Annotated in this window: 83 protein-coding genes, 1 tRNA gene, 3 rRNA genes and 7 pseudogenes (2 of these 94 cut by a window edge); 56 read left to right on the top strand and 38 right to left on the bottom strand. The window is 70.7% G+C overall.

What is annotated here, in order from left to right:
* From D9753_RS37805 to D9753_RS09570, 4 genes and pseudogenes are all read left to right on the top strand, one after another.
* On the top strand, positions 1 to 829 hold the 3' end of the coding sequence (locus D9753_RS37805) for a trypsin-like peptidase domain-containing protein (RefSeq protein ID WP_240468100.1). 3,539 nt of this gene lie to the left of the window's left edge; the window shows 829 of its 4,368 coding nt (coding positions 3,540–4,368); the start codon falls outside the window, past its left edge; its stop codon occupies positions 827 to 829.
* A gap of 544 nt (positions 830 to 1,373) precedes the next feature.
* Positions 1,374 to 3,446 (top strand): annotated as a pseudogene (locus tag D9753_RS09580) (HelD family protein).
* A 115-nt stretch (positions 3,447 to 3,561) separates the two neighbouring features.
* A pseudogene (locus D9753_RS09575) lies at positions 3,562 to 3,783 on the top strand (hypothetical protein); the annotation flags it as partial.
* A 131-nt stretch (positions 3,784 to 3,914) separates the two neighbouring features.
* Positions 3,915 to 4,863 (top strand): annotated as a pseudogene (locus D9753_RS09570) (bifunctional riboflavin kinase/FAD synthetase).
* An 86-nt stretch (positions 4,864 to 4,949) separates the two neighbouring features.
* On the opposite strand, the gene D9753_RS09565 reads toward D9753_RS09570, so the two are convergent.
* The 4 genes from D9753_RS09565 to eccE all read right to left on the bottom strand — a co-directional run bounded on the left by D9753_RS09565 (position 4,950) and on the right by eccE (position 11,150).
* Positions 4,950 to 8,108: a nucleotide-binding protein gene (locus tag D9753_RS09565; RefSeq protein ID WP_121790995.1), complete on the bottom strand. Its 3,159-nt coding sequence runs from the start codon at positions 8,106 to 8,108 to the stop codon at positions 4,950 to 4,952.
* Positions 7,993 to 8,727: an SCO5717 family growth-regulating ATPase gene (locus D9753_RS38660; RefSeq protein WP_276209427.1), complete on the bottom strand. Its 735-nt coding sequence runs from the start codon at positions 8,725 to 8,727 to the stop codon at positions 7,993 to 7,995. The genes D9753_RS09565 and D9753_RS38660 overlap by 116 nt, the downstream gene beginning before the upstream one ends.
* 300 nt (positions 8,728 to 9,027) lie before the next feature.
* Entirely contained in the window at positions 9,028 to 9,792 is a 765-nt protein-coding gene (locus tag D9753_RS09555) for a hypothetical protein (protein ID WP_121786615.1), read from the bottom strand.
* Positions 9,793 to 9,812: 20 nt separating this feature from the next.
* The gene (eccE, locus tag D9753_RS09550) at positions 9,813 to 11,150 is read right to left on the bottom strand and encodes a type VII secretion protein EccE (protein WP_205614102.1); all 1,338 of its coding nucleotides are present in this window, start codon (positions 11,148 to 11,150) and stop codon (positions 9,813 to 9,815) included.
* 197 nt (positions 11,151 to 11,347) lie between these two features.
* Between eccE and eccB the strand changes: the two genes are divergently transcribed.
* Both eccB and mycP read left to right on the top strand, forming a co-directional pair.
* Positions 11,348 to 12,877, top strand: a complete 1,530-nt coding sequence (gene eccB, locus D9753_RS09545) for a type VII secretion protein EccB (RefSeq protein WP_121786613.1) — start codon at positions 11,348 to 11,350, stop codon at positions 12,875 to 12,877.
* A gap of 11 nt (positions 12,878 to 12,888) precedes the next feature.
* Positions 12,889 to 14,130: a type VII secretion-associated serine protease mycosin gene (gene mycP / locus D9753_RS09540; RefSeq protein WP_121786612.1), complete on the top strand. Its 1,242-nt coding sequence runs from the start codon at positions 12,889 to 12,891 to the stop codon at positions 14,128 to 14,130.
* A 70-nt stretch (positions 14,131 to 14,200) separates the two neighbouring features.
* On the opposite strand, the gene D9753_RS09535 is transcribed toward mycP, so the two are convergent.
* The 8 genes from D9753_RS09535 to D9753_RS09505 all read right to left on the bottom strand — a co-directional run bounded on the left by D9753_RS09535 (position 14,201) and on the right by D9753_RS09505 (position 21,661).
* Positions 14,201 to 14,641 (bottom strand): hypothetical protein, encoded by a 441-nt coding sequence (locus tag D9753_RS09535; RefSeq protein ID WP_240468098.1) that lies wholly within the window; start codon positions 14,639 to 14,641, stop codon positions 14,201 to 14,203.
* A gap of 169 nt (positions 14,642 to 14,810) precedes the next feature.
* A complete protein-coding gene (locus tag D9753_RS37800) occupies positions 14,811 to 15,905 on the bottom strand; it encodes a DUF6571 family protein (RefSeq protein ID WP_240468097.1) in 1,095 nt (364 codons plus the stop codon).
* On the bottom strand, positions 15,902 to 16,876 hold the full coding sequence (locus tag D9753_RS37795) for a hypothetical protein (protein WP_240468096.1): 975 nt from the start codon (positions 16,874 to 16,876) through the stop codon (positions 15,902 to 15,904). The genes D9753_RS37800 and D9753_RS37795 overlap by 4 nt, the downstream gene beginning before the upstream one ends.
* Positions 16,877 to 16,886: 10 nt before the next feature.
* On the bottom strand, positions 16,887 to 17,297 hold the full coding sequence (locus D9753_RS09525) for a hypothetical protein (protein WP_121786610.1): 411 nt from the start codon (positions 17,295 to 17,297) through the stop codon (positions 16,887 to 16,889).
* A 214-nt stretch (positions 17,298 to 17,511) separates the two neighbouring features.
* Positions 17,512 to 18,114 (bottom strand): hypothetical protein, encoded by a 603-nt coding sequence (locus D9753_RS09520; RefSeq protein WP_240468095.1) that lies wholly within the window; start codon positions 18,112 to 18,114, stop codon positions 17,512 to 17,514.
* A 4-nt stretch (positions 18,115 to 18,118) separates the two neighbouring features.
* On the bottom strand, positions 18,119 to 18,742 hold the full coding sequence (locus D9753_RS09515; protein ID WP_240468094.1) for a hypothetical protein: 624 nt from the start codon (positions 18,740 to 18,742) through the stop codon (positions 18,119 to 18,121).
* A 4-nt stretch (positions 18,743 to 18,746) separates the two neighbouring features.
* Positions 18,747 to 21,074, bottom strand: a complete 2,328-nt coding sequence (locus tag D9753_RS09510; RefSeq protein WP_121786609.1) for a hypothetical protein — start codon at positions 21,072 to 21,074, stop codon at positions 18,747 to 18,749.
* 74 nt (positions 21,075 to 21,148) lie between these two features.
* The gene (locus tag D9753_RS09505) at positions 21,149 to 21,661 is read right to left on the bottom strand and encodes a hypothetical protein (protein ID WP_121786608.1); all 513 of its coding nucleotides are present in this window, start codon (positions 21,659 to 21,661) and stop codon (positions 21,149 to 21,151) included.
* Between the two features lie 456 nt (positions 21,662 to 22,117).
* Between D9753_RS09505 and D9753_RS09500 the strand changes: the two genes are divergently transcribed.
* From D9753_RS09500 to D9753_RS09480, 5 genes are all read left to right on the top strand, one after another.
* Complete coding sequence (locus D9753_RS09500) at positions 22,118 to 22,549, top strand: hypothetical protein (RefSeq protein WP_121790992.1); 432 nt, start codon at positions 22,118 to 22,120, stop codon at positions 22,547 to 22,549.
* A complete protein-coding gene (locus D9753_RS09495) occupies positions 22,549 to 24,339 on the top strand; it encodes a hypothetical protein (RefSeq protein ID WP_121786607.1) in 1,791 nt (596 codons plus the stop codon). Before D9753_RS09500 ends, D9753_RS09495 begins: the two co-directional genes overlap by 1 nt.
* A gap of 24 nt (positions 24,340 to 24,363) precedes the next feature.
* Positions 24,364 to 25,650 carry a S8 family serine peptidase gene (locus D9753_RS09490; protein ID WP_240468093.1) on the top strand — a complete coding sequence of 429 codons (1,287 nt, stop codon included), beginning with the start codon at positions 24,364 to 24,366 and terminating at the stop codon, positions 25,648 to 25,650.
* A gap of 112 nt (positions 25,651 to 25,762) precedes the next feature.
* Positions 25,763 to 26,104 (top strand): WXG100 family type VII secretion target, encoded by a 342-nt coding sequence (locus D9753_RS09485; RefSeq protein ID WP_121786605.1) that lies wholly within the window; start codon positions 25,763 to 25,765, stop codon positions 26,102 to 26,104.
* A 38-nt stretch (positions 26,105 to 26,142) separates the two neighbouring features.
* Entirely contained in the window at positions 26,143 to 26,445 is a 303-nt protein-coding gene (locus D9753_RS09480) for a WXG100 family type VII secretion target (protein WP_121786604.1), read from the top strand.
* A 176-nt stretch (positions 26,446 to 26,621) separates the two neighbouring features.
* Here D9753_RS09480 and eccCa read toward each other — a convergent pair whose 3' ends face one another.
* Positions 26,622 to 30,587 carry a type VII secretion protein EccCa gene (gene eccCa, locus D9753_RS09475; RefSeq protein WP_121786603.1) on the bottom strand — a complete coding sequence of 1,322 codons (3,966 nt, stop codon included), beginning with the start codon at positions 30,585 to 30,587 and terminating at the stop codon, positions 26,622 to 26,624.
* A gap of 300 nt (positions 30,588 to 30,887) precedes the next feature.
* Here eccCa and eccD point away from each other — a divergent pair, with 300 nt between their 5' ends.
* Positions 30,888 to 32,396, top strand: a complete 1,509-nt coding sequence (gene eccD / locus D9753_RS09465; RefSeq protein WP_121786602.1) for a type VII secretion integral membrane protein EccD — start codon at positions 30,888 to 30,890, stop codon at positions 32,394 to 32,396.
* Between the two features lie 135 nt (positions 32,397 to 32,531).
* On the opposite strand, the gene D9753_RS09460 is transcribed toward eccD, so the two are convergent.
* A complete protein-coding gene (locus tag D9753_RS09460) occupies positions 32,532 to 32,825 on the bottom strand; it encodes a DUF397 domain-containing protein (protein ID WP_121786601.1) in 294 nt (97 codons plus the stop codon).
* A gap of 275 nt (positions 32,826 to 33,100) precedes the next feature.
* On the opposite strand from D9753_RS09460, the gene rpsO reads away from it, so the two are divergent.
* The 5 genes from rpsO to D9753_RS09435 all read left to right on the top strand — a co-directional run bounded on the left by rpsO (position 33,101) and on the right by D9753_RS09435 (position 38,592).
* A complete protein-coding gene (gene rpsO / locus D9753_RS09455) occupies positions 33,101 to 33,388 on the top strand; it encodes a 30S ribosomal protein S15 (protein ID WP_005479656.1) in 288 nt (95 codons plus the stop codon).
* Between the two features lie 346 nt (positions 33,389 to 33,734).
* Entirely contained in the window at positions 33,735 to 35,954 is a 2,220-nt protein-coding gene (locus tag D9753_RS09450) for a polyribonucleotide nucleotidyltransferase (protein WP_121786600.1), read from the top strand.
* Positions 35,951 to 37,330 carry a M16 family metallopeptidase gene (locus D9753_RS09445; protein ID WP_121786599.1) on the top strand — a complete coding sequence of 460 codons (1,380 nt, stop codon included), beginning with the start codon at positions 35,951 to 35,953 and terminating at the stop codon, positions 37,328 to 37,330. Before D9753_RS09450 ends, D9753_RS09445 begins: the two co-directional genes overlap by 4 nt.
* Positions 37,331 to 37,376: 46 nt before the next feature.
* Positions 37,377 to 38,129, top strand: coding sequence for a 4-hydroxy-tetrahydrodipicolinate reductase (gene dapB, locus D9753_RS09440; protein WP_121786598.1), 753 nt, complete (start codon positions 37,377 to 37,379; stop codon positions 38,127 to 38,129).
* Between the two features lie 10 nt (positions 38,130 to 38,139).
* On the top strand, positions 38,140 to 38,592 hold the full coding sequence (locus D9753_RS09435; protein WP_121786597.1) for a tetratricopeptide repeat protein: 453 nt from the start codon (positions 38,140 to 38,142) through the stop codon (positions 38,590 to 38,592).
* 168 nt (positions 38,593 to 38,760) lie between these two features.
* Here D9753_RS09435 and D9753_RS09430 read toward each other — a convergent pair whose 3' ends face one another.
* Together D9753_RS09430 and D9753_RS09425 are read right to left on the bottom strand one after the other, a co-directional pair.
* Positions 38,761 to 39,318, bottom strand: coding sequence for a YdbT family protein (locus D9753_RS09430; RefSeq protein WP_121786596.1), 558 nt, complete (start codon positions 39,316 to 39,318; stop codon positions 38,761 to 38,763).
* 90 nt (positions 39,319 to 39,408) lie between these two features.
* On the bottom strand, positions 39,409 to 39,660 hold the full coding sequence (locus D9753_RS09425) for a hypothetical protein (protein WP_121786595.1): 252 nt from the start codon (positions 39,658 to 39,660) through the stop codon (positions 39,409 to 39,411).
* Between the two features lie 193 nt (positions 39,661 to 39,853).
* Between D9753_RS09425 and thyX the strand changes: the two genes are divergently transcribed.
* The 8 genes from thyX (at position 39,854) to D9753_RS09380 (ending at position 50,107) form a co-directional block, all read left to right on the top strand.
* Positions 39,854 to 40,579, top strand: coding sequence for an FAD-dependent thymidylate synthase (gene thyX, locus D9753_RS09420; protein ID WP_121786594.1), 726 nt, complete (start codon positions 39,854 to 39,856; stop codon positions 40,577 to 40,579).
* Positions 40,580 to 40,790: 211 nt separating this feature from the next.
* Positions 40,791 to 41,690: a 4-hydroxy-tetrahydrodipicolinate synthase gene (gene dapA, locus D9753_RS09415; protein ID WP_121786593.1), complete on the top strand. Its 900-nt coding sequence runs from the start codon at positions 40,791 to 40,793 to the stop codon at positions 41,688 to 41,690.
* A gap of 156 nt (positions 41,691 to 41,846) precedes the next feature.
* Entirely contained in the window at positions 41,847 to 43,532 is a 1,686-nt protein-coding gene (locus D9753_RS09410) for a ribonuclease J (RefSeq protein WP_121786592.1), read from the top strand.
* Positions 43,533 to 44,020: 488 nt separating this feature from the next.
* Positions 44,021 to 45,545: ribosomal RNA gene (locus tag D9753_RS09400) — 16S ribosomal RNA — on the top strand.
* A gap of 300 nt (positions 45,546 to 45,845) precedes the next feature.
* Positions 45,846 to 48,966 (top strand): 23S ribosomal RNA (locus D9753_RS09395).
* Between the two features lie 86 nt (positions 48,967 to 49,052).
* Positions 49,053 to 49,169: ribosomal RNA gene (gene rrf, locus D9753_RS09390) — 5S ribosomal RNA — on the top strand.
* The 16S, 23S and 5S rRNA genes sit together here, the layout of an rRNA operon.
* Before the next feature lie 100 nt (positions 49,170 to 49,269).
* Positions 49,270 to 49,947, top strand: coding sequence for a DegT/DnrJ/EryC1/StrS family aminotransferase (locus D9753_RS09385; RefSeq protein WP_205614101.1), 678 nt, complete (start codon positions 49,270 to 49,272; stop codon positions 49,945 to 49,947).
* 84 nt (positions 49,948 to 50,031) lie between these two features.
* Positions 50,032 to 50,107 (top strand) — tRNA-Thr (locus tag D9753_RS09380).
* Between the two features lie 35 nt (positions 50,108 to 50,142).
* Here D9753_RS09380 and D9753_RS09375 read toward each other — a convergent pair.
* Positions 50,143 to 52,899, bottom strand: a complete 2,757-nt coding sequence (locus D9753_RS09375) for a SpoIIE family protein phosphatase (RefSeq protein ID WP_121786591.1) — start codon at positions 52,897 to 52,899, stop codon at positions 50,143 to 50,145.
* Between the two features lie 415 nt (positions 52,900 to 53,314).
* Here D9753_RS09375 and D9753_RS09365 point away from each other — a divergent pair, with 415 nt between their 5' ends.
* The 10 genes from D9753_RS09365 (at position 53,315) to D9753_RS09315 (ending at position 68,150) form a co-directional block, all read left to right on the top strand.
* Positions 53,315 to 58,768, top strand: a complete 5,454-nt coding sequence (locus D9753_RS09365) for a HAMP domain-containing protein (RefSeq protein WP_121786590.1) — start codon at positions 53,315 to 53,317, stop codon at positions 58,766 to 58,768.
* Between the two features lie 312 nt (positions 58,769 to 59,080).
* Entirely contained in the window at positions 59,081 to 59,761 is a 681-nt protein-coding gene (locus D9753_RS09355; RefSeq protein ID WP_121786588.1) for a response regulator, read from the top strand.
* 124 nt (positions 59,762 to 59,885) lie between these two features.
* Entirely contained in the window at positions 59,886 to 62,600 is a 2,715-nt protein-coding gene (locus D9753_RS09350) for a DNA translocase FtsK (protein ID WP_205614100.1), read from the top strand.
* 278 nt (positions 62,601 to 62,878) lie between these two features.
* The gene (locus D9753_RS09345) at positions 62,879 to 63,715 is read left to right on the top strand and encodes a helix-turn-helix domain-containing protein (RefSeq protein WP_121786587.1); all 837 of its coding nucleotides are present in this window, start codon (positions 62,879 to 62,881) and stop codon (positions 63,713 to 63,715) included.
* A gap of 91 nt (positions 63,716 to 63,806) precedes the next feature.
* Positions 63,807 to 65,279: a 30S ribosomal protein S12 methylthiotransferase RimO gene (rimO, locus tag D9753_RS09340; RefSeq protein WP_121786586.1), complete on the top strand. Its 1,473-nt coding sequence runs from the start codon at positions 63,807 to 63,809 to the stop codon at positions 65,277 to 65,279.
* Complete coding sequence (gene pgsA / locus D9753_RS09335; protein ID WP_121786585.1) at positions 65,276 to 66,046, top strand: CDP-diacylglycerol--glycerol-3-phosphate 3-phosphatidyltransferase; 771 nt, start codon at positions 65,276 to 65,278, stop codon at positions 66,044 to 66,046. The genes rimO and pgsA overlap by 4 nt, the downstream gene beginning before the upstream one ends.
* Positions 66,043 to 66,588 (top strand): CinA family protein, encoded by a 546-nt coding sequence (locus tag D9753_RS09330; RefSeq protein ID WP_121786584.1) that lies wholly within the window; start codon positions 66,043 to 66,045, stop codon positions 66,586 to 66,588. The genes pgsA and D9753_RS09330 overlap by 4 nt, the downstream gene beginning before the upstream one ends.
* 109 nt (positions 66,589 to 66,697) lie before the next feature.
* Positions 66,698 to 67,069 carry a helix-turn-helix domain-containing protein gene (locus D9753_RS09325; protein WP_121786583.1) on the top strand — a complete coding sequence of 124 codons (372 nt, stop codon included), beginning with the start codon at positions 66,698 to 66,700 and terminating at the stop codon, positions 67,067 to 67,069.
* 197 nt (positions 67,070 to 67,266) lie between these two features.
* Entirely contained in the window at positions 67,267 to 67,737 is a 471-nt protein-coding gene (locus tag D9753_RS09320) for a Dps family protein (protein WP_121786582.1), read from the top strand.
* Between the two features lie 137 nt (positions 67,738 to 67,874).
* On the top strand, positions 67,875 to 68,150 hold the full coding sequence (locus D9753_RS09315; protein WP_121786581.1) for a hypothetical protein: 276 nt from the start codon (positions 67,875 to 67,877) through the stop codon (positions 68,148 to 68,150).
* Positions 68,151 to 68,332: 182 nt separating this feature from the next.
* On the opposite strand, the pseudogene D9753_RS09310 reads toward D9753_RS09315, so the two are convergent.
* From D9753_RS09310 to D9753_RS09295, 3 genes and pseudogenes are all read right to left on the bottom strand, one after another.
* A pseudogene (locus D9753_RS09310) lies at positions 68,333 to 69,179 on the bottom strand (DNA-formamidopyrimidine glycosylase family protein).
* Positions 69,180 to 69,446: 267 nt separating this feature from the next.
* A complete protein-coding gene (locus tag D9753_RS09300) occupies positions 69,447 to 74,510 on the bottom strand; it encodes an ATP-dependent helicase (protein ID WP_121786580.1) in 5,064 nt (1,687 codons plus the stop codon).
* Positions 74,511 to 74,582: 72 nt separating this feature from the next.
* The gene (locus tag D9753_RS09295) at positions 74,583 to 75,527 is read right to left on the bottom strand and encodes a prenyltransferase/squalene oxidase repeat-containing protein (RefSeq protein WP_205614099.1); all 945 of its coding nucleotides are present in this window, start codon (positions 75,525 to 75,527) and stop codon (positions 74,583 to 74,585) included.
* A gap of 79 nt (positions 75,528 to 75,606) precedes the next feature.
* Here D9753_RS09295 and D9753_RS09290 point away from each other — a divergent pair, with 79 nt between their 5' ends.
* The 4 genes from D9753_RS09290 to recX all read left to right on the top strand — a co-directional run bounded on the left by D9753_RS09290 (position 75,607) and on the right by recX (position 79,716).
* Complete coding sequence (locus D9753_RS09290; RefSeq protein ID WP_121786578.1) at positions 75,607 to 75,801, top strand: DUF3046 domain-containing protein; 195 nt, start codon at positions 75,607 to 75,609, stop codon at positions 75,799 to 75,801.
* Between the two features lie 277 nt (positions 75,802 to 76,078).
* Complete coding sequence (locus tag D9753_RS09285) at positions 76,079 to 77,251, top strand: AI-2E family transporter (protein WP_205614375.1); 1,173 nt, start codon at positions 76,079 to 76,081, stop codon at positions 77,249 to 77,251.
* Between the two features lie 356 nt (positions 77,252 to 77,607).
* Positions 77,608 to 78,738 carry a recombinase RecA gene (recA, locus tag D9753_RS09280; protein ID WP_121786577.1) on the top strand — a complete coding sequence of 377 codons (1,131 nt, stop codon included), beginning with the start codon at positions 77,608 to 77,610 and terminating at the stop codon, positions 78,736 to 78,738.
* Positions 78,739 to 78,741: 3 nt separating this feature from the next.
* Positions 78,742 to 79,716, top strand: a complete 975-nt coding sequence (recX, locus tag D9753_RS09275) for a recombination regulator RecX (RefSeq protein WP_121786576.1) — start codon at positions 78,742 to 78,744, stop codon at positions 79,714 to 79,716.
* Between the two features lie 316 nt (positions 79,717 to 80,032).
* Here the strand turns inward: recX and D9753_RS09270 are convergent, their stop codons facing one another.
* The 8 genes from D9753_RS09270 to D9753_RS09240 all read right to left on the bottom strand — a co-directional run bounded on the left by D9753_RS09270 (position 80,033) and on the right by D9753_RS09240 (position 86,352).
* Complete coding sequence (locus D9753_RS09270) at positions 80,033 to 80,473, bottom strand: rhodanese-like domain-containing protein (RefSeq protein ID WP_121786575.1); 441 nt, start codon at positions 80,471 to 80,473, stop codon at positions 80,033 to 80,035.
* Positions 80,470 to 81,015, bottom strand: coding sequence for a cupin domain-containing protein (locus tag D9753_RS09265; protein WP_205614098.1), 546 nt, complete (start codon positions 81,013 to 81,015; stop codon positions 80,470 to 80,472). The genes D9753_RS09270 and D9753_RS09265 overlap by 4 nt, the downstream gene beginning before the upstream one ends.
* A gap of 72 nt (positions 81,016 to 81,087) precedes the next feature.
* A complete protein-coding gene (locus tag D9753_RS38965) occupies positions 81,088 to 81,159 on the bottom strand; it encodes a putative leader peptide (RefSeq protein WP_309544753.1) in 72 nt (23 codons plus the stop codon).
* A 91-nt stretch (positions 81,160 to 81,250) separates the two neighbouring features.
* The gene (locus tag D9753_RS09260) at positions 81,251 to 82,855 is read right to left on the bottom strand and encodes an FAD-dependent monooxygenase (RefSeq protein WP_121786573.1); all 1,605 of its coding nucleotides are present in this window, start codon (positions 82,853 to 82,855) and stop codon (positions 81,251 to 81,253) included.
* 177 nt (positions 82,856 to 83,032) lie between these two features.
* Positions 83,033 to 83,923 carry an amino acid ABC transporter permease gene (locus D9753_RS09255; RefSeq protein ID WP_121786572.1) on the bottom strand — a complete coding sequence of 297 codons (891 nt, stop codon included), beginning with the start codon at positions 83,921 to 83,923 and terminating at the stop codon, positions 83,033 to 83,035.
* A complete protein-coding gene (locus tag D9753_RS09250) occupies positions 83,920 to 84,585 on the bottom strand; it encodes an amino acid ABC transporter permease (protein WP_121786571.1) in 666 nt (221 codons plus the stop codon). The genes D9753_RS09255 and D9753_RS09250 overlap by 4 nt, the downstream gene beginning before the upstream one ends.
* A 75-nt stretch (positions 84,586 to 84,660) precedes the next feature.
* Complete coding sequence (locus D9753_RS09245) at positions 84,661 to 85,497, bottom strand: glutamate ABC transporter substrate-binding protein (RefSeq protein ID WP_121790987.1); 837 nt, start codon at positions 85,495 to 85,497, stop codon at positions 84,661 to 84,663.
* A 78-nt stretch (positions 85,498 to 85,575) separates the two neighbouring features.
* Entirely contained in the window at positions 85,576 to 86,352 is a 777-nt protein-coding gene (locus tag D9753_RS09240; RefSeq protein ID WP_121786570.1) for an amino acid ABC transporter ATP-binding protein, read from the bottom strand.
* Positions 86,353 to 86,643: 291 nt separating this feature from the next.
* On the opposite strand from D9753_RS09240, the gene D9753_RS09235 reads away from it, so the two are divergent.
* Positions 86,644 to 87,330 (top strand): response regulator transcription factor, encoded by a 687-nt coding sequence (locus D9753_RS09235; RefSeq protein WP_121786569.1) that lies wholly within the window; start codon positions 86,644 to 86,646, stop codon positions 87,328 to 87,330.
* 9 nt (positions 87,331 to 87,339) lie between these two features.
* A complete protein-coding gene (locus tag D9753_RS09230) occupies positions 87,340 to 88,746 on the top strand; it encodes a sensor histidine kinase (RefSeq protein ID WP_121786568.1) in 1,407 nt (468 codons plus the stop codon).
* Between the two features lie 22 nt (positions 88,747 to 88,768).
* On the opposite strand, the gene D9753_RS09225 is transcribed toward D9753_RS09230, so the two are convergent.
* Entirely contained in the window at positions 88,769 to 89,767 is a 999-nt protein-coding gene (locus D9753_RS09225) for a TAXI family TRAP transporter solute-binding subunit (protein WP_121786567.1), read from the bottom strand.
* Between the two features lie 108 nt (positions 89,768 to 89,875).
* Between D9753_RS09225 and D9753_RS09220 the strand changes: the two genes are divergently transcribed.
* Positions 89,876 to 90,283 (top strand): pyrophosphohydrolase domain-containing protein, encoded by a 408-nt coding sequence (locus tag D9753_RS09220; RefSeq protein ID WP_121786566.1) that lies wholly within the window; start codon positions 89,876 to 89,878, stop codon positions 90,281 to 90,283.
* 175 nt (positions 90,284 to 90,458) lie between these two features.
* On the top strand, positions 90,459 to 91,004 hold the full coding sequence (locus D9753_RS09215; protein ID WP_121786565.1) for a DUF1697 domain-containing protein: 546 nt from the start codon (positions 90,459 to 90,461) through the stop codon (positions 91,002 to 91,004).
* Between the two features lie 124 nt (positions 91,005 to 91,128).
* Here D9753_RS09215 and D9753_RS09210 read toward each other — a convergent pair.
* The 5 genes and pseudogenes from D9753_RS09210 to D9753_RS09195 form a co-directional block, all read right to left on the bottom strand.
* Positions 91,129 to 92,237: pseudogene (locus D9753_RS09210) on the bottom strand (lytic polysaccharide monooxygenase).
* Positions 92,238 to 92,383: 146 nt separating this feature from the next.
* Positions 92,384 to 93,322: a glycoside hydrolase family 3 C-terminal domain-containing protein gene (locus D9753_RS37790; RefSeq protein ID WP_240468442.1), complete on the bottom strand. Its 939-nt coding sequence runs from the start codon at positions 93,320 to 93,322 to the stop codon at positions 92,384 to 92,386.
* Between the two features lie 174 nt (positions 93,323 to 93,496).
* Positions 93,497 to 94,191, bottom strand: a pseudogene (locus D9753_RS37785) (glycoside hydrolase family 3 protein); the annotation flags it as partial.
* 245 nt (positions 94,192 to 94,436) lie between these two features.
* Positions 94,437 to 95,564 (bottom strand): GH12 family glycosyl hydrolase domain-containing protein, encoded by a 1,128-nt coding sequence (locus D9753_RS09200; RefSeq protein WP_121786564.1) that lies wholly within the window; start codon positions 95,562 to 95,564, stop codon positions 94,437 to 94,439.
* A gap of 259 nt (positions 95,565 to 95,823) precedes the next feature.
* The gene (locus tag D9753_RS09195; protein ID WP_121786563.1) at positions 95,824 to 96,855 is read right to left on the bottom strand and encodes a LacI family DNA-binding transcriptional regulator; all 1,032 of its coding nucleotides are present in this window, start codon (positions 96,853 to 96,855) and stop codon (positions 95,824 to 95,826) included.
* A gap of 234 nt (positions 96,856 to 97,089) precedes the next feature.
* On the opposite strand from D9753_RS09195, the gene miaB reads away from it, so the two are divergent.
* Both miaB and D9753_RS09185 read left to right on the top strand, forming a co-directional pair.
* On the top strand, positions 97,090 to 98,616 hold the full coding sequence (gene miaB, locus D9753_RS09190) for a tRNA (N6-isopentenyl adenosine(37)-C2)-methylthiotransferase MiaB (RefSeq protein WP_121786562.1): 1,527 nt from the start codon (positions 97,090 to 97,092) through the stop codon (positions 98,614 to 98,616).
* Between the two features lie 194 nt (positions 98,617 to 98,810).
* Entirely contained in the window at positions 98,811 to 99,530 is a 720-nt protein-coding gene (locus D9753_RS09185) for a class III extradiol dioxygenase subunit B-like domain-containing protein (RefSeq protein ID WP_121786561.1), read from the top strand.
* Between the two features lie 168 nt (positions 99,531 to 99,698).
* On the opposite strand, the gene D9753_RS09180 is transcribed toward D9753_RS09185, so the two are convergent.
* Both D9753_RS09180 and D9753_RS09175 read right to left on the bottom strand, forming a co-directional pair.
* Positions 99,699 to 100,001: an antitoxin gene (locus D9753_RS09180; protein ID WP_121786560.1), complete on the bottom strand. Its 303-nt coding sequence runs from the start codon at positions 99,999 to 100,001 to the stop codon at positions 99,699 to 99,701.
* A gap of 25 nt (positions 100,002 to 100,026) precedes the next feature.
* Entirely contained in the window at positions 100,027 to 100,401 is a 375-nt protein-coding gene (locus tag D9753_RS09175) for a hypothetical protein (protein WP_338057971.1), read from the bottom strand.
* Between the two features lie 189 nt (positions 100,402 to 100,590).
* Here D9753_RS09175 and miaA point away from each other — a divergent pair, with 189 nt between their 5' ends.
* The 6 genes from miaA (at position 100,591) to hflX (ending at position 108,965) form a co-directional block, all read left to right on the top strand.
* Positions 100,591 to 101,529, top strand: a complete 939-nt coding sequence (miaA, locus tag D9753_RS09170) for a tRNA (adenosine(37)-N6)-dimethylallyltransferase MiaA (protein ID WP_121786559.1) — start codon at positions 100,591 to 100,593, stop codon at positions 101,527 to 101,529.
* Positions 101,530 to 101,636: 107 nt separating this feature from the next.
* Positions 101,637 to 102,212 (top strand): hypothetical protein, encoded by a 576-nt coding sequence (locus D9753_RS09165; protein WP_121786558.1) that lies wholly within the window; start codon positions 101,637 to 101,639, stop codon positions 102,210 to 102,212.
* A gap of 178 nt (positions 102,213 to 102,390) precedes the next feature.
* Complete coding sequence (gene dapF / locus D9753_RS09160) at positions 102,391 to 103,260, top strand: diaminopimelate epimerase (protein ID WP_121786557.1); 870 nt, start codon at positions 102,391 to 102,393, stop codon at positions 103,258 to 103,260.
* A gap of 284 nt (positions 103,261 to 103,544) precedes the next feature.
* Positions 103,545 to 105,728, top strand: a complete 2,184-nt coding sequence (locus D9753_RS09155) for a RelA/SpoT family protein (protein ID WP_121786556.1) — start codon at positions 103,545 to 103,547, stop codon at positions 105,726 to 105,728.
* An 85-nt stretch (positions 105,729 to 105,813) separates the two neighbouring features.
* Positions 105,814 to 107,316 (top strand): M1 family metallopeptidase, encoded by a 1,503-nt coding sequence (locus tag D9753_RS09150; protein WP_121786555.1) that lies wholly within the window; start codon positions 105,814 to 105,816, stop codon positions 107,314 to 107,316.
* Positions 107,317 to 107,477: 161 nt separating this feature from the next.
* The gene (gene hflX, locus D9753_RS09145; protein ID WP_121786554.1) at positions 107,478 to 108,965 is read left to right on the top strand and encodes a GTPase HflX; all 1,488 of its coding nucleotides are present in this window, start codon (positions 107,478 to 107,480) and stop codon (positions 108,963 to 108,965) included.
* Between the two features lie 185 nt (positions 108,966 to 109,150).
* On the opposite strand, the pseudogene D9753_RS09140 reads toward hflX, so the two are convergent.
* Positions 109,151 to 110,372 (bottom strand): annotated as a pseudogene (locus D9753_RS09140) (trypsin-like serine peptidase).
* 190 nt (positions 110,373 to 110,562) lie between these two features.
* A complete protein-coding gene (locus D9753_RS09135; protein WP_121786553.1) occupies positions 110,563 to 111,504 on the bottom strand; it encodes a ScbA/BarX family gamma-butyrolactone biosynthesis protein in 942 nt (313 codons plus the stop codon).
* Between the two features lie 207 nt (positions 111,505 to 111,711).
* Between D9753_RS09135 and D9753_RS09130 the strand changes: the two genes are divergently transcribed.
* The 5 genes from D9753_RS09130 to D9753_RS09110 all read left to right on the top strand — a co-directional run.
* Positions 111,712 to 112,380, top strand: coding sequence for a ScbR family autoregulator-binding transcription factor (locus tag D9753_RS09130; protein WP_121786552.1), 669 nt, complete (start codon positions 111,712 to 111,714; stop codon positions 112,378 to 112,380).
* 157 nt (positions 112,381 to 112,537) lie between these two features.
* Positions 112,538 to 113,236, top strand: coding sequence for an HAD family hydrolase (locus D9753_RS09125; protein ID WP_121786551.1), 699 nt, complete (start codon positions 112,538 to 112,540; stop codon positions 113,234 to 113,236).
* A gap of 1 nt (position 113,237) precedes the next feature.
* A complete protein-coding gene (locus tag D9753_RS09120) occupies positions 113,238 to 113,990 on the top strand; it encodes an SDR family NAD(P)-dependent oxidoreductase (protein WP_121786550.1) in 753 nt (250 codons plus the stop codon).
* A 181-nt stretch (positions 113,991 to 114,171) separates the two neighbouring features.
* Positions 114,172 to 114,738 (top strand): TetR/AcrR family transcriptional regulator, encoded by a 567-nt coding sequence (locus D9753_RS09115; RefSeq protein ID WP_121786549.1) that lies wholly within the window; start codon positions 114,172 to 114,174, stop codon positions 114,736 to 114,738.
* 392 nt (positions 114,739 to 115,130) lie between these two features.
* Positions 115,131 to 115,343: the start of an NAD(P)/FAD-dependent oxidoreductase gene (locus D9753_RS09110; protein WP_121786548.1), read on the top strand. It continues 804 nt past the right edge of the window; only the first 213 of its 1,017 coding nucleotides appear in the window; it begins with the start codon at positions 115,131 to 115,133; its stop codon lies beyond the right edge, outside the window.

Raw genomic sequence — 115,343 nt, 5'->3', positions numbered from 1 at the left:
CACGCACCGGCACGGCGCCCTGGACGATCTCACCGAGGTGCTGGTGAACCGCGCGGACCCGCGTGCCGACGAGCTGCTCGCCGTACTCGCCGAGGACGAGCCGTCGGCGGTGTGCCGGGCCGTGGACCGCTGGGTGCACGACGAACGTCCCGCCCGCCGGGCGGCAGCGGTGACGAGCGGGCTGCGCGCGGCCCCGCACGTCGGCTCGGACGCCGACCGGGAGCTGCTGCGCTGGGCCGCCCTCGCCCTGCTCGCCCGCCCCGCCGACCGCGCCCTGCACGGCGGCGCCCTCGCCCTGCTGGTCCGCGACCCGCACACCCGCGACCGGCATCTGCCCGCCGCCCTGCGCCACTTCGCCGACGGCGACCCGCTGTTGCCGCCGAGCGCCCTTGTCCCGGCCCTGGCCACCCACCCGGAGCCGGTTCTGGATGCCTTCCGCACACGCCTGCACGCCCCGGACGCCGACGGCCCGCAGACCGCGGCGGTCCTGCGCGGCCTCGGCGAGGTGACCACGCCGGCCCTCGCCCGCCGCGTCGCCGTCCTCGTGGGGGAGGCGGTGCGGCTGTGCCCGGGAACCGCCGGACACGTCGCCGGGCACGTCGACCGCCGCCTCGAACAGGGTCCCACCGCCCGCTCGGTCCTGCTGCCTCTCGTCACCGGTCTGCTCGAGGGCGGTCCCGAGCAGGTCCGGGCGGCGCTCGCCACCGTCCTGGCCGCCGCCGGAACTCCCGCCTCCCGCCCGCTCCGCCGTGAGCTGCTGGAGTTCCTGCTCACCCGGGAACAGGACCGGGGTAGCGCCGAGGTAAGCCCAAGAGCCGCCAGTTCCTGATCTTTGCGGGTGTGGTGGTCGGTCAATCTGATTGGATCGGTGCCACCACCGGGGCCCCGGAAAGCCACGCCCGCCGCGCCTGTCGTCATTCGTTCCTTTGACGTTCTGGGTCGGCCGCGACCGACGGCGGCGTGGTGCCGCGGTCCTGAGACGGGGCCGTCGGCACGGGTCGGGCAGTGGTGGACCGGTCGAGGGCTCAACCCATTCTGTGCTCGTCTCCTCGGCCGGGTCGCCAGACGAAGCGACCAGATGCCCCCTGGCAGTGAACTCGATGGCGCCGGTCGCCTCGCCGGATCTTGCCCCTTTTTTTCCGAGCGCGGCAGAACATCGCCGGCATCCAAGGGCGGGCTCGCCCATACGGCATGCGGGTATCGGGAGCGCAATCAGCGATATACGGAACGGCGGAATGCGTGATACGCCATACGGTCAGCCGTCATGGATTCAGTCGTGAGGCCATGGCTTCACCAAGTAAGTCAAGACTTATCTTCAGGGAATTTTGACCGTATGGTGTGGCTCGAATCGAAGGAGCCCCCTGTTGTCGAAAATGAATGATCCCGCTGTGCGTGCGGTTGAATCGGAGCGGGATTATGTGTCCTCCTTGTATGAGTTGCTCACCGAGCGGCTTTCCGAGGCGCGAGTACGCCGAGCGAGTGTGCTGAAGGGCCCGGCGGAAAGCGCCGATGAGGCGTACGAGAGAGAAATCGCCGCCGAGCGTCTGGCCAAGGAAATCGGCCGGCTGGAGGGCGCCGAAAAGGGGCTGGTATTCGGGCGCATCGACTGGACGGATGGCACGGCCCTGCGCATCGGGCGGATCGGACTGCATACGGAGGAGGATGACCTGCCTCTGCTCGTGGACTGGCGCGCGAACGCGGCGCGGCCCTTCTACGAGGCGACACCGGTCCACCCGATGGACCTGCGGCGGCGCCGGCACCTGCGCCTCGAGGAACGCACGGTCATCTCGGTGAGCGACGAACTGCTGGACGGGACCGCCCCGACCGACGAGGACGTCGTGGGGGACGGCCCGTTGACCGAGGCTATGTCGGCACGGCGTACGGGCAGGATGCACGCGGCCGTCGCGACGCTGCAGGCCGAGCAGGACGAGATCGTCCGCTCCGCCCACCGCGGGGTGACCGTGGTGCAGGGCGGCCCCGGCACCGGCAAGACATAGGCCGCCCTGCACCGGGCGGCCTATGTCCTGTACGCGTTCCCGCGCGCCGCGGAGGAGGGTGTCCTGGTGGTGGGCCCGAACGCCCGGTTCCTCGACTACATCTCCCAGGTCCTTCCCTCGCTCGGAGAGAACGACGTCGTTCTGGCGACCTGCCGGGAACTGGCCGGAGTGTCCACGGACACGGTGGACCCGTTCGATACGGCGCGTCTCAAGGGCAGCTCCGACCTCGCCGACGCCTTGGCCGGCCTGCTGCGCGTCCACCAAGCTCCCGCCGGTGACTTCACCGTACGGGTCGGACAGGAACTGGTTCACCTGTCCGGCGAGGAAGTCGCCACGGCACGCGACGCCGCCGTGGCAGCCGCACCGGGGCACAACCTCGCGCGCCAGGTGTTCAGGGAGCTCTTGGTCGACGCCGTCACCGACGCGATGCAACGAGACATGGGCGACCTCCTGGAGCAGATCGACGCCGATGCCGCCAGGATGACGGGCATGGACCTCGACCGGTTCACGGGAGCCGCCCAGCACCGTGCCGAAGGTGCGGCCGACTCGGGTCCGGTCCACGAGCTGGACGTGGACGCCATCCGAGCCGATCTCCTCGACGACGCCGGCGTCGACCGGGCGGTCGAGGTGCTGTGGCCGCGGCTGGTACCCGGTGACCTCGTGAAGGCGCTCCTGACGAACGCCGGCGCTCTCGCCGAGCACCTGCCCCGCCTGAGCGCGCAGGAGCGGTCCCTTCTGCTGCGCGGTCCGGACGACCCGTGGACCGATGACGATGTGCCGTTGCTGGACGAGGCGGCGAGCCTGGTCGACGGCCCCCCCGAGCGGACGTACGGGCACGTCGTCGTCGACGAGGCGCAGGAACTGACCGCCATGCAGTGGCGGATGATCGTCCGCCGCTGCCCGGCAAGGGCGATGACGCTGGTGGGTGACTTCGCCCAGGCAGGCCCGGTCGCGACAGCACGCGACTGGAAGGAAGCACTGAGCCCCCACGTCGGACCGCGGTTCAAACTGCACAACCTGACCGTCAGCTACCGCACCACGCAGGAGATCCTGGAGAGCGTCCGGGACCTGCTCACGCGGATCGCTCCGGACCAGAAGCCCACACGGTCACTGCGAAGCGGTGAGAGCCCTCGCACCGTGACCACACCTCCGGAGGGGTTGGTCACCGCCGCCGTTCAGGAACTCCGCGCCCAGAGCACCGCGCACCCGGGCGAGCTTCTGGGAGTGATCTGCGCGGACACCAGGGTGAGCGAGCTGACGGCCCAGGGCATCGCTCACCACGCACGCATCGTGCCGGCGTCCGAAGCACGCGGCCTGGAATTCGACGGGGTCGTCGTCATGAACCCCGAGGAAATCATCACGGCCCGCCCCGGTGGGGAAAGGGACTTGTACGTAGCCCTGACCCGGGCCACCAAGCGCCTCTGCACAATCACCGTCCAGCCCGCCTGACGACTCGGCGCCCGCGTCGTCGCCGCGGGCGCACCCGGCGCGGCACGCGGCCGTGGCCCAGGACAGCGGAGGTCAGGGGGAGAGCGGCCAGGGGGAGGGCAGCCGCGAGGAGGGGGTCCGCGGCCTCGTCCATCGCACCGGGCTCCTCCTCGCCCGCACGCCCGAGGGAGCCGCCCGCTTCGACCGCGGTCTGGCCGACCTCGGACGGCACGTGCCCGGCTTCGCCGCGAGCCAGGCCCGCTGGCTGACCGACGCCCCCGACGACCGGGCCGCCGTGGTGGGCCCCGGCACCCTCCGCATGATCGAGAACCTGGCGGGCGTACGCGTACCGGCCTGAGCGGCGGCGGGGAACGTGCGCCCCGTCACAGCCCCTATGCCGATGCTGGCAGCGAGCACCCGGCATGGCACCCTTAGACCTGCACGACGAGGTCAGGACAGACACGGACACGGGTTCGAGGAGCGGTCACAGTGCAGCGCTGGCGTGGCTTGGAGGACATCCCCCAGGACTGGGGGCGCAGCGTCGTCACCATCGGTTCCTACGACGGCGTCCACCGCGGCCACCAGCTGATCATCAAGCACGCCGTCGACCGCGCCCGTGAACTGGGCGTCCCCGCCGTCGTGGTCACCTTCGACCCGCACCCCAGCGAGGTCGTCCGCCCCGGCAGCCACCCGCCGCTGCTCGCCCCGCACCACCGCCGCGCCGAACTGATGGCCGAGCTGGGCGTCGAGGCGGTCCTCATCCTCCCGTTCACCACCGAGTTCTCCAAGCTGTCGCCCGCCGACTTCGTGGTGAAGGTCCTGGTGGACAAGCTGCACGCCAAGGCGGTCGTGGAAGGCCCCAACTTCCGCTTCGGCCACAAGGCCGCAGGCAACGTCGAGTTCCTCACCGGGCAGGGCAAGGTCTACGACTTCGAGGTCGACGTCGTCGACCTGTACGTCACCGGTGAGGCGGGCGGCGGCGAGCCGTTCTCCTCGACCCTGACGCGCCGTCTGGTCGCGGAGGGCGATCTCGCGGGCGCCCGCGAGATCCTGGGCCGCCCGCACCGCGTCGAGGGCATCGTCGTCCGCGGCGCCCAGCGCGGCCGTGAACTGGGCTTCCCGACCGCCAACGTCGAGACCCTGCCGCACACCCGCCATCCCCGCCGACGGCGTGTACGCCGGCTACCTGCACGCCCAGGGCGAGGTCATGCCGGCCGCGATCTCCGTCGGCACGAACCCGCAGTTCGACGGCACCGAGCGCACGGTGGAGGCGTACGCCATCGACCGCGTCGGCCTCGACCTGTACGGCCTGCACGTCGCCGTCGACTTCCTGGCGTTCGTGCGCGGCCAGGCGAAGTTCGAGTCGCTCGAGGCTCTGCTGGAGCAGATGGCGGTGGACGTGGAGCGGTGCCGGCAGATCGTGGCGGCGCAGGAGTGACCGTCGTACGGCGGTAGCGCGTCAGCGCGGTACAACGCGGAGGGCGGCCGGTGCGGTGAGCACCGGCCGCCCTTCTCCGTGTGTCCCTAATGCTGGGGCGGGGCCGGGGGAGCCTGCGGCGGCTGCTGCCCCGGCTGCGGCTGCGGCTGGGGGTGGCCGGGCTGCGGATAGCCGGGCTGCGCCGGATACGGCTGCGGCGGGTACGGCTGCTGCGCCGGGGCGTACGGCTGTCCGGGGCCCTGCGGGTACGGCGGCTGCTGCCCCTGCGGGTAGGGCGGCTGTCCCTGCGGGTACGGCTGCCCCTGTCCCTGCGGGTACGGCTGGCCGGGGCCGTACGGCTGGCCCAGGCCCGGCATGGGCGGAGCGGCCACCGGCGGCGGGTTGCCGTCACTCGTCCACAGTCCGTGCGCCTGCTGGTGGCGGGTGAAGTCCTCGGCGACCAGCGCGGCGAGGTTGAAGTACGCCTCGCGTGTCCGTGGGCGCATCATGTCGAGGTCGACCTCGGCGCCCGCGGCCAGATGCTCGTCGAAGGGCACGACCACGACGGCACGCGTCCGCGTCTCGAAATGCGCCACGATGTCCTCGACCTTGATCATCTTGCCGGTCTCGCGGACCCCGGAGATCACGGTGAGGGCACGGGAGACCAGGTCGGCGTACCCGTGCGCGGACAGCCAGTCCAGCGTCGTACTGGCGCTGCTCGCCCCGTCCACGGACGGTGTCGAGATGATGATCAGCTGGTCGGCGAGGTCGAGCACCCCGCGCATGGCGCTGTACAGCAGGCCCGTGCCCGAGTCGGTCAGGATGACCGGGTACTGCCGCCCGAGTACGTCTATCGCGCGCCGGTAGTCCTCGTCGTTGAACGTGGTCGAGACGGCGGGGTCCACGTCGTTGGCGATGATCTCCAGACCGGAGGGCGCCTGCGAGGTGAACCGGCGGATGTCCATGTACGAGTTCAGGTACGGGATCGCCTGGACGAGGTCACGGATGGTCGCCCCCGTCTCGCGCCGCACCCGCCGCCCGAGCGTGCCGGCGTCCGGGTTCGCGTCGATGGCGAGTATCTTGTCCTGCCGTTCGGTGGCCAGGGTCGAGCCGAGCGCGGTCGTCGTGGTCGTCTTGCCGACGCCGCCCTTGAGACTGATGACCGCGATCCGGTAGCACGACATCACCGGCGTACGGATCAGCTCCAGCTTCCGCTGCCGCTCGGCCTCCTCCTTCTTCCCGCCCAGCTTGAACCGTGAGGTGGCCGCCGTGGGCCGGCCGCTCTTCGCCTTCTGCCGCTTGTTGTTGAGCAGCCGGTCCGCGGACAGCTCCACGGCAGCGGTGTAACCGAGCGGCGCCGCACCGGCGTTGGTCGGCTGCCGCTGGTCATGCTGAACGGCCTGCGGCCACGCGGCACCGGAACGAGGATCGACCGGGGCCTGGGGGGCCTGCGGCGCGTCGGACCCCGGGGCGAAGCCCGGGTTCTGCGGGGGCTGGGGGAATCCGTAACCACCGGCTTGGGGCTGGGGCTGGGGGGTGGGGGCTCCCTGGGGGAAGCCGTATCCGCTCGGCGGGGTGGGGGCGTTGGGGTTCGGCTGGGGCGCCGGGGGCTGGGGGAAGCCGTAACCGCCGGGCTGAGCCGGGGGGTTGGGGGCGCCGGGCTGGGGGAAGCCGTATCCGCTCGCCGGCGTGGGACCGTTGGGAGCCGCCTGCGGGGACGGCGCCGGTGCGGCGGGCGCGCCTGGCTGGTCGGCCTGGCCGGCCTGGTTCTGCTGGTTCCATGCGGCGGGCGAGGGTTGTGGGGCCTGCGGCTGGAACGGCGGCTGCTGACCGGGCACGCCGACAAAACCCTGCGCGGCCGGCGGCTGCGGCTGGGGCTGCCGGCCGGGCATCGGGCCGGGTTGCTGAGGAGGAGCCTGCTGCGGCACGGGCTGCGCCGGCCACTGGGCCGCGGCAGCGGGGGCGGCGGGCTGATACGAGGGCGGCAACGGGGGCAGCCCGCCCTGAGGCGCGGACGGCGCGCTCGGTGCGGACGGCGCATGCGGTGCGGGCTGTGAGGGCCAGCCGGGCTGCGCACCTTGAGGGGCCGGGGGAGCGGGGGGCGCCGCGGGATTCGGGGTGCCGGGGCCGGACTGCGGCACACCAGGCTGCGGGATGCCAGGCTGAGGGCCGCCCGCGCCGGGCTGGAACGCACCGGCCTGCGGGGTGCCGGTCTGCGGGGCACCGGTTCCGGCCGCGTTGGGCTGCGGGAAGCCGTATCCGCCGGGCTGCGGAACGCCTTGGCCGCCCGGTTGTGCGGCGCCGGGCTGTCGGGGGCCGGTCCCGGTCGGGTTGGGCTGGGGGAAGCCGTATCCGCCGGGCTGCTGGACGCCGTGGCCGCCGAACTGCTGGACACCGGGCTGCGCGGCGCCGGTCACTTGAGCGTTGGGCGGGGCGGCGTCGGTCTGCGGTGCGTCAGGCCGCGGCGAGTCGCCCTGAGGAGCCTCCGCGTGCGGGGCCTCCGAGTGCGGCACACCGGTCCACTGGGCGGCATCATCTGAGCCACCGTCACCGGAAACGGTGTCCCTCGGTGCGTGGGACTGCGCGGCGTCGGCGGAGTCCTCGGGCGCCCCGGACCGGGCGTCGGCGTCGGCGGTGTCCTCCTGCCCGCCGGGCTGTACGGCCTCGGCCGTGCCCTGCTCCGCGGCGGCGTTCTCCACCGCACCTTTGCCCGCGACGGCCGTCTCCGACGCACCCGGTGTCCTCGTGTCCTCGGCACCTTCCTGATCGTCTTCGCGCTCTGCCCCGTCCCCGGAGGGCGAGGGGCCCTCCGAGACGGGGACGGGGACGGCGGTGTCCGCCGCCGCGTCCTCCCGTGCGCCCGCGCCGTCACCGGACTCCTCGGCGTGCCGCTCGCCACCCTCGGCGAGACCACCCGGCGTTGCGGCGGCGTCCGGCGCGGCCCCGTCCGTACCGGCCTCGGTGTTCGCGGTACCGGCGCTCGCGGCCTGGGCGTCCCCGCCGCCGTCCCCGGAGGGAATCGCGCTCTCCGTGGATTCCCCGCCGTCGGATCCGCCCGGTTCCCCGGTGGCTGCCGTGCGGTCGGCGATCTCGGCCATCTGACGCTTCAGGGCGACGGCGGAGAACCGCATGGTCGCCCCGCTCTCCAGGTCACCGTTGTCCGTCTCCGGCTCGACCACGGGGGAGGCCCCCGGTGATTCCTGCGGGACGGCCGGCTGCGGCTGCCCGGCTGCCTGCGGCTCGAAGCCCTCGGGCAGCCGCGGCATGGGGAGGGGGCTGCCGACCGGCGGCGCGGGCGGCGGCGTGGGCTGCGAGGGCGACGCGAACGGCGGACCGTCCACCGGCGCGGGCGGAGCCGGCGGGGCGTACGGAGTCCCTTGCGCCGGGATCCCTTGCGCCGGGATCCCCTGCGCCGGTGTGCCCTGTGCCGGAACGCCCTGCGGCGGCGTGAAGGGAGCCCCCTGTGGTGGGGCGTACGGCGCCCCCTGCGACGGGATGCCCTGCGGCGGCGCGTACGGAGTCCCCTGCGGCGGCGTGAAGGGAGCCCCCTGCGGCGGCGCGTACGGCGCGCTCTGGGGCGGGGTGCCCGTCGGCTGGGTGGGCGGGGGAGGCGGTGTCGGGCCTGTGACCGGCGTACCCGTGGGGAACGGCAGTCCGGGGGCCGCCGAGGAGCCCGGGCCGCCCGCGGCCCGGGGGTCCTCGGACGGGGCGAAGCCGCTCGCGCCGCCCGAGCCCGCCCCCCGTACCGGACGCGTTCTGCGTGTACCAGGCGGGGGGAGCGTAGTCGATGGTGAACTCGCCGGTGGTCTCGACGGCCTCCGCGTCGGGCTGGTCATCGCCGGGTGTGTCCCAGCCCCCGCGCGTCCCGTCCCGATCGCTGCTCACAGTTCCTCCTGGTGTGGTCGAGCACCCTCATGCCGTGCCTGGGCGAGCATGTCGTGTCGTACCGAGTCGTCCGTTGTCGTTCGGGGCGGTCCGATACACCGGCCCTCCCCCCGGGACACCGACGCCCGGTCCACGGGTCCTGCCATCGCGCCCGCTCCCAGCCTAATCACCAGGAGCCGTCCCTCGGCAGGCCCGCCCGCCCCTCGGCACCCGCCCACCAGGTCACGCGTGCCCGCAGACGCCCCGCCCGTCCCCGGCGACCCCTGCGAGAGCCTGAACAAATGGGACAGAGAAGGGCGTTCAGTCCATCCGGCGGGGTGTGCCCAACAATCCGATCTCGGCGTCGGTGGGTTGCGTCAGCACGTACTGCCGGTCACGGTCGGTGCACCACAGGGTGACGCCGTCGGGCAGCGCGGGCAGCGACTCGACCTCGGTCCGTGACAGGCCCATCGTGCGCCCCAGTTCGGCCGCCTCGTCCGGCGAGACCCGCTGGATGCCGGCGAGCCGGGCCTGCCGGAGCAGCCGGGGCGCGACCGGGCTGAGGTACGGCAGCAGGGTCAGCACCGACTGCCAGGGCCCGGACACCACCCGGCCGCGCGGGGGCCGCATACCGCAGTCCCGCACCACCAGTACGGGTGTACCGGCGGAGGCGCCCTGCGGCGGCACCCGCCCGACGTCGTACACGGACAGGCCGTTCTGTCCGCCGCCCATGGCATGCACCATCTGCATCCAGGCCTGCGGCCGGCCGGTCTCCACGGCGACCCGGGCGCCGGTGGCGGCCGAGCGCAGCGCCAGCACCTGCGCGGTCCACAGGCCGCCGATCAGGACGACGTCGTACGGCGTGGGCCGGTTGATGCCGAGGACGGCCGGCTGGCCCTCGGCGTCGACACCGGCCACCACCCCGTCGTCCCCGATGGGCAGGGCGAGCATGTCAAGCTGCTCCGCGGACAGTCCGTGCCGCCCGTGCCGGGGGCCGATCAGACCGAGCCCGTGCCGCAGCCGCTCGACCGTCCGCCGCGGCCCGGACGGCTCCCGCGCCCCCCGCGCGGCCGTATCCGGCGTCATGCGGGCTGTCGGAATCGTCGTCACCGCACACCTCCGAGGGGCAGAGTGGCCAGCATGCCGGGCAGTTGCTCACGGTCGAGGCGGGCGAGGCCGGCCCCGGCCTGCCGGGCCGCGTCCTCCAGCGCGCGCCGCGCCGCGACGAGTTCGTCGTCGCTGCGCCCGGTCACCCGCAGATGCCCGCACAGCGACACCTCCTGCCGTTCCCCGCGCGCCAGGGTCAGGCTGAAGGTGGTCGCCAGGGCCGGTATCGCGGTGACCCGGGCGACGAACTGCGGGAGCGACTCGCCCCGGCCGCCGCCCAGTTGGGGCCAGCGCCGCACCCAGTACGTGGTGTGCCGCCGGTTGTCGCAGCGCCAGCTACGCCCGGACTCCTCCGTGCGCCGCTCCCGGTTCTCGCCGCGCCCCGCCTCGGCGGTCACCAGCGGGTTGGCACAGGCCGAGGTGGCGAGGGCGGCGACCAGCTCCTCCTCGTCCAGCACACGCGCCCGGAACCCGGCGCCGGTCAGCCGGCTCGCCAGATGGTCCGCGGTCCGTACGACACACTTCTGCGCCCCCGGCAGCCCGCCGCCGCGCGCGGCCACGGCCTCCGCGCACAGCTCGGGGTCGAGTTTCAGTGCGATCCAGGTGATGCGGACGGCCGGCGCACCGGTCTGCTCCTGCAGTGGCACGTAGTTGGCGACGGCCACGGACTGCTGGGGCAGGTGCAGCGCGGGCGCCGGCTGGGTGTGCTGCACGATCTGCGCCGACTCCAGGCGGATCCCGTCCACTTCCAGCGCGTCCCGCACCAGCCCCAGGGGCAGCGGCTGCCGGCTCCGCTCGGCCCGCAGCGCGGTCGCGTCGGCCTCCACCTGGAGCACGGCCGTGACGAACGTCCCGTCCCCGACGATGCCGGCCGGCCGCCGGTCACGCGCGCCGTGGGAGTACGTGCGCAGGGCCGGCTCGCACTCCACCGCCGGGACCAGTCCGGGCTCCGTACCCGGCGGTATCGGGGTGTTCGCGGCCCGCTTCTGCCGCGCCCGCAGCTCCCGCGCCGTGCCCAGCCACTCGGGCAGGGACCGGCCGCGCCGCCGTACGAACGCCAGCAGGAGCAGTGCCAGGGCGACCACCGCGGCCGGCACCAGGGCCGCCATCCCGACGGCCCAGCCGACGAGCAGCACGGCCGCCGCCAGCTCCACCAGCAGGAGCCGTTGCAAACGGAACGAGCCGGCCTGGCCCGGCCGCTGCCTGAGGCCGGGCGTGACCTGCTGCCGCTCCGCGCCGCGCCGGGCGGGTGTCTCGCTCACCGGCGTCCCGGACCCGGTCGCGCGGCCTCGTGCCGCCGACCGGCCGCGTGTTCGCGTCCGCGTTCCGGAAGCCATCACTCCATCCCCCCGATTTGCTCACAACTCGCTGGAACCAGGCCACTGAACAAGGCCCTTGAGGGCCCAGGTACCCTACCCGCTCCACGAGGCCCGCTCCGTACCAGGCATAGTAGGGGCCGGGTCCGACAACGGAGGGCGGGGGAACGTGGTCCCCGGGCACGCTCCGGGTGAGACACGGGGAGAAACGGGCACAGATGGCATCTCGGCGGGACCAACTCAACGCCTACACCTTCGCGAAGCGCCGCATGCTCGCGTCGTTCGTGCAGTCGTCACCGGATGCCTCGGACGAGGGCGCGCCCCGGCCGCTGCGCGCCGTCCTGCCCGGCGCGATCGTCGGCGTCGTCGTCCTCGCGGCCTTCGGTGCCTGGGGCATGTTCAAGCCGACTGCGCCGCAGGGCTGGAACGACCCGGGCCAGAAGGTGATCATCGCCAGCAAGTCCACCACCCGTTACGTCGTGCTGAAGACCAAGGGCAAGGCCCAGCTCCACCCCGTGCTCAACATGGCCTCCGCCAGGCTCGTCCTCGACACCCAGAACAACGTCGACGTCGTCACCGTCGACGAGTCGATCCTCGACAACGGCAAGGTCCCGCACGGCGTCACCATCGGCATCCCCTACGCCCCCGACCGGCTGCCCTCCAGCACCGAGGCCGGCGCGGCCAAGCAGTGGGCCGTCTGCGAACGCCCGAGCGGCAGCGGCAGCTCCCTGCAGCGGGCCGCGTTCGTCCTCGCCGCGCGCGACCAGGACAAGCTGGCCGATCCCCGGGAGAAGCTGCGCGGCGGTGAACTCCTCTACGTCGCCACCCCGGAGAAGAAGCGGTACGTGATCGACGCACACGGCCGGGCCTACCCGGTGGACGCCGGGAACAGGCTGCTCCTCCAGACCCTCGTCGGCGCCGACCGCACACCGCAGCAGGTGACCAAGGAGTGGATCGCGACGCTGCACGAGGGCGACCCGATCGGCTTCCCGTCGATCGAGGGCGTCCCTGGCTCCGCGGCCAAGGCCCCCGGCCAACTGGACGAGCAGGCCAACCGCGTCGGCATGGTGCTCCGGGCCCCGGTCAACGGCCAGGAGCAGTACTTCGTCGTCCTCCCCGGCCGGGTCGCCCCCGTCTCCGACTTCGTCGCCCAGCTCCTGCTGGCCAGCAAGGACCTCGTGCGGCTCGGCCAGGCCGGACACCATCAGGAGGTCAGCGCGGGCGCCATCGACCGGGGGGAACCGTTCGCCGCCCGCCACACCTGGCCCACCGAGAAGCCCAGCGCGGTCAACGACCCCTCCACCGCCGACGGCAGCCGCAACACCGTCTGCAACGTCCTCGGCCACGTCGACCCCCACAACGGCGCCACGACCCTCAGCACCTGGGCCGGAACCGACTTCCCGGCCGTCCTGCCCACCGGCTCCTCCAGCGCCTACGTCACCGCCGGCTCCGGCCAGCTCTACCGCCAGTTCCAGGGCACGAAGACCACCGCCGGCGGCGTGTTCCTGGTCACCGACACCGGTCTGCGCTACGCCCTCCAGTCCAACGACGACAGCGCCGGCGCCGACAAGGGCATCGGCATGTCGGCCAAACAGCGCAAGCAGCTCCAGGGGGAGGCGAAGCTGGCGCAGACCCGCCTCGGCTACGCCGACGTGAGCCCCGCCCCCATCCCCGCGGCCTGGTCGGAGTTCCTGCCGACCGGCCCCCGCCTGTCGACCGCGGCGGCCCGCCAGCCGCAGGGCTCCTGAGGGGTACGACGATGACGCGGACGCTCCCGGCCCGTACCACCCTCGCGACGACCGCGGCGCTGGCCGTCACCCTGCTGACGGCACCGGCCGCGACGGCGGACCCCGGCTTCGGCCAGTGCACGTTCTCCAGAACCAACCACAAGTACACGGGCACGCCCTGGGCGCTCCAGCGCGTCAACCTCGACGAGCTGTGGAGCCGGTCCAAGGGCGGCAACACCAGGGTCGCCGTCATCGACACGGGCGTCGACACGGCCAACCCGCAGCTCACCCACGCCGTCGACGCCTCCCTGGGCGCCAACTTCCTGCCGCCGAAGGACAAGAAGGGCCAGCCCATCGACCGCGGCAACGCCAAGGGCACGACCGACACGGTCGGCCACGGCACGCGCGTCGCGGGCATCATCGCGGCCCGCCCCATGAAGGGCACGGGCTTCGTCGGCCTCGCCCCCGAGGCCACGATCATCCCGGTCAAGCAGAACGACGCGGAGGGCCACGGCACGGCCGGCACTCTCACCTCGGCCATCCGGCACGCGATCAAGGAGAAGGCCGACGTCATCAACATCTCCCAGGACACGGCAGACGCCGCCGTCCCCGACGAGGACCTGCACCGGGCCGTGAACGAGGCACTGGCGGCCAGGATCGTCGTGGTCGCCTCCGCCGGCAACGACGGCCTCGGCGGCAACTCGAAGAAGACGTACCCCGCGTCCTACGACGGCGTCCTCGCCGTCGCCGCCTCCGACCGCAACAACGAACGCGCGGCCTTCTCCCAGTCCGGAGACTTCGTCGGAGTCGCCGCCCCGGGTGTCGACATGATCTCCACGGTCCCCAAGGGCGGCCACTGCACCGACAACGGCACCAGCTTCTCCGCCCCGTACGTGGCCGGCGTCGCCGCGCTGATCAAGGCCAAGCACCCCAAGTGGACGGCCCGGGAGGTCGTGGCCCAGATCGAGCAGACGGCGGAACGCTCCATCTCCGGCCATGACCGGCTGGTCGGCTGGGGCGTGGTGGACCCCGTCCGCGCGCTGACCGAGGACGATCACCCGATCGAGACCCCTCACCCCGACCCGGGCCTCACCCATGCGGAGGCCCCGACCCCCGCCGGACTCACCCTCGGCGAAACCCCCCGGGAACGCACCGCCCGCATCGCCACGTACGTCGCCGTCGGCGTGGCGGTCCTGGTGGCGGCCCTGGGCGGCGGAGCGGTGGCCTTGCGCGACGCACGCAGGAGACGCCGGGGGCTCCGGGGCCGGGGATGACGTCCGTGCCGGTCTACTCCGCGGAGCCCGGCACGGACGGAAGGACGTACGCGTCGAGGTCAGCCGGTACTCAGGACGCCGCCTTGCAAGGACGCTGCTCCTTCAGGGAAGCCGTGTAACGACGAATGAACTTCTTCATGGCCGCCTCGTCCCGGCGCGCGGGCTTCAGCACCTTGACGAGCGTGCTGATGTCCTCCTCCCTGACAGCGGCGCCACGGCACCTGACCAACGACACGGCGGACTGATCCGTGTAGGCGACGGAGCCGCCGTCCGCGGCCTTCTGCTCCCGAACGGAAAGCCGACTGCTCAGGATGTCGTGTGCCGAGCTGCCGGCGTCGATGCGCTCGCCACTGATCACCAGCACCGTGTCCGCGTCCACTTCGACCTCGCACACCGTGGAGCCGTCGTCCAGGCTTCCCGTCCGTCGCACCGTGACACGCTCACCTGAGTCCGGCAGGAGATCAGAAAGGGCATCGGACGGGACGGACACTCCGCAGAGCGCCTTCGGCACGGAAGACTCCTGTTTCGGCTCCCCGGCAGAGCACCCCGCCGTCGCCGCAGCCGCGAGAAGCGTCATGACACGGAGAACGTACGATGCGGGTCTCAATGCTTGTCACTCTCCGATTTCCACTGGGCACCGTCCGAGTGGCTGTGTCCGGCGGATGTCCGCGCGGCTCTTCTCAGGTCGTCGGCGGTGTCCGGATCGATGCGGTTGTTGTTGACCAGCGCGCGATCGACGGCGGCTCTCGAGGAATCCAGTGCGGCTGACGACCGTTGGTGTACTCCTGGCCGGCCGCCGTCTCGGCTTCGTCCGAGGTGTCCTGCTCGATGCTCTTCATGATGGACTCCTGAATGTCCTCTGATGCCCATTCAAGAGGAGCACCGGAGATCGGAACCCGCTCACCGACTTTTTCGAGGCCCATGCCCAGAATGCGGTTCACCCACTTCTGCTTCTCCGCCGCGGCTTCGTTGAACTCCGTGTCGGAAGCGGCGTGGTACTCGTAGATCGCATGGGCCCGTGCATCACTCATGATCCCGGCGATCGCCGATCCAGGGGCCACCGCGTCGCCCACTCGCCCGTCCAACGACGCTGTGGAATGGCTTGAGCCGTTGATGACGTGATCCACCACGTCGGTCGTGTAGGCCTGCTGAGCGGTCGTGATGGCCGCATAGGCATCGGGATCCTGGCCGACGCCGCCCAGGAACCGAGCGACGCTGTTCGGGTCGAGGTCGGGCGGGGCACCGAACGTCGGGAACAGCTCGCTGCTCGGATCCTCGTCGTACATGGCCCGCTGGAAGTCGCCCATGTACTCGGCGGTGATGTCACCGAGGCTTCCCCGGAGGGCGTACAAGGGGCCCGTCTCTTCGTCCTCGAGATCCCCGTTCTCGTTGTGCCTGATCAGCTCGGGATGCTCGCCGAACCAGTTCACGATGTCGCTGACCAGATGCGCCTGCGCCGCGTTGTGCTTGATGGCGTCGGCGGCGTCGTCACCGTCGTACGGCCGGCCCGTGGTCGCCGACTCCAGGGCGTGGCCGAGTGCCTCCGGGCCGAACAGCGCCGCTTTGGCCTTGCCCTCGTCCGCGAGGACGTTCGCGGCGTTGGTGTCGACCGTCCACTCGAAGTCCTTGCCGGTGAACAGGTCCAGGTAGGAGCTGAAGCCCGGATCACCGCCCTCCCTCACGGTGCCGTCCGCGTTGTACGCCGTCGGCGTTGTGGTGAAGAACTTCTCCGATGCCTCGGGGCTGTGACCGAGCCCTTCCAGGACGCTGTTCAACGGGTCGTTACGTGCCGAGCTTGCCCGAGGGATGGAAGCCGTACGCGTCCGGGCTCCGCGATGGGGGTGAGGAACCGTGGGTCATAGTTGCCGTAACGCAGTAGGCCCCCCAGCACCTGGTAGCCGTACGGCTTGTTCCACTGCCCTTGCTCCCAGCCGATCTGCTGGGTGCCGAGGCGCCGGAATTCAGCGCCCCAGTTGTCCGGGAGATGGTGCCTGTGGTCCGGGTCCGTCGCGTTGGCGAGGGTGTAGCCCATGACCTTCTGTAGATCCTGCACCGCGTCGAGGCGGGTTCCGGTCGCGTCGGCAGACGAGTTGAAACGCAGCACCTGGTCGAGCTCGCGCAGCTCCGCGTCGGACATCTTGTCGCCCTTGTGTGCCAGTTCCAGGGCGCGCTCGACCTCTGCGTCGTTCAGGGACTCGTACTTGCTGTGGCCCGCGTTGTAAGGGTCGTTGCCATGGCTCCTGGCCAGCGCACGGGCGACCGAGGCATCGATCTCGGCGGCGTGGGCGAGGATGCCGCTGATACGGCCCTCCAACGCCTGCTCCTGGGCGAGCTGTTCCTGAGTGCGTTCGTCACTGTCACCGCGGACATGAGGGAAGAAACAGCGGACCCTGCCGTCACCCAAGTCTTCGACGCGCACACCCGGTTTCGCAGCGTCCCCCTGCATGGCCGTCACCAACACTCGTTGTAACGCGGCAAGTTCGGTGTGTCCGTCTTCGAGGACCTGGTAGATGCTGTCGGCCTCGGTGTGGAGGTCCGAGATCTCCTTGGCCGTCTTCGCGACGAAGTCGCGTGTCACCGTCGCGTTCACCCCAGCCCACCGTGCCGAGTCGGACTTGGCCTGCATCCCTGTCCGGGCGTTCTCGGCCGACTTCTTCAGGCCGTCCACGGCCCTTTTCCAGTCCGACACCGCAGTGGCGAGTTTGCTGAGGTCGACCTCGATGAGGTCGGCGGTGGTGAGAGCCACCAGAGGCCACCTACTTGAAGTACTCGTTGAGCTGGGACACGGACACCGCCGAGCCGTCACGGCCACGGAGCGTGGCACCGATTTCGGCGCCATCCTCCGCATGCAGCTTCTGAGTGAAGTCCAGATGGTCGGAGATATGTGCGCGTGCCTGCAGTACAGCCTTGACCTGCGTGGTCCATACCTCCACGGTGGTTTCCAGGGCGCTGCCCATCTGGAAACCGTGCGACTTCAGCGCGGCCGCGGCCTGCATGGTCGAGCCGACCGAGCCGTTGCCCGACCCGGCGGCGGCGATGTCGGCCTGGCCCTTCAAGTCCTCGAACAGGAGGTCGGCCTCGTGCCCGACCCGGCCCAGGTCGTCCTGGTGCACGACCAGATCCCCGGAGCCGCCCCCGCCGTCCGTCGCCGCCTGGTTGAGCCGCATATGGGTCGGTCTCCCGGCGGCGGCCTACGCCTTGACCTGCTCCCACTCGTCCCACGCCCCAAGGGCCCCTTCCCGCGGATACACCAGTGTGGGGCCAAGCTAGCAACCCGGCCGGACGAAAGTCCCGGGCATGCGCGTCATGTGGGCCTTGTCAGGCGTGAAAGGCAGGGCGAGACAGGCTGTGACGGCCGGGACCCCCCACGAGCACCGCAGCTCACCCTCCTGCCGCCGGTGTCGTGGACGAGCCGTGGCAAACGCTGGATCGCTGCACCGCATCCGTGTACTCGGTGATCAGCTCCTTCATGGCCGCGGCGTCCTCGTGTTCCGAACCCGTGGCCCGCACAGCCGTATAAAGAATCCGGTCGTGATGGTCGCGGCAATGTTCCGTCTTGCCGAACGCCTCGTTCCCTGAGTACGCGAACCGTCCGTCGTCCGTCCGGTGCCCCACCTCGTCAAGTGTCACGCCTTCGGCGAACTCGAGCACCGACATGTCGTTCCACCACTCCTGCGCGGTGCGGACGATCGGCGTCCCGTCGACGGAGACAGTGCACCGGGTGGCAGCGGGCGGAGCGGCTGTGGCTTTCGCCGTGACCTTGTTCCCTGGAGGGAGGAATCCGGCGAGCGCGTCAGCATCGACAGCGACGCCGCACACGGACCGAGGCGTGGCGTACTCGCGTCCCTGCTCGCTTCCAGAACAACTTGTAAGGGTGAACAGGAGAACGGCGACCGAGATGGCTGCCCCTGCACGGCGGCCCTGGTAAGGACCGGAAGTCACATTCATGGCATCCTCGTCATCGCCGGATGTCAGGAGGTGCACCGGTTCAGTGCGTGAGCTTGGACGGCGCGTCGCACTTCGCCTTCTGGTGTGCGACCAGCGCGGCGTTCCGGGCGAGGGAGATCAGCCCCTTCCGCAGTTGATCACCGTCGGCGCTGCCGGGCCGTTTGAGATGTACGACCACGCTCATGTGGTCGCCGACACCGCGGGCGACACAGGGGAAGTAAATGGCGGCCACCTTGTCCGATGCGACCGCCTTGTCGCCGGCACCGAACGGCGTCATCGACCCGGCCGGCGTATTCTCCGCGACCACGTCCTTCACCCACTCGTCGGCCTTGTCGTACTGCATCATCTCGGCCGTGACAGCGACGAGCTGCTTCCCGTCGCCGTTGACGAAACATGACGCGTAGTAGCTCGAGTCCACGTCGTCAAGACGCGGGTCGGTCACGGCGCCGTCGAACGCGTAGGAGGACTTGTCGGGCAGAACGCGCTTCAGCGCGGCGGCGGTGCTGGACGAGCGGCCCAGCGTTCCGCACATCTCGGATGCCTTGATCTCGCCCCGCTTGTCCTTGAAGGGCGGAAGCCCCAGCGCGTAGAGGACACCCAGGACGAGGCAGAGCAGCAGCGCCGCTCCCCCCGCGAGCAGGGACTTGGTACGAGTGGATGCCAACGTCTCAGTCCTCCGTGTCGAGTTGCCTGGGGATGCCCTCCCCGTCGAGGTACTTGTGCACCTTCGTCCCGGCGGTGTCGAATCCGTCTTCCGCGGCTGTGGCCACCGAGGCTTCGATCAACGGGTAGCGGTGGCCGGAGTTCTCTCCTGCCTTCCTGGCGGCGAGCTCCACCAACTTGTAGGTGGAGTCGGAAGTTTCCTCGAAGCTCTCGCCGTTGCGGTAGATGATCTCTCCGGAGCTGTCCTGCATGGCTCCTTCTGTGATCTTGCCGATGATTTCATCGGCCGCCGTACCGGCGACGTCGCCGATGATGGCACCGCCGGGGCCGGTCATCGGCTCCGTGGCCATGCCGATGCCGATGCCGATGGCCGTGCCGCCCCAGCTTCCGGCACGCTCGATCGCGGCGTTGTAGTCGGCGTCCTTCGCGCCGCCCTCCAGTTCAGCCTGGTAGGCGCGGCCGGCACCGATGATGCCCTCGATCTCACCGGCTTTACGGGCGATCTGTTCGCTCCCCTGCTTCAGGTTGTCGGCCTCGGAGAAAGCAGGATCCTTGACGTACTCCCCGGGATGCTCGAAGTGGTGCTGCATCAGCTGCGTCGTGTAGCTGTGCTGACCGAGGTTGACCGCGGCGTAGCCTTCGGGATTCTGGCCGACCGCGTACAGGAACCGAGTGATGTCCCGCTCGTTGAGCATGGCCACCGTGCCTGCCACGGGGAACAGTGTCTTCTCGCTGGCATCGCCCGCGTGGAGTTCCCGATGGATATCCGGCATGTACTCCGCGGCGATCTGGCCCATGCTGTCCGACATGTAGCTGCGGCCCGTCAGTCGCTTCGGGTCCTCCGACACCGACTGGAAGATGTCCTCCACGAGCTTCGCCTGCCCCGCGTTGTGGGGAGGGGTGTCCGCCGTGGGCATCTCGCCGGCCGGGTGTCCCGTCGTGGCGGCTTCCAGGGCCAGCGCCAGGTTGTTCTGCCCCGTGATGATGTCGTCCCCGTGCAGGTTCGCCTCCTTGGGCCAGTCCCGCTCCTCGAACAGGTACTGGAAGTTCGACAGCGATACCTTGCCCTTCTTGCCGTTGCCGTCCGTGTCCCGCTCGAAGGGGTTGTCCGGGTCGTCCTTGGAGACGTACTGCTGGTTGAGGAAGTCGGTAGCCGCATCGGGGCTGTTGGACAGGCCCTTGAGATAGCCGGTGAGCGCATCGTTGCCGCTGTCGTCGCCGATCCGGTTCAGCCAGGCACTCCCGCCCATGTGCTGCCATATCGGGTTACCGTGCTCACCGTTGCCGGTCATCTTCCGCTCGGCGACCATCAGCTCGGTCCCGTAGTCCTTCAGGAACTGGTCGTCATAGTCACCGGTCCGCATGAGGTTGCTCATGACCTGGAAGCCCATGGGGCCGCCCCGGTCGCCGTAGAGCGGCTGGTCACCGATGTCGATCATCTTGCGCTTCCACTCGGTCATGCCCGCGGAATCGCTCTGTGTGGCGTGGGCCAGCGTGAGCCCCAGGTTGCGCTGAAGGTCGTCGAACTGGTCGAGACGCTTGTGCCCCAGCTCGTAGTTGCCCCTGTTGGGATCACTGATGCCGGTCCAGAACTCCAAGGTCTTCTGCGGCCCCAGGTCGGTGGTGAAGCGCTCGGCGAACAGCGGGTCGTTCGCGTACTTCTTCAGCCCCGAGTTGATCCGGTCGAAGTCCTCCACGGACAGGTCGTCCGGATTCTTCCCGGCGAGTTTCGCCAGCTCGTCGGCCTCCTTGACGGCATCCGCCGCGGTGTCCCGGTCCTTGTAGTTCGCGTCGGAGAAACCTGTCGCGCTCTGGTCGACGATGGCCGCGAGGACGTCCTTGGCCGTGTTGTCGCTCTCCGTGGCCTTGCTGAGGATGCCCTGGATCTCGTCGCGCAGGTCGTCGACGTCCTTCTGGTCAGTAGTGCTCGTCTTGCCGCTGGGATCGGAGTTCCAGTCGGGCCGCGTGTTGCCCATGACCGTGAACTTGCCGTCACCTGCGTCGGCGACGGTCAGATTCTTCTTCTGCCCACGCGAGACGGCGTCCGTCAGTTGCTGGTGGAACGTCTTCAATTCGTCCCGGGTGTCGCGCAGGATGTTGTGGATGGTGGTCGCCTGCGTGTGGGCGTCGCCGAACTCGCCGGCGGTCTTGCCGATGAACTCCCGGGAGACCTGCGCGTTCACACCGGCCCAGTCGGCCGCGAGGGCAGCCTTGTGCAGGCCGTCCTCGGCGTCCTTCTTCAGGTCGGCCAGGTGCTTGACGAGCGTCGACCAGTCGGTGACGGCGTCGTCGAACAGCTTGAAGTTGGCGTGGAACAGAGCGTTGAAGTCCATGCGGTGTCGTCGTCCTCGGGGGTAGCGGTGGCAGCCGGTGCGAAGGGAGGTCTCAGCGGGTTCTCCCGGCGCCGCTACTCCTTCTTCTTGCTCTTCTCCCCGTAGACGGAGTTCTTCTTGCCCGGTGCCCCGACCCGCTCGTCGAACCCGGCGTCCAGCGCGTCGATGCTGCTCATCTGCCGCTGGATGTAGTGCTCGTCGTTCGCGTGCACGGCCTTCGTGGTCTGCATGTGGTTGGAGATCTGGGCGCAGGCGTCCATCAGCGACTTGAGCTGATCCTCCCAGCGGGTCGAGACGTGCTGGAGTCCCGCGCCGAGGGCGAAGCCCTGCTGGGATAGGTCGCCGGCCGCGGAGTCGCTGCTGGGCGTGGCCACGCGGGCCTTGTCCCAGAGCTGGTTGTAGAGGTGATGGGCCGCGCTGCCGATCTTCTCCAGGTCCTTGTGGCCCACCTTGAGGTCACCGGTCGTGCTCGGGAGCACGTAGGGGCCGTACGTGCCGCCGCCCCCGTCGACATGGTTGAGCTGCATGTGCGCCGACTGCCCCTCGGCAGCCTGTGCCTTGAGCTGCTCCCACTCGTCCCATGCCATGGAAAGGCCCTTCCCCCGCGAGTACGTCAATGCGGGTCAAGCTAGCAACCGATGCCGGGGAAAGTTTGTGTCATGTCCACTATGCGGGATCTGTCGGGCGTGAAAATTCGGCGGAGGTGCGCCGGTGAGCCCGATCGCGGGGCGGCTTCGTGGGTGCGGAGCCACCCCGGGCTCCGGCCGGCACACCGTCCACCGCGCCCGTGTGAAGCTTCTGCGCAGATAGTGGACTCAATCTGTCGTTATTGACCGCCTTGTCGGTCTCCGGCGGTCGTGACCCGGCCGCTTCGGGACACGGTCGCAACTGAACCGTCGCAGAGTTCAGTTGGCCACCTTTTACGCAGTGACTACAGTGGTCAGCGATAGATCGGGGGCGCGGCGCCGTGCCGTCGGTCTGTCCAGTTCTACCAACGGGGAAACGGGGAAGGGGTCGCAGTGGGCGACGGTGGCGGCTCGGGCATGAGGCGTGGCATCGATGCGCTGTCGAAGTTCAAGAGGAAAGTGGACGACGCGCTGAAGGCCTTCGAGGGGGCTCCGGGCAGCCCGTCGCGGCTCGCGGAGCACACGCTCAACCTCGGCTCGTTCAGTGGCTCGAACATCCCTTTCCACGAGGCGACCGAGCTGCACGGCAGGTACGAGCAGGTGCACGAGCGCCTCACCTCGCTGTCGAAGAACCTCAGCATGCAGATCGAGGCTCTGACGCTGGCGGCGCACGCGGCCGACGTCACCTACGACGGTACGGAGGACGAGGTCCGGCGCCGGTTCTGGGAGATCCGCGCGCACCTCGAAGCGGAACACCGCAAGGCGCAGGCCGAGGAGAAGCACGCCCAGGAGAAGCCCGCCGCGGCTGAGCACAGCGGTGGGACCAAGTCCGCGGGGGGCAAGTTCTGATGAGCGACAACTGGCAGCAGAAGCCCGAGTACAGGACCGACGTCGAGCAGGCCAACAACCAGGTCGGCGTGGTCAACAAGCTCAGCCGGTTCCAGAACGCGTTCAGGGGAACGCCGATCGGAGCGGCACTGTCCTTCGGCAGGACCGACTTCGAGGACCACGACCTCAACGCGATGATCGACCTGGTCCACCACTCCAACCCCGAGCACCTGGAGACGGCCAGCAAGGCCCTGTGGGATGCCCGCACGGCCATCCACGACGCGGCGACGGACCTGGAGACCCACCTCCGCGGCGTCGACTGGCAGGGCGAGGGTGCGGACAGCTTCCACAAGTGGACGTCAGGCCTCATCGACTGGACCAAGGGACTCGCGTCCTTCGCCGACGCCGCCGCGACCGAGATCTCGGCCGCCGCCACGGGGCTGGCCTCCGTACGCAAGTCCATGCCGCCCCGCGACACGCGGCCCGCGAGCGAGCAGAAGCGCCCCACCCAGCTACCCAAGACCAAGCAGGTCGACGGCAACCCTGACTACGCCGCCGCGCTCGCGGTGGAGAAGAACCGGCAAGAGGCGATCAACCAGGCGAACCGGTTGGCGTCGTTCTACTCGGTGTCCGCGTCCGCGCTGGGTATGGCGATGGCCAGCGACCCGAAGCCTTACAGTCCGATTCCGGATGTGGGGGTGCCGCAGCCGACACGGCGTCGGGACGGCGACTTGCGAGGTTCTGGGGCGGCTTCGTCCAGCCCGACCGCCGTCCGGCGAAGTGTGGCGGCAAGCCACGGAAGCGTGGCGGAAGGTCATCACGTTACGGCTACCTCACACGGCACGCCTACCGTGAACGGGACGGAGACCGGCGGACACGTACCGCCCCTCAAGGAAGTCCCCGAGCCCAGCGCGCCTTCCGGCCCCGATGTCGGCACGGAGATCAACACCACGACGACACTGCCTCCCCAGACGCCCGCCGCACCGTCAGGCTCCCCGGCACCTACTCTGCCGACAACCGCTGGAGGCGGTGGGCAGGTGCCGCTGCCCCCGGGGCCGATGTCGCCTCCTGTCGCGCCGACCTCCGGCCGTACCCCTGGCTACGGGCCGACCAGCCGTTTCCCGGTCTCCGCGCAGGGACGCACCGGTCCTTCGGGTGCCGGAAGCGGCCGAGTGCCGCAGGGACCCGCGGGGCAGACGGGACGTTCCGTCGCGGGCGGCCGGGCCCCGCAGGGCCCCATGGGACAGGCAGCTCGTGCCACGGGACGAGCGACTCCGGCGGGTCAGCCGGGTGTACGAGGGGCCGCTCAGTCCGGGCGTGCGCCGATGGGGCGCGGTGTCACCGGCGGAACGCCGCGGCCGGCCAACACGCCCGGCGGGCGGGCCGGAACGGCCGGTCCGACCGGTGCGGCGCGCAACGGTGTCGTGGGCGGCAAGCCGGTCACGGGCCGTACGTCCGGAGGGACGGCCAATCCCCGGGTGCCGCGCGGTATGGTCGTCGGCGCCGAAGAACCGGTCACCAGCCAGCCTTCGAAGGGCGCTCTCGGTCAGCGCGGAGTCGTCGGTGCTCCCACGGCCAAGGCGGAACCCGGCGCGAGCCAGGCGGTGCTGCGCTCGGCGGGTAATCCCGAGGGCGCGATCGGAGCGCCCCGCAACACTGCCGGTTCCCCGCTCAAGGGCTCCGAGGCCGGCGCCAAGGGGCTCGGTCGTGGAGCGGTGGGCGGTCGCCAGGGCGCGAGTGGTGCGCCTGCCGAGAAGGAAGAGCACCGTTCGTCGCGGCAGCGGCGTGATGAGCCACAGACGAGCGACTGAACACGAGCGAGGACGTAGACAGGCATGAAGCCAGGGATCGGCCGACGCGGTATGGGGACTGCCCTGCTGACGAGGCGTAACGCGATACGGCTGTCCGCCGTGTGCTCCGTACTGGGCACGCTGGTCATCACGTCGGCAGGACTGGCCCCCGGAGCCGCGGCCTCGGACGGCGTGCAGTCCAAGCAGTGGTATCTGGACGCGATGCACGCGGACGAGATGTGGAAGCACAGCACCGGCAAGGGAGTGAAGGTCGCGGTCATCGACACCGGAGTGAACCCGCAGACCTCCTCGCTCAAGGGGCAGGTACTTGTCGATGAGGTGCCGAAAGCGGCCAAGTATCACGTCACCCAGGACTACGACGGCCATGGCACGACGATGGCTGAGATCATCGCCGGCACGGGAGCCGGTGGCGGCATCAAGGGCCTCGCTCCGGGAGCAAGAATCATCCCGATTCGTGTGGGCCTCGATGAGTTGAAGGATGCGAACGAGCGGGCGAGGTCCCTTACCTCGGCCAAGGCGATCAGGGCTGCCGCTGACAGCGACGCCAAGATCATCAACATGTCTTACGGGAGCGTGTACTACAACGGCGACGAAGAGGACGCGCTCAAATACGCGGCCTCCAAAGGTAAATTGCTGTTCTCCTCCATCGGCAACAGTGGAGACGCGGGAAACAAGCCTGACTATCCGGCCAAAGACCCGTACGCTATTGGGGTATCCGCCGTCGACAAGACCGGAACGGTCGGTAAGCTCTCCACGTTCGGAAACTACGTGGATATGTCGGCACCGGGTCTCAACGTGCCGGCCTGGTGCGACAACGCGTTCACCAGGTACTGCACCACGGAGGGCACCAGCCACGCCTCCGCCATCGCCTCCGCCTCCGCCGCCCTCGTCTGGTCCGCTCACCCCGACTGGACGGCCAATCAGGTCCTCCGGTCCCTCATCGACACCGCCGGCCGTACGTGGCCGAAGGGCAAGCCCAGCAAGTACCTCGGCTACGGCCTCATGCGTCCGCGCATGGTGCTGGCGGACAAGAACTTCGATCCCGGCCCGGCCGACAGGGACCCCCTGGCCGCCGAGAACGGGACGGCCCCGGACGAGGACATCACGGCCACCAAGAGCCCCGCGGCCTCGCCCACTGCCAAGACGCCGGCCAAGGACACCGGCTCCTCCAGCGGCCCCGCTTCCGCCGCCGCGAAGGACGCCGACTCCGGCGACAGCACCCAGACCTGGGTGATCATCGGCGCCGTAGCCGCCGTACTGGTCATCGCAGGCGCCGGTTTCGCCGTGATGCGCGCACGCCGTAACGCCTGAGCGGTCTCCCGCATACCTGCTCATTCGCCGAGTGAGCAGAAGACCACTTGCCGACAGTGCTGACGCCTGAATCAGCGCCCGGCAAGGTCAGCCCACGAAGAAAGGCATGGAAATGGCGACGCAGCGCCAGAAGGTAAGTGACAAGGACATCATTGTCCTCGAAAAGGAGCTTCTGCACCGTTTCGAGGGCATCAAGGGCCAGCTCAAGGAGCTCCAGGCCCTCATCGACAGCCTCGAGGGCAACTGGAAGGGCATCGGCGCCGGTGCCTTCAACTCCAAGCAGACCGAGATCAACGAGCGCATGGTCCGGATCGGCAACATCCTCGCCAAGTTCATCGAGGCGATGAGCACCACCCGGAAGATCAAGGACGGCACGGAGGACGAGGTCCGCTCGCAGGTCCAGAGCATCGACGTCGACCTCGGTGGCGCGCACTCGGCGCTGTCCAGCTACTGATCCCCGCCAGGCCACCACTTTTCAGCAACGGAGCAATCATGGGCGTCAACAACAGCGGCGAGCTGGAAGTTTCCTACGGCAGCCTCGACGAGACCGCCACCCAGTTGGCCAACCACGCGCGGCGGCTGGAAGAGGGCCTCGAGGCCATCAAGCAGAAGGTCGCCGGCGTCGCGAGCATGTGGGAGGGCGAGGCCCACAACGCGTACACCGAGCAGCAGACCGCCTGGGACCGTGAGGCCAAGGGCATCCACGAGGCCCTGGTCCAGATCGGCAAGGTCGTGCACGCGGCCGGCGGTGACTACCAGGGCGGCGACCGGAAGGCCGCCAGCTACTTCATGTAGGTCGGCCGGAACGACCGGCAGGTCTACTTCATGTAGGTCGACCGGAACGACCGACACGTCACGACAACAGGGTGGGCACGCACGGGAGGTGCCCACCCTTTGTCATGCCCGGCCGAGCCCGGTCACGACAACAGGGTGGGCACCTCCCCACACGTCCCGGCCCCCGAACCCCCGTATCAGTACTCCACATCCACCAGCCCGGTCTGCACCAACGGCTTCCCCCGCTTGCGGGACACGAAGACGCCGCGCCCCGCGGGCATCGGGCGGGGCCGGACGCCGTTGAGGATGTCGCCCTCCGCCGGATCGCCGGCCAGGACGACGCCCTGGGCGCCGAGTTCCTTCATGCGCTGCATGAACGGCTCGTAGGCGGCGCGCCCGGCGCCCGCGGTGGAGCGGGCGATGATGAAGCGGACGCCGACGTCACGGGCGAAGGGCAGCATCTCCGTCAGGCCGCTGAGCGGGTTGCCGCTGGAGTTGGAGACGAGGTCGTAGTCGTCGATGACGACGAAGACCTGCGGGCCGCGCCACCAGCTTCGGTCCCGTAGCTGCTGCGGCGTGACGTCGGCGGTCGGCGTGCGGCGCTGCATGAGGTCGGCCAGGGCCACCATGTGGTGTTCCATCTGGCTGGACATCGGAATGTACTCCGCGAGGTGGGACGCCGGTGTGATGTCCAGCAGCGAGCGCCGGTTGTCCACCACGAAGAACTTCGCCTCGTCACCGCCGTACCGCAGGGTGAGCTGCTTGATCAGCAGGCGCAGCAGGTTGGACTTGCCGGACTCGCTCTCGCCGAAGACGAGGAAGAACGGGTCCTGCTCGAAGTCGAGGAACACCGGTTCCAGGTTCTCCTCGTCGAGCGCGAAGGCGATGCCGCGCTGCGGGAAACGCTCGCCGGAGGGCAGTTCGACGGCCTCCAGTTGGCGCGGCAGCAGCCGTACCTCGGGGGCGCCCGGCGCCTGCCAGTGGCGGCCGACCTCGGTCGTGAGCGCGGCCGTGGCCTCGGCCAGGTCCGTGTCGGAGGTGAGACCGTCGATGCGCGGGACCGCCGCCATGAAGTGCAGTTTCTGCGGGGACAGACCGCGGCCGGGGACGCCCGCGGGGACGTTCACCGCCACCTTGCGGTCGATCTCCGAATCCATGACGTCACCCAGGCGCAGTTCCAGCCGGTTCATGAGGTGGTCCTTGAAGTTCGCCCGGACCTCCATCGAGCGTGACGCCGTGATGATCACGTGGATGCCGTAGCCGAGGCCGCGGGCGGCGATGTCCAGGACCGCCGTCTCCAGGGCCTCGTAGTCCGCGCGGAAGTTGCCCCAGCCGTCGATGACCAGGAAGACGTCACCCCACGGCTGGTCGGCCACCGAGATGTCGCCGCGGGCGCGCCGGGCGCGGTAGTCGGCGATCGAGGCGATGCCGGCCGTGCGGAAGTACTCCTCGCGGCGGGTCAGGACGCCGTACACCTCGGAGACCGTACGGCGGACGCGCTCGGGGTCCAGGCGCGAGGCGATGCCGCCGACGTGCGGCAGGCCGGCCACCGCGGTCATGCCGCCGCCGCCGAAGTCGAGGCCGTAGAACTGCACCTCGTACGGCGTGTGGGTGAGCGCGAAGGAGCAGATCAGGGAGCGCAGCAGCGTGGACTTGCCGGACTGGGGGCCGCCGACGATCTGCATGTGGCCGGCCGCGCCCGAGAAGTCGAGCATCAGCCGGTCGCGGCGCTGCTCGTACGGCTTGTCGACGAGGCCGGCGGGGACGACCAGCCGGCCCGCGCCCTCGTAGCCGGGCTGGGTCAGGCCACGGCCCTGCACCGCCGCCAGGCCCGGCAGCAGCGCGTCCAGCGACGGCGGGCTCTCCAGCGGGGGCAGCCACACCTGGTGCGCGGCCGGGCCCTGTGCCTCCAGGCGGCGCACGATCACGTCGAGGACGGTGTCGGCCAGTGCCTCGTCCACCGCGGCCTCGGTGTGCGCGCGCTGCTGGGGAACGGCGGTGTACCGCACGGGCACCTCGGTGGCCGTGAACAGCACCGGCCGCCGGTCCACGGGCAGTTGTCCGCCGGTCAGTGCTCCGCGCTGCGGGCCCGAGCGGTACACGCCGGAGACGTACGCCGCCTTGAAGCGGACCATCTCGTCCGTGCCGTACTTCAGGAAGCCGGAACCGGGCACGTTGGGAAGTTCGTAGGCGTCGGGGACGCCGAGCGCGGCGCGGGACTCGGCTGCGGAGAAGGTGCGCAGACCGATCCGGTACGACAGATAGGTTTCGAGGCCGCGCAGCCGGCCCTCCTCCAGGCGCTGCGAGGCGAGCAGCAGGTGCACGCCCAGTGATCGGCCGATCCGGCCGATCTGGACAAACATCTCGATGAAGTCAGGCTTGGCGGACAGCAGTTCGCTGAACTCGTCGATGACCAGGACCAGCGAGGGGATCGGCTGGAGCGGGGCGCCCGCCGCGCGTGCCTTCTCGTAGTCGTGGATGTTGGCGTAGTTGCCGGCGTCGCGCAGCAGTTCCTGGCGGCGGTTCAGTTCGCCGCGGATGGAGTCGCCCATGCGGTCGACCAGGGTGAGGTCGTCCGCGAGGTTGGTGATCACGGCGGCCACGTGCGGCATCTGCGCCATGCCGGCGAAGGTCGCGCCGCCCTTGAAGTCGGCGAGGACGAAGTTCAGGGTCTCCGAGGAGTGGGTGACCGCGAGGCCCAGCACGAGCGTGCGCAGCAGCTCCGACTTGCCGGAACCGGTGGCGCCGACGCACAGGCCGTGCGGGCCCATGCCCTCCTGGGCGGCCTCCTTCAGGTCCAGCATGACGGGCCTGCCGTCCTCGCCGACGCCGATCGGCACCCGCAGCCGTTCGGCGAGCGCGCGCGGTCGCCAGGTCCGCTTGGTGTCGACGGAGGCGGCGTCGCCGAGGCCCAGCAGGTCGGTGAACTCCAGGTTGGCGAGCAGCGGTTCGTCGTCGTCGCCGCCCGACGCCATGCGCAGCGGCGCGAGCTGCCGGGCCAGCGCTTCGGCCGACTCGTAGGAGAGGGCGTCCGGGGTGCCGTCGTAGACCTCGCCGTGCCCGGACTCCAGGCGCAGCAGGCCGGGCTGTACGACGATGGACAGGTCGCCGCCCGCCGTCGTGAGGTCGCCCGGCACCACCTCCAGCACCGTGACGCCCTGGAGTCCCTCCGGGTTGGCGAGGACCGAGTCCGGCAGCAGCGACAGGTCGTCCAGGACGAGCACGATGTGCGGCTCGTCCAGCAGCGGTCCCGCGCCGGGGTGGAAGCGCGGCCGGCCGGTCAGCCGGGTGGCGAGCAGGTCCTCCAGCTCGCGCGGGTCGGCGCCGATAAGCCGGCGGGAGCCGGCGCCGTCCACGGCACCGGGCGCCTGCACGTGCGGCAGCCACTTCGCCCAGTCCCAGTGCGGCAGCGCCTCGCGGCCCGCGGCCACCGCGATGGTCAGGTCCTGGGGGGAGTGCAGCGAGGCCAGCGAACCGACCAGGGCGCGGGCCGAGGCCCGTACGGACTGCGGTTCACCGCTGACCGTGACGTGGTAGAAGGCCCGCAGCGACACGGCCATCGGCAGGTCGCCGACGCTGTGGTGCGCGGCGAGGAAACGCTGCATCGCGCCGGCGGTCAGCGGTTCCAGCTGCTCGACGGGACCCGTCTCCGGGGCGACGAGCGGGGTCGCCAGCGGCTGCGGGCCCAGGCCGATGCGTACGTGCGCGAAGTCCTCGTCGCCGGGCCGCCGTTCCCACACCCGGCTGCCCTCGGCGACGAGCGCCCAAAGCTGTTCGGGGGAGGGGTGCAGGTAGTACTGCGCGTCCCGCTGGGCCTTCGCCGTCCGTACGGCGGACTTACGCGTCTGTGACAGGTAGCTGAGGTAGTCGCGGCGCATGTCGGCCAGCTGGCCCTGGGAGCCGCGGCGGAAGCGGACCACCATCGCGATGGACATCCCCACCGTCGAGGCGATCATGATCATGCCCATGATCTTCATGAACGGCTGGCCGTTCGTGAAGAAGAAGACCACCGAACCGCCCATGCCCAGCGTGGGCAGGAGCTGCATCAGCACGCTCTCCTGGTGCCCCCGCGGCAGTTCCGGCGGTGGCTGGACGACGACCTCTTCCGTGGGCACCTCGGACGGCAGCGCCCGGGGAGGGCGCTTCACGACAATCTGGCTCACCGCTCACCAATTCCCTTGCCCGACCCAGGCATTCCGCACGCCACCCCGTGTCCGGCGAGCGCAGGCCGCCGCGTGATCCTACTGAGTTCACGGGACACGGGTGAGCGGTAGGGTGCCGGATGTTCGCGTGAGCACACGCCGAGCAGGCCGGAGATACCGGGACAGACCCCTCGATACGGAGGGCGGAAGACCCCGGAACACCGCCGTACGGCACCCCCGCCGCCGCGCACCGAGCGATCCGGCACGGGACCTTCACGACATAGACGCACCACCACCACTGAGGGGGAGCAGCAGGTGAGCATGACGGCCGCCGCCACCGGCGGACCCGGGACGGGAGCCCCTTCCGGATCCGGCACCGGCACCGGACTCGGCTTCTGCCGGGTCACCATCGTCGCGCCGGACAGCCGTATCGACGTGGCACTGCCCGACGACGTCCCGGTCGCCGACCTCTACCCCGAGATCCTCCGGCTGTCCCAGCAGAGCCCCACCGCGGGTGCCCCGGTCGGCTACCACCTGGTCCGCACCGACGGCACCGTGCTGGACAGCGCCCGCTCCTTCGCCGCCCAGCGCATCCTCGACGGCGAACTCCTCACCCTCCGTCCGTTCGCGGACTCCCTGCCACCGGCCGTCCACGACGACGTCGCCGAGGCCGTCGCCTCCTCCGTCACCAGGCAGCACAAGCTGTGGAGCGGCGACCTGACCCGGGCCGCGGGCCTGGTCGGCGGCGGGGTCCTGCCCGCCCTGCTCGCGTTCGTCGCCTGGACCGCCGACCCGCTGCACGACATGCACGGCCTGGCCGGCATCCTCGCCGCCGTCACCGGCGTCCTGCTGGTCGTGCTCTCCGCGGTCCGCGCCCGCGTCTACGACGACCGCGGCTCGGCCGTCGCCCTCGGCCTCGGCGCCCTGCCCAACATCGGCGTCGCCGGCAGCGGCCTGCTGCCGCTGAGCGACGGCGAGGGCATCGGCAGACTCCAGTTCCTGCTGGCGTGCGCGGCCGTCCTGGTCGCCGCACTGATCCTCGCCCTGTGCGCACCCCACGGCGACGGCCCCTTCGTCGCCTTCGTGTTCGCCTCGGCGATCGCCCTGGTCGCCGTCTTCGCCGCGACCCTCACCGGCTGGGCCCCGACCGAGACGGCCGCCCTGTGCGCGCCCGTCGCCGTCGGCGCCCTCGCCTTCCTGCCCGGCATGTCGATGCGCTTCGCCCGGCTGCCGATCGGCTTCGAGAACCCCAGCAGCGGCACCTCGCGCTCCGCCTACGGCACCGAGGCCGCCGCGCAGGAGCCCGTGGACACCGAGCGCGTCGAGGCGCAGGCGCGGCGCGGCCACGAACTCCTCGTCGGCCTGGTAGGCGGCTGCGCGCTCCTCGCCGTCGGCGCCTCGGCCGTGCTCGGCTTCTCCGACGACGTCTGGGCCCAACTGCTCGCGTTCGCCACCGGTGTCGCGATGCTCATGCGCGCCGGCCTGTTCCGCTACACCGCCCAGGTCGCCTCCGTCCTCGCGGCCGGGCTCGCCTCCCTGGTCCTGCTGGGCCTCGGTCTCGCCCTGAACCCGCCGCAGCACGTCATGCGCGCGGCGCTCGCCGGGGACCGCACCGACCTCGACATCCGCACCGTCTGGCTGATCGCGGTCATCGCCCTGGCGACGGCCCTGGTGACCGCGCTCGGCCTGATCCTTCCGCGTGGCGGACCGACCCCCTTCTGGGGCCGCTTCCTGGAGATCTGCGAGGGCTTCGTGCTGCTGACGCTGATCCCGCTCGCCCTGGCCGTCTTCGACGTGTACGCGACGGCCCGGTCGATGACCAGCTCCTGACGGACGACCGTTGGACCACGACCGTCGTACGACGGCCGGCCGCACGACCGGCGGCGGCCGGCGCATCGGTGCGACCGGCGGCGAGGGCCCCGGCTCACGAAGAGCCGGGGCCCGGTCACCGTCCGGCTGCGCCGCTCACTGCGCGTCCAGCCCCCCGTTGTGGGCCATGGGCTTCAGATCGAACTCCCCGTCCCGCGCTCCCAGCACGAACGCCCGCCACTCCGCCTCGGTGTAGCGCAGCACGGTGTCCGGGTCGAGCGAGGACCGCATCGCCACCGCGCCGCCGGGCAGGTACGCGATCTCCACCCGCTCCTCGTGCTCCTCCGTGCCCGGCGCGCAGTGCCACTCGGCACCGGAGATGTCGAGCCCGTACAGCTCGTCCCGCTCCCGCTCCTTGCGCGCCTTGATCTCCGCTTCCGTTTCCGCCATCGTGCAGCGACCCCTTCCCGAGGTACGTACGGTCCGGGCGCTCACCCTAGTGGCCCAGACCCCTGGCGCTCAGGAGGCTGAGTCGGCCGGGCGGAGGGCGCCCGCCAGGGACTGGTACCCTGAGTGACGGCCGTTCGTGTACGCACCCCCGGAGCCCGCAGGAGACCTGCGCCCGGAGGCCGCGCCCAGCGGATCCCCGCCTCCGAGTACCGGAAGCTCTCCCGCGATGAAGACCGGGGGCACTCGGTGGCACTCACAGACCATGAGGAGTACGCGTGTCGCTCGACGCCGCTACGAAGAAGCAGATCATCACCGAGTTCGGTACCAAGGAGGGCGACACCGGCTCCCCCGAGGTCCAGGTGGCCATGCTCTCCCGTCGGATCTCCGACCTGACGGAGCACCTCAAGACGCACAAGCACGACCACCACTCCCGCCGGGGTCTGCTGATCCTCGTCGGTCAGCGTCGTCGCCTGCTGCAGTACCTGGCGAAGAAGGACATCCAGCGCTTCCGTGCGCTGGTCGACCGCCTGGGCATCCGCCGCGGTGCGGCCGGCGCCAAGTAGACGCCATGAAGGGGGCGGTTCCCGGAACCCGGGGACCGCTCCCTTTGCCGTATGCGGGGCACCGCACCGCACCCGGCATACTTCGCCGCACATGCGGAAACATGCGGAGTGTCACCGACGCTTTGTAGTGTGGTAGCACAACGAAGTAACGCAGTACGTACGACACAGAACGAGGAGAGGCGCACCGCGCCGCCGCCGGTCCTCGGTAGTGGCCCCCGGGGGAAGTGAGCCCCGGGTGCTTCGATCGAAGACCGGCCCGCACCAGACGGCGCGCTTCTCCGCCACCGTCCCCCTGCCACACGGGCAGCCGAGGGACGAAAGACGACAAGTAACGGAGACATCGCTGGTGGAGAACGAGACCCACTACGCCGAAGCCGTCATCGACAACGGCTCCTTCGGCACCCGCACCATCCGCTTCGAGACGGGCCGCCTGGCCAAGCAGGCCGCCGGCTCCGCCGTGGCGTACCTGGACGACGACACCATGGTGCTGTCGGCCACCACCGCCTCCAAGAACCCCAAGGACCAGCTCGACTTCTTCCCCCTGACGGTGGACGTCGAGGAGCGGATGTACGCCGCCGGCAAGATCCCCGGCAGCTTCTTCCGCCGTGAGGGCCGGCCCTCCGAGGACGCGATCCTCACCTGCCGCCTGATCGACCGCCCGCTGCGCCCGTCCTTCAAGAAGGGCCTGCGCAACGAGATCCAGGTCGTCGCCACGATCATGGCCCTCAACCCCGACCACCTGTACGACGTCGTGGCGATCAACGCCGCGTCCGCGTCCACGCAGCTGGCCGGCCTGCCCTTCTCCGGCCCGATCGGCGGCGTCCGCGTCGCGCTGATCCGCGGTCAGTGGGTCGCGTTCCCGACCCACACCGAGCTGGAGGACGCCGTCTTCGACATGGTCGTCGCCGGCCGCGTCCTGGAGGACGGCGACGTCGCGATCATGATGGTCGAGGCCGAGGCCACCGACAAGACCATCAAGCTGGTCGAGGGCGGCGCCGAGGCGCCGACCGAGGAGGTCGTCGCCTCCGGTCTGGACGCCGCGAAGCCCTTCATCAAGGTCCTCTGCCGCGCCCAGGCCGACCTCGCCGCGAAGGCCGCCAAGCCGACCGGCGAGTTCCCGGTCTTCCTGGACTACCAGGACGACGTCTTCGAGGCCCTGACCGCGGCCGTCCGCCCCGAGCTGGCCCAGGCGCTCACCATCGCCGGCAAGCAGGACCGCGAGGCCGAGCTGGACCGCGTCAAGGCGCTCGCCGCCGAGAAGCTCCTGCCGGAGTTCGAGGGCCGCGAGAAGGAGATCTCCGCCGCGTACCGCTCGCTCACCAAGCAGTTGGTCCGCGAGCGCGTGATCAAGGAGAAGAAGCGCATCGACGGCCGCGGTGTCACCGACATCCGCACGCTGGCCGCCGAGGTCGAGGCCATCCCGCGGGTGCACGGCTCCGCGCTGTTCGAGCGTGGCGAGACCCAGATCCTGGGCGTCACCACCCTCAACATGCTCCGCATGGAGCAGCAGCTGGACACCCTCTCCCCGGTGACCCGCAAGCGCTACATGCACAACTACAACTTCCCGCCGTACTCCGTCGGTGAGACCGGCCGCGTCGGCTCCCCGAAGCGCCGCGAGATCGGCCACGGCGCCCTCGCCGAGCGCGCGATCGTGCCGGTGCTGCCGACGCGCGAGGAGTTCCCCTACGCGATCCGTCAGGTGTCCGAGGCGCTCGGCTCCAACGGCTCGACGTCCATGGGCTCGGTCTGCGCCTCCACCATGTCGCTGCTGAACGCCGGTGTGCCCCTGAAGGCCCCGGTCGCCGGTATCGCCATGGGCCTGATCTCCCAGGAGATCAACGGCGAGACGCACTACGTCGCCCTCACCGACATCCTCGGTGCGGAGGACGCCTTCGGCGACATGGACTTCAAGGTCGCCGGCACCAAGGAGTTCGTGACCGCCCTCCAGCTCGACACCAAGCTGGACGGCATCCCGGCCTCCGTCCTGGCCGCGGCCCTCAAGCAGGCCCGCGACGCCCGTCTCCACATCCTCGACGTGATGATGGAGGCCATCGACCGGCCCGACGAGATGTCCCCGAACGCCCCGCGGATCATCACCGTCAAGATCCCGGTCGACAAGATCGGTGAGGTCATCGGCCCCAAGGGCAAGATGATCAACCAGATCCAGGAGGACACCGGCGCCGAGATCACGATCGAGGACGACGGCACCATCTACATCGGTGCCCAGGTCGGCTCGCAGGCCGAGGCCGCTCGCGCCACGATCAACGGCATCGCCAACCCGACCATGCCGGAGGTCGGCGAGCGCTACCTGGGTACGGTCGTCAAGACCACGACCTTCGGCGCGTTCGTGTCGCTGCTCCCGGGCAAGGACGGTCTGCTGCACATCTCGCAGATCCGCAAGCTCGCCGGCGGCAAGCGCGTGGAGAACGTCGAGGACGTCCTCGGCGTGGGCCACAAGGTCCAGGTCGAGATCGCCGAGATCGACTCCCGCGGCAAGCTCTCCCTGATCCCCGTGATCGAGGGCGAGGAAGGCGACGAGACCGCGAAGGACGACGCCGACCAGTGACGTCCCGTAGCTCCAAGGCGACGGCCCGCACCTCTTCGGAGGCGCGGGCCGTCGCCCGTACCCAAACGCTCGTCAAGGGCACGGGCGGCATCGGCACGGTCCGCAGGACGACCCTCCCGGGCGGCCTGCGCATCGTCACCGAGACCCTGCCCTCGGTCCGCTCCGCCACCTTCGGCATCTGGGCGCACGTCGGCTCCCGTGACGAGACCCCGGCCCTGAACGGCGCCACGCACTACCTGGAGCACCTGCTCTTCAAGGGCACCTCCCGGCGCAGCGCGCTCGACATCTCCTCCGCCGTCGACGCGGTCGGCGGCGAGATGAACGCGTTCACGGCGAAGGAGTACACGTGCTACTACGCGCGCGTGCTCGACACCGATCTGCCCCTCGCCATCGACGTCGTCTGCGACATGCTGACCGGCTCCCTGATCCGTGAGGAGGACGTCGACGTCGAGCGCGGCGCGATCCTCGAAGAGATCGCGATGACCGAGGACGACCCGGGCGACTGCGTGCACGACCTGTTCGCGCAGACCATGTTCGGCAACAACGCCCTCGGCCGCCCGGTCCTCGGCACCGTCGACACGGTCAACGCCCTCACCGCCGACCGCATCCGCCGCTTCTACCGGAAGCACTACGACCCCACCCACCTCGTGGTCGCCTGCGCCGGCAACATCGACCACAACAAGGTCGTACGACAGGTCCGCGCGGCCTTCGAGAAGGCGGGCGCCCTCGGGAACACGGACGCGCGGCCCATCGCCCCCCGCGACGGCCGCCGCGCGATCCGCACCCACGGCAAGGTCGACCTGCTCGCCCGCAGGACCGAGCAGGCGCACGTCGTCCTCGGCATGCCGGGCCTGGCCCGCACCGACGACCGCCGCTGGGCCATGGGCGTGCTGAACACCGCCCTCGGCGGCGGCATGTCGTCCCGGCTGTTCCAGGAGGTCCGGGAGAAACGCGGCCTCGCCTACAGCGTCTACTCCTACACCTCCGGCTTCGCCGACTGCGGCCTGTTCGGCGTGTACGCCGGCTGCCGGCCCTCGCAGGTCCACGACGTGCTGCGGATCTGCCGGGACGAACTCGACCACGTCGCGGACAACGGCCTCTCCGACGACGAGATCGCCCGCGCCGTCGGTCAGTTGCGGGGCTCCACCGTCCTGGGCCTGGAGGACACCGGCGCGCTGATGAACCGCATCGGCAAGAGCGAGCTGTGCTGGGGCGAGCAGATGTCCGTCGACGACATGCTGGCCAGCATCGCCGCGGTCACCCCGGACGAGGTCCGCTCGGTCGCCCGCGACATCCTGGGGCAGCGCCCTTCGCTGTCGGTCATCGGCCCGCTGAAGGACAAGCAGGCCGCACGCCTGCACGATGCTGTCGCCTGACCCGTCCTCGGAATCGATAACTCGGTAAGTCGGTAAGGAAGCGAAGATGAGCAAGCTGCGCGTGGCGGTCCTCGGTGCCCGGGGCCGGATCGGGTCCGAGGCGGTCAGAGCGGTCGAGGCCGCCGAGGACATGGAACTGGTCGCCGCCCTCGGCCGGGGCGACGAGCTCCGGACGCTGACGGAGACCGGCGCCCAGGTCGCCGTCGAGCTGACCACCCCCGCTTCGGTCATGGACAACCTCGACTTCTGCGTGAGCCACGGCATCCACGCGGTCGTCGGTACGACCGGCTGGACCGAGGAGCGCCTCACCCGGCTCCGGGACCAGCTCGCCCGCTCCCCGCGGACCGGCGTGCTCATCGCGCCGAACTTCTCCATCGGCGCAGTCCTGACCATGAAGTTCGCGCAGATCGCCGCGCCGTACTTCGAGTCCGTCGAGGTGGTCGAGCTGCACCACCCGAACAAGGTCGACGCCCCGAGCGGTACGGCCACCCGCACGGCCCAGCTCATCGCCGAGGCCCGCCGCGCGGCCGGCACGGCCCCGGCACCGGACGCCACCGTCACGGCTCTCGACGGCGCCCGGGGCGCGGACGTCGACGGGATCCCGGTGCACGCCGTCCGGCTCCGCGGTCTTCTGGCCCACCAGGAGGTGCTGCTGGGCGCCGAGGGCGAGACCCTGACCGTCCGGCACGACTCCCTGCACCACAGCAGCTTCATGCCGGGCATCCTGCTCGCCGCGCGCCGCGTGGTGACCACTCCGGGCCTGACGTACGGCCTGGAACACTTCCTGGACCTGAGCTGAGCCACTCGTCATGCGCGCGAAGATCACCTACCTCGTCACGGCCGCCGTCCTGGTCTTCTACTTCCTCCTGGTCGGCAGCCGCGGCGTCATGCTCATCCAGTCCGGCACGCTCCTGACCGTCACGTTCGGCGTGGCGGTGCTGATCCTGCCGGTCATCGGCCTGTGGTTCCTGTGGAAGAACACCCAGTTCGTCCGCCGGGCCAACCGGCTCGCCGCCGAGCTGGACGCCGAGGGCGGCCTGCCCGTCGACGAGCTGAAGCGCATGCCCAGCGGCCGGATCGACCGCGACTCGGCCGACGAGGTCTTCGCCCGGCGCAAGGCAGAGACGGAGGAGTCGCCCGACGACTGGCGCTGCTGGTTCCGCCTCGCCGTCGCCTACCACGACGCCCACGACACCCCACGGGCCAGGAAGGCGATGCAGCGCGCCATCGCCCTGCACGACGGCGAACCCGTCCGAACCTGAGCGATCTCACCGAACACCGGCCCGCGTCCGCTCCCCGAAGAGAGGGCCGAGCCGGCCCCAGAACGGCGGACGGCCCGCCGCGACCCGGGGCCGGAACCGGATGCCGTACCTACGCCGAAGGGCCGGTCCGCGTCGCCGCGGCCCGGCCCTTCGGCGTAGCTGCCCGGATCAGCCGCGCCGGTTCTCCGCGGCCCAGGCCTCCACCGTGTCCGCCGCCCGGTCGAACGCCGCCGGACGCCCCAGGAAGTCCAGGCCGTGCGTGGTGAGCAGGGGCGCCGCGTCGTCGTCGGGCCGCCGGTCCTCTCGTACGAGCACCAGTGCCTGTCCCTGCACCGTGCGCGGCAGCCCCAGCCAGCGCACCGGCTGCTGGACCGTCCGCACGGAGGCCACGCGCGCCCACGGCACGGTCCGCGTCAGCAGGGGACCGACCCGGCGCAGTCCGCGCCCGCTCACCCACACCCCCATGCGCAGCAGCCGCAGCGCGCCGGCGACGATCGCCAGACCCCCGGCGAGGACCGCGCCGGCGGAGGACAGCCGGCCGGCCGGCGCGATCAGGACGGCCGCGGACAGGACGAACGAGGCCAGCAGCAGTCCCAGCGCGGCCACGCCCACCCGCCAGGGACCCGGCCGGTACGGGCGTCGCCAGCGGTCCGGGTCGTCGTACGGCAGTGCGCTCTCGGACGCCGTCTCGAAGGTGCGGTCGGCCGTCAGGAAGGGCAGGGGCACGGCTGGTCCTCACTCGGTCCTCGCGTGGACTGTGCCCGGTGAGGCTATCCGGCCGTGTCACCGCTCACCAGCCGTGAGCGTCCGGAAGAGTCAGCGGCCCCCGGTGGGCTGCCCGTGGGACGCCTGGGACTGCTGGGCCGGTGCACCGGACGGCGTGGACAGCGCCGGCATCCCGACGACCAGGGCGCCGACCAGTCCGGCGACGATGGTCAGCCCCAGCAGCCAGTGCCCGGCCATCTCGCCGAAGGGCACCCGCCGACGGGGCGGGGGAGTGATATTGCTGCGGAACCTGTCCGCCTCGGCCAGGAAGGCGAAGGGTACGGGCTCGCGCCGACGGAACATCGCGGTTGCCTCTCCTCTCGGGTGTGGGTCGAACGTGCGGTTCTCATCGATACAGACGATCGAGTGACGCAAAAGGTGCCCATGCCGGAAAAAGTCACCGGTGTGCTATCGGGGCGAGGTGCCGCTCCGGCCCGGACGGGTGCCCCGTAAGGTGGGCGCGAACCACAGCAGTGAGGGAAGGACCCCAACCCCCGTGACCACCGAGTCGCTCACGTTCCGCAGTGACGTCACCGTCGAGCTGGTGAAGTCCAGCGCTTCGGACGCCGATGTCCTCTTCGCCGCCCGCGTCTCGACGGCCGGCGAGCAGTCCCTGGACGAGCTGAAGAAGGACCCCGAGCGCTCCAAGGGTCTGATCAACTACCTGCTGCGCGACCGGCACGGCAGCCCGTTCGAGCACAACTCGATGACGTTCTTCGTCAGCGCCCCGATCTTCGTGTTCCGCGAGTTCATGCGGCACCGGGTCGGCTGGTCGTACAACGAGGAGTCCGGCCGCTACCGGGAGCTGGAGCCCGTCTTCTACGTCCCCGACACCTCCCGCAAGCTCGTCCAGCAGGGCCGCCCGGGCAAGTACGTCTTCGTCGAGGGCACCCCGGGCCAGCACGAGAGCGTGAGCAGCACCCTCCGGGAGTCGTACGAGCAGGCGTACGCGGCCTACCAGAAGCTCCTCGCCGAGGGCGTCGCCCGCGAGGTGGCCCGCTCGGCCCTGCCCGTCGGCCTCTACTCCTCCATGTACGCCACCTGCAACGCCCGCTCGCTGATGCACTTCCTCGGTCTGCGCACCCAGCACGAGCTGGCCAAGGTGCCGTCCTTCCCGCAGCGGGAGATCGAGATGGTGGGCGAGAAGCTGGAGGCGGAGTGGGCCAAGCTCATGCCGCTCACGCACGCGGCCTTCAACGCGAACGGGCGGGTGGCCCCGTGACGAAGCCTTGTTCGCCCACTCGGAACGGATGTACGGATCAGCCTCGCGAGGTGTCCGTATTGCGGCATTTGTAGAAGTTCATCTAGCCTGATCAAACGGACCCGGCACTGCTTGAACCCCCGAGCAGGCAGTGCCGGGCTCCCTTTTTGTCCTGACTTTCCCGAGACCCCACGGGCACACCCCCCACTGAGCACCGAGTAGCGTGTTACCCATGGCTCCGACCTCGACTCCGCAGACCCCCTTCGGGCGGGTCCTCACCGCCATGGTCACGCCCTTCACGGCGGACGGCGCACTCGACCTCGACGGCGCGCAGCGGCTCGCCGCCCACCTGGTGGACGCAGGCAACGACGGCCTGATCATCAACGGCACCACCGGCGAGTCCCCGACGACCAGCGACGCGGAGAAATCGGAACTGGTACGAGCCGTGGTGGAGGCGGTCGGCGACCGCGCCCACGTCCTGGCCGGTGTCGGCACCAACGACACCCACCACAGCGTCGAGCTGGCGCGCCAGGCCGAGCGCGACGGCGCACACGGCCTGCTGGTCGTCACGCCGTACTACAACAAGCCCCCTCAGGAGGGCCTGTACCGGCACTTCACCACCGTCGCCGACGCGACCGGCCTGCCGGTCATGCTCTACGACATCCCCGGCCGCAGCGGCGTCCCGATCAGCACGGAGACGCTCGTCCGGCTCGCCGAGCACCCCCGGATCGTCGCCAACAAGGACGCCAAGGGCGACCTCGGCCGCGCCGGCTGGGCCATCGCCCGGTCGCGCCTCGCCTGGTACTCCGGCGACGACATGCTCAACCTCCCGCTGCTCTCCGTGGGCGCGGTCGGCTTCGTCTCGGTCGTCGGCCACCTCGTCACCCCCGACCTGCGCGCACTCGTGGACGCCTACGCCTCCGGTGACGTCGTCAAGGCCACCGAGATCCACCAGAAGCTGCTCCCCGTGTACACGGGCATGTTCCGCACCCAGGGCGTCATGACCACCAAGGCCGCACTCGCCCTCCAGGGCCTGCCCGCCGGGCCGCTGCGCCTGCCCATGGTCGAGTGCTCGCCCGAGGAGATTGCCCAGCTCAAGATCGATCTTGCTGCCGGCGGGGTACAGCTCTGACAACAGACTTGGCATCACACGGGCTTCACAACTGAAGAACAACAGAAGGACGTGGGCCACCGGTGCCCGCGTCGCACAACGACAACTGCTTCCGCACGAACGTCATGCGCGCCACGTGCCGTACCGGTACGTGGCGCGCGTGGTGAGGAGAGTCTTTTGAGTCATCCGCATCCTGAACTCGGCTCGCCCCCGCCGTTGCCCCAGGGGGGCCTGCGGGTCACCCCGCTCGGCGGCCTCGGCGAGATCGGCCGGAACATGACGGTCTTCGAGTACGGCGGCCGTCTGCTGATCGTCGACTGCGGAGTGCTCTTCCCCGAGGAGGAGCAGCCCGGAATCGATCTGATCCTGCCGGACTTCTCGTCCATCCGGGACCGTCTCGACGACATCGAGGGCATCGTCCTCACGCACGGCCACGAGGACCACATCGGCGGCGTGCCCTTCCTGCTCCGCGAGAAGCCGGACATCCCGCTGATCGGCTCCAAGCTGACCCTCGCCCTGATCGAGGCCAAGCTCCAGGAGCACCGGATCCGCCCGTACACCCTGGAGGTGGCGGAGGGAAACCGCGAGCGCATCGGCCCCTTCGACTGCGAGTTCGTCGCCGTCAACCACTCCATCCCGGACGCCCTCGCGGTCGCCATCCGCACCCCCGCCGGCATGGTCGTCCACACCGGCGACTTCAAGATGGACCAGCTCCCGCTGGACAACCGGCTCACCGACCTCCACGCGTTCGCGCGGCTCAGCGAGGAGGGCATCGACCTGCTCCTCGCCGACTCGACGAACGCCGAGGTCCCGGGCTTCGTCCCGCCCGAGCGGGACATCTCCAACGTCCTGCGCACGGTCTTCGCCAACGCCGGCAAGCGGATCATCGTGGCGAGCTTCGCCAGCCACGTCCACCGCATCCAGCAGATCCTGGACGCGGCCCACGAGTACGGCCGCCGGGTCGCCTTCGTCGGCCGGTCCATGGTCCGCAACATGGGCATCGCCCGCGACCTCGGCTACCTGAAGGTCCCGCCGGGCCTGGTGGTCGACGTCAAGACGCTGGACGACCTGCCCGACCACCAGGTGGTCCTGGTCTGCACGGGCTCCCAGGGCGAGCCGATGGCGGCACTGTCCCGCATGGCCAACCGCGACCACCAGATCCGCATCGTCGACGGCGACACGGTGATTCTGGCGTCCTCGCTGATCCCCGGGAACGAGAACGCGGTCTACCGCGTGATCAACGGCCTGACCCGCTGGGGCGCCCACGTCGTCCACAAGGGCAACGCCAAGGTGCACGTCTCCGGCCACGCGTCCGCGGGCGAGCTGCTGTACTTCTACAACATCTGTCGCCCGAAGAACCTGATGCCGGTGCACGGCGAGTGGCGCCACCTGCGGGCCAACGCCGAGCTGGGCGCGCTGACCGGCGTGCCCCACGACCGCATCGTCATCGCCGAGGACGGCGTGGTGGTCGACCTCGTCGGGGGCAAGGCCAGGATCTCCGGCAAGGTCCAGGCGGGCTACGTCTACGTCGACGGCCTCTCGGTCGGTGACGTCGGGGAGCCGGCCCTGAAGGATCGCAAGATCCTCGGTGACGAGGGCATCATCTCGGTCTTCGTGGTCATCGACTCCTCGACCGGCAAGATCACCGGTGGCCCGCACGTGCAGGCCCGTGGTTCCGGCATCGACGACTCGGCCTTCGTCGAGGTCCTGCCGAAGGTCACGGAGGTGCTGGAGCGGTCCGCCCAGGACGGCGTCGTGGAGCCCCACCAGCTCCAGCAGCTCATCCGCCGGACCCTCGGCAAGTGGGTCTCGGACAGGTATCGCCGCAGGCCGATGATCCTCCCGGTGGTCGTGGAGGTCTGACCCTCGTCGGTGTACGTCCGGAGCGGGGCGCCTCGATTTGCATCGAGGCGCCCCGCTCCAGTACGTTTACGGCTCCGCCCAACCGGGAAGCCCGGCACTTCTGTGCCGGACACGCTCCCCGGAGCGGGTGGGAAAACCGGCTCAGAACTTCTGATAAAGTCGGAACCGCCGGAAAGGGAAACGCGCAAGCGGGAACCTGGAAAGCACCGAGGAAATCGGGTCGAGAAAAGATCTGATAGAGTCGGAAACGCAAGACCGAAGGGAAGCGCCCGGAGGAAAGCCCGAGAGGGTGAGTACAAAGGAAGCGACCGTTCCTTGAGAACTCAACAGCGTGCCAAAAGTCAACGCCAGATATGTTGATACCCCGTTCCTCTCGGTTACGAGGGGGCGAGGTTCCTTTGAAATAACACAGCGAGGACGCTGTGTGCGAGAGGATCATTCCTCCTCTCGCACCGCTCTCGTGGTGTCATCCCGATTACGGGAAAACATTCACGGAGAGTTTGATCCTGGCTCAGGACGAACGCTGGCGGCGTGCTTAACACATGCAAGTCGAACGATGAACCACTTCGGTGGGGATTAGTGGCGAACGGGTGAGTAACACGTGGGCAATCTGCCCTTCACTCTGGGACAAGCCCTGGAAACGGGGTCTAATACCGGATATGACCATCTTGGGCATCCTTGATGGTGTAAAGCTCCGGCGTGAAGGATGAGCCCGCGGCCTATCAGCTTGTTGGTGAGGTAATGGCTCACCAAGGCGACGACGGGTAGCCGGCCTGAGAGGGCGACCGGCCACACTGGGACTGAGACACGGCCCAGACTCCTACGGGAGGCAGCAGTGGGGAATATTGCACAATGGGCGAAAGCCTGATGCAGCGACGCCGCGTGAGGGATGACGGCCTTCGGGTTGTAAACCTCTTTCAGCAGGGAAGAAGCGAAAGTGACGGTACCTGCAGAAGAAGCGCCGGCTAACTACGTGCCAGCAGCCGCGGTAATACGTAGGGCGCAAGCGTTGTCCGGAATTATTGGGCGTAAAGAGCTCGTAGGCGGCTTGTCACGTCGGGTGTGAAAGCCCGGGGCTTAACCCCGGGTCTGCATTCGATACGGGCTAGCTAGAGTGTGGTAGGGGAGATCGGAATTCCTGGTGTAGCGGTGAAATGCGCAGATATCAGGAGGAACACCGGTGGCGAAGGCGGATCTCTGGGCCATTACTGACGCTGAGGAGCGAAAGCGTGGGGAGCGAACAGGATTAGATACCCTGGTAGTCCACGCCGTAAACGGTGGGAACTAGGTGTTGGCGACATTCCACGTCGTCGGTGCCGCAGCTAACGCATTAAGTTCCCCGCCTGGGGAGTACGGCCGCAAGGCTAAAACTCAAAGGAATTGACGGGGGCCCGCACAAGCAGCGGAGCATGTGGCTTAATTCGACGCAACGCGAAGAACCTTACCAAGGCTTGACATACACCGGAAAGCATTAGAGATAGTGCCCCCCTTGTGGTCGGTGTACAGGTGGTGCATGGCTGTCGTCAGCTCGTGTCGTGAGATGTTGGGTTAAGTCCCGCAACGAGCGCAACCCTTGTCCTGTGTTGCCAGCATGCCCTTCGGGGTGATGGGGACTCACAGGAGACCGCCGGGGTCAACTCGGAGGAAGGTGGGGACGACGTCAAGTCATCATGCCCCTTATGTCTTGGGCTGCACACGTGCTACAATGGCCGGTACAATGAGCTGCGATACCGTGAGGTGGAGCGAATCTCAAAAAGCCGGTCTCAGTTCGGATTGGGGTCTGCAACTCGACCCCATGAAGTCGGAGTTGCTAGTAATCGCAGATCAGCATTGCTGCGGTGAATACGTTCCCGGGCCTTGTACACACCGCCCGTCACGTCACGAAAGTTGGTAACACCCGAAGCCGGTGGCCCAACCCCTTGTGGGAGGGAGCTGTCGAAGGTGGGACTAGCGATTGGGACGAAGTCGTAACAAGGTAGCCGTACCGGAAGGTGCGGCTGGATCACCTCCTTTCTAAGGAGCACTTCTCACCAGCTTCGGTTGGTCAGAGGCCAGTACATCGGCGAATGTCTGATGCTGGTTGCTCATGGGTGGAACGTTGACTATTCGGCACACTCGGCCTGCTTCAGGTCACTAGTACTGCTTCGGCGTGGAACGTGAGTTGGGTGGGGTGAGGGTGTCGGGCACGCTGTTGGGTGTCTGAGGGAATGGATTTTTCCTCAGTCGCCGGCCCCAGTGCACTCGGACTTCTGGTTCGGGGTGATGGGTGGCTGGTCGTTGTTTGAGAACTGCACAGTGAACGCGAGCATCTGTGGCCAAGTTTTTAAGGGCGCACGGTGGATGCCTTGGCACCAGGAACCGATGAAGGACGTGGGAGGCCACGATAGTCCCCGGGGAGTCGTCAACCAGGCTTTGATCCGGGGGTTTCCGAATGGGGAAACCCGGCAGTCGTCATGGGCTGTCACCCTTGCCTGAACACATAGGGCAAGTGGAGGGAACGCGGGGAAGTGAAACATCTCAGTACCCGCAGGAAGAGAAAACAACCGTGATTCCGGGAGTAGTGGCGAGCGAAACCGGATGAGGCCAAACCGTATGCGTGTGAGACCCGGCAGGGGTTGCGTATACGGGGTTGCGGGATCTTTCTTTTACGGTCTGCCGGCCGTGAGACGAGTCAGAAACCGTTGATGTAGGCGAAGGGCATGCGAAAGGCCCGGCGTAGAGGGTAAGACCCCCGTAGTCGAAACGTCAACGGCTCGTTTGAAAGACACCCAAGTAGCACGGGGCCCGAGAAATCCCGTGTGAATCTGGCGGGACCACCCGCTAAGCCTAAATATTCCCTGGTGACCGATAGCGGATAGTACCGTGAGGGAATGGTGAAAAGTACCGCGGGAGCGGAGTGAAATAGTACCTGAAACCGTGTGCCTACAAGCCGTGGGAGCGTCGGAACGAGGCTTGCCTTGTTCTCGTGACTGCGTGCCTTTTGAAGAATGAGCCTGCGAGTTTGCGGTGTGTTGCGAGGTTAACCCGAGTGGGGAAGCCGTAGCGAAAGCGAGTCCGAATAGGGCGTTTCAGTAGCACGCTCAAGACCCGAAGCGGAGTGATCTAGCCATGGGCAGGTTGAAGCGGAGGTAAGACTTCGTGGAGGACCGAACCCACCAGGGTTGAAAACCTGGGGGATGACCTGTGGTTAGGGGTGAAAGGCCAATCAAACTCCGTGATAGCTGGTTCTCCCCGAAATGCATTTAGGTGCAGCGTCGTGTGTTTCTTGCCGGAGGTAGAGCACTGGATAGGCGATGGGCCCTACCGGGTTACTGACCTTAGCCAAACTCCGAATGCCGGTAAGTGAGAGCGCGGCAGTGAGACTGTGGGGGATAAGCTCCATGGTCGAGAGGGAAACAGCCCAGAGCATCGACTAAGGCCCCCAAGCGTACGCTAAGTGGGAAAGGATGTGGAGTCGCACAGACAACCAGGAGGTTGGCTTAGAAGCAGCCACCCTTGAAAGAGTGCGTAATAGCTCACTGGTCTAGTGATTCCGCGCCGACAATGTAGCGGGGCTCAAGCGTACCGCCGAAGTCGTGTCATTCATACAATAGGGCCAACGCCTGTATGGATGGGTAGGGGAGCGTCGTGTGCCGGGTGAAGCAGCCGCGGAAGCGAGTTGTGGACGGTTCACGAGTGAGAATGCAGGCATGAGTAGCGATACAAACGTGAGAAACGTTTGCGCCGATTGACTAAGGGTTCCTGGGTCAAGCTGATCTGCCCAGGGTAAGTCGGGACCTAAGGCGAGGCCGACAGGCGTAGTCGATGGATAACCGGTTGATATTCCGGTACCCGCTGTGAAGCGTCAAACATCGAGCATCGTGATGCTAAGGCCGTGAAGCCGTTCCGGACCCTTCGGGGAAAGGAAAGTGGTGGAGCCGCCGGACCAAGCGGTTAGTAGGTGAGTGATGGGGTGACGCAGGAAGGTAGTCCCATCCCGGGCGGTGGTTGTCCCGGGGTAAGGGTGTAGCCCGAGTGGTAGGTAAATCCGTCACTCATGCAGGGTGAGACCTGATGCCGAGCCGATTGTGGTGAAGTGGATGATCCTATGCTGTCGAGAAAAGCCTCTAGCGAGTTTCATGGCGGCCCGTACCCTAAACCGACTCAGGTGGTCAGGTAGAGAATACCGAGGCGTTCGGGTGAACTATGGTTAAGGAACTCGGCAAAATGCCCCCGTAACTTCGGGAGAAGGGGGGCCATGTCCGGTGATGAGCTTTACGCTCTGAGCTGGGGGTGGCCGCAGAGACCAGCGAGAAGCGACTGTTTACTAAAAACACAGGTCCGTGCGAAGCCGTAAGGCGATGTATACGGACTGACGCCTGCCCGGTGCTGGAACGTTAAGGGGACCGGTTAGCTCACTTTCGGGTGGGCGAAGCTGAGAACTTAAGCGCCAGTAAACGGCGGTGGTAACTATAACCATCCTAAGGTAGCGAAATTCCTTGTCGGGTAAGTTCCGACCTGCACGAATGGCGTAACGACTTCTCGACTGTCTCAACCATAGGCCCGGTGAAATTGCACTACGAGTAAAGATGCTCGTTTCGCGCAGCAGGACGGAAAGACCCCGGGACCTTTACTACAGTTTGATATTGGTGTTCGGTTCGGCTTGTGTAGGATAGCTGGGAGACTTTGAAGCAGCCACGCCAGTGGTTGTGGAGTCGTCGTTGAAATACCAGTCTGGTCGTGCTGGATGTCTAACCTGGGTCCGTGATCCGGATCAGGGACAGTGTCTGATGGGTAGTTTAACTGGGGCGGTTGCCTCCTAAAGAGTAACGGAGGCGCCCAAAGGTTCCCTCAGCCTGGTTGGCAATCAGGTGTTGAGTGTAAGTGCACAAGGGAGCTTGACTGTGAGACCGACGGGTCGAGCAGGGACGAAAGTCGGGACTAGTGATCCGGCGGTGGCTTGTGGAAGCGCCGTCGCTCAACGGATAAAAGGTACCCGGGGATAACAGGCTGATCTTCCCCAAGAGTCCATATCGACGGGATGGTTTGGCACCTCGATGTCGGCTCGTCGCATCCTGGGGCTGGAGTCGGTCCCAAGGGTTGGGCTGTTCGCCCATTAAAGCGGTACGCGAGCTGGGTTTAGAACGTCGTGAGACAGTTCGGTCCCTATCCGCTGTGCGCGCAGGAGTCTTGAGAAGGGCTGTCCCTAGTACGAGAGGACCGGGACGGACGAACCTCTGGTGTGCCAGTTGTCCTGCCAAGGGCATGGCTGGTTGGCTACGTTCGGGAGGGATAACCGCTGAAAGCATCTAAGCGGGAAGCCTGCTTCGAGATGAGGACTCCCACCCACTTGATGGGGTAAGGCTCCCAGTAGACGACTGGGTTGATAGGCCGGATCTGGAAGCACGGTAACGTGTGGAGGTGACCGGTACTAATAGGCCGAGGGCTTGTCCATTGATGCTCGCGTTCACTGTGTTGGTTCTGAAACCACGACCACGTCACCCGGGTTACGGGTGTTTCGGTTGAAGTGTTTCATAGTGTTTCGGTGGTCATAGCGTGAGGGAAACGCCCGGTTACATATCGAACCCGGAAGCTAAGCCTTACAGCGCCGATGGTACTGCAGGGGGGACCCTGTGGGAGAGTAGGACGCCGCCGAACAATCTTTCAGAAAGGTCGGATCCTGAACTTCGGTTCAGGGTCCGGCCTTTTTTTGTTGTGCTTAACGTGTCGTTCACGTTGCCCGCCCAGCATCCAGCACATGGGAACTGCTGCACTGCTCAGGGCCGCCGGCGTCGGAGCCGGTGACGAGGTCGTGGTGTCGGCCTTCGGGAACGCCGAGGTGGCTGAGGCCGTGATCCTGTCCGGCGCGCTCCCGGTGTTCGCCGACATAGACCCGGTGACCTACTGCGTCGCCCCGGATGCCGTCGACGCGGCCATAACCCCCCGGACCGCGGCCGTCGTTGCCGTCCACCGCTTCGGACGGCGTGCCGACCTGAGGCGGTTGCACGCTCTCGGTCAGCGGCACGGGCTGCTCGTGCTCGAACACGCGGAGTCCGAGGCGCCGTACGACGAGACGGCGCGGCGCAGGGAGCGGGCCGGCTATCTCGACGCCAGGCTGAAGGGCGTACGGACACCGGACGGCGGGGACGGGCACACCTACCAGCAGTACGTCGTACGCGTGCCGGGCAACGGGCGGCCGGACCGGGACGCCTTCGCACGCGCCCTGCGGGGCAAGGGAGTCGACTGCCGGGTACCGGTGAAGACGCCCGTGCACCGGCTGCCGGAGTTCCGCCGGTACGTGTCGCTGCCCGCGACCGAGCTGGCCGCCGACGAGACGCTCGCGCTGCCGGTGGACGGCTCGCTGACGAAGCGCGAGATGCAGCGGATCGTCTCCGCCTGCAACGCCCTCGGCGGACTGCTCCAGCCCGCCTTCTGAACAGGCACCGAACGCATTTGGGAACTCGGGCCTCTCCGGGGTACAGTTTCTTCGTCGCCGCGAGGGAAACCTCGAAAGCGACCGGCCCCTATAGCTCAGTCGGTAGAGCGTCTCCATGGTAAGGAGAAGGTCAACGGTTCGATTCCGTTTGGGGGCTCCACTGAAAAGGCCCCACCCTTCCGGGTGGGGCCTTTCTCATGCCTCCTGGGGGATTTCCGGGACCCGCATCGTCAGAATCGCCATGTCGTCCGAAGGGGCGTCCGAGGCGAAGCGTTCCACCGCGCGCATGATGCGTGCCGCGACCGCCCCGGCCGTCAGGCCCGTGCACGTCGTCAGGACGTCGGCGAGGCCGTCGTCGCCCAGCATGCGCGTGCCCTCCCGGCGTTCGGTGACGCCGTCCGTGACGCAGAGCAGCACGTCACCGGGATCAAGGGTGACCGTCTCCTCGTACAGCTCCAGATCCTCTATGACGCCCAGCAGTGGCTGCGGTTCGGCCGCCGCCACGACCGTGCCGTCCTGGCGCAGCCGCAGGGGCAGCGGGTGGCCGGCGCAGACCACCTTCAGCTCGGCGCTGCCGTCCTGCTGCGGGCGCAGCTCGCCGTAGAGGAGGGTCAGGAAGCGGCTGCGGTCGCCCTCGTCGAGGATCGCGGAGTTCAGGCGCTCCAGGACCGCCGGCCCCGACAGGCCCTCGCGGGCCAGCAGGCGCAGGGCGTGCCGGGCCAGGCCGGTGACCGCCGCCGCGTTCGGGCCCGTACCGCAGACGTCGCCGATGGCGAAGCCGTACGCGCCGTTGCCGATGGGGAAGAGGTCGTAGAAGTCGCCACCCACCTCGTTGCCCTCGCCTGCCGCGCGGTAGATGACCTCCACCTCGACGTTGTCGATGTGCGGCAGGCCGGGCGGGAGCAGGCTGCGCTGGAGTGCCTGGCTGATGGCCGTGCGCTCCGAGTACAGGCGGGCGTTGTCCAGGGCGAGGGCGGCCCGGCGGCTGAGGTCCTCGGCCAGCTCCAGGATCTCCTGGCGGAAGTGCTCGTCGGTGGGCTTGCCGAGGGTCAGCATGCCGATGACGCGGTTGCGGGCGACGAGCGGCAGCACGACCGTCTCCCCGCCGACGGCGGAGGCCGTCGCGAGCGTCGGGCCGATACCGGAGGGGAACCGGTGCGTGGCGCCGCCGGCCAGCCCCAGGCTGCGCATGGAGCTGCGCAGTGCCGCCTGGTGGGCGACCTCGCCCGGGGTCGTCCAGACGCGTGCGCCGGGCGTGGGCACGGGATCCGGCGGGGAGACCTTCGACAACAGCGACTTGATGCCGTCGATGAGTTCCTCGTCCTCGTGCAGGACGTACGACAGGTACGGCTCGGAGGCCTGGTCGGCGATGGTGTACACCGCGCACCAGGTGGCGAGGGTGGGGACGGTCATCTGTGCCATCAGGGCCAGCGTCTGGTCCCGGTCCAGGGTGCCGGCGAGCAGGTCGGAGGCCTCGACCAGGAAGCTCAGGGAGCCGCGGCGCAGCCGTTCCAGCTCGCCGAGGCGGGCCGACTCGACGGCCAGGGCGATGCGGTCGGCGGCGAACTGGAGGCGTAGCGCCTCCTCGTTGGTGTAGCGGCCGGGCGCCTCCGCCGCGACGCCGAGGGAGCCGGTCAGGCGGCCCTCGACCTTCAGCGGGACGGTGATGACCGAGCGCATGCCGGTGCCGGCGAGCAGCGGGACGGCGCCGGGGACGGCGACGAGGTCGTCGTGGACGGCGGGCATGCGCGCGGAGCCGTAACGGCCCGGGCCCGCGTCGACGGGCACCCGCGCGAAGCGCTGGCGGGCGGAGGGCAGGCCGGTGGAGGCGCGGACCTCCAGCTCCGTCTCGTCGTCGGTGGCGAGCAGCAGGAACGCGGAATCGCCGTCGAGCATGTCCCGGGCGCGCTCCACCGTGCGCTGGAGCAGGCCGTCGAGGTCGTCCGGGGCGGGGGAGCCGATGAACACCTCGAAGGGATCGGTGTTCTGGCCGTCGCCGGACGGGGCCTGATCGGTGGCGGGGACGCGGGACGGCGTCTGGAGGACGGCGCGTTCGTGGTCGCGGACCAGCAGGCAGACGGTGGACGGCTCGCCGCCGGTGTCGCGCACCCGCAGATGGGAGGCGTACACCTGGGCCACGCGGCCGTCGGCGCCGCGGATGCCGTAGGTGCCCTCCCAGCGGGAGAGCTGGAAGGCCTCGGCGATGCCGGTGCCGGTGCCCGGGGTGTGCGGCCAGGCCGCCAGCTCGGTGAGGGGCTTGCCGACGACCTCGGCCGCGGGGAAGCCGAACAGTTCCTCGGCGTCCTCGTTCCAGGCGCTGATGCTGCCCTTGCGGTCGACCTGGAGGACCGCGACGCGGACCCGCCCGTCGGCCAGCGGGAGCAGGTCGGCGGGCAGGGCGGGGCCGGCGGCGCGGGTGCCCACCATGCGTGCGGGCAGGTTGAGCTGGAACCAGACGTTCTTGTGGGTGGGGGTGTAGTCCACGCCCCAGCGGGTGGCCAGGGCCGCGCACAGCTGGAGGCCGCGGCCGCCCTCGCGGTCGGGGTTGCCCGTGACGGCGGCGCTGTTCTGGAGGGGGACCTCGCGCTCCGGGTAGCGGTCGGAGACCTCGACGCGCACGCCGTCCTCGGTGCGCAGGCAGAGCACCTCCGCGTGCGTGCCCGCGTGGACGACCGCGTTGGTCACCAGTTCGCTGGTCAGGACGACGGCGTCGTCGACGATGTCGGCGAACCCCCAGCCCTGGAGGGTGTCGCGGACGAAGGACCGGGCGGTGGCGACCGATCGTCCGACGGGCTCGAAACTGGCAGCCGCACGCGCGGTGATCACAGAACTCCTCGGCCGGTCGTCGGGCAGGGCTGCGGGGCCGGCCGGCTCGCGCCGCTGCTGCGGCATCCCCTCGCCCGTCGGCTGTGGCTCCGGGGGTTGTCCCCCGGCGATCAGTCCGGTGGTCATGGTCTGCGGCCGCCCCTCCGATGCCCGCTCGTGCTCGTGCCACCGCCCAGGCCGGTCGGACCGGTGCGGCTGGACAGCCGCTTGCAAGGTTACTTACCTTCGCGGTCCGAGCGGATGCCGGTCGCCGGTGTTCACCCCCCACGGTGTGCGGACGATGTGCGAAGCTGCCGAACTGTTATGGCCTGGTTCGGCCGGGGTGAAACACTGGGCAGGCTTCGACGGAGGTCGGGTCGGGTTGCGTGCGTTCCGTGCGGGGCGGGCAGCAGCCCCTGGTGAGGCCGGATTCCGTCTGGGCGGAACTGGCAGGAACACAGCAGCAACCGGTACGCCGACGTGCCCGGTACGCCGATGACGGCACGCCGGGCGGAAGCGGCCGACCACAGCAGTGACGGTCTACCCCTCCGGGAGGGACACAGTGGAGTCTGGCGCGGCGACGCGGGGTACGAGGACGCGCGCGAAGGGCGGACCATCCCTGGGCAGGAGCGGCGCGACCACCGAGGTGGACACGGCGGCCCTGAACCGGCTGCTGGCGGCGCTCGTGTCGATGCGGGACGGGAACTTCCGCAAGCGGCTCACGGTGTCCGGGGACGGCGTGATGTCGGAGATCGCGGCCGTCTTCAACGAGGTGGCGGACCGGAATCTGCACCTCACGGGTGAGCTGTCGCGGGTGCGGCGCATGGTCGGACGTGAGGGAAAGCTCACGGAGCGGCTGGAGACGGGGGCCTGCGAGGGCTCCTGGGCGGCGGCCGTCGACAACTCCAACGCGCTGGTGGACGATCTCGTCTGGCCCGTGTCGGAGGTCAGCCGGGTGCTCACGGCGGTCGCCGAGGGTGATCTCTCGCCGCGCATGGAACTGCGGACGCAGGGGCCGGACGGCGGCACGGGGCATCCGCTGCGCGGTGAGTTCCTGAAGGTCGGCCGTACCGTCAACAACCTGGTCGACCAGTTGTCGACGTTCACGGACGAGGTCACGCGCGTGGCCAGCGAGGTCGGCACCGAGGGCAAGCTCGGCGGGCAGGCCCAGGTGCGCGGGATGTCGGGTTCGTGGAAGGACCTGACGGAGTCCGTCAACACCATGGCGTACCGGCTGACGGCGCAGGTGCGGGACATCGCGCTGGTGACCACGGCGGTCGCCCGGGGTGATCTGTCGCGCAAGGTGACCGTCCATGTCGCCGGCGAGATGCTGGAGCTGAAGAACACCGTCAACACGATGGTGGACCAGCTGTCGTCCTTCTCCTCCGAGGTCACGCGAGTGGCCCGGGAGGTGGGCACCGAGGGCATCCTGGGCGGCCAGGCGCGGGTGCCCGAGGTGGCCGGCGTGTGGAAGGAGCTGACGGACTCCGTCAACACGATGGCGGGCAACCTGACCGCGCAGGTGCGCGGGATCTCGCAGGTCACAACGGCGGTGGCCAGTGGTGACCTGTCGCAGAAGGTGACGGTTCCGGCGCGTGGTGAGGTCGCGCAGCTCGCCGAGACGATCAATCAGATGACCGAGACGCTGCGGATCTTCGCGGACGAGGTCACGCGCGTGGCGAACGAGGTCGGCGCGGAGGGGCGGCTCGGCGGGCAGGCGAACGTGCCGGGCGCGGCCGGCACGTGGAAGGACCTGACGGACTCCGTCAACACGGTGTTCCGGAACCTGACCACGCAGGTGCGGGACATCGCCGCCGTGACGACCGCGGTGGCCAGCGGTGACCTGTCGCAGAAGGTCACCGTGGACGTGGCCGGCGAGATGCTGGAGCTGAAGAACACCGTCAACGGCATGGTGGACCAGCTGTCCTCGTTCGGTGCCGAGGTGACGCGGGTCGCGCGGGAGATCGGCGTCGAGGGCGAGCTGGGCGGCCAGGCGCAGGTGCCGGGGGCGGCCGGGACGTGGAAGGACCTGACGGACTCCGTCAACACCGCGTTCCGCAACCTCACCGGGCAGGTCCGCAACATCGCCCAGGTGACGACGGCGGTGGCCAACGGCGACCTGTCGCAGAAGGTCACCGTGGACGTGTCCGGCGAGATGCTCCAGCTCAAGAACACCGTGAACACGATGGTGGACCAGCTCTCCTCGTTCGCCGACCAGGTCACGCGGATGGCCCGGGACGTGGGCACGGAGGGCCGGCTGGGCGGTCAGGCCCGGGTGGACGGCGTCTCCGGCACCTGGAAGGAGCTGACGGACTCCGTCAACTTCATGGCCGGCAACCTGACCTCCCAGGTGCGGCAGATCGCCCAGGTGACGACCGCGGTGGCGCGGGGTGACCTGTCGCAGAAGATCGACGTCGACGCGCGCGGCGAGATCCTCGAGCTGAAGAACACGATCAACACGATGGTGGACCAACTGTCCGCCTTCGCCGACCAGGTGACCCGGGTCGCGCGTGACGTGGGTACCGAGGGCCGGCTCGGCGGGCAGGCGCAGGTGCCCGGGGTCGCCGGTGTGTGGCGGGACCTGACCGATTCCGTGAACGGCATGGCCGGCAACCTCACGGCGCAGGTGCGCAACATCGCGCAGGTCGCCACGGCGGTGGCGCGCGGTGACCTGTCCCAGAAGATCACCGTGGACGCGCGCGGGGAGATCCTGGAGCTGAAGAACACGCTGAACACGATGGTGGACCAGCTGTCGTCGTTCGCCCAGGAGGTCACGCGGGTGGCCCGTGAGGTGGGCACGGAGGGCATGCTCGGCGGGCAGGCCGAGGTCCAGGGGGTCTCCGGCACCTGGAAGGACCTCACGCAGTCCGTGAACTTCATGGCGAACAACCTGACCATCCAGGTGCGCAACATCGCCGAGGTCACCACGGCGGTCGCGAAGGGCGACCTGTCGAAGAAGATCACGGTCGACGCCAAGGGCGAGATCCTCGAGCTGGTCACGACGGTCAACACGATGGTCGACCAACTGTCCAGCTTCGCCGAGCAGGTGACGCGGGTGGCCCGCGAGGTGGGCACCGAGGGCATCCTGGGCGGGCAGGCGCACGTGCCGGGCGTCACCGGCATCTGGAAGGACCTCAGCAACAACGTCAACCTGATGGCCAACAACCTGACCATGCAGGTGCGCAACATCTCCCAGGTGGCCGCGGCGGTCGCCAACGGTGACCTGACGCGGCAGGTGACGATCGAGGCCAGCGGTGAGGTCGCGCAGCTCGCCGACACCATCAACACGATGGTCAAGACGCTGAGTTCGTTCGCCGACCAGGTCACCAAGGTGGCCCGTGAGGTGGGCACGGACGGCATCCTGGGCGGCCAGGCGCACGTGCCCGGGGTGGCCGGCACCTGGAAGGACCTCACCGAGTCGGTGAACCAGATGGCGTCCAACCTGACCGGTCAGGTCCGCAACATCGCCATGGTGACCACGGCCATCGCCAAGGGTGACCTGACGAAGAAGATCGACATCGACGCGCGCGGCGAGATCCTGGAGCTGAAGACGACGATCAACACGATGGTCGACCAGCTCTCCAGCTTCGCCGAGGAGGTCACGCGCGTGGCCCGCGAGGTGGGCACCGAGGGGCAGCTCGGCGGCCAGGCACGCGTGCGTGACGTCGACGGCACCTGGCGGGACCTCACCGAGTCGGTGAACGAGATGGCCGGGAACCTGACCCGGCAGGTGCGTGCCATCGCGCGCGTGGCGACCGCGGTGACCCGCGGCGATCTCAACCTGAAGATCGACGTGGACGCCTCCGGCGAGATCCAGGAGCTTCAGGACTACATCAACAAGATGATCGCCAACCTGCGCGACACCACGATCGCCAACAAGGAGCAGGACTGGCTGAAGGGCAACCTGGCCCGCATCTCCGCCCTCATGCAGGGCCGCCGGGACCTGGAGGACGTGGCCTCCCTGATCATGAGTGAGCTGACGCCGGTGGTGTCGGCGCAGCACGGTGCGTTCTTCCTGGCGATGCCGCTGATGGAGGGCAGGGCCACCGGTGGCGGCGAGGACGGCTACGAGCTGCGGATGCTGGGCTCGTACGGCTACTCGATGGGCTCCATGCCGACGTCGTTCCGGCCCGGTGAGGCGCTGATCGGCACGGCCGCCCAGGAGAAGCGCACGATCCTGGTGGACCGGGCGCCCAGCGGTTACCTGAAGATCGCCTCCGGGCTCGGTGAGGCCCCGCCCGCGCAGGTGATCGTGCTGCCGGTGCTGTTCGAGGGCGAGGTGCTCGGCGTGATCGAGCTGGCGTCCTTCACACCGTTCACGCAGATCCAGAAGGACTTCCTCAACCAGATCGCCGAGATGATCGCGACCAGCGTGAACACCATCTCGGTCAACACCAAGACCGAGAAGCTGCTCAAGCAGTCGCAGGAGCTGACCGAGCAGCTACGGGAGCGGTCGGCCGAGCTGGAGAACCGGCAGAAGGCGCTCCAGGCCTCCAACGCCGAACTGGAGGAGAAGGCCGAGCTGCTGGCCCGGCAGAACCGGGACATCGAGGTGAAGAACACCGAGATCGAGGAGGCCCGGCAGGTCCTGGAGGAGCGCGCCGAGCAGCTCGCGGTGTCGATGCGCTACAAGAGCGAGTTCCTCGCCAACATGTCGCACGAGCTGCGCACGCCGCTCAACTCGTTGCTGATCCTGGCCAAGCTGCTCGCCGACAACGCCGAGGGGAACCTCTCGCCCAAGCAGGTGGAGTTCGCCGAGACGATCCACGGCGCGGGCTCGGACCTGTTGCAGCTGATCAACGACATCCTCGACCTGTCGAAGGTCGAGGCGGGCAAGATGGACGTCTCCCCGACGCGCATCGCGCTCGTGCAGCTCGTGGACTACGTGGAGGCCACCTTCCGGCCGCTGACCGCGGAGAAGGGCCTGGACCTGTCGGTACGGGTCTCCCCGGAGCTGCCGGCCACCCTGCACACCGACGAGCAGCGGCTGCTGCAGGTGCTGCGGAACCTGTTGTCCAACGCGGTGAAGTTCACCGACTCCGGGTCGGTTGAGCTGGTGATCCGGCCCGCCGGCGCGGGGGTTCCGCAGTCCATCCGGGACCAGTTGCTGGAGGCCGGTTCGCTGGGCGATATCGAAGGGGAGCTGATCGCGTTCTCGGTGACCGACACCGGTATCGGCATCGCGGCCAGCAAGATGCGGGTGATCTTCGAGGCCTTCAAGCAGGCGGACGGCACGACCAGCCGCAAGTACGGCGGGACCGGGCTGGGCCTGTCGATCTCGCGGGAGATCGCGCAACTGCTCGGCGGTGAGATCCACGCGCAGAGCGAACCGGGCCGCGGCTCGACGTTCACGCTGTACCTGCCGCTGCACCCGAGCGAGCTGCCGCCGCAGGGCTACCAGCAGCCCGCGGCTGCGCTGGAGGCCGGTGACCTGGTCGCCTCCGAGGCACGCCGGTGCCTGGAGCTGTCGGCCGCGGAGATCGAGATGCCGGCCGAGGTGAAGTCGTACCGGGAGACGCAGAACGGTCCCGCGGCCCTGTTCCGGCGCCGTCGGCGGAGCGTGCCGGAGGAGGGCCAGCGCAGCGGGCAGTGGGTGCCGGAGCAGGAGAGCACGTCGCAGCCGGGCCGCGCGGTGCGGTTCGGCGGGGAGAAGGTGCTGATCGTCGACGACGACATCCGCAACGTGTTCGCGCTGACCAGCGTCCTGGAGCAGCACGGTCTCTCGGTGCTGTACGCCGAGAACGGGCGGGAGGGCATCGAGGTGCTGGAGCAGCACGACGATGTGGCGGTCGTGCTGATGGACATCATGATGCCGGAGATGGACGGGTACGCGACGACCTCGGCTATCCGCAGGATGCCGCAGTTCGCGGGGCTGCCGATCATCGCGCTGACGGCGAAGGCGATGAAGGGCGACCGGGAGAAGGCGATCGAGTCGGGTGCCTCCGACTACGTCACCAAGCCGGTCGACCCCGACCACCTGCTGTCGGTGATGCGCCAGTGGATGAGCCCGGAGTGAGTGCGGCGGGCGGTGGTACGGCGGGGCGCGGTGCGGCCGGCGGTGCGGCCGGGGGTGGCGTGAACTCGCGCGAAGGTCGGATGGGTGCCGGAGGTTGTTGCATCATAAAGGCGGGGAACACGCGGGAATGCGGGATTCCGGGAACCTTCCGGGGCCCCGCCGCGTTTCCTCTACGAGCACAGTGACATCACGGTGACAGGGTGTGGCGACAGGCGGGGTGCGGCTACGATGACCGGCACAAGGACGGGCGGCGAAAGGGAGTCGTCCCCTGGGGCGGCGCCCGGCGTACCGCCGGGGCGAGGAGGGCGGGCCATGGTGCAGAAGGCCAAGATCCTCCTGGTCGATGACCGGCCGGAGAATCTGCTGGCGCTGGAGGCCATCCTCTCTGCGCTCGATCAGACGCTGGTGCGGGCATCGAGCGGGGAGGAAGCGCTCAAAGCGCTGCTCACGGACGATTTCGCGGTCATTCTGCTGGATGTCCAGATGCCGGGCATGGACGGGTTCGAGACGGCGGCGCACATCAAGCGGCGCGAGCGGACCCGTGACATCCCGATCATCTTCCTGACGGCGATCAACCACGGCCCGCACCACACCTTCCGGGGCTACGCGGCGGGCGCGGTGGACTACATCTCCAAGCCGTTCGACCCGTGGGTGCTGCGCGCGAAGGTCTCGGTCTTCGTCGAGCTGTACATGAAGAACTGCCAGCTTCGCGAGCAGGCGGCGCTGCTGCGGCTCCAGTTGGAGGGCGGCGGCGGCAAGGGCGCGGTCGCCGGCCGGGAGCCGGCGGGGCTGCTCGCCGAGCTGTCGGCGCGGCTCGCGGCCGTCGAGGAGCAGGCCGAGGCGCTGTCCAAGCAGCTGGACGACGACTCCGCGGACGCGGCGGCCGTCGCCACGGCGGCCCATCTGGAGCGCAAGCTCACCGGGTTGCGCCGCGCGCTCGACGCACTGGAGCCCGGTACGGGCGGCGGCGCCTCCCTGCCGTCCCAGAACTGACGCGCGCCGGGCCCCGACTTGCCGATGAGCGGGCGTCAGTTCCCGTCCTCCACAGGCACGACACGAACGGGTGAAGCTGTGGGCACACGTGTCCACCGTCGTCTCCCCCGGTAACCTCACACCCATGGCCTCACGTCCGTCCGCAGCCAAGAAGCAGCCCGCGAAGAAGGTCGCAGCTCCCGCGAAGGCTCCGGTGAAGAAGGCCGCGGCCAGGAAGGCGCCCGCCAGGAGGCCGGCGGCCAGGAAAGTCGTGCCGCCCAGGCCGGCGCCCAGCGCCACCGGGGGGCTCTACCGGCTCGTGCGCGCCCTCTGGCTGGGCCTCGCGCACGCCGTCGGCGCCGTCTTCCGCGGTATAGGGCAGGGCGCGAGGAACCTCGACCCGGCCCACCGCAAGGACGGCGTCGCCCTGCTGCTGTTCGGCATCGCCCTGATCGTCGCGGCCGGCACCTGGGCCGACCTCAAGGGGCCCGTGGGCGACCTGGTGGAGATGCTGGTCACCGGCGCCTTCGGCCGGCTCGACCTGCTGGTGCCGATACTGCTCGCGGTGATCGCCGTACGGTTCGTGCGGCATCCGGAGAAGCCGGAGGCCAACGGCCGGATCGTGATCGGCCTGTCGGCACTCGTCGTCGGTGTGCTCGGCCAGGTCCACATCGCCTGCGGCGCGCCCGCGCGCAGCGCCGGCATGCAGGCCATAAGGGACGCCGGCGGCCTCATCGGCTGGGCGGCGGCCACCCCGCTGACGTACACCATGACCGAGGTGCTGGCCGTACCCCTGCTGGTCCTGCTGACGGTCTTCGGCCTGCTGGTGGTGACCGCCACCCCGGTCAACGCGGTCCCGCAGCGGCTGCGGGCGCTCGGTGTGAGCCTGGGGCTGCTGCCCGACCACTCCGACCACGCGGACTACGAGTTCGCCGAGGACGCTGCGGACTACGACGAGCGCTACGACGAGCAGTGGCGGCAGGCGCCGCCGGCGCGTCCGCGCGGACGCGCCCGCGCCCCCCGGGCGTACGACCCCGGCAGGGCCGAGGAGGAGGCCTTCTCACAGCGCCGCGGACGCCCCAGGCGCTCCGCCGTGCCCCAGCCCGATCCGCAGCGGCATCCGGACGCCGTGGACGTCGCCGCGGCCGCCGCGGCGGCGCTCGACGGTGCCGTGCTGCACGGTATGCCGCCGTCCCCGCTCGTCGCCGACCTCACGCAGGGGGTGGGCGCGGGCGAACGCGAGGACACCGCCCAGGTGCCCGCGCCGGCGCCCCGGCCGAAGCAGGAGCGGGTCGCGTCCGGGCCCGTACCGGACCTGACCAAGAAGGCCCCCGAGGTGCCCCGGGAGCTGCCCGCGCGCGCGGAGCAGCTCCGGCTGGCCGGTGACATCACCTACGCGCTGCCCTCGCTGGACCTGCTCCGGCGCGGCGGTCCCGGCAAGGCGCGCAGCGCCGCCAACGACGCGGTCGTCGCCTCGCTCACCCAGGTGTTCACGGAGTTCAAGGTCGACGCCGCCGTGACCGGCTTCACCCGCGGCCCGACGGTCACCCGGTACGAGGTCGAGCTGGGCCCCGCCGTGAAGGTCGAGCGGATCACCGCGCTCACCAAGAACATCGCCTACGCGGTGGCCAGCCCCGACGTGCGGATCATCAGCCCGATCCCCGGCAAGTCCGCGGTCGGCATCGAGATCCCGAACACCGACCGGGAGATGGTCAACCTCGGTGACGTCCTGCGTCTCGCGGAGTCCGCCGAGGACGACGACCCGATGCTGGTCGCCTTCGGCAAGGACGTCGAGGGCGGGTACGTCATGCACTCGCTGGCGAAGATGCCGCACATGCTGGTCGCCGGCGCGACCGGCTCCGGCAAGTCGTCCTGCATCAACTGCCTGATCACCTCGGTCATGATGCGGGCGACCCCGGAGGACGTCCGCATGATCCTCGTGGACCCCAAGCGTGTCGAACTGACCGCCTACGAGGGCATCCCGCACCTGATCACGCCGATCATCACGAACCCCAAGCGGGCCGCCGAGGCGCTCCAGTGGGTCGTCCGCGAGATGGACCTCAGGTACGACGACCTGGCCGCCTACGGATACCGGCACATCGACGACTTCAACCGCGCGGTGCGCGAGGGCAAGGTCAAGCCGCCCGAGGGCAGCGAGCGGGAGCTGCAGCCGTACCCGTACCTGCTGGTGATCGTGGACGAGCTGGCCGACCTGATGATGGTCGCCCCGCGGGACGTCGAGGACGCGATCGTGCGCATCACCCAGCTCGCGCGCGCGGCCGGCATCCACCTCGTGCTCGCCACCCAGCGCCCGTCGGTGGACGTGGTCACCGGTCTGATCAAGGCCAACGTGCCCTCCCGGCTGGCCTTCGCCACCTCCTCGCTCGCCGACTCCCGGGTCATCCTCGACCAGCCGGGCGCCGAGAAGCTGATCGGCAAGGGCGACGGCCTGTTCCTGCCGATGGGCGCGAACAAGCCCACCCGTATGCAGGGCGCGTTCGTGACCGAGGAGGAGGTCGCGGTCGTCGTCCAGCACTGCAAGGACCAGATGGCGCCCGTCTTCCGGGACGACGTCACCGTCGGCAGCAAGCAGAAGAAGGAGATCGACGAGGACATCGGCGACGACCTCGACCTGCTGTGCCAGGCGGCCGAACTGGTCGTCTCCACCCAGTTCGGGTCGACGTCCATGCTGCAGCGCAAGCTGCGCGTCGGCTTCGCCAAGGCCGGACGGCTCATGGACCTCATGGAGTCCCGCAACATCGTGGGACCGAGCGAGGGCTCCAAGGCGCGTGACGTTCTCGTGAAACCCGACGAACTGGACGGCGTGCTCGCGGTGATACGCGGGGAGAGTGAGGGGTAGCGGAGGACCGTCCGGCGGACGCGGGTCACGCCGACCCGGCCGGCCCCTCGTGACCCACCCGTTAGACAGCGGTGAGCAACCGTTTCCCTTTGTCGTACGTCCAGTTGAGCGAGAGGACAGGTAGGCCCTCCATCCTGGGGTACCTGCCTGTCCAGCCCCCGGGGTTCCGGGCCGATCCGATGGCACAGAAAGTCGCGCCGCCCGGTTGCCCCACCCTTTCGCACTCCCCCTAGACTGAGCTTCCAGCACAGGTGGCTACACGCTCGAAAGGCGCCCCCGTGTCCCTCGGCAACTCCCCTGAAGACGAGCGTCCGATCCCCGACGAGTCCCAGGAGGCCCGGCCCTCCGTGGGCCGTGCCCTGCAGCAGGCGCGGATCGCGGCCGGGCTGACGGTGGACGACGTCAGCAGCGCCACCCGTGTCCGTATCGCCATCGTGCACGCCATCGAGTCGGACGACTTCGCCCTCTGTGGGGGCGACGTGTACGCCCGGGGGCACCTCCGCACGCTGGCCAGGGCCGTCCACCTCGATCCCGGCCCGCTGATCGCCCAGTACGACGCCGAGCACGGTGGCCGGCCGGCGCCCACACCCGCCGCACCGATGTTCGAGGCGGAGCGGATCCGGCCGGAGCGGCGCGGGCCGAACTGGACCGCGGCCATGGTCGCCGCGATCGTCGTGGTCATCGGCTTCGTCGGATTCACCGCCGTCAAGGGCGGCGACGGCGGCTCCCGGGAGCAGGTCGCGGAGGGCGCCACGCCCGCCGCCGGCAAGACCGCCTCCGCGACGCCGAAGAAGGCGAAGCCCGTCGCGCCGACCGGCGAGCCCTCCGACAGCGCCATCGCCGCCGCGCCCCAGGACAAGGTGACCGTCCAGGTCAGCGCGCCCAACGGGCGTAGCTGGATCTCGGCCAAGGACCACAACGGCCGGATGCTGTTCGACGGGCTGCTGCAGAAGGGCGAGTCCAAGACGTTCCAGGACAGCTCCAAGGTCAACCTGATCCTGGGCGACGCGGGCGCCATCGAGCTGTACGTCAACGGCAAGAAGATCGAGGACACCTTCAAGCCCGGCGCGGTGGAGCGCCTGACCTACACCAAGGGCGACCCGGTGGCCGGCTGACCGGCCCCGCGGCGCGGATGTGACGGAGTCGGCCGGGCTCGGCCAACCCCGTCGACGTGGGCTGTCATCGGGACGAAGTAGTCTTGAGCCCATGCCTGAACGCCGTACCGTCGCACTCGTCACTCTCGGCTGCGCTCGTAACGAAGTGGATTCCGAGGAGCTCGCAGGCCGTTTGGAGGCGGACGGCTGGCAGCTCGTCGAGGACGCCGCGGACGCCGACGTCGCCGTGGTCAACACCTGCGGCTTCGTGGAGGCCGCCAAGAAGGACTCCGTCGACGCCCTGCTGGAGGCCAACGACCTCAAGGACCACGGCAGAACGCAGGCCGTCGTCGCCGTGGGCTGCATGGCCGAGCGGTACGGCAAGGAGCTGGCCGAGGCGCTGCCCGAAGCCGACGGCGTCCTCGGCTTCGACGACTACGCGGACATCTCCGACCGCCTCCAGACCATCCTCTCCGGCGGCATCCACGCCGCCCACACTCCGCGCGACCGGCGCAAGCTCCTGCCGATCAGCCCCGCCGAGCGCCAGGAATCGGCCGCGGCGGTGGCGCTGCCCGGGCACGGCCCGGCCGACCTCCCCGAGGGTGTCGCGCCCGCCTCCGGCCCCCGCGCGCCGCTGCGCCGCCGGCTGGACGGCGCCCCCGTCGCCTCGGTGAAGCTCGCCTCGGGCTGCGACCGGCGCTGCTCGTTCTGCGCCATCCCCTCCTTCCGCGGCTCCTTCATCTCGCGCCGCCCCAGCGACGTCCTCAACGAGACCCGCTGGCTGGCCGAGCAGGGCGTGAAGGAGATCATGCTGGTCTCCGAGAACAACACCTCCTACGGCAAGGACCTCGGCGACATCCGCCTGCTGGAGTCCCTCCTGCCGGAGCTGGCCGAGGTCGACGGCATCGAGCGGGTGCGGGTGAGTTACCTGCAGCCGGCCGAGATGCGCCCGGGCCTGATCGACGTGCTGACCTCCACGCCGAGAGTCGTGCCCTATTTCGACCTGTCCTTCCAGCACTCCGCGCCCGACGTGCTGCGCGCCATGCGCCGCTTCGGCGACACCGACCGGTTCCTCGAGCTGCTCGACACCATCCGCGGCAAGGCACCCCAGGCCGGCGTGCGCTCCAACTTCATCGTCGGCTTCCCCGGCGAGACCGAGTCCGACCTGGCCGAACTGGAGCGCTTCCTGAACGGCGCCCGGCTGGACGCCATCGGCGTCTTCGGCTACTCCGACGAGGAGGGCACGGAAGCGGCGACGTACGGGAACAAGCTGGACGAGGACCTCGTCGCCGAGCGGCTGGCCCGGATCTCCCGGCTCGCCGAGGAGCTGGTGTCGCAGCGCGCCGAGGAGCGCGTCGGTGAGACCGTGCGCGTCCTGGTGGAGTCCGTCGCCGAGGAGGAGGGCGTCCGCGGCCGTGCCGAGCACCAGGCCCCGGAGACCGACGGCCAGGTCCTGCTCACGAGCGGCGCCGGTCTGAGTGTCGGACGTATGGTCGAGGCGAAGGTGGTCGGTACGGAAGGTGTCGACCTGGTCGCCGAGCCGCTGACCGGCTCGCTCGCGTGTAGTGAGGAGGCGGGCAGATGACCGGAGTCCCGGCATCCGCCGCGGGCGGCTCCCCCGGCGGGCAAGGTGCTCCGGGCACTGCCGCCGCTGCCGACGGCGTCACGTCCGAGGTCTCCGGTACTGCTTCGGGTCCGGCCACGGCCCCCGAGGGCGGCGGCAAGCCGGCCCGCGGCGGGAAGATCGCGGCCGCGGCCGTCAACCAGGCCAGCGTCTGGAACGTCGCCAATCTGCTGACGATGCTCCGGCTGCTCCTGGTGCCCGGCTTCGTGGCCCTGATGCTGGTGGACGGCGGCCACGACCCGGCCTGGCGCTCGCTGGCCTGGGCGTCCTTCGCCATCGCCATGATCACCGATCTGTTCGACGGGCATGTGGCGCGCACCTACGACCTGGTCACCGACTTCGGGAAGATCGCCGACCCCATCGCCGACAAGGCGATCATGGGGGCGGCGCTCGTCTGTCTGTCGGCCCTGGGCGATCTGCCGTGGTGGGTCACCGCCGTCATCCTCGGCCGGGAACTCGGCATCACGCTGCTGCGTTTCCTGGTCATCCGCTACGGCGTGATCCCCGCCAGCCGGGGTGGCAAGCTCAAGACGCTGACCCAGGGCGTGGCCGTCGGGATGTACGTCCTGCCGCTGACGGGGTGGCTGGCCTCCCTGAGGTTCTGGGTGATGGCCGCGGCGGTCGTCCTCACGGTCGCCACCGGCCTCGACTACGTAAGACAGGCCATTGTGCTGCGGCGGCAGGGAATCGCCGAGCGCGCGGCGGCGTTGGAGGAGAAGGAAGCGTGAGTTCCGGGGCCGCCGAACTGGTGCGACTACTGAGAGTGAGGGGTGAGACCCTCGCCGTCGCCGAGTCGCTGACCGGTGGCCTGGTAGCCGCGGAGATCACCGGCGTGCCCGGGGCGTCCCGGGTGTTCCGGGGCTCGGTCACCGCCTACGCCACCGAGCTGAAGCACCGGCTGCTGGGCGTGGACGCCACTCTGCTGGCTCAGCGCGGAGCGGTGGATCCGCAGGTCGCGGCCCAGATGGCGGCCGGAGTCCGGGAGGCGCTGGGAGCCGACTGGGGTATCGCGACCACCGGGGTCGCCGGCCCCGACCCGCAGGACGGCCAACCCGTCGGGACGGTGTTCGTCGCCGTCGACGGCCCTGCCACCGTCCGGACCGGTTCTGCCGGTGGCGGAAAAGTCCAGGGTCTGCGGTTGAACGGCAGCCGGGCGGAAATTCGTATGGAGAGTGTACGGAGCGTACTCGCAGTGCTTCTGGAGCGGCTTGCTGGCGAACAGACCGGGAATGAGCGGGCACAGGATACGGAACGGAACGGGGGGTTTTGATGTTTGCAGCCCTGAGTGAACACGACATCGCTCCCCGCACGGCCGCGGCGCGAGGCGGTACGGTGGGGCGAGAAGGATGCGGCTACGCGGTCCGAGGAGGGAGCCACCGATGATTCTGCTCCGTCGCCTGCTGGGTGACGTGCTGCGTCGGCAGCGCCAACGCCAGGGCCGTACTCTGCGCGAAGTCTCCTCGTCCGCCCGAGTCTCACTCGGCTATCTCTCCGAGGTGGAGCGGGGGCAGAAGGAGGCTTCCTCCGAGCTGCTCTCCGCCATCTGCGACGCGCTGGACGTACGGATGTCGGAACTCATGCGAGAAGTGAGCGACGAACTGGCGCTCGCCGAACTGGCCCAGTCCGCCGCGGCCGAACACGTGCCCGCGCCGGTCCGACCCATGCTGGGTTCCGTCTCGGTGACCGGCGTGCCACCGGAACGGGTGACCATCAAGGCGCCCGCGGAGGCCGTGGACGTGGTCGCCGCCTAGGGTGCGTGTACGCGTCCCGGCAACCCCGTACGAGTGAGGCCCCGGCCGGCTCTCCCCAGTGACCCCTGGGAAGCCGGCCGGGGCTTCCGCGTTGCCCCGGCGCTCCGCGGGGTCCCGGTCCGTCGTCCGTTTGCCGGAGTCGGGCGGTGCGGTCATCGTGGAGGGACGTGACGGGGCCGAATCACCGGAGGAAGCGGATGTACGTCGTGAAGAGCCCGTTGGCCGACGCGGACCTGAAGACCGTGTCCGAGGCGCTCCAGGGCGCCCTCGTCGACCTGGTGGACCTCTCCCTGGTCGCCAAGCAGGTCCACTGGAACGTCGTCGGGCCCCGCTTCCGCTCCGTCCACCTCCAGCTCGACGAGGTGGTCGGCTCCGCCCGCACCCACTCCGACACCGTGGCCGAGCGGGCCTCGGCGCTGGGCGTCCCGCCCGACGGGCGCGCCGCCTCGGTGGCCTCCGGGAGCGGCATCGCCACCGCTCCGGCGGGATGGATCAAGGACACGGACGCGGTCGGCACGATGGTGGACGCGCTCGGCGCGGTGATCGTCCGCATGCGGGAGCGGATGAACGCGACCGGCGAGGCGGACCCGGTGTCCCAGGACATCTTCATCGGCATCATCGCCGACCTGGAGAAGCACCACTGGATGTTCCAGGCGGAGCACGCGTAGCGGCTCGCCGGAGGACGGCGGCCCGGTGCCGCGCCGTCCGTGAAGCGAGCGGTCCGGCGTTGCTTCGGTGAGCCCGTGGTGCGCCTCCCGAGCGGGACGGGCGACGGTCTAGCGTCCGGCTGGAGGTGGTGGCGGGCATGGTGGGTCGCACAGTGCGCTACGGGATGGCGCTCGGATGCGGCGCGGCCTGGTGGTGGGCCGTGCTGCGGCTCGCCTCGGGCGAGGGTCCGGGCGTGCTGGAAGGCGCCGTCGTGGCGGGCGGCTGGGGGCTGAGCGTGCTGCCCGTGCACTGTGTGCCGAAGCGGCGCGCGACCGGGGCCGTGCCCGCCGGCCGCTGGGAGGCCGCCTGGCGGGCGGGCGACCTCACCACGGCGCCGCCCCCGCCTCCGGGGGAAGCGTCCGACTCCTCGTGAACGCCGACGCGTCCGGCACCGGGATCTCTGGTCTCCGACGGCGTCGGTTCGTGGGAGACCTGCGGGGGGGCGTGAGGGTGCTGGGGCGCGGGGGTGGCGGGGCGTGCGAGTGCCGCGGAGCTGGGGTGCGGGGGTGCCGGGGGGCGAGGCGCGGGGGTGGTGGGTGCCGGGGTGGCGGGCGGTCAGTCGGTGCGGCGGGGGTACTTCTCGCGCCAGCGTTGTGGTGAGCCCGGTGCGGGAGCGGGGCCCCGCTGGCAGGTGGGGCACCAGTAGGTGGGCCGCTCCTGGGAGCCGTCGCCCTGGTCGGCCACTCGCACGGGGGGTGTGGCAGCGCAGGCACGGGCGGGATGCGCGGCCGTAGACGAACAGGTCCTGCCGGTGCAGGCCGGTCGTCTGCCGCACCGGGCGGTCGCGGTTCGCCTCCAGCAGCTTCTTGGCCAGGACCGGCAGCTTCTCGGCGCGGTCCGCGGTGAGTGCGCCGGCCGGCAGCCAGGGTGTCACACCGAGCAGGAAGCACAGCTCGCTCTTGTACACGTTGCCGATGCCCGCCAGGTTGCGCTGGTCGAGCAGGGCCTCGCCGAGCTGACGGGCAGGGTCCGAGAGGAGGTTGGCCAGGGCGCGCTCGGGGTTCCAGTCCGGGCCGAGCAGGTCGGGGCCGAGGTGGCCGACGACCCGCTCCTCCTCGGTCGTGTGCAGGAGCTCCAGGACCGGAAGGCGATAGCCGACGGCCGCGCGCTCGGCGGTCGTGAGGATCACGCGGATCTGGTGCGCCGGTCCGCCCCGCCAGCGCTCGCCCGTGCCGAACACCTTCCACGCTCCCTCCATGCGCAGATGGGTGTGCAGGGTCAGACCGCCCTCGAACCGGGTGAGGAGGTGCTTGCCGCGCGGGATCGTGCTCAGCACCGTGCGGCCGGCCAGGTCGACCGTCGCGTACTTCGGCACCCGGAAGTCGCTGCGGGTCAGCGCTTGGCCCGCGAGGGCCTCGTGCAGCCGTCGCGCGGCCTGCCAGACCGTGTCACCTTCGGGCATGCGTCAAGAGTGCCATGCGCTCGGTACTGCCACGGTGGGGTGGCAGGGACGGCGTCGGGCCCGGGGTCCGTGGGGTGGAAGGGGACGATTCGGGTCCGGCGTCCGTGGGGCGGGAGGGGGCATGCCGGTCGCTGTGGTGCGGTGCGGTGCGGTGCGGTGCGGTGCGGTGCGGTGCGGTGCGGTGCGGTGCGGTGCGGTGCGGTGGAGTGGGTTCGAGGGCGTGGGGGCGGTCATCGCGGCGCGGTGGGCGCGGAAGCGCGGTTCCGGTCATGCGCGCAGGCGCAGGCCGCGCGGTGTCGCCACGAATCCCGCCGCCTCCAGGAGGGCACCCACGGGCGAGGTCAGGGCCTGGGCGCCGTTGATCCGCTCGACCGTGACCGTGCCGAGCGAGCCCGCGCGGGCCGCCGCGGCCAGCGCCTCGGCGGCCGTACGGAGGCGGGGGTCGTCCGGGGCGTCGGTGTCCGGACCGGCGGGCCAGGCCAGCAGGGTCTTGCCGCCGCGCTCCATGTACAGCGTCAGCTCGCCCTCCACCAGGACGACCAGCGCGCCCGCCTTGCGGCCCGGCTTGTGCCCGGCTCCGGACGGCGGCTCCGGCCAGGGCAGAGCGGCGCCGTAGGCATTCGCGGGGTCGGCCGCGGCGAGGACCACGGCGCGGGGGTCGGCTGTCGGGGTGCCCGTACGGCCGCTGCTCTGGTTCCGGTGCGCGGCCGGGCCGAAGGGAGCGGAACCGTGGGAGCGGGAGCCACCGGGGGCGCCGGAGGCGTAAGGGGAGGGGCCACCTCCGCGGGGGCCGCCGTAGCCGGGGGAGGCGAAGGGGTCGGCGAGGTCACGGGGGGCGTGGTCGCCGTCGGTCCGGCGGTCCTCCGGCGGCCACGTGAAGTCGCCGTCCAGGCCGGGGTGGGCGAGACCGCCGTCGGCCCCGTCGAAGGCGCCGGGGTGTGTGTGGCCGTGCCGGGTGCCGCCGGCTGTGCCGAAGGGCGCGTCGAACGGGGCGTCGAACGGGTTCGGGAAGCCCGGGTCGGCGAAGCCGTTCGCGCCGCCCGGGGCACCGAAGCCGCCGTGACGGGCCGGCACGGGCAGGCCCTGCGACCGCTCGCGTGCGTTCGCCACCGCACGCAGACGGTCCACCGCGCCGTCCATCGCGAACTGGGCCGCGCCCAGCCCCTCGACCACGTAACCACGCCGGGCCTGGCCGCTCTCCTCGAACACGGACAGCACCCGGTACACCGCCGAGAAGCCGCCCTCCACCCCCTCCGCGGCGACCGCGCCGCGGGTGACCACGCCGTGCCGGTCCAGGAGCGTGCGGGCCAGCGCGTGCGCGCGCACGGTGGCGTCCGGCTCGGCCGTCGGCAGCAGCGACCAGCGGCCGGCGACGGTCGGCGGGCCGGTACGGGAGGCGGTGCGCGCCGCGGCGGTCAGGGAGCCGTACCGGCCGCGCGGGACGCTGCGCTTGGCGCGGTGCGCCGTCGAGCCCGCGGTACGGCCCGAGCCCAGTAGGGAACGCATCGGGGTCAGCGTGTCGTTGGTGAGCCGGCCCGACCACGCCAGGTCCCACAGCACGTCGGCCAGTTGCGGGTCGGTGGCCTCGGGGTGGGTGGTGGCCCGGACCTGGTCGGCGATCTGCCGGAAGAACAGGCCGTAGCCGCCGGAGAGGGCGTCGAGGACGGACTGATGGAGCGCGGTCAGCTCCAGCGGGTGCGGTGACGGCAGCAGCAGCGGTGCCGCGTCGGCCAGGTAGAGGGAGACCCAGCCGTCCTTGCCGGGCAGGGCGCCCGCTCCGGCCCACACCACCTCGCCCGCGGCGGTCAGCTCGTCGAGCATCGAGGGCGTGTACGCGGCCACGCGGGAGGGCAGGACCAGCTTCTCCAGGGCGGAGGCGGGCACCGAGGCACCCTGCAACTGCTCCACCGCGCGCACCAGTCCGTCGAGGCCCCGCAGCCCGTGGCCCTTGCCTATGTGCTGCCACTGCGGCAGGAACTGCGCGAGCGCGGGCGGCGGCACGGGTTCCAGCTCGTGGCGCAGGGCCGCCAGGGAGCGGCGGCGCAGGCGGCGCAGTACGGCCGCGTCGCACCACTCCTGGCCGATGCCCGCCGGGTGGAACTCGCCCTGCACGACCCGGCCGTTGGCGGCGAGCCGTTGCAGGGCGCCCTCCGTGACCGCGACGCCCAGGCCGAAGCGGGCCGCCGCCGTGGCCGACGTGAACGGGCCGTGCGTACGGGCGTACCGCGCGAGGAGGTCGCCCAGCGGGTCCTTGACCGGCTCCGTGAAGGCCTCGGGGACACCGACCGGCAGCGCCGTGCCGAGCGCGTCACGCAGCCGGCCCGCGTCCTCCACGGTCGCCCAGTGCTCGGCGCCCGCGATCCGCACCCGGATGGTCCGGCGTGCGCCGGCCAGCTCCCGCGCCCACTGCGGGTCCGCGCCCCGTGCGACCAGTTCGGCGTCGGTCAGCGGGCCGAGCAGACGCAGTATGTCGGCGACCCCCTCGACATCCTTGACCCGGCGGTCCTCCGTGAGCCACTGGAGTTCGCGCTCCAGCTCGGTCAGCACCTCCGCGTCGAGCAGTTCGCGCAGCTCCGCCTGGCCCAGCAGCTCGGCCAGCAGCCGTGAGTCCAGGGACAGCGCGGCGGCGCGGCGCTCGGCCAGCGGGGAGTCGCCCTCGTACAGGAACTGGGCGACGTAACCGAACAGCAGGGAGCGGGCGAACGGGGACGGCTCCGGGGTGGTGACCTCGACCAGGCGCACCCTGCGGGACTCCAGGTCGCCCATCAGCTCGACCAGTCCGGGAACGTCGAAGACGTCCTGGAGGCATTCGCGGATCGCTTCCAGGACGATCGGGAACGACCCGAACTCGCTCGCCACCTGGAGCAACTGGGCCGCCCGCTGGCGCTGCTGCCACAGCGGGGTGCGCTTGCCCGGGGTGCGGCGCGGCAGCAGCAGCGCGCGGGCGGCGCACTCGCGGAACCGGGACGCGAACAGCGCCGAGCCGCCGACCTGGTCGGTGACGATCTGGTCGACCTCGCCCTTGTCGAAGGCCACGTCCGCCGCGCCGACCGGGGCCTGGTCGCCGTCGTACTCGGTGCCGGCCTTCACCGGCTCGTGGTCGAGCAGGTCCAGGCCCATCAGGTCGGCGTCGGGCAGGCGCAGCACGATGCCGTCGTCGGCGTGCATGACCTGCGCGTCCATGCCGTACCGCTCGGACAGGCGGGCGCCCAGGGCGAGCGCCCAGGGGGCGTGCACCTGGGCGCCGAACGGCGAGTGCACGACGACCCGCCAGTCGCCCAGCTCGTCCCGGAACCGTTCCACGACGATCGTGCGGTCGTCCGGGACATGGCCGCAGGCCTCGCGCTGCTCGTCCAGGTACGACAGCACGTTGTCCGCCGCCCAGGCGTCCAGACCCGCGGTGAGCAGGCGCAGCCGGGCGTCGTCCTTGGACAGCGCGCCGATCTCGCGCAGGAACGCGCCGACCGCGCGGCCCAGTTCGAGCGGGCGGCCGAGCTGGTCGCCCTTCCAGAAGGGCAGCCGGCCCGGCACGCCCGGCGCGGGGGAGACCAGCACGCGGTCGCGCGTGATGTCCTCGATGCGCCAGGAACTCGTGCCCAGCGTGAAGACATCGCCCACCCGGGACTCGTAGACCATCTCCTCGTCCAGCTCGCCGACCCGGCCGCCGCCTTTCTTGGGGTCGGAACCGGCGAGGAAGACCCCGAACAGGCCACGGTCCGGGATCGTGCCGCCGGAGGTGACGGCGAGGCGCTGGGCGCCGGGCCGGCCGGTGACCGTGCCGGCCACCCGGTCCCACACCACGCGCGGGCGCAGCTCGGCGAACGCGTCCGACGGGTAGCGGCCGGCGAGCATGTCGAGCGTCGCCGTGAACGCCGACTCGGGGAGCGAGGCGAACGGAGCGGCGCGGCGGACCACGGCGAGCAGGTCGTCGAACTGCCAGGTGTCCAGCGCCGTCATGGCGACTACCTGCTGCGCGAGCACGTCCAGCGGGTTCGCGGGCACTTTCAGGGACTCGATGGCGCCCGTGCGCATCCGTTCGGTGACCACGGCCGCCTGGACGAGGTCGCCCCGGTACTTCGGGAAGACCACACCGGTGGAGACGGCGCCGACCTGGTGTCCCGCGCGGCCCACGCGCTGGAGCCCCGAGGCGACGGAGGGCGGGGACTCGACCTGCACGACGAGGTCCACGGCGCCCATGTCGATGCCCAGCTCCAGGCTGGACGTGGCGACCACCGCGGGCAGCCGGCCCGCCTTCAGGTCCTCCTCCACCACGGCGCGCTGCTCCTTGGAGACCGAGCCGTGGTGCGCGCGGGCGATCACCGGGGGCGCGCCCTGGGCCGCGCCCGAGCCGCCCATCAACTGGGCGGGGGAGTGGTGCTCTTCCAGGGGTTCGCCGGTGGCGCGCTCGTACGCGATCTCGTTGAGCCGGTTGCACAGCCGCTCCGCCAGCCGGCGGGAGTTGGCGAAGACGATCGTGGAGCGGTGGGACTGGACGAGGTCGGCAATGCGCTCCTCCACCTGCGGCCAGATCGACGGCCGCTCCCCGCCCCCGGCCGCGTCGGTCGCCGGGGAGCCGCCCAGCTCGCCCATGTCCTCGACCGGGACGACCACGGACAGGTCGAACTCCTTGCCGGACTCCGGCTGGACGATCTCCGCCTTGCGCCGCGGCGACAGATAACGGGCCACCTCGTCCACCGGGCGCACGGTCGCCGACAGGCCGATCCGGCGGGCGGGCCTCGGCAGCAGCTCGTCCAGCCGCTCCAGGGAGAGCGCGAGGTGCGCGCCGCGCTTGGTGCCCGCGACCGCGTGCACCTCGTCGAGGATCACCGTCTCGACGCCGGCCAGTGCGTCGCGCGCAGCCGACGTCAGCATCAGGAACAGCGACTCGGGGGTGGTGATGAGAATGTCCGGCGGGCGCGTGGACAGCGCGCGGCGCTCGGCGGCGGGGGTGTCGCCGGAGCGGATGCCGACGCGGATCTCGGGCTCCGGCCGGCCCAGGCGCACGGACTCCTGGCGGATGCCGGTCAGCGGGCTGCGCAGATTGCGCTCGACGTCGACCGCGAGGGCTTTCAGCGGGGACACGTACAACACCCGGCAGCGCTTCTTCGGGTCGGCCGGGGGCGGGGCCGACGCCAACTGGTCCAGGGCGGCGAGGAACGCGGCCAGCGTCTTGCCCGAGCCCGTCGGGGCGACGACCAGCACGTCCGAGCCCTCCCGGATGGCCTGCCACGCACCGGCCTGGGCCGCGGTGGGCGCGGAGAAGGCCCCCGTGAACCAACCGCGGGTCGCGGGGGAGAAGCCGTCCAGGGCTCGGTGTGCGGAGCTGACCATGCGTCCATCCTGCACCCGCCCACTGACAATCGCCCTGACCTGGGCAAACCGGGTGAGCGGGCGCCGGTCCGGTCAGCCCACGAAGCGGCCGTGCGCCCGCAGCGTGCGCAGTGCCTCGATCGTCACCAGGGGGCGTGCCTCCAGCGCGGGGGCCGGGGCCCACCGGCGCCAGCGTACGGGCCAGCCGCCGTCCTCCTGCTGCTCGGCGGCCAGGTGGTCCAGCGAGCGGGCCATCTCGTCATCCGTGAACCACGCGCGCGCGAGCGAGTCCGGGCTGCGGGCGAAGTCGTGCGGGAAGTGGTGCTCGCCCGGGGCGTAGCCGGGCGCGACCGGGAACGCGTCGAGAAGGCCGGGGTCCAGCGCCGCGAGCCGCTGCTTCCGCACCAGGCGGCCCAGCCGGTCGGCGGCGGCCTGCGCACGCGGGCGGTCGGCAGCGGAGTCCAGGAAGATCACGGCGGCCTCCACCTCGTACGGATGGGACTCCTCCAGGGACTCCACGGCCTGCCAGCAGAAGTCGGTGGCCCGGAACAGCCACGCGTGCCACACCGCGTTGCGGTGCAGCACGCCGACCACCGGTCCGGTGGCCAGCAGGTCGCCGGGCGGGTCGTCGACGACCGGGACGAACGGCGCCGTCGGATATCCGCGCTGGCCGGGGTGCCCAGCCGGCAGCGCGCCGTCCGGAGTGGAGACGGAGGTCAGATAGCGGCACACGCGCTCCACCCGCTGTCCGCCGCACCGGCCGATGGCGTCCAGCACCCGCAGGGCGTGCGCGGTGTGCAGGGGCTGGCTGACCGGTCCGCGCAGATCGGGCTCCAGCGCGTGCCCGTACCCGCCGTCCTCGTTGCGGTAGGCGTCCAGCGCCCTCTCGACCGCGTCCGGGGTGCCGTGCAGGAAGTGGTGGGCGAAGAGGCGCTGCTCCAGCACGCGCGCGGTGAGCCACACGAACTGCTCGGCGCGGAAGAGCGGGGATCGCGCCGGGGGCGTGGAGGGGAGCGGGGAGACTCCTGTTTCGGACATGGGTCAGACCGTAGGACGGAAAGCGGTCTCGGAAAGCACTCCGGGCCAGGCCCACACTCAGGGGCGGGATACTGGAGTCATGCGGTTGACGGTCTTCTGGCAGCGGATGGCGGAACACTTCGGTACGGAGTACGCCGACACCTTCGCGCGTGATCACGTCATGTCGGAACTGGGCGGACGCACGGTGAAACAGGCGCTGGACGCCGGCTGGGAGGCCAAGGACGTGTGGCGCGTGGTCTGCGCGGTCATGAGCGTGCCCGGTGAGCGACGCTGAAGGACGCTGACCGGCCGGCCGGAATGCGCTGGTTGCGGGGATTGAGACCGGTGCGGGAACCGGCGGTACGGCACTGATCCGTCACGAAGGCCGCCCGCGGGCACCGGCTGTCGGCCGCGTGGGTGAGACTTGGCCCGTGGCACCGACTGACAAGGACTCCCTGGCACCGCCCGCGGACGGCGACGACCCGTCCGCGCCGTCCGACCGGCACGCGGCACCGGCGACGACACCATCCGGCCTGGCCGCGGCCCCCGGGGCCGTCGATCCGGTCGGCCGGATGCCGCGCTGGCTGCCGCGCGCCATGGTGCTCGCGCTCGCGCTGATCGCCGCGTTCCAGCTAGGCAGCTGGGCCTTCCACCAGCTGACCGCACTGTTGATCAACATCTTGATCGCGTTCTTCCTCGCCCTCGCGATCGAGCCGGCGGTGAGCCGGATGGCGGCCGGCGGGATGCGCAGGGGGCTCGCCACCTTCCTGGTCTTCCTCGGGCTGACCGTCATCGCCGCCGGTTTCGTCACCCTGCTCGGGTCGATGCTGGCCGGTCAGATCATCAAGATGATCGAGGGTTTCCCGGACTATCTCGACTCGCTCATCAACTGGATCAACCACACCTTCCACACGGAACTCAGACGGGTGGACGTCCAGGAGGGCCTGCTCCACTCCGACTGGCTGCGCAAGTACGCGCAGAACAGCGCGGCCGGTGTCCTCGACGTGTCCGCCCAGGTCCTCGGCGGCCTCTTCCGGATGCTGACGATCGGGCTGTTCTCGTTCTACTTCGCCGCGGACGGCCCCCGGCTGCGCCGCGCCCTGTGCTCCGTCCTGCCGCCCGCCCGCCAGGCCGAGGTGCTGCGCGCCTGGGAGATCGCCGTCGACAAGACGGGCGGCTATCTCTACTCGCGCGGCCTCATGGCACTCATCTCCGGGGTCGCGCACTACATCCTGCTCGAGTCCCTGGGCGTGCCGTACGCGCCCGTGCTCGGTGTCTGGGTCGGCCTGGTCTCGCAGTTCATCCCCACCATCGGGACGTACCTGGCGGGCGCGCTGCCGATGCTGATCGCGTTCGCCGTCAACCCCTGGTACGCGGTGTGGGTGCTGGTCTTCGTCGTGGTCTACCAGCAGTTCGAGAACTACATGCTCCAGCCCAAGCTGACCGCCAAGACGGTGGACATCCACCCGGCGGTCGCCTTCGGCTCGGTCATCGCGGGCACCGCGCTGCTCGGCGCGGTGGGCGCGCTGATCGCCATCCCCGCGGTGGCCACGCTCCAGGCGTTCCTCGGGGCGTACGTGAAGCGGTACGCCGTCACGGACGACCCCCGGGTGCACGGGCACCGAAGCCGGGGCCGGGGGCGGCCGGGCGGTCCGGGAACGCTCACGCGCGTCCGACGGCTGTGGTCCGGCCTCTCCGGTCGTTCCGGGCGTTCCGGGCGTTCCGACGGGCAGGACCGGCCCTAGAGCCGGAGCGGTGACCGCGGCGGACCGCCGCGGTCACTCGGCCGCAGGGGGCACTTGTCCCCATGGCCCCGCGGATTGCTCGGCCCCGCGGATCGCTCGGCCGCGGCGAGCGTCGCCCAAGCCACTCGCCCCCCGCGGGAGCCCCGCCCCGCCTGCGTGGTGCGCTTGACACGAAAATCGAACATCCATTCATATGGAAGCTCAGGCGAGGCTTTCGGAGGGGCGTTACGTCCCGGTTCGAGGGCAGATGCCCCTCGGTTATCCACAGGCTGGTCCTGCGTCGGGGCGCATTGTCAGTGGCAGGCGTTAGCGTCTTTGACGTGAAGCGATCGACTCAAGCAAACCGGGTGGAACCCATGGCAGGAACCGACCGCGAGAAGGCGCTCGACGCCGCGCTCGCACAGATTGAACGGCAATTCGGCAAGGGCGCGGTCATGCGCATGGGCGATCGGTCGAAGGAGCCCATCGAGGTCATCCCGACCGGGTCGACCGCGCTCGACGTCGCGCTCGGCGTCGGCGGCCTGCCGCGCGGCCGCGTCATCGAGGTCTACGGACCGGAGTCCTCCGGTAAGACGACCCTGACCCTGCACGCGGTGGCGAACGCCCAGAAGGCCGGCGGCCAGGTCGCGTTCGTGGACGCGGAGCACGCCCTCGACCCCGAGTACGCGCAGAAGCTCGGCGTCGACATCGACAACCTGATCCTGTCCCAGCCGGACAACGGCGAGCAGGCCCTGGAGATCGTGGACATGCTCGTCCGCTCCGGCGCCCTCGACCTGATCGTCATCGACTCCGTCGCGGCGCTCGTACCGCGCGCGGAGATCGAGGGTGAGATGGGCGACAGCCACGTCGGCCTCCAGGCCCGGCTGATGAGCCAGGCCCTGCGGAAGATCACGAGCGCGCTCAACCAGTCCAAGACCACCGCGATCTTCATCAACCAGCTCCGCGAGAAGATCGGTGTGATGTTCGGCTCCCCGGAGACCACGACCGGTGGCCGGGCGCTGAAGTTCTACGCCTCGGTACGGCTCGACATCCGGCGTATCGAGACGCTGAAGGACGGCACCGACGCGGTGGGCAACCGCACCCGCGTCAAGGTGGTCAAGAACAAGGTCGCGCCGCCCTTCAAGCAGGCCGAGTTCGACATCCTCTACGGCCACGGCATCAGCCGCGAGGGCGGTCTGATCGACATGGGCGTGGAGCACGGCTTCGTGCGCAAGGCCGGCGCCTGGTACACGTACGAGGGCGACCAGCTCGGCCAGGGCAAGGAGAACGCGCGCAACTTCCTGAAGGACAACCCCGATCTGGCCAACGAGATCGAGAAGAAGATCAAGGAGAAGCTGGGCGTGGGCGTCCGGCCGGAGAAGCCCGCCGTGGAGCCGGGTGCGGACGCGGCGGTCACCACCACTGCGGTGGCCGACGACGCCAAGTCGGTGCCCGCCCCGGCAGCCGCCAAGGCCGCCAAGCCCAAGGCCGCCGCAGCCAAGAGCTGACCCGTGACACGACGAACCGACTGGGCCGAGTACGAGTACGCCTTCCCCGGTGCCCCACGGGGGAGGGGCACCGGGGGCCGGCCGGGCTCCGCCGCGGACGGTGAAGACGGACATCGGCACGGCGGACCCCGGGACGACGGACACGGGGACGACGGGTACGCGGACGGTGGCTACGGCGAGTCCGGGCGGCGTGGCGCGTACAGCGAGTACGGCGGGCGCGACGCGTGCGGCGGGTCCGACGCGTACGGTTCCGACGGCGGACACGGGGGTGACGGCGGTGGCCGGCCGGAGGCCGTGGACGGCGGTCCGCGCAGGGCCGGCTCGCCCGGCCGCGGCTCCGGTGCCGGCGGCCCGCGCGGTGACGGCCCGCGGGGTGGTGGCCGCAGGCGTGGCCGGCGGCGCGGTTTCGGGGACGCGCCCGGTGAGGACGAAGACGCCCTTCCCTCGTCGAGGGCCGAGCGGGGGGAGTCTTCAGGGGACCCGGCCGAGCGGGCCCGGGCGATCTGCCTGCGCCTGCTCACCGGGACCCCGCGCACCCGCAAGCAACTCGCGGACGCCTTGCGCAAGCGGGAGATCCCCGACGACGTCGCCGACGAGGTGCTGTCCCGGTTCGAGGAGGTCGGACTCATCGACGACGGCGCCTTCGCGGACGCCTGGGTGGAGTCCCGGCACCACGGCCGGGGGCTCGCCGGCCGCGCACTCGCCCGGGAGCTGCGCACCAAGGGAGTCGACTCATCGCTGATCGACGAGGCCGTCTCTCAGCTCGACTCCGAGCAGGAGGAGGCGACCGCCCGCGAACTCGTCGCCCGCAAACTGCACGCCACCCGCGGCCTCGACCGGGACAAACGGCTCCGGCGCCTCGCCGGCATGCTCGCCCGCAAGGGCTACTCCGAGGGCCTGGCCCTCCGCATCGTCCGCCAGGCCCTGGAGGAAGAGGGCGAGGACACGGAGTTCCTCGAGGGCGGGGACCTCTTCTGACGCGGCCCTCGGGGGCCGGCCGGCGTGAACCGGCGTCGCGGTGGGACTAGCCCCCGCCGAGGACGCCGGGCCACCGCAGTGCTCTCCCGCCCCCGCACCGGCGAATCTGTACGCGCGCGCAGCGCACGTCACCGCCGATGCGTACAGTCGAGTTCCGGGACGCGGTTGCCGCCCGCACCCGGCTGGTCAGCATGGGCGGCGCCGAGTAGCGGCGCACAGCCGCGGCTCTCGGGGCGGTGCCGCGGTGGACCCCCGCCCGGTGCGCGGGGTCCACCGCTCCGCGTGACACACGGCTGACGCGTGGCTGGCGCGTGGCTCAGGACCGCGCCGGCTCCACCGGCAGTCCCTCCGCGCGCCAGGCCTGGAAGCCGCCCACCAGGTCCGTCGCCCGGCGCAGGCCCAGTTGATGCAGGGACGCGGCGGCGAGGCTGGAGGCATAACCCTCGTTGCACACGACGACGACCCGTACGTCGTGCCCCGTGGCCTGCGGGACACGGTGGCTGCCCTGCGGGTCGAGGCGCCATTCGAGTTCGTTGCGCTCGACGACGAGGGCACCCGGGATCAGCCCGTCGCGCTCCCGCAGGGCCGCGTACCGGATGTCGACCAACAGCGCCTCACCGGTCTGAGCCGCCTCGTACGCCTCACGTGCCTCGATGCGCCGGTAGCCCGCCCGCACGCGGTCCAGAAGACCGTCGATGCCCAGCGGCGGTCCGCCCGGCACGTTCGCCGCCTGCCGCCGCTCGACGGTGCCGCTCACTGCCAGTCCTCCGGGCGTTCGACCTGCTCCAGGCGCAGCACCTGGCCGGTGCGACTGTAACGACGGATCCGGGGCAGCGGCGGGTAGTAGGCGTGGACGGAGATCGCGTGTCGGTCGCCCGACTCGTTGAGCACCTCGTGCACATGGTGGCGGCCGAAGGCGCGTCCCTTGCCGGCGGACAGCCGCCGGGTCCGGTCCACGTCCTCGGTGAGTTCCAGGGTCTTCCAGCCGTCGGTGGGCAGCCGGGCGGCGAGGGAGTGTTCCGTGAGGTCGCCGGCGGCGGTGAGGAACGCGCCGACCGAGTCGGCGTGGTCGTGCCAGCCGGTGCCGGTGCCCGGCGGCCAGCCGATCAGCCAGGCCTCGCTGCCGCCGGGCCCCGCCAGCCGCACCCAGGTACGGCCCTCGGGGTCGAGCGGCAGGGAGGCGATCAGTTCCGCGTCGGCGGCCGTGCGCCGGACGAAGTCGAGGAGGTCGGCCTGGGTGGGTGCCGTCCCGACGACAGGGGGCGCGGCAGCGGGCAGGGAGGGGGAGGGGACAGACACGTGCACCGTCCTGGAGCAGGTTCGCGGACACGGGCGCGCGACGGCGCCCGGAAAGGGGGGAGAAACGCGAATTCAGCAGGACGGGCGACACACGCAGCCCGCATAGCGGACGAGGTCCATATGGACCCTCCGCCACAGGCGCACACAGGTGTCGGTCACGATCCGGAGTACAGCACGCCACCACACTCCGGTCAACCGACAGTCACCCTGTGGACGGGGGGTGAGGGGCGCGCGGTCAGCGCGCGCCGGAACCGGTCTCCGCCCCCTCCTTCACCGCTCCGCCCAGCGTGGCCTCGGCCGCCGCGTACAGCTCGGCCGGGCGGACCCCGCTCAGGGCCGTGACCAGGTGACCGTCGGGGCGTACGAGCAGCACGCTGTGCGCCGGCGCACCCGGGTAGCTCTCGGCGACCAGCAGCTCGGCGGGGTGCGGCAGCGCGGTCACCGCCGCCGCCAGCCGGGGCATCACCCCGGCGGACACCCAGTGCCTGCGGTCCCAGACACCTGCACCGGGCGCGATCAGGACGACGAGCAGCGCACCACGGCCGAGCCGGTCGCGCAGCCGGACGAAGGAGCCGTCCTCCGCCGTGACCCGGACGTCGGCCACCGGCGCGCCGGGCGGGGTGTCGACCGGGATCTCCGCCTCCAGACGCCCGGGGGCGAGCGGCGAGCCGGCGTACGATCCGGGCCCGCCCAGCGCCCCGCGCCCCAGATGACCGTCCGTGAGCAGCGCGTCGTGGCTGCGGGCCGCGCCGGGGACGATGTGGCGCAGCCCGCCTCCGCCGCGCAGCACCGGCAGCGTCTGGTCGGCTGCGCGCAGCCGGGCGGCGACCACCGCGCGCCGCTCGGCCTGGTAGCTGTCCAGCAGGGCCTCGTGCGGGCCGTGGTGCCAGGCCGCGGCCAGCTTCCAGGCGAGGTTGTCGGCGTCCCGCAGGCCCTCGTCGAGACCCTGAGTGCCGAGCGCGCCGAGCAGGTGCGCCGCGTCCCCGGCGAGGAAGACCCGGCCGGCGCGCCACCGGCGGGCGAGGCGGTGGTGCACCGTGTGGACACCGGTGTCGAGCAGGTCGTACACCGGTGTGGAACCGTCCGACCAGCCGGCGAGGGTCTCGCGGACGCGGGCCAGCAGGACCTCGGGTGTGACCAGGTCCTTTCCCGGCGGCAGCAGCCAGTCCAGGCGCCAGACACCGTCCGGGAGGGGGCGGGCGGTGACCTCCCCGGCCGAGGGCCCGGACTGCCGCCACGGCGGCATCCGGTGCAGCAAGGCGCGATCCTCCCACGGGAGTTCCACGCGCAGCGCGGCGACCGCGTGCCGTTCCACCGCCGTACGGCCCGGGAAGCGGATGTCCTGGAGCTTGCGCACGGTCGAGCGGGGACCGTCGCAGCCGGCCAGGTAACTGCCCCGCCACCAGGTGCCGCCGGTGCCGCGGGTGTGCGCGGTGACGCCGGAACTCTCCTGCTCGATCGCGTCCAGGCGGCTGTCGACGGCCACCCGTACCAGCGGCTCGTCGACGAGGGCCGCGCGCAGGGCGTTGGTGAGGATGTGCTGGGCGATGTGCAGCGGAGCCGCGGGGCCGGCCTCGTCGAAAGCGACCTCGCTCATCACCTGCTTGCGCCGCAGGGACCGCCATCCGGCCCAGCGCACGCCCTGCTCCGCGAGCGCCACCCCGGTGAGCCGCTCCAGCAGGGCGGTCGTGTCCTCGCGCAGGACGACGGTGCGCGCCGGACGGGGTTCGTCCTTGCCGGGGCCCTCGTCCAGGACGACGGCGGGCACGTCCTGACGGGCCAGCAGCAGGGCGAGCGTGAGTCCGACGGGCCCCGCTCCGACGATGATCACCGGGTCCATGACGCGGCGCCCCCTGCCCGTGACGATGCCCTGACGGAGACGAGTGAACAGGAAGGTGGAGCGGGGTGCACGATCACACAAGGTATGCAACCCATTGGCAGAGTTTGCGTCAAGCGACCGGAGGCAGTGGCGATCATGCCACTGCCTCCGGGTGGTGCATTCGGGTCTGATCGGGCGTCAGGCCGCGTTTCCCGTGGCCGCCGTACCCGCGATTTCCGCCACGTCCTGGGCCCCGAGCACCGCGCCGGTCGACTTCTTGCGCCGCCGCAGCCGGCCCTCCAGCCAGCTCGCGAACGAGGTCAGCGAGAAGTTGATGATCACGAAGATCAGGGAGACCACCGTGAAGGAGGCGATGGTGTTGGCGCCGTAGTAACCACTCATCGTGTTCGCCGCGGAGAGCAGTTCGGGGAAGGTGAGGACGGCGCCGCCGAGCGCGGTGTCCTTCACGACGACCACCAACTGGCTGACGATCGCCGGCAGCATCGCGGTGACCGCCTGCGGCAGCAGGATGAGCCGCATCACCTGGTTCTTGCGCAGACCGATCGCCATGGCGGCCTCGGACTGGCCCTTCGGCAGGGTGAGAATGCCCGCGCGGACGATCTCGGCGAGCACGGACGCGTTGTACAGCACCAGGCCGGTGACGACCGCGTACATCGGACGGTCGTCGGAACTCACGTCGGTGTACTGGCTGTACAGCTCGTTACCGAAGATCATCAGGATCAGCACGGGGATCGCGCGGAAGAACTCGACCACGATCGTGGCCGGGACCCGCACCCACACATGGTCCGAGAGCCGTGCGATGCCGAAGACGGCGCCCAGCGGCAGCGCGATGACCATCGCCAGGGCGGCCGCCGTCAGGGTGTTCCGCAGGCCGGGCCAGATGTACGTCGAGTAGGCCTCGGAGCTGAAGAACGGCTTCCACAGCGCCCAGTCGAGCTGGTGCTTGTCGTCGAGGGCGAGGTACACCCACCAGACGACGGCCGCGAGCACGACGACGAAGAGCGCCGTGTACAGGACGTTGCGCCGCTTGGCGCGCGGCCCCTGGGCGTCGTACAGGACCGAGGTCATCGCTTCACCGCCACCTTCTTGCCCACCCAGCCGAGGATCAGACCGGTCGGCAGCGTCAGGCAGCAGAACCCGAAGGCGATGACCGCGGAGATCTGGAGCAGCAGCGCCTCCTTGTCGAGCATCTCCTTCATCAGGGTCGCCGCCTCGGCCACGCCGATCGCGGCCGCCACCGTCGTGTTCTTCGTCAACGCGATCAGTACGTTGGTCAGCGGGCCGACGGCCGCCCGGAAGGCCTGCGGCAGCACGACCAGGAACAGCACCTGGCTGAAGCTCAGGCCGATGGCCCGCGCGGCCTCCGCCTGGCCGACCGGCACGGTGTTGATGCCGGACCGGATCGCCTCGCACACGAAGGCCGACGTGTAGAGGGTCAGACCCAGCACGGCCAGCCGGAAGTTGAGCGTGTCGGTGTCGTGGGTACCGAGGCTGACGCCCAGCGTCGAGTAGAGGCCGAGCGACGAGAACAGGATGATCACCGTGAGCGGGATGTTCCGCACGGTGTTCACGTAGAAGGTGCCGAACCCGCGCATCAGCGGCACCGGGCCCACCCGCATGGCGGCCAGCAGGGTGCCCCACACCAGGGAGCCCACGGCGGACAGCAGTGCCAGCTGTACCGTCGTCCAGAAGGCTCCCAGTACGTCGTAACCTTCAAGAAAGTCGAACACGATCTCCCGCGCTTCCGCGTGTAGGGATGCCCGGACGCGCCGCCCTCACGGACGGCGCGCTCCCCGGGCGTTGCCTCAGCTCTTGACGTCGCCGATCTTCGGCGCGGGCTCGTTCTTGTAGCCGGCCGGGCCGAAGTTCTTCTTCACGGCCGCTTCCCAGGAACCGTCGGAGACCATCTGCTCCAGCGCCTTGTTGATCTTCGCCTTGAGGTCGCTGCCCTTCTTGACGCCGATGCCGTAGTTCTCGTTGGTCATCTTCAGGCCGCCCAGCTTGAACTTGCCCTTGAACTGGGCCTGGGAGGCGTAACCGGCGAGGATCGAGTCATCGGTGGTCAGGGCGTCGATCACCTTGTTCTGCAGACCGGTCAGGCACGCGGAGTACGTCGGGTACTGCTGGAGCTGCGCCTTGGGGGCGAGCTTGTCCTTGACGTTCGTCGCCGAGGTAGAGCCGGTGACCGAACACAGCTTCTTCTTGTTGAGGTCGGCCGGCGTCTTGATGCTGTTGTCGTCCGCGCGGACCAGCACGTCCTGGTGGGCCAGCAGGTACGGGCCGGCGAAGTCGACCAGCTTCTGGCGCTCGGGCGTGATCGAGTAGGAGGCGGCGATGAAGTCGACGTCACCGCGCTTGAGCATGGTCTCGCGGTCGGCGCTCTTCGACTCCTTCCACTCGATCTGGCTCGCGCTGTAACCGAGCTTCTTGGCGACATAGGTGGCCACGTCGACGTCGAAGCCCGCGTAACCCTGCGGGGTCTTCTGGCCGATGCCCGGCTGGTCGTACTTGATACCGATGGTGATCTTGTGGCCACCGCCGGAGGAGCCGTTGTCGTCCTTCTTGTCGCCGCCGCACGCGGTGGCGGACACGGAGAGGGCGAGAAGGACGGCCGAGGCGGCGGTGACCTTGCGGAGCTTCATGGTGAACATCCTTTGGTGTGAGGAACGAGGTCCCTGAGGCGCGGGTGACGCGACCGGGGCGGTACCGCGGCGACGCCGTCAGTGGTGCAGGATCTTGGACAGGAAGTCCTTGGCCCGGTCGCTGCGCGGGTTGCTGAAGAACTGGTCGGGCGCGGCCTGTTCGACGATCCGGCCGTCGGCCATGAAGACCACGCGGTTCGCGGCCGACCGCGCGAAGCCCATCTCGTGCGTGACGACGATCATCGTCATGCCCTCCTGGGCGAGCTGCTGCATCACCTCGAGGACCTCGTTGATCATCTCGGGGTCGAGGGCGGAGGTCGGCTCGTCGAAGAGCATGACCTTGGGGCCCATCGCCAGGGCCCGCGCGATCGCGACACGCTGCTGCTGACCGCCGGACAACTGCGCGGGGTACTTGTCGGCCTGGTTGCCCACGCCGACCCGGTCCAGCAGGGCCCGCGCCTTCTCCTCGGCCTGCTTCTTGTCCGCCTTGCGGACCTTGAGCTGGCCCAGCGTCACGTTCTCCAGCACGCTCTTGTGCGCGAAGAGGTTGAAGGACTGGAAGACCATGCCGACGTCCGCCCGCAGCCGGGCCAACTCCCGGCCCTCGTGCGGCAGGGGCTTGCCGTCGATCGTGATCGTGCCCGAGTCGATCGTCTCCAGGCGGTTGATGGTGCGGCACAGCGTCGACTTCCCGGACCCGGAGGGCCCGATGACCACGACGACCTCGCCGCGGGCGATCGTCAGGTCGATGTCCTGGAGCACGTGCAACGCGCCGAAGTGCTTGTTGACGCCGCTCAGGACGACCAGGTCGTCGGACGTGGCCACGTCTTCCTTGGCCACCGAAACTTTGGTCATCGCTCTCAGGCTCCGTCCTCCTCGGGTTTCCGAGGACAGTAGTGAGCGGCTGTGACCTGCGTCATCACATCTGAGGGGAACTTGAGCATCACGATCCGATAGCAATCGGACACATGTCGTAGCACATGCCGCCACGCACGTATCGGCCGGGTAACGGAAGCGCCGGGCAACCCGAACGCTCTTGACGCCGTCCTCTCCATGGGCGTCACTGCCATGGTGCACGCGCGCGCGTGCGGCACAAGACCCGCGACCGCCGGGACCGTACGACCACGGAAAATGGAGGGGGCCGGAATGAGACTGCTCCTCGTCGAGGACGACAACCACGTCGCCGCGGCCCTGTCCGCCGTCCTCGCGCGGCACGGTTTCGACGTCACCCACGCGCGCAGCGGCGAGGAGGCGTTGCAGGCACTGGTCCCCGAGAGCGACGGCTTCGGAGTCGTCCTGCTCGACCTCGGCCTGCCCGACCAGGACGGCTACGAGGTCTGCGGCAAGATCCGCAAACGCACCGGCACCCCGGTGATCATGGTCACCGCGCGGTCCGACGTCCGCTCCCGCATCCACGGGCTCAACCTGGGCGCCGACGACTACGTGGTGATGCCGTACGACACCGGGGAACTGCTCGCCCGGATCCACGCCGTCAGCCGGCGCACCGTCCACGAGGACCCCGCCGCCGACGGCGAGGACGCCCTCCTCCTCGGCTCTGTCCGGATCGAACTGCCCACCCGTCAGGTCAGCGTGGACGGCGCGATGGTCCAGCTGACCCGCAAGGAGTTCGATCTGCTCGCGCTGCTCGCCCAGCGGCCCGGGGTGGTCTTCCGGCGCGAACAGATCATCAGCGAGGTCTGGCGCACCAGTTGGGAGGGCACCGGTCGCACCCTGGAGGTGCACGTCGCCTCCCTGCGGGGCAAACTCCGCATGCCCGCGCTGATCGAGACCGTACGCGGCGTCGGCTACCGGCTCGTCGCCCCGGCCGCCTAGCGGGGACGGGTGCGCACACGCCTCCTGCCGCTGCTCATCGTCCTGTTGGCGGCGGTCCTGCTCGCGCTCGGCGTCCCGCTCGCCGGCAGCGTGGCCGCCGCCCAGCAGCAGCGGGTCGTCGTCGACCGGATCGACGACACGGCACGCTTCGCGGCGCTCGCCCAGTTCGTCACCGACGGGCCCAGCGGATCCCGCCGCACCACGACGGACGAGCGCCAGGAGAGCCTGCGCAGCGAACTGGAGAGCTACTACGGCGTCTACGGCATCCGCGCCGGCGTCTTCTACCGCAACGGCTCGGCGATGGCGAACGCGCCCGGCGACTGGTTCGTTCCGCGGACCGGAGAGGTCCGCAGGGCAGTCGACGAGGCGCTGCTCAGCCGGCGCAGCCACGATCCGCGGCAGGTGTGGCCCTGGCAGCGCAGCCGGCTCGTCGTCGCCTCACCGGTGATCCGGGACGGGGACGTCGTCGCGGTCGTGGTCACCGAGTCGCCCACCGGGCAGATGCGCTCCCGGATCCTGCGCGGCTGGCTGCTCATCGGGGCCGGTGAGAGCGCGGCCATGCTGCTCGCCGTCGGCGCGGCGCTGCGGCTGACCGGCTGGGTGCTCAGGCCGGTACGGGTCCTGGACGCGACCACCCACGACATCGCCACCGGCCGCCTGAAGTCCCGGGTCGCGGTCGCCGGGGGGCCGCCGGAACTCAGACGGCTGGCCCGCTCGTTCAACGAGATGGCGGACAACGTCGAGGCCGTGCTGGAGCAGCAGCGCGCCTTCGTCGCCGACGCCTCGCACCAACTGCGCAACCCGCTCTCGGCGCTGCTGCTGCGCATCGAACTGCTCGCCCTGGAACTCCCCGAGGACAACGAGGAGATCGCGTCGGTCCGCACCGAGGGCAAACGCCTCGCGCAGGTCCTGGACGACCTGCTCGGCCTGGCGCTGGCCGAGCACGCCGAGGCCGACCTCCGGCTGACCGACATCGGCGCGCTCGCCGAGGAACGGGTGGCCGCCTGGTCGCCGGCCGCCCGCGCCCGGGGCGTACGGCTGACCGGGGACTGCCCGGCCACCACCGCCTGGGCCGACCCGATCGCCCTGTCGAGCGCCCTCGACGCGGTGATCGACAACGCTGTGAAGTTCACCCCCGAGGACGGCACGGTGGAGGTGGCCGTCCGGGCCGACGGCGCCACCTCCACGGTCGTCGTCACCGACACCGGACCCGGCCTCACCGACGAGGAACTCGCGCGCGTGGGCGACCGTTTCTGGCGCAGCGGCCGGCACCAGAACGTACGGGGGTCGGGCCTGGGCCTGTCCATCACCCGCGCCCTGCTCGCGGCGGGCGGCGGCTCGATCGACTACGCCCACCACGAGCCGCGGGGGCTGCGGGTGACGGTCACCGTCCCACGGCACGCGCAGACCCGTTAGGCAGCTTTCCCCGGGCCACGGCCTACGGTTTCACCGACCGGTAGTAGCGCCGGGCGCCCTCCTGGAGCGGCAGCGGATCGGTGTAGATGGCGGTGCGCAGGTCCACCAACTGGGCGGAGTGGACCTGGGCGCCGATGCCGTCCCGGCTCTTGATCACCGTACGGGTCAGCCACTCGGTGAGCCGGGGGTCCAGGTCCGTGCGGGTCATCAGCACGTTGGATACCGCGATCGTCGGCACCTTCGCGCCCTGCTGCGCGACCGGATAGGCCGACTCGGGGATGTTGGTGGCCCGGTAGTAGCGCGCCGCCTCGCCCTCGCTGTGCAGCCGGGCGATGAGGTCGTCGTCGATCGGCACGAACCGGAAGGCCGCCTTCTTCGCCAGGGCGACCAGCCCGTTGGTGGGCAGTCCGCCCGACCAGAAGAACGCGTCGATCTTCCCCCGCCGGAGCTGGTCGGGTCCGGTGTCGATGCCGTCCGCCACCGGGGTGATGCCCTTCACCGGGTCGATCCCGGCGGCGCGCAGCACCCGGCCGGCGATCAGCCGCACCCCCGAGTCGGGCAGCCCGGTCGCCACGCGTCGGTGCCGCAGGTCCGCGACGCTCCTGATGCCGGAGCCGCGGGGCACCACGAGGTGCACGTAGTCGTCGTAGAGCCGGGCCACCCCGCGCAGCCGTCCGGCGCCCCTGCCGTGCCGCAACTGGTACGTCGCCACCGCGTCGGCCGCGGCGATGGTGAAGTCGGCCCGCCCGGTCGCCACCCGCTGGACGTTCTCCTGCGAACCGGCGCTGTTGAGCAGCTTCACCTTCAGGCCGGGCATGTCCCTGGCCAGCTCGGCGCGCAGCCGCTCGCCGTACTCCTGGTAGACCCCGCGGGGTGTACCGGTGCTGAACACGATCGTCCCGCTCGGCGGCTTCTCGCCCAGGGGCAGCAGCCACCACAGCAGCAGCCCGAGGGCCACGACAGCGGCGGCCACGCCCTGGAGCGCCCGGCGCCTGCCGATACGGGGGAACGTCTTGGACATGCGGCGATCCTGCCAGTCGACGCGCGGCGCTGACCAGGGCCCGCGGTCACTCCGTGGGCCGAACCGCCGCGGGAGGGCCCTGTCAGTGGCGGCCGTTACAGTCGCCGTATGAGCACTTCGCCCGCCGGTCCCGTCCGTGAGTTCCACCGCGCCTTCGGCCTCGACGCCCGCAGCACGCCGACGCAGGTGGACCCCGCACTGGCGGCCCACCGCGGGGAACTGCTCGCCGAGGAGGCCGCGGAGGTCGCCGAGGTCGCGGTCGAGGGCCCGCTCGACCGGCTCGCGCACGAACTGGCCGACGTGGTGTACGTCGCGTACGGCACGGCACTGGTTCACGGCATCGACCTCGACGAGGTGATCGGCGAGATCCACCGCGCCAACATGAGCAAGCTCGGCCCCGACGGTCAGGTGGCCCGCCGGGCCGACGGGAAGGTCCTCAAGGGCGAGCACTACCGGGCGCCGGACGTGTCGGCCGTACTGCGCCGCCAGGGCTGGATACCGGGCGGCACGGCCTGACACCGGCGCCGAGCACCTGTCGGCGGCGGCCGGACTCGCCGGTCGGTCCCGGGCAGGCCCCTGCGCGACCGGCCTCCGACCGAGGTAATCCGCCCGGCGCCACTGCCGCCGCGTCCCGGTTCGCGCCCGCCCCGCCCCCGAACCACCCCCTGCCGTCCCGTGAGAGGTTGGTGGCATGACGAAGCACGTCGCGCTCCTGCGTGGGATCAACGTCGGCGGTCGTACGCAGATCGCGATGGCGGACCTGCGCGGCCTGTTCACCGCCCTGGGGTGCGAGGCGGTCCAGACGTATCTGCGCAGCGGCAACGTGGTGTTCGGCGCCCCGGCCGGGCAGACCCCCGCCGAGCTGGCCGCGCGCATCGGGGAGCGGATCGCCGACGACCTCGGGGTGTCGGTCACGGTCCTGCTGCGCACCGCCGAGTCCCTGGCCCGCACCGTTGCCCGCAATCCCTACCTCGGCCGGGAGGACGACCCGGCCAAGCTGCACGTCACCTTTCTCGCCCAGGAACCGACCGCCGAGCAGGCCGCCCGGCTGGAGGTGCCGGCCGGCGAGACCGCCGTGTTCACGCTGGCCGGCGACGAGATCCACCTGCACGTCCCCGACGGGTACGGCAGGACCAGGCTGGACAACGCCTTCATCGAGCGCCGCCTCGGCATCCCGGCCACCACCCGCAACTGGAGGACGGTCACCGCCCTGCGCGAACTGGCGGCGCGGGACTGAGTCACGGCCGGGGACCGGGCCACCGCCGGGCCGCACGGCGACGTCCGGGCCGGCATGACCGGCCCGGACCGCGGCGGACGACCTCCCGACCGTCGGGGGTGAGATCGTCACCGGGTGACGCGTGTCAGGTGGTGCCCTGTGCCGTGACGCAGCCGATCGGACCGGCGGGCAGGTTGTTGCCGGTCGAGGTGGCGGTGAAGCCGAAGGTGACGCTGCCGCCGGCGGGGACGACCCGGTTGTGGTCCGCGTTGCGGACCGTGACCGTGCCGTCGGCGCCGGTGGACTGGGTGCCGTTCCACAGACTGCTGATCCTGGTGCCCTCGCCGGGCTTCCAGGCCACGGCCCAGCCGTCGAGCGGTGTCGTGCCGTGGTTCATGACCTCGACGGAGGCCTGGAAGCCCCCGCTCCAGGAGTTGACCACGGAGTACGCGGCCATGCAGGAACCGGTGTGCGGATCCGTGGGGGTCGGGGTCGGGGTCGGTGTGGGGGTGGGAGTCGGGGTGTGGGGGTGCCACCGGGGGTGCGGATGCCCGTGACCTCGCCGTGGCCGCCGTCGAAGACGACGTCGGAGCAGGAGAAGAAGTTCTCCTGACTGTCCGAGCGGACCCACTGGATGAAGACCAGGGCGTTCCCCGTGCGGCCGGAGGGCAGCTTCAGGTCCCAGGAGTAGTGGCCGCCCTCGGTGCCGGGCGACCCCTGCTGCGGCGGGTTGGTGACCGTCTGGATCGGGTCCAGGTCGGCCCAGCGCAGGGCGGAGGTGGGTGACCAGCCCTGCTTGGTGAGGTAGATCCGGAAGTCACCGGGGTGCGCCGCCCAGTTGCTGTACTGGGCCTGGATCGTCGCCCCGCTGGTCAGGTGGGTCCGCGGCCAGTCCGAGCGGGCCGCGTTGTAGGCGGAGAAGTCGTACGGCGACCGGTCGCCCGCGCTGCACAGGGTGCCGTCCGGCACGTAACCGGAGCCCCGGCCGCCGGCGTTGGAGTCGAGCACGGCGAACCAGTTGTACAGCGCCGTCGCCCCGCTCTTGGCCAGCGCGTCCCGGCAGGCCGGATTGGTGGGATCCAGTCCCCCGGTGGTCGTGTGCGCGTCCAGGTAGCACAGGTAGGTGCGGGAGCCGGGCAGCATCGCCACCCCGTGCGCCTGTGCGCTGCCCTGGCCCAGGAGGGTCAGGGCGAGTGCCGCCAGCAGCGTCGACAGGGCCGCTGCCACCGACAGGAGTCTGCTGCGTCGGACCATGTGGTGCTCCTTCCGTTCGGATCGGGCGGATGGTGCGCCCCGGACGAGTGCCGGTGCCGGGGTACGTGGGAATCGGCGGAGTGTCGGTGCCGTGGGGCCGCAGGCCGGCTTCCGTGCGGCTGAACGGGCGGCCGACCGGGGTGTGTTCAGTTGCCGGCGCAGTGCGGCGCCGGGGTGCCCGCGGTGCCGTTCGCGGTGAAGCCGAAGGTGGTGGTGGCACCGGGGAACAGGGAGCCGTTGAAGGCGGCGTTGCGTACGGCGGCCCGGCCCTGCGCCGTCGTCAGCGAGCCGTTCCACAGGCTGGTGACGGTGGAGCCGGCCAGGTCCCAGTCGACCGACCAGCCCGTCAGCGGCGTGGAGCCGGTGTTCTCGACCGTGATCTCCGCCTGGTATCCGCCCTGCCACGCCGAGGCGGTACGGAACCGCCCGGTGCACGCACCCGGGGTCGGCGTCGGGGTCGGTGTCGGGTCCGTGCCGGCGTACGTCAGCCCGTATCCGTAGGGGAAGAGCGGTTCTTTGCCGTCGCCGTCGTTGACGGGTTCCTGGGAGGCGCTCCTCGGCCAGCTCACCGGCAGTTTCCCGGTGGGGGCGTGGGTGCCGAACAGGACGTCGGACACACCGGCGCCCTCCGTGCCGGGCAGCCAGGCGGCCAGCAGGGCCTTCCAGCCGGGCAGTTCGCCGGCGATGTCGAGCGGGCGGCCGGAGACCAGGACCACGGCCACCGGCACCCCGCCGGCCTTGAGCCGGGCGAGGGCCTGGAGATCCTCCTGGTCCACGCCCAGCCCGTTCGGCCGGTCACCCCGGCCCTCGGCGTACGGGGTCTCGCCGACGACGGCGACGGCGGCGGTGTAACCGGAGTCGATGCCGTTGCCGTAGCGGTCGTAGGTGACCCGGGACGGGTCGGTGACGGCGGCCCGGATGCCCTGGAGCACGGTGGTGCCCTCGGTCACGGGACCGCTGCGGCCCTGCCAGCCGACGGTCCAGCCCCCGCTCTGGTTGCCGATGTGGTCGGCGGACTTGCCGGCGACGAACAGTTTCGCCGACCTGGCCAGCGGCAGGATTCCGCCGTCGTTCTTCAGCAGCACCTGGGACTCGTGTACGGCCTGCCGGGCCAGCTCCCGGTGTGCGGCGGAGCCGACCGCCGACGTGTACGACCGGTCGGTGAAGGGCCGTTCGAACAGGCCGAGCTGGAATTTCTTGGTGAGGATGCGCCGGTCGGCGTCGTCGATCCGCGACTGCGGGATCCGGCCCGCGCTCACCTCGCCGCGCAGCAGGGTGAGGAACTTCTTGTAGTCGTGCGGGACCATCACCATGTCGACGCCCGCGTTGACGGCCGTACTGATCTCGGCGCCGGTGAAGCCGCTCTGTCCGTCGAGCTGGTCGACCGCGGCCCAGTCGGACACGACGAACCCGGTGAAGCCGAGTTCGCCCTTCAGCACGTCGGTCACGAGATATCGGTTGGCGTGGGACCGGACGCCGTTCCAGCCGCGTACGACAGCATCACCGCGCCCACGCCCCGGCGCACCGCCTCCTTGAACGGTGGCAGGTGGACCGCGCGCAGCTCGGCCTCGGAGATCCTGGTGTCGCCCTGGTCGACCCCGCCCGCGGTGCCGCCGTCGCCGATGTAGTGCTTGGCGGTGGCGAGCACCGACGCCGGGCCGGCGCCCAGGGTCTCGCCCTGGAGTCCGGTGATGAACCTGGTCATGGCCGTGGGCAGTTCGGGTGTCTCGCCGTACGACTCGTAGGTGCGGCCCCACCGGTCGTCGCGTGCCACGCACAGGCAGGGGGCGAAGTCCCAGTCGATGCCGGTGCCCGACACCTCCTCGGCCACCGTCCGCCCGACGCGCTGCACGAGCGCGGGGTCACGGGTGGCGCCGAGGCCGATGTTGTGCGGGAACAGGGTGGCACCGCGCACCGCGTTGTGGCCGTGCACGGCGTCGATCCCGTAGATCATCGGGATGCCCAGCGGCGTGGTCAGTGCGGTGCGTTGCAGCGAGTCGTAGGGCGCCGCGACAGACAGGGCCAGGGCCGTCGCCGGGCTGCGGCGGGCGGACGGGAGGCTCATGCGGGTGGGCCTTTCCGGGAGGGGCCGGCGAGGAGCCGCGCGAAGTGGAACCGGGACCCGGCCGATCGGCGTGTGGGAGACGGGCGGGTCCCGGGGCAGGTGGGTGCGTCACACGGCCCGCGCGGGCGGCTGTGTCACGCGGTGGTGCAGGCGGCACCGTTCAGGCTGAAGCCGGCCGGCTTGGCGAAGGCGCCGCCGTAGGTGCCCTGGAAGCCGAAGGTCGCCTTGCCGCCGGCCGGGATCTGCGCGTTGTAGGACAGGTTGCTCGCCGTGACCGCTCCTGAGGACGGCGTGACATTGGCGCCCCAGGCACTGGTGATCCGCTGCCCGGCGGGCAGGGTGAAGGCCAGCTTCCAGCCGTTGACGGGGGTGGAACCGGTGTTGGTGACGGTGACGTCGGAGGTGAAGCCGCCCTGCCAGACGTTCGTCGTGTACGCCACCGTGCAGGCCGTGGAGCCGCCGGGGCCGCCCGGGTCGCCGCCGCCGGTGTTGACCGTGGAGGAGAACGAGGTCACGGCGAGGCCGGTGCCGTTCTGCCAGGGCTCGAAGCCCGCCTGCACACTGGTCAGGTACCAGCCGTTCTGTGCCAGACCGCGGGCGACGGCCTCCCGGGCGAAGTCCATGACGTCGAAGTTCCAGTTGGTGATCGCCGACGGGGCGACGAAGGACAGCACGTCGTTGGAGCCGTTGTCACCGGACCACACCTGCCACGAACGCCCGGCGACGGTGGCGGTGCCGACCTGCGAGCCGACGGGCTGGACGGACCCCACCTTGTTGAACCAGATCATGATCTCGGTCTGGTTGACGCCGTCGGTACGGGGCGTGGAGTCGAGCCAGATGTCGTACGCGGCGTCGTACACCGCGTTGCTCACATAGCTGTACGTGATGCCGGTGGGCGCGCTGGAGATGGAGCTGAGCCGCGCCGGGAGGCTGGTCCCGGGCGAGCAGTTGGTGTAGTGGCAGCCGTTGAAGACGGACGGGTACGACTTCGGGGCGCCGTTCGTCGGGACCGAGCCGTCGGCCTGGGTGATCCGGAATCCCGAGTCGGTGGCGGTGATGCACTGGGCCTCGCTGGTGCCCCAGCGGTTGTTCTGGACGACGTAGCGGCCCTGGATCGTGGTCGACCCGAACGCCTCGCAGATCGCGGTGTCGGCGTGTGCCGCCGGGGCGGTGGTGAGCAGGGCCGCGAGGGCGGTGAGGGCGGTGAGCAGTGCGCCCAACAGGCCGCGCGTACCACGGGCGGAGTGCGGGGACGGTCGCATGCGGGTCCTCTCCGGGACGGTCGGTGCGATGCGGGAGCGCTCTCGCGCCCATACGAGTGGGAGCGCTCCCATTCCTCCGTTCGGCAGGGACTGTAGGGAGAGTTCATGACCCTGACAAGACTGTGCGCGGGGGGAAGTGTCGAAAGGGTTTCGAAACCGCAGGTGGCAGGCGGGCCGTAGCGGGACACGGAACGCTGGGAGCGCTCCCGGCCAGGCGGCCGGGCCGCTACCAGTGCGGAGCCGGGGGCGCCGGGGAGCCTCAGGCCGACTCGCGCAGCACCAGTTCCGTACGGAGGACGACGTGCCGCCAGGCTATGGACGACTCCGCCGCCTCCTCCATCTCCTCCAGCAGAAGCCGGACCATGGCCCGCCCGATCTCCGCCAGCGGCTGCCGCACCGTGGTCAGCCGCGGCTCGGTCCGCTCGGCCAGCGGGAAGTCGTCGAAGCCGATGACGGCGACGTCCTGCGGCACCCGGCGGCCCGCCCCGCGCAGTGCCTTGAGGGCACCGGCGGCCGTGGTGTCCGACGCGGCGAGGACAGCGTCGATGTCCGGGTGCCGCTCGATCAGCCGGGCCATGGCGCGACGGCCGCTCTCCTCGGTGAAGTCGCCCTCGGCGATCAAGGACCGCTCGGCGTCCAGGCCCGCCTGCGCCAGGGCCTCGCGGTAGCCGCGCAGCCGGCACTGGGCGACGTACATGTCGAGCGGGCCCGTGATCGTCGCGATCGTCCGCCGGCCCGTCCCCAGCAGGTGGGAGACCGCGTTGCGGGCCCCGCCGGTGTTGTCGGCGTCGACGTAGCTGACGTGCTCGTCGCCCGAGCGGCGGCCCAGCAGGACCGTCGGCAGCCGGGCCTCGGCGAGCATGTCCGGCAGCGGATCGCCGGCGTGCACGGACATCAGCAGCACCCCGTCGACCCGGCCGCCACGGGCGTACTCCAGGAAGCGCCGCCGCTCGGCGTCCGAGCGCACCAGGGTCAGCAGCAACTGCATCCCGGTGTCGGCCAGGGCGTCACCGAGCGAGCGGACGATCTCGGAGAAGAACGGCTCCGCGAACAGCCGCCAGTCCGGTTCCGTCATGACGAGCGCGACGGCGTCGGCCCCCCGCCCGGCCAGGGACCGGGCCGCGAGATTGGGCACGTACCCCAGTTCCGCGATGGCCCGCTGCACGGCCTGGCGGGTCGAGTCCTTCACCCCCGCCGCGTTGTTGACGACGCGGGAGACCGTGCCCCGCCCCACCCCGGCGTGGGCGGCCACCTCCTCCAGCGTCGGCGTGTCCGGGCGCCGCCTGCCCATGACCACCTCCCCCCGAGATCACCGATCTTACGGGCCCGGGGACAGCCGGCCCACAGCATGTTCGGCCTCTGCGGACGAGCCACCGGCCCCACCGGCGTCACCGCGTCACCGCGTCACCGCGCCGCCGCCCCGTCGGGTCGGCGGATCACCGGGACCGCGCGTCGCAGGGCCCTGGGCCCTGGGCCCCCGGACCACCGAACCTCGGTGCCTTCGGCGACCACCTACCCTTGAGGCATGACCAGCAGCAGCGACCGGAGCCCCGCAGTGGACGTTCACGCACCCAAGAGCTACGAGATCCGCACCTATGGGTGCCAGATGAACGTCCACGACTCGGAGCGGTTGTCCGGACTGCTCGAGGACGCCGGGTACGTACGGGCGCCCGAAGGGTCGGACGGGGACGCGGACGTCGTCGTCTTCAACACCTGCGCGGTCCGCGAGAACGCCGACAACCGGCTCTACGGCAACCTCGGCCGGCTCGCGCCGAGGAAGGCCTCCCGCCCCGGCATGCAGATCGCGGTCGGCGGCTGCCTGGCGCAGAAGGACCGCGACACCATCGTGAAGAAGGCGCCCTGGGTGGACGTCGTCTTCGGCACGCACAACATCGGCAAGCTGCCCGTCCTGCTGGAGCGCGCCCGCGTCCAGGAGGAGGCGCAGGTCGAGATCGCCGAGTCGCTGGAGGCGTTCCCGTCCACGCTGCCGACCCGCCGCGAGAGCGCGTACGCGGCCTGGGTGTCGATCTCCGTCGGCTGCAACAACACCTGCACCTTCTGCATCGTCCCGGCGCTGCGCGGCAAGGAGAAGGACCGGCGGCCCGGCGACATCCTCGCCGAGGTCGAGGCGCTGGTCGCCGAGGGTGTCTCCGAGATCACGCTGCTCGGCCAGAACGTCAACGCCTACGGCTCCGACATCGGTGACCGCGAGGCCTTCAGCAAGCTGCTGCGCGCCTGCGGCGACATCGAGGGACTGGAGCGCGTCCGCTTCACCTCCCCGCACCCCCGCGACTTCACCGACGACGTGATCGCCGCGATGGCTGAGACGCCGAACGTGATGCCGCAGCTGCACATGCCGTTGCAGTCCGGCTCGGACACGGTCCTGAAGGCGATGCGCCGCTCGTACCGCCAGGAGCGCTACCTGGGGATCATCGAGAAGGTGCGGGCCGCGATCCCGCACGCCGCGATCACCACCGACATCATCGTGGGCTTCCCCGGCGAGACCGAGGAGGACTTCGAGGACACGCTCCACGTCGTCCGCGAGGCCCGGTTCGCGCAGGCCTTCACCTTCCAGTACTCCAAGCGGCCCGGCACCCCCGCCGCGACCATGGAGGACCAGATCCCCAAGGAGGTCGTCCAGGCGCGCTACGAGCGGCTGGTCGCCCTCCAGGAGGAGATCTCCTGGGAGGAGAACAAGAAGCAGGTCGGCCGCACGCTGGAGCTGATGGTCGCCGAGGGCGAGGGCCGCAAGGACGGTGCCACGCACCGCCTCTCCGGCCGCGCCCCCGACAACCGCCTCGTCCACTTCACCAAGCCCGAGCAGGCGGTGCGCCCGGGCGACGTCGTCACCGTCGAGATCACGTACGCCGCCCCGCACCACCTCCTCGCCGAGGGGTCCGCCCTCGCCGTCCGCCGCACCCGCGCGGGTGACGCCTGGGAGAAGCGCAACGCCGCGGAGGCCGCCAAGCCGGCGGGTGTCATGCTCGGCCTCCCGAAGATCGGCATCCCGGCCCCGATGCCGGCCGCGACGACGGGCTGCGGCTGCGACTGACCGGAGCGGCACGCTGGGGGACGGCCCCGGGCCGTCCCCGTCTCCGGGAGGGATGCGGGTGGCAAGCACTCCAGGGCACGGCGCGGGGCGCGACCTTCGGCGGGATGCGGGCGTGACTCCAGCGGCGCGCGGGTCGCGCCGCGCGCCCCCGCTGGAGTGCCGGTTCGGGGCGTCGCGGCGTTACTCTGCCGATCATGCTTGTCGCCGCCGCCGTCTGCCCCTGCCCGCCGCTGCTCGTGCCCGAGGTCGCCGCGGGTGCCGCACCCGAACTGGACACCGCGCGCGCGGCCTGCGCGGACGCGCTCGGCGTGCTCGCCGCCGCCCGCCCCGATCTGCTGCTGGTCGTCGGCCCCGCCGAACAGGACGGGGCCGGCCGGTACTCCCAGGGAGCCCAGGGAACCTTCCGCGGTTTCGGGGTCGACGTGGACGTACACCTGGGTTCCACCGCCCCGGACGCCGTCGTTCCCGCTCGTGAGCTGCCGCCCTCGCTGGCCGTCGCCGCCTGGCTGCTGGAGCGGACCGGCTGGGCCGACGCCCCCGTCGAGGGACTCGCGGTCGACGCCTCGCTCGCGCCCGAGCGGTGTGCCGAGGCCGGCAGGGAGCTGGGGGCCCGCGCCGGGCGGGTGGCGCTGCTGGTGATGGGAGACGCGAGCGCCTGCCGCACGCTCAAGGCGCCGGGATATCTGGACGAGCGGGCGGCGCCCTTCGACGCCGAGGTGGGACGGGCGCTGGGAGCGGCGGACCTGGCGGGCCTGCGGGCACTCGACCCCGGGCTGGCCCGCGAACTGAAGGCGTCCGGCCGCGCGCCCTGGCAGGTGCTGGCCGCCGCGGCCGAGGACGCCGGCCTGTCCGGTGCACTGCTGTACGAGGACGCCCCGTACGGCGTGGGCTACCTGGTCGCGACCTGGTCCTGACCCACCCGCTCCGCCGCCCGTACGACGGTGGCGGACGGCCGGGAGAGATCCTCTCCGCAGCCGTCCGCCGGCCCACCTGCGGCCGTGGCCGGGATTCCCCACCCGGACCCTGGACCCTGGACCGGGGTCACGCCGCCGGGACCAGGGCGCCACCAGGGCGTGGGGCGGTCAGGAAACCGGCGGTCGGCCCTCCGGCCGGCTGGGCGGCATCGGCTGGGCGGGCGGCATCGGCTGGGTGGCCGACGCCGACGTCTCGGGGCCGTCCTTGTGGGCGAGGCGGTCCATCGCCCCCTTGGCCTTGCCCGTACCGGCCTGGATCTGGTCGCTGTACTTGCCCTTGGTCCGCTCGTCGACGACCTTCGCGGCCTTGTCGATCCCGTGCTGGACCTTGTCCCCGTGCTGCCGCGCGAGGTCCGACACCTTGTCCTTCGCCGGTCCCAGCCTGGCCTTCATGTTGTCCATCAAACCCATGATCCAACCTTCCCTCGCCACACGGTCACCTGCGGGCGCCGTCGCCGGCCTCACTGTCGGCGGCCTCGCCGGCGGACTGCTGACGCGGGATTCCGGCACCCTCGGACGCGTCCTCCGCACCGGCGTCCGTACCCGCGGCCCCGTCCCCGTCCTCGTTCCCGTCCACGGCGGGGGCATGCGCCTCCGCCTGCCCGGCTCCCTTCGCCTCGGCCCCCTTCGCCTCGGCCCCCTTCGCCTCGGCCCCCTTCGCCTCGGCCGGCTCCGCCTCCGCCCCGGCCGACTCCGTCACCGGCTCCTCCTCGGCCTCGGCCTCGGCCGGCTCCGCGTCGGTCCGCGCCCCGGCGGCCGACGCCTCCGGAACCGCCTTCGACTTCGACCTGCCCAGGAGTCGTGCGAACATGCCCATTTCCACTCCATACGGTACTCGTGCGGGCGAATTCCCGCGTCACCCGGTGCATGGGGTCGTGCCGCCCGGGTCACCGCCTGCGGCAGTCCCGCAGGAGGCACCTCGCAACGGGCAACGACCCGCAGTGCCCGCCGTCACGTAACTCGTTCGGGACCACACCGGGAGGTTTGCGAGACTGGTGCGGTGAGCAGCGCATCCCTCGCCCCCCGCGTCATCGCCGTCGTCGGACCGACCGCGGCCGGAAAATCCGATCTCGGTGTCTTCCTGGCCCAGCGCCTGGGCGGCGAGGTCGTCAACGCCGACTCCATGCAGCTGTACCGGGGGATGGACATCGGTACCGCCAAGCTGACGCCGCAGGAGCGCGGCGGTGTCCCGCACCACCTGCTGGACATCTGGGACGTGACGGTCGCCGCGTCGGTCGCCGAGTACCAGAAACTGGCCCGCGCGCGGATCGACGCCCTGCTCGCCGAGGGTCGCTGGCCGGTCCTGGTCGGCGGCTCCGGCCTGTACGTCCGCGGAGCGGTCGACAATCTGGAGTTCCCCGGCACCGACCCCGAGGTCCGGGCCCGTCTTGAGGAGGAGCTGACGCTGCGCGGCCCGGGCGCGCTGCACGCGCGGCTGGCCGCCGCCGATCCCGACGCCGCCCGCGCGATCCTGCCCGGCAACGGCCGTCGCATCGTCCGGGCGCTGGAAGTGATCGAGATCACCGGCCGGCCCTTCACGGCCAACCTGCCCCGCCACGACTCCGTCTACGACACCGTCCAGATCGGGGTGGACGTGGCGCGTCCGGAGCTGGACGACCGCATCGCGCGGCGCGTCGACCGGATGTGGGAGGCGGGTCTCGTGGACGAGGTGCGCGCGCTGCAGGCGCGCGGCCTGCGCGAGGGGCGCACGGCGTCCCGCGCACTCGGCTACCAGCAGGTGCTGGCCGCGCTCGCCGGGGAGTGCACCGAAGCGGAAGCGCGGGCCGAGACCGTCCGTGCGACCAAACGCTTCGCGCGCCGTCAGGATTCGTGGTTCAGGCGGGATCCCCGGGTGCACTGGTTGAGTGGGGCCCTCGCGGACCGCGGGGAACTTCCGCAGCAGGCCCTGGCGTTGGTCGAACGACCGGTTACAGCCTGATCACGTCCTGGCATCGGGATGCGCCGCCGGTCATCCCGGCCTGTGCCGCCGTGCCATCATCGAGCTTCGATCGACCAAGTGGAGCCTAGTTGGGAGGGCGCGTGGCGATGGAGGCCGGCCCTCGCGACACCGCACGAAGTGCCGAGCACGTCACTACGGAGAGTGATGAGCTGGTCCGGACCGATGACGGCCCGGCCGTGGACGATCCGGGTGTGGACGGATCGGCCATGGACGCTCTCGTCGTGGACGGACCGGCCGTGGACCGGCTGGCCGATGACGGGCCCGACGAGACGGTGGGCGTCACCGCCGACGGACCCGACCCCGAGGAGATGTATCCGGTCGGGCCGGAGGTCGAGGTCGAGTTGCGTCCGCAGCGACGGCTGCGCATCTGGCAGCTCGCCCCCATCGTGGGACTCTCCGCCGTCGGTTCCCTGATGTTCGCCTTCCCGCTCGCCTTCGACTTCGGTGACAGCGGCGCGGTCATCGCCATGCTCGGCCTGCTGATCTGCTCGTGCGCGGCGGGCTGGGGCATGATGGCCGCCCGCCGGGTGGGTTACACCTGGCCCGGCCTGCCGCCGCGCGGCTCCGGCCGGCGTCCCGACTGGCGGGTCGTGCTCGGCTACCTCGTGCTGGTGGCCCTGGTGGTCGTCCTCGCCGTATGGCGAGTGGCAAGACTCCGCTGAAACGCGTCCCCTCAAGCGCGCCAACCACGCGTGCAACCGTCCCCGCGAAGGGCCCCGGGAACCGCGCCACCGCCCCTGGGCCGCCCGCACCGCACCGCCTCCGCGCCACCCCCCACCTCCATCGGCCCCGCTCCACCTCCATCGGCCCCGCCGTGCACCGCTCCCGTACGATCGAGGGATGAGCACACGGATCGCCTTCCTCAAGGGGCACGGCACCGAGAACGACTTCGTGATCGTGCCGGACCCCGAGAACGCCGTCGGACTGCCGCCTGCCGCTGTCGCCGCCCTGTGCGACCGCCGGGCCGGTATCGGTGGCGACGGCGTGCTGCACGTCGTGCGGGCCGCGGCCCACCCGGAGGGCAGGTCGATGGCCGCCGAGGCCGAGTGGTTCATGGACTACCGCAACGGCGACGGCTCGGTCGCCGAGATGTGCGGCAACGGCGTGCGTGTGTTCGCGCGCTACCTCCAGCACGCGGGGCACGTGGCCGAGGGAGACCTCGCGGTCGCCACGCGAGGGGGCGTCAAGTCCGTCCACATCGCCAAGGACGGTGACGTCACCGTCGGCATGGGCCGCGCCCGCCTCCCCGAGGGAGACGTCACGGTGACCGTCGGCGAGCGTAGCTGGCCCGCGCGCAACGTGAACATGGGCAACCCGCACGCCGTCGCCTTCGTGGCCGACCTCGCGCACGCCGGCCACCTGTTCACCCCGCCGCCGGTCGGCCCGGCGGACGCCTACCCGGGCGGCGTGAACGTCGAGTTCGTCGTCGACCTCGGCCCCCGGCACGTCGCGATGCGCGTGCACGAGCGCGGCTCCGGCGAGACCCGTTCGTGCGGCACGGGCGCGTGCGCCGTCGCCGTGGCCGCCGCCCGGCGTGACGGCGCCGATCCGGCTGTCACCGGCACCCCGGCGACGTACACCGTCGACGTGCCCGGCGGTCGCCTGGTCATCACCGAGCGGCCCGACGGCGAGATCGAGATGACCGGCCCCGCCGTGATCGTCGCCGAAGGCGAGATCGACGGCGACTGGCTGGAAAACGCCGCTCGCTGACCTGGGGGAACAAGGAGGACGAGGTGTCACGCGCCCGGATCACCGCCTGTCGGCGGCCGGGACCGTTCGAAACCGCGGCCGAGCGCCGCGCACGTGGCGCAAACCCTTAAACCTCGTTCGCGTCGCTCGAATGGGTGATCCGTTTCACGCTCGGCGAGAGGCGGTCTGCCGCACGTGGTGGGCTCGGTAGCATCAAGCACCGGCACGGACGGGGGAACGTCGGCATCCCTGAGCCGCGTACGCCCTGGGGGCCCCGTCCGCCGGTCAGAGAGCCGGAGGTGCCCATGAGTGCGGAGGCCACGAACCCTGCGACCCCTGGCCCGGCAGCGCCCGCGGCGCCCACAGCCACGGCGGGCCGCAGGAAGTCCCGGCCCCGGATCGACCTGCGCCGGCTCGGCTGGGCCGCGCTGCTCGGGCCCGCCGCCCGCGACAGGCTGCCCGACGCCATCGGCCACGTCGTCGAGGCCCACCGCGCCCACCACCCGGACGCGGACCTCGACCCCCTGCGCCGTGCCTACGTCCTCGCCGAGTCCTCCCACCGCGGCCAGATGCGCAAGAGCGGTGAGCCGTACATCACCCACCCGCTCGCGGTGACCCTGATCCTCGCCGAACTGGGCGCGGAGACCACCACGCTGACGGCCTCCCTGCTCCACGACACCGTCGAGGACACCGAGGTGACGCTCGAGCAGGTGCGGGAACAGTTCGGCGAGGAGGTGCGTTATCTGGTCGACGGCGTCACGAAGCTGGAGAAGGTCGACTACGGAGCCGCCGCCGAGCCGGAGACCTTCCGCAAGATGCTCGTCGCCACCGGCAACGACGTGCGCGTCATGTCGATCAAACTCGCCGACCGCCTGCACAACATGCGCACCCTCGGTGTGATGCGCCCCGAGAAACAGGCGCGGATCGCCAAGATCACCCGTGACGTCCTCATCCCGCTCGCCGAACGCCTCGGCGTGCAGGCCCTGAAGACCGAACTGGAGGATCTGGTCTTCGCCATTCTCCACCCCGAGGAGTACGAGCACACCAGGAAGCTCATCGCCGGGAACACCGCCCGCCCCGGCGACCCCCTCGCCGAGGTCGCCGACGAGGCCCGCGGTGTGCTGCGCGAGGCCGGCATCCCCGCCGAAGTCCTCATCCGCCCCCGGCACTTCGTCTCCGTGCACCGCGTGGCCCGCAAGCGCGGGCGGCTGCGCGGCGCCGACTTCGGCCGGCTGCTGGTGCTGGTGAACGAGGACGCCGACTGTTACGGCGTCCTCGGCGAACTGCACACCTGCATGACGCCGGTCGTCTCGGAGTTCAAGGACTTCATCGCCGTACCGAAGTTCAACCTGTACCAGTCGCTGCACACCGCGGTCGCCCGGCCGGACCGCCAGGTCGTCGAGGTCCTCATCCGCACCCACCAGATGCACAAGGTCGCCGAGGCCGGCGTCGTCGCGCTCGGCAACCCGTACGCCCCGGGCAGCGACACCCCGGGCACAGACGCCCCCGCCGACGGCGAACGCGCCGACCCCACCCGCCCGGGCTGGCTGTCCCGGCTGCTCGACTGGCAGCAGGCCGCCCCCGACCCGGACACCTTCTGGTCCACCCTGCGCGAGGACCTCGCCCAGGACCGGGAAATCACCGTGTTCCGGCCCGACGGCGGCACCCTCGGCCTGCCCGAGGGCGCCACCTGTGTCGACGCCGCGTACGCGCAGTACGGCGAGGACGCGCACGCCTGCATCGGCGCCCGGGTCAACGGCCGCCTGGCCACGCTCAGCACGGTCCTGGGCGACGGTGACACCGTCCAGCCCCTCATGGGCCAGGACCCGGCCTCCGAGCCCTCGCGCGAGTGGCTGGAGCACGCCCACACCCCGGCCGCCCGCATCGCCATCCAGCGCTGGCTCGCCGCGCACCCCGGCGGCGGCACCGGTCACGAGGGGGCGCGCGCCAGCGGTACCGGGCCCGCCGGAAGCACCGCACGCGCCGGGACCGCCGCCGCCCGCCCCGCGGACGGCGCCCGCGCCACGCGTCCCCGGCGCGCCGACGTCCTCGTGGACCGGCCCGGCGCCGCCGTACGGCTCGCCGGATGCTGTACGCCGGTGCCGCCCGACGAGATCACCGGCTTCGCCGTCCGCGGGGGAGTGGTGACCGTGCACCGCGGGGGGTGCGCGGCGGTGGCGCACATGAAGAGCCGGGGGCGCGCGGAGATCGGTGTGCGCTGGGGGGACACCACCGAGTGCAGGGTCACGCTGGTCGCCGAATCGTTCGGCCGGCCCCACCTGCTCGCCGACCTCACCGAGGCGATCGCCGTGGAGGGCGCCGAGATCGTCTCCGCCACCGTGGAACCCCCCACCCAGCAGCGGGTTCGCCACACCTACACCCTCGAGCTGCCCGACGCTGCCCGCCTCCCGGCCCTGATGCGCGCCATGCGGGACGTACCGGGCGTGTACGACGTCAGCCGCGCCCAGCACCAGGCACCGGCCTCCTGAGGACGGCGTCCCGCGGCCGACCCGTTCGGGTGGGCCGGGCGCGAGTCGCCGCCGCGGCGCGGGCCCGCCCTGGTAGCGGTGGTCCATGCTGCTCACCCCGCGCCACCGGTCCCGGCCCCGGATCTCCCGACACCGCAAGGCGGCCCTGCTCGCCTGCGCCGTCTCCGTCTGCCTCGTCGCCGCCGCGGCCCCGCCCGAGCCCCTGGGCGTCGGCGACCGCCTCTACCCGTACCTGGGCAACCCGGGCTACGACGTGGCCTCGTACGACATCTCCCTCACCTACGCGGGCACCAACGACAAGCCGCTCCAGGCCGTCACCACCATCGACGCCCGGACCACCGCCGACCTGGACCGCGTCAACCTCGACTTCGCCCACGGCACCGTGCGGTCGGTCGAGGTCGACGGGCGTCCCGCCCGCTTCACCAGTGCCGGCGAGGACCTGGTCGTGACACCGCGGACCCCCCTGACCGAGGGCAGCCGGACCCGGATCACCGTGCGGCACACCAGCGACCCCGCCCCCGCCAAGGACCAGGACGGCGGCTGGGTGCGCACCGTGGACGGCCTCGCCATGGCCAACCAGGCCGACGCCGCCCACCTGGTCTTCCCGGGCAACGACCACCCGTCCGACAAGGCGATGTTCACCTTCCGGATCACCGCCCCCGACGGCTGCACCGCCGTCGCCAACGGCCTGCCCACCGGCGCGTACCGGGTCGGCCGCACCACCACCTGGACCTACCGCACCCTGCACCCCATGGCCACCGAACTCGCCCAGGTGTCCATCGGCCGCTCCGCCGTGGTGCACCGCGCGGGACCGCACGGGCTGCCCCTGCGGGACGTCGTGCCCGCCGCCGACCACAAGGCCCTCGAGCCCTGGCTCGCCAGGACGCCCGACCAGATCGCCTGGATGGAGAGCAAGGTCGGCCGCTACCCGTTCGAGACCTACGGCGTACTCATGGCACAGGCCGCCACCGGCTTCGAACTGGAGACACAGACCCTGTCACTGTTCGAGAAGGACCTGTTCACCAAGCCCGCCTACCCCGAGTGGTACATCGAGTCGGTGATGGTGCACGAGCTGTCCCACCAGTGGTTCGGCGACAGCGTCACCCCGCGCACCTGGTCCGACGTGTGGCTGAACGAGGGGCACGCCACCTGGTACGAGGAGCTGTACGCCGAGGAGACGGCGCACCGGCCCATGAAGGACCGGATGAAGGCCGCCTACGGCGCCGCCGACCGCTGGCGCGAGTCCGGCGGCCCGCCCGCCCGGCCCAAGCCGCCCGCCCCCGGCCAGAAGATCGGCATCTTCCGGCCCAGCGTCTACGACGGCGCCGCACTCGCGCTCTACGCGCTGCGGCAGGAGATCGGCCGGCCGGCCTTCGAGCGGCTGGAGCGGCTGTGGGTCCAGGAACACCGGGACGCCACCGCCACCACCGCCGACTTCGTCCGGCTGGCCTCGGCCGTCGCCGGCCGCGACCTGCGGGGGTTCCTCGATGCCTGGCTGTACGGCGAGAAGACCCCGCCGATGCCCGGCCACCCCGACTGGAGGCCGACGGCCAAGACCGGGCCCGCCGAGCCGCGCGCCAGGCGATAAGCCGATGACGAGACGTGCCGTACCGTGCGACCATCTAGGCGGCGGCCCGCACGGGGGGACAAGGGAATCTCCCGGGGTACCCGTGCGTTGTACAGCACGAGCGGCCGAGCAGACCGCCGTACCGACGCCGTAACGGCACTCTCATCGACGTAAAGGATCAAATGACCTCCTCTTCTTCCCCTTCCCAGGACACCAAGCGCCTCGCGCACGCCTACCCCGAAGGTCTTCGGGCCGATGCCCTGATGGAAGAGGACGTCGCCTGGAGCTTCGAGAGCGACGGCGAGCGGGACGGCGACCAGTTGGACCGCTCCGAGCGTGCGGCCCTGCGCCGTGTGGCGGGCCTGTCCACCGAGCTGGAGGACGTCACCGAGGTCGAGTACCGCCAGCTCCGTCTGGAGCGGGTCGTGCTCGTCGGCGTGTGGACCACCGGCACCGCGCAGGACGCCGACAACTCCCTCGCGGAGCTGGCCGCCCTCGCCGAGACCGCGGGCGCGATCGTGCTCGACGGTGTCATCCAGCGCCGTGACAAGCCTGACGCGGCCACCTATATCGGCTCCGGCAAGGCCCTGGAGCTGCGCGACGTCGTCCTGGAGACGGGCGCGGACACCGTCATCTGCGACGGTGAGCTGAGCCCCGGCCAGCTGATCCAGCTTGAGGACGTCGTCAAGGTCAAGGTCATCGACCGTACGGCCCTGATCCTGGACATCTTCGCCCAGCACGCCAAGTCCCGTGAGGGCAAGGCGCAGGTCGCGCTCGCGCAGATGCAGTACATGCTGCCGCGGCTGCGCGGCTGGGGTCAGTCGCTGTCCCGGCAGATGGGCGGTGGCCGCGGCGGCCTCGCCACGCGTGGCCCCGGTGAGACCAAGATCGAGACGGACCGGCGGCGGATCCGCGAGAAGATGGCGAAGATGCGCCGGGAGATCGCGGACATGAAGACCGGCCGCGAGGTCAAGCGGCAGGAGCGCCGGCGCAACAAGGTGCCGTCCGTGGCGATCGCGGGCTATACCAACGCCGGCAAGTCCTCCCTGCTCAACCGCCTCACGGGTGCCGGTGTCCTGGTCGAGAACGCCCTGTTCGCGACCCTGGACCCGACCGTCCGCCGGGCGGAGACCCCGAGCGGCCGGCTGTACACCCTGGCGGACACCGTCGGCTTCGTCCGGCACCTGCCGCACCACCTGGTCGAGGCGTTCCGCTCCACCATGGAGGAGGTCGGCGACTCCGACCTGATCCTGCACGTGGTGGACGGCTCGCACCCGAACCCCGAGGAGCAGCTCGCCGCCGTGCGCGAGGTGATCCGGGACGTCGGTGCCACCGGCGTCCCCGAGATCGTCGTGATCAACAAGGCGGACGCGGCCGACCCGCTGGTCCTCCAGCGGCTGCTCCGGGTCGAGAAGCGCTCCCTCGCCGTCTCGGCCCGTACCGGCCAGGGCATCGACAAGCTCCTCGCCCTGATCGACGACGAGCTGCCCCGCCCCTCGGTCGAGGTCGAGGCGGTCGTGCCCTACACGCACGGCAAGCTGGTCGCCCGCGCCCACACCGAGGGCGAGGTGATCTCCGAGGAGCACACCGCGGAGGGCACCCTGCTCAAGCTCCGGGTGCACGAGGAGCTGGCGGCAGACCTGGCGCCGTACACGGTCACCACGGTCTGATCCAGCACCGGCTCACGAAGGCCCGCCACCCCCTCGGGGGCGGCGGGGTCTTCGCCTGTTCCGGCACGACAGGGCGCGGTCAGGGCCTGTCTTCCCGCGGATCTCGCCGGGGGCGCGGGCCCCGCGGACCCCGCTCGGGCCGGCCAGCGGTCGACCCGATCCGGTCCGATCCCGAGGACAGGGGCCTACCGGCCGGCGAACTGCCTGCTCACCGAGTCGTACACGCCCTTGGCCACCTCACCCAGCCGGGGGCCGGCCAGCCAGCCCGAACTCACCGGGGCCGATGGACGTGTTGGACACCAGTGCCGGCTTGCCGTCGGCGCCCGTCTCCACCCAGCCGCCGCCGGAGGAGCCACCGGTCATCGTGCAGCCGATCCGGTACATCGTCGGGTCGGACCGGTCCATGGACAGCCGGCCCGGATGGTCCTGGCACTGGTACAGCAGCTGACCGTCGTACGGTGCCGCCGCCGGATACCCGGACGCGGTGAGGCTCTGCACCTTCGGCACGGCCGGCGCGTCGAAGTCGACCGGCAGCGCTCCGCCGACGGTCTCCTCCAGCGATTCGCCGCCGCTGCCCCGCTCCGGGGTCACGTGGATGACGGCGAAGTCGTAGGAGGCGCCGTTGCCGCCCGTCGCACCGCCCTCGCTGATCCACTGCTGCGAGGTCTTCGCCGCGTCGGCCCACCAGACGCCGTACGGGGCGACCTCGGAGCGGCCGGTGTTCTCCAGCTCGGCGGCCGACCTGCCCTGGTTGTTGTACGACGGCACGAAGGCGAGATTGCGGTACCAGCCGCCCTTCTTGCCGGCGTGCACACAGTGGCCCGCCGTCCAGACGAGGTTGGATTTGCCCGGGTGCGCGGGGTCCGTCACGACCGTCGCCGAACAGACCATCGTGCCCTCGGGGGCGTCGAAGAGCAGCTTGCCCGAGGTGGCGGCGTTGCTGTGGTACGGCGGAACGACCGTCCGCGCCCGCACGGGCTGCGGCGCCGGGTCCGTCACGCCCTGGTCACCGGAGATGTCGTTGTCGTCGACGCCCTTGTCCGGGTCGTCGGCGTCCCGCATGCGGTCCGGGTTCCACAGGCCCTTGATCATGGGGTTGACGAAGTCGTCGGCCTCGCGCAGCCAGTCCTGCTTGTTCCAGTTCTTCCAGGCGCCCTTCTTCCACTTGTCGATGTCGATCCCGTGCTCCTTGAGCCTCTGCCTGAGGTCGTCCGGGATCCTGAGCTTGCCGTCGCCGGAGCCGCCCGCGGTCGCGCCCGCGGTGGGCTTGCCCTCGGCGTTGTCGCCGCCGCAGGCCGTGGCGGTCATCGCCAGTGCCGAGGCGAGGGCGACCGCCGTCAACGCGCGGGCGGTCCGGTGCGGGCCCCTCCCTCGCAGAACGGTGAACGACGGCCGTATGGATCGCATGCTTCTGACTCCCCCTGCTGTGAAGGAACTCGGCGATGAGGACGTGCGACCGGCATGTCACCTGGGCGGAGTTCATGCCGGGCCGCATCCTTGCGGAACGGCATCACACCCTATGCGGTCGCCGCGGGGGAGTTCCGACGGGACGGCAACGGTTCGGCTACAACCGGCCTGACCTGCTACGTCTCCGTCCTCACCAGGCGGGGGTGAGCGTGACGACGGACGTGAACAGGGTCTCGTCGCGCTGCACGGCGGTGACGCGCACCCGCTGTCCGGCGGCGCCGGACGGTTCCCGTGCGGTCTCGATCCAGCACGGCGTGTCCAGCTCGACGAAGCGCTTGAAGTCGGCTTCCAGGCCGGTCACCACCATCGGCTCGGGATGCGCCACCCGGTGCGCGGCCTGTCGCGCGGCTTCCAGCAGCAGCATTCCGGGCACGTGGTCCACCGGGTGGTCGAAGAGCACCGGGTGGGACAGGTCCACCCGCAGCCGGCTGCGGCCGGGGTCCTCGGTGGCCGACAGCACGACGTCGGCGGGCCGCGGGCGGGCGACCTCACCGGGCGCCATCGGCGGCGGCGCGGCCACGGCTTGCGCGGTGGACCGCTCCAGGTCGGCGTAGGGGCCGCGCAGCCGCTGATAGATGGCCGGGGGGTGGTTGTGGAAGGCCAGCTCGGCGGTACCGAGCGGCAGGCCGCCGCGGACCATGTCGACCCGCATGGTGAGGGAGGCCAGCCGGCTGGCCCGGCGCACCACGTCGGTGCAGGAGATACGCAGTTCCGTCTCGGCCGCCGTCGTGCCGCTGGTCAGGGCCGCGGGGAAGAGTGTCTGCCGGTAGTGGTCCCAGGACTGCCGGTGCCCGAACGGCGCGTCGTAGGCGGCGTGGCTGAGCAGCGGGACCGCCTGGCGTATCGATTCCGCCGCGAGCAGCGGGTCGAAGAGGCCGTGGACGGGGCCGTAGAAGGAGTGGTCGACGGGCCAGCGTGCGGTGATCAGGAACGTGTCGGGCGCGACCGTCCGGCATCCCCGCAGCAGGACCTCGGATTCGGCCAGTTTGTGGACGAGTTCGCGTGGCACGGGGTCGATGACGGATGTGGATCCCGGTGCGCTGCGCCCTTCCCGGCTGGTGATGGCCAGCATGCGAATCCCCCTTGGTGCGGACGTCGGTTACCACCTGCCTGCGCCCACAACATAAAGAGTGATCGTTTTGTTTTGGGTAAAGTAACGGCAAAAAAACCCTGCCTGCGCGATCGGGATCCGCTCCCGGGTCGAGGCTGATGGGCAGAACGACCCGGTCAATGCCGCTTAACATAGAGAACGTTTCATTTGAACTAGGGAGGGAACGTCGTGGGGCAACCCAGACAGGAGAGGGCGATCCAGACGCGCGGGGCGCTCATCCTCGCGGCGGCGGAGGTCTTCGACGAGTACGGCTTCGCGGGCGCCAGCATCAGCCGCATCCTCAAACGGGCCGGGGTCACGGCGGGAGCCCTGTACTTCCACTTCGAGTCCAAGGAGGCTCTCGCCAAGGCCGTGATGAACGCCCAGTCCGACACGATCCTGCCGTTCCTGGAGTCCCAGGGGCTGCAACGGCTGGTCGACATCACACTGGTGTGGGCGCGCCGGCTGCAGACCGACCCGCTGTTGCGGGCCGGGGTCCGGCTCACCGGCGAGCAGACGACCTTCGGGCTCCGCGACTCCAGCCCCTACCAGGCCTGGAGCCAGATCATGGAGGAGTGTCTGCTGGCCGCCCGGGAGAGAGGGGAACTCCAGGCCGGTGTCGAGCCGTCGGAACTCGCCGAGCTGATCGTCGAGGCCTGTACCGGCATGCAGATGTACGCGGCGGCCGAGACCTGCCGCGCCGACCTGTCCGACCGGGTGGTGCGGATGTGGCGGCTGTTGCTGCCGGGCATCGCCGTGCCGTCCGTGGTCGCCCGTACCGCGGTCGATCCCGCCCGCGCCCTGGCGGCCGAGGAAGCAACGGCTCCCGTCGGCGCCCCGGGCGATGGCACCGGCTGAGCCACCGCGCCCCGAGCAAGATCACGCGCCCCCCGCGGCCGTCAGAACACCTGCACGTAAGGTGTCCCGCGTTGCACGCCCTGTCTCCCGACAGGTCTGTCCCGCGGGGCCGTTCGGGCGCCCGGCGGGGTTCGCGCCACCGTAGGGGGAGTAACCCATGGTTCATACGCTCAACCGGCTACGCCTGGCCGCGGTCAACATCGACGGCGTCCTGCTCAACGACACCTTCAGCCCGGTCATCCACCGCTTCCTGGTCGACCGGGGCTGCGTCTACACGGCCGAACTGGAACGCAGCATCTTCTCGCAGCCACGCGCGGTCGCAGGCCGGCTCCTGGCCGAGGCCATCGGCGGATCCGTCACCCCACAAGCCGCGCTGGAGCTGTACTTCCGGGACCGCGCGGAGTATCTGGAGACCCACCCCGCGCGGCTCGACGAGGGCGCGGTGGAACTCCTGCGGCGGCTGCGCGCCGCCGGTCTGCGGACGGTCTGCTACGGCGGCCTCGACAAGGAGCACTTCGACACGTTCCTCGGCCCGTACGCGGACCTCTTCGACGACCCCGGGTACATCTGCACCGACACGTTCCGGCCCGGTGTCCACGAGATCGTCACCGAGTACTTCGGCCTCAAGTACGACGAGGCCCTCTTCATCGACGACGTGGCGAACGTCGGCCGTGCCGCCAGGGAGCTGGGCGTGCCCTTCATCGGCCACCCCAGCGACTTCCGGCACAGTTTCCAGCCGCAGCTGATGCGCGAGGCCGGGGTGCGGCACATCGTGGACTCCCTGGACGCCGTCGACGAGGAACTGCTGCGGACCCTGGACGAAGAAGCGGCGCTCGGCACCGTCTGGCGGGACTGACATGCTCAAGGGCAAGGTAGCCATGATCACGGGCGCGTCCAGCGGCATCGGCGCCGCGGCGGCCCGGCTGTTCGCCGAGGAGGGCGCCGCCGTGGTCCTCATGGCCCGGCGCGGGGACCGCCTCGAACAACTGGTGGCGGAGATCCGTGCGGCGGGCGGACGTGCGCTCGCCGTCGAGGGCGACGTCTGCTCGTCCGACGACGTCGAACGGGCCGTCACGGCCGCCGTCGACACCTTCGGCGGACTCGACGCGGCCTTCAACAACGCCGGTTACGCCACCGTCGGCACGCCCCTGCTGGAGATGGACGACGAGGACTACGCCCGCACCATGGACGTCAACGTGCGCGGCGTCTGGAACTGCCTGCGCCGGCAGCTCCCGGTGATGCTCGCCTCCGGCGGCGGGGCCGTCGTGAACACCTCCAGCGTCGCCGGGGTGCTGGCCTCCAGCGCGTCCGCCGCGTACGTGGCCGCCAAGCACGCGGTGATCGGCCTGAGCCGGGCCGCCGCGCGCGAGTACGGCGACCGCGGGATCAGGGTCAACGCGCTGGTCGTGGGCAGCACGCGCACCGAGATGATGGACCAGGTCATCGCCGGGTCGCGGGAGGTCGAGGAACGTTTTGAGGCGCGCACGCTGCGCCGGCGCATGGCCTCGCCCGATGAGATCGCCCAGGCCGCGGTCTGGCTGTGCAGCGACCGGGCGGCCTTCGTGACGGGCGCGGCGGTGCCGGTCGACGGCGGCCGGACGGCGGTCTGAGCCGACGCGGGCGGTGCCCGGCCGGCCGGGGTTCTCGAGGGGGCGGCTTTCCGGGGTCGCCCCCCTCGTCGTATCCGGGCGGGAAGTGCACCGGGACGTGCGGTTGCCGAGACGCCCGACAGGGACTGGAAAATAAAGCGAACGATTGCTTTTATTCGATCCCGCGTACCGGAGGTGCCTCATGGCCAGCCAGGAGAGATCCGCCCGCACCCGGCAGCGGCTGGTGTTCGCCGCCGCCACCGCGATCGCCGAGAGCGGTTACGAAGGGGCCACCCTGGCCCGCATCTGCAAGGCCGCCCAGGTGTCCATCGGGGCGCTGACCTTTCACTTCAGCTCCAAACGTGACCTCGCCGACGCGGTACGCGCCGACGCCCGCACCCTCACCCACGACCGGATGCGGCAGGCGGTGGACGCGGCGAGCGCCCCTGGTGCCGCGTTGCCCTGCCTGGTCCGGCTGACCGTCCAGCTCGCGCATCTGCTGGAGACTGAGGTGGTCGTGCGGTCCGCGGCCCGGCTCGCCCGGGACTGTCCGGACGACGACGCGTGGGTGAGCACCTGGCTTCCCGTGGTGCGCCGGCTGCTGGCGCAGGCGCAATGCTCCGGGGAGCTGCGGGCGGGCGTGGATCCGCAGGTCATGACCGTTCTGGTGAACCATCTCGTGTTCGGGGCGCCGCCCGCGCCGGGGGCGGCCTCGCAACTGGAACGCGTGTGGGAGGTCGTCCTCCGGGGTGCCGCGTCCCTCCGTTGATTGATTCTGCGTGCCGTCCGGTCGCGAGCGACGGGAATCGGAATCGACTGGCCCTTGAAAAACATAGCGAACGTTCTCTACTCTTTCGATCAGTCGATGGCCGGTGACGGTCTGTGGCTTCCGTGCGACCGGGGCGAACGGGCTCCTGGGCGAACTGGACGGGAACGGGGCAGGAACGGGGGAGTGGGTCGTGGCAGTCACGGATGTGAGCGGTACGGGACGCGTGCGGAGCGCATGCGCCGCGCTTGGTGCCGGTCGCGCCGGTGGCGGTGACGCTCGGGGCGCCGGCGAGGTCGGCGGTGTGGTGGCGCCGGCGACGGGGCTCGCGGTGATGCCGGTGCCCGTGGGGTCGGAATGGGCGTCGGCCCGCGTCCCCGGACAAGGAGCTTGACATGCCCGCTTCAATCGATTCGGACGTCGACCTCGCCATCGTCGGCGCCGGGCCCAGCGGACTCCACGCCGCCTACTACGCCGGATTCCGCGGCCTCACCACCGCCGTGCTGGACACCCTGCCGCACGCCGGCGGACAGGTGGCCGCCATGTACCCGGAGAAGCCGCTCTACGACATCCCGGCGCACCCCGCCATCAAGGGACGCGACCTCGTG

The organism is Streptomyces dangxiongensis (assembly GCF_003675325.1).
Classification (GTDB): domain Bacteria; phylum Actinomycetota; class Actinomycetes; order Streptomycetales; family Streptomycetaceae; genus Streptomyces; species Streptomyces dangxiongensis.
This window is presented reverse-complemented; position numbering and strand designations above follow the sequence as displayed.

Excerpts from the sequence above, each read along its gene's own strand:
- D9753_RS09565 (WP_121790995.1), bottom strand. The coding sequence starts at position 8,108 with ATGCCGCGGCTGCCCGAGGGCTTCGAGCCGCAGGCAGCCGGGCAGCCG.
- D9753_RS09555 (WP_121786615.1), bottom strand. The coding sequence starts at position 9,792 with ATGACGCCGGATACGGCCGCGCGGGGGGCGCGGGAGCCGTCCGGGCCG.
- eccE (WP_205614102.1), bottom strand. The coding sequence starts at position 11,150 with ATGGCTTCCGGAACGCGGACGCGAACACGCGGCCGGTCGGCGGCACGA.
- eccB (WP_121786613.1), top strand. The coding sequence starts at position 11,348 with ATGGCATCTCGGCGGGACCAACTCAACGCCTACACCTTCGCGAAGCGC.
- mycP (WP_121786612.1), top strand. The coding sequence starts at position 12,889 with ATGACGCGGACGCTCCCGGCCCGTACCACCCTCGCGACGACCGCGGCG.
- D9753_RS09525 (WP_121786610.1), bottom strand. The coding sequence starts at position 17,297 with ATGCGGCTCAACCAGGCGGCGACGGACGGCGGGGGCGGCTCCGGGGAT.
- D9753_RS09510 (WP_121786609.1), bottom strand. The coding sequence starts at position 21,074 with ATGGACTTCAACGCTCTGTTCCACGCCAACTTCAAGCTGTTCGACGAC.
- D9753_RS09505 (WP_121786608.1), bottom strand. The coding sequence starts at position 21,661 with ATGGCATGGGACGAGTGGGAGCAGCTCAAGGCACAGGCTGCCGAGGGG.
- D9753_RS09500 (WP_121790992.1), top strand. The coding sequence starts at position 22,118 with ATGAGGCGTGGCATCGATGCGCTGTCGAAGTTCAAGAGGAAAGTGGAC.
- D9753_RS09495 (WP_121786607.1), top strand. The coding sequence starts at position 22,549 with ATGAGCGACAACTGGCAGCAGAAGCCCGAGTACAGGACCGACGTCGAG.
- D9753_RS09490 (WP_240468093.1), top strand. The coding sequence starts at position 24,364 with ATGAAGCCAGGGATCGGCCGACGCGGTATGGGGACTGCCCTGCTGACG.
- D9753_RS09485 (WP_121786605.1), top strand. The coding sequence starts at position 25,763 with ATGGCGACGCAGCGCCAGAAGGTAAGTGACAAGGACATCATTGTCCTC.
- D9753_RS09480 (WP_121786604.1), top strand. The coding sequence starts at position 26,143 with ATGGGCGTCAACAACAGCGGCGAGCTGGAAGTTTCCTACGGCAGCCTC.
- eccD (WP_121786602.1), top strand. The coding sequence starts at position 30,888 with ATGACGGCCGCCGCCACCGGCGGACCCGGGACGGGAGCCCCTTCCGGA.
- D9753_RS09460 (WP_121786601.1), bottom strand. The coding sequence starts at position 32,825 with ATGGCGGAAACGGAAGCGGAGATCAAGGCGCGCAAGGAGCGGGAGCGG.
- dapB (WP_121786598.1), top strand. The coding sequence starts at position 37,377 with ATGAGCAAGCTGCGCGTGGCGGTCCTCGGTGCCCGGGGCCGGATCGGG.
- D9753_RS09435 (WP_121786597.1), top strand. The coding sequence starts at position 38,140 with ATGCGCGCGAAGATCACCTACCTCGTCACGGCCGCCGTCCTGGTCTTC.
- D9753_RS09425 (WP_121786595.1), bottom strand. The coding sequence starts at position 39,660 with ATGTTCCGTCGGCGCGAGCCCGTACCCTTCGCCTTCCTGGCCGAGGCG.
- dapA (WP_121786593.1), top strand. The coding sequence starts at position 40,791 with ATGGCTCCGACCTCGACTCCGCAGACCCCCTTCGGGCGGGTCCTCACC.
- D9753_RS09385 (WP_205614101.1), top strand. The coding sequence starts at position 49,270 with ATGGGAACTGCTGCACTGCTCAGGGCCGCCGGCGTCGGAGCCGGTGAC.
- D9753_RS09375 (WP_121786591.1), bottom strand. The coding sequence starts at position 52,899 with ATGACCACCGGACTGATCGCCGGGGGACAACCCCCGGAGCCACAGCCG.
- D9753_RS09355 (WP_121786588.1), top strand. The coding sequence starts at position 59,081 with ATGGTGCAGAAGGCCAAGATCCTCCTGGTCGATGACCGGCCGGAGAAT.
- D9753_RS09350 (WP_205614100.1), top strand. The coding sequence starts at position 59,886 with ATGGCCTCACGTCCGTCCGCAGCCAAGAAGCAGCCCGCGAAGAAGGTC.
- rimO (WP_121786586.1), top strand. The coding sequence starts at position 63,807 with ATGCCTGAACGCCGTACCGTCGCACTCGTCACTCTCGGCTGCGCTCGT.
- pgsA (WP_121786585.1), top strand. The coding sequence starts at position 65,276 with ATGACCGGAGTCCCGGCATCCGCCGCGGGCGGCTCCCCCGGCGGGCAA.
- D9753_RS09325 (WP_121786583.1), top strand. The coding sequence starts at position 66,698 with ATGATTCTGCTCCGTCGCCTGCTGGGTGACGTGCTGCGTCGGCAGCGC.
- D9753_RS09320 (WP_121786582.1), top strand. The coding sequence starts at position 67,267 with ATGTACGTCGTGAAGAGCCCGTTGGCCGACGCGGACCTGAAGACCGTG.
- D9753_RS09315 (WP_121786581.1), top strand. The coding sequence starts at position 67,875 with ATGGTGGGTCGCACAGTGCGCTACGGGATGGCGCTCGGATGCGGCGCG.
- D9753_RS09300 (WP_121786580.1), bottom strand. The coding sequence starts at position 74,510 with ATGGTCAGCTCCGCACACCGAGCCCTGGACGGCTTCTCCCCCGCGACC.
- D9753_RS09295 (WP_205614099.1), bottom strand. The coding sequence starts at position 75,527 with ATGTCCGAAACAGGAGTCTCCCCGCTCCCCTCCACGCCCCCGGCGCGA.
- D9753_RS09290 (WP_121786578.1), top strand. The coding sequence starts at position 75,607 with ATGCGGTTGACGGTCTTCTGGCAGCGGATGGCGGAACACTTCGGTACG.
- D9753_RS09285 (WP_205614375.1), top strand. The coding sequence starts at position 76,079 with ATGCCGCGCTGGCTGCCGCGCGCCATGGTGCTCGCGCTCGCGCTGATC.
- recA (WP_121786577.1), top strand. The coding sequence starts at position 77,608 with ATGGCAGGAACCGACCGCGAGAAGGCGCTCGACGCCGCGCTCGCACAG.
- D9753_RS09260 (WP_121786573.1), bottom strand. The coding sequence starts at position 82,855 with ATGGACCCGGTGATCATCGTCGGAGCGGGGCCCGTCGGACTCACGCTC.
- D9753_RS09255 (WP_121786572.1), bottom strand. The coding sequence starts at position 83,923 with ATGACCTCGGTCCTGTACGACGCCCAGGGGCCGCGCGCCAAGCGGCGC.
- D9753_RS09245 (WP_121790987.1), bottom strand. The coding sequence starts at position 85,497 with ATGAAGCTCCGCAAGGTCACCGCCGCCTCGGCCGTCCTTCTCGCCCTC.
- D9753_RS09240 (WP_121786570.1), bottom strand. The coding sequence starts at position 86,352 with ATGACCAAAGTTTCGGTGGCCAAGGAAGACGTGGCCACGTCCGACGAC.
- D9753_RS09235 (WP_121786569.1), top strand. The coding sequence starts at position 86,644 with ATGAGACTGCTCCTCGTCGAGGACGACAACCACGTCGCCGCGGCCCTG.
- D9753_RS09225 (WP_121786567.1), bottom strand. The coding sequence starts at position 89,767 with ATGTCCAAGACGTTCCCCCGTATCGGCAGGCGCCGGGCGCTCCAGGGC.
- D9753_RS09220 (WP_121786566.1), top strand. The coding sequence starts at position 89,876 with ATGAGCACTTCGCCCGCCGGTCCCGTCCGTGAGTTCCACCGCGCCTTC.
- D9753_RS09215 (WP_121786565.1), top strand. The coding sequence starts at position 90,459 with ATGACGAAGCACGTCGCGCTCCTGCGTGGGATCAACGTCGGCGGTCGT.
- D9753_RS09200 (WP_121786564.1), bottom strand. The coding sequence starts at position 95,564 with ATGCGACCGTCCCCGCACTCCGCCCGTGGTACGCGCGGCCTGTTGGGC.
- D9753_RS09195 (WP_121786563.1), bottom strand. The coding sequence starts at position 96,855 with ATGGGCAGGCGGCGCCCGGACACGCCGACGCTGGAGGAGGTGGCCGCC.
- miaB (WP_121786562.1), top strand. The coding sequence starts at position 97,090 with ATGACCAGCAGCAGCGACCGGAGCCCCGCAGTGGACGTTCACGCACCC.
- D9753_RS09185 (WP_121786561.1), top strand. The coding sequence starts at position 98,811 with ATGCTTGTCGCCGCCGCCGTCTGCCCCTGCCCGCCGCTGCTCGTGCCC.
- D9753_RS09180 (WP_121786560.1), bottom strand. The coding sequence starts at position 100,001 with ATGGGTTTGATGGACAACATGAAGGCCAGGCTGGGACCGGCGAAGGAC.
- D9753_RS09175 (WP_338057971.1), bottom strand. The coding sequence starts at position 100,401 with ATGTTCGCACGACTCCTGGGCAGGTCGAAGTCGAAGGCGGTTCCGGAG.
- D9753_RS09165 (WP_121786558.1), top strand. The coding sequence starts at position 101,637 with ATGGAGGCCGGCCCTCGCGACACCGCACGAAGTGCCGAGCACGTCACT.
- dapF (WP_121786557.1), top strand. The coding sequence starts at position 102,391 with ATGAGCACACGGATCGCCTTCCTCAAGGGGCACGGCACCGAGAACGAC.
- D9753_RS09155 (WP_121786556.1), top strand. The coding sequence starts at position 103,545 with ATGAGTGCGGAGGCCACGAACCCTGCGACCCCTGGCCCGGCAGCGCCC.
- D9753_RS09150 (WP_121786555.1), top strand. The coding sequence starts at position 105,814 with ATGCTGCTCACCCCGCGCCACCGGTCCCGGCCCCGGATCTCCCGACAC.
- hflX (WP_121786554.1), top strand. The coding sequence starts at position 107,478 with ATGACCTCCTCTTCTTCCCCTTCCCAGGACACCAAGCGCCTCGCGCAC.
- D9753_RS09135 (WP_121786553.1), bottom strand. The coding sequence starts at position 111,504 with ATGCTGGCCATCACCAGCCGGGAAGGGCGCAGCGCACCGGGATCCACA.
- D9753_RS09125 (WP_121786551.1), top strand. The coding sequence starts at position 112,538 with ATGGTTCATACGCTCAACCGGCTACGCCTGGCCGCGGTCAACATCGAC.
- D9753_RS09120 (WP_121786550.1), top strand. The coding sequence starts at position 113,238 with ATGCTCAAGGGCAAGGTAGCCATGATCACGGGCGCGTCCAGCGGCATC.
- D9753_RS09115 (WP_121786549.1), top strand. The coding sequence starts at position 114,172 with ATGGCCAGCCAGGAGAGATCCGCCCGCACCCGGCAGCGGCTGGTGTTC.